Source organism: Pelosinus sp. sgz500959 (genome assembly GCF_042610375.1).
In the GTDB taxonomy this organism is placed as follows: Bacteria; Bacillota; Negativicutes; order DSM-13327; family DSM-13327; genus CTSoil-075.
The window spans coordinates 288,357-377,011 of the sequence record NZ_JBGJZL010000005.1 but is presented as its reverse complement, the minus strand read 5'-3'; the positions used below and the strand labels follow the sequence as shown (position 1 = coordinate 377,011).

The following is an 88,655-nucleotide window of genomic DNA, read 5'->3' as shown; positions in this document are numbered from 1 at the left end:
AAAGTGGAAGAAGCATTTTGTAGTAAACCGGTCATCGTCCTAGAATCCACGGGTCACTACTCACAGCGCATCGTCCACTTTTTCCTAAAGCAGGGTTTTGAAGTCTACCACATCAATCCCCTTATTTCTCATTCTATCAAAAATTCTGCTGTAAGGAAAGTAAAGACCGATAAAGTGGATGCTCTTGAATTAGCTAAACTACCATTTATGCACCAGCTTCGAGTGAGTTCTATGGTAAACGAGAAGATTGCGAATTTAAAGGTATTAACAAGAACGAGATGCCATCTCATCGAACAGCGAATTACTTCTCTAAACCAGCTCCAGGCGGCAATTGAACAGGTTGCTCACTTGTTTCCTACAGTGTTAAACCCTGGATCGTTAACTGCTTTAACCCTAGTAAGTAAGTTCCCTTCGCCTGCAGAATGGAGTAAACCATCTAATAAAAAAATAATCCTGACGATGCTTGAGACATTGCCACGCCAAGGGAAACTTTATGGCAAGCAAAAGTATGAAGCGCTATTATCTTGTGCAGAAGATGCAGAGTTTACGGGAATTTGGCTGACAGCCAATTTTAGTACAATACAACGTTATGCTCGGATCGTACAATTTCTAGATGAAGAAATTAATGTGATGGATAAGCAGATTAAAGAGCTATCGAATCAGTTGCCCGAAGTGGCCTTATTAGAGAGTATACCTGGTATCGGAACAACACTTGCCCCACTTTTTTTAGGTGAAATAGGAGAAATTGAGCGATTTGCCAATGCTAAGCAATTAGTCGCTTTTAGCGGCATTGATCCATCCGTTCGTCAGTCCGGTAATTATGTAGGCACGAAAAATAAGGTAACAAAGCGAGGCTCTCCATTTTTACGACATGGGCTTTATATCGCTGCGACTACATCCATCCGAAAAGCCTCTAAAGGGTCACAGGTAAATTCTGTGATGTACGATTATTATCAGCATAAGATTGAAACAAAAATGAAGAAACAAGCTTTAGGTGCTGTGATGAATAAGCTGATTCGAATCATTTTCTCCGTTTTGAAAAACAAGCAGCCGTTCCGCTTAATTACCCCCGATCAGAAAGTAAAACTGTATCAGAAAGTCCGTCTGAAGGCTGCTTAATGCAAAATAAATTGGGAACATTATCACGACTTTTATTAAGCAATATTCGCTTTTTGAAAAGTCCTATTTGCTATGTTCTTTTTATGTAATTCTTTTTTTATATTTGGGGCTTGACTTTAATTAGCTAGTCTTTGTCCTTATGAACGATATTATTAATTACCATTCCAATGATAAATTAGTTGCACAACGCCAGAAGAGAACGTTCTTGTATTAACCATTTTTAAATTCAACCTCTGTTTTATATCAATAAACATCGGTTTTCCTTCTCCCAGAATAACAGGGTGAATAGATAATCTAAATTCATCAACAAGCCCTAAATTTATAAAAGTTGTAATGATACTTGCTCCGCCATATAGCCAGATGTCTTTACCAGGCTTATTCTTCAATTTATTTACTTCTTCAAGAATATTTTCATTTATAAATATTGCTTGATTATCACCCTCTATTTGTGTTCTGGAAAATACATATTTCTCTTTACTATGAACCAATTTCCAAATTTCTTTTTCGGTATCAGAGTCTTTAGTTTTTGTAATATATTTGCCCCATAAATCGTAGCTTTTTCTACCATATAAAATAGTATCAATTTGATTCAAGAAATTAGCGAACCCCATATCAGGGTCCATAATGCACCAATCAACTTCTCCATTTTTCCCTTCAATAAAGCCATCTAAAGTAACTGCTAAATCTAAAATTATTCTTCTCTGTTTTACGTTATTTGACATGACTTTTTCTCCTTTTATCATTCATATATTGTTTCTTCCGCGCAGATATTCAATATTTCATTATTGACAACATGTTAAAATAAACATACAGTCAACAAATGTAATTCATTCGTCTCCTTTTCGAGTACGATAGAGGACAGTGTTGGTCGTATCGTTAAAGGTTTTACTGCAACATTTGCAACGATACCGTTGATGACCTTTAATTTTACCGAAACGAACAACGTGCTCAGAAGAACAATGAGGACACTCATAACCTTCTTTGAAGCGAGTTTCTCTCATTTCGCTGATTAAACGACTACCAATTGAGGATGAAGGTTCAACATAGCGTTTAACCCATTGATACACTTGTTTCTTTTGGTATGTGGTAACTTATCGATATACTTTAACAAATTGCTAAACACTTTACTCACCACTCGAATACTTGTACTTATTCTGATTATAACAAGTATTCGGGGAGGTATCAAATATCAACATCTACCTTTAACAGGACCTTGTTTAAAAATACTTTAATTCTAATACAGTGCTATATTTTATACGAGAAATATATATATCTGTTACTATAATCCTTTGATTTTACTGTATTTGAAGGTGTTAGTAACAACGTAACATTAATTTTAATATATGCTTAAACTTTATAGTATCCCTGCCTTCAAATTCTTTTGAGGCCAGAATTATTTTTTGCTATTTGTTGGCGTTTGTTAGTGAAAGTTAACCTTTGTTTTTTCTAAAAAAGACCCATTAGACATAAAAAAACCTTCGCAAAACCTGCGAAGGCGTGATTACAATGGTGACCCCGGAGGGATTCGAACCCCCGACCTATTGATTCGAAGTCTGAATTTTGGTGTTTTATCATGCTTTATTATGTTTAAAAAGTGGTGTTTTTGCTGGTTTTATAGGCTTTTTTATTTGTAAAGATTGGTAAACAATAAGAGGTATTTTGACACCATAAGGAACAGTTTAAGGGACATTTTTTTTGGCCTCTGGACATGCATTCTCTAGATTTATTAGCATGATAAGGGACAAATATTATTGTTTAACTACTTTTTTCTTTTTTAACTCTACCATATGAGCGAATTTTATTATCAATCACAACTGAGCTACTTGGACAGGAGTTCGATTCGGCGATCCGTTACCTTGCAAATCTACCACTTTTGATAGTCTGTAAATAAAAGAACTATCTATTCAGCTGTACCTCCGAATTAAAGAGATGAATAACGGTTACTACTTTGAATATTCGGATGGACTTTTCATGTTACCGTTAACAATAAAAACGATAGCTTTTGAAGGATAATACTGGGCAGTATCGCCACCATGGGTCTTTACATCAACTAATCTAATATCTTCCCTATTATCGCCAAGTGGATTTATCTTAGGGGTTAGATCTAAAACCAAAACTAAACTAATTTGTCTAGATTCTACACCCGCATATTGAGTGGGCTGTTTAGCATATTTTTCTGCGATGCTCTGTCTATCACTAATATCTCTTTCAACTTTTAATTCGACAATTACACCACGATAACGTATATCGACTATTCCGCCACCTTGACTAGTATGCTCTTGTACATCAGCGCCAAGATCAAAACGTAAATCTTTTATTACAATTCGCTGAAATTCTATTTCAGTCATCTTCATAACGTTTTTAAACTCCCCACCTAAAGAGTAAGTTCCTAAACGCTTTGCTAAGGCTTGTATCATGTCAAATAATTCTTTGTCTCCATCAATTATCTTTAGTATGTCTGGTCGTTCTTGAAGAATTTTTAAAATGTGTTGATCAATTCTTGGGAAGCCACTCTGGAGAACTAAAAAACATTTATCTTCTTGAGGTATGATATGTTGATTTCTAAGAAGGTCGATATTACATTGCATTTCATTGATAATTGCTTGAATTTGACCTTGGGCTACATTTTGGTTCTCTTTCAGTTTTATTATTAATTTCAAAATCCTTTTTAATTCATGATCTCTAGAATTAAATTTGATAGCCTCTATGGCATTTTCCTCAGCTTCTTTTAGACTATCAATTTCGAGATAAACGAGTGCCAATATTTTATGGCATTCAAACTTTAAAGCAAGTTCATAGCCATAGTTATAATAAATATTCGGATTTGGATCAATATACTCCAGACAGTTCTTAGCATAATCCTCAGCTTCCCTATGCAATGATATTTTTAAGGCAGAATAGGCTAGTCCAATATAGATATGTTCGATAGATACCAAAGGATAACCAGCTTCATCAACTTCACTTCTATAATAACTGATAGCTTTTTTTGAAAGTTGATATGCTTCATCAGCACGACCATACTTAAGATAAATACTCGCTAGATTCTGCAAAATCATAGATGACTCATATCCCTTATTTATAGCCTCTTCAAATACCGCTTGAGCTTTTCCTTCATTCCTAGCTAAATAATAATTTTTTCCGAGAGATCCATACGTCCTCGCAGAGGGTTCTGCATCAACTGCCTTCATCATCACCTCAATAGCCTGATCATATTGACCGATATCTTCATAGGCCTGACCCAATATTATTAGTAGACCTGGTTCTTTATATTTATGTCTTTCATACAGCTTAATGTTTTTAGGATAATGTATTATAGGGTACCTACTAAGAACGTACTCTCCATTACACCACGAATGAACAATCCCACTTGCTTTGGGAGGCTCACCTTGTTTTATGAGGTTATCACATTCCAAACATTTTGATAAAGTAAACATATAGTAATTGTTCATATCATCGTACATTCTAGAAAATGGATCACCATCTCCACGTTTAATACATCCATTCGTATCGAAATACCCATCCCACCGGTCATTCTCTCTATCTAATTGCATATCTAAACAGCATGTATCGCACACTCGAAGTTTAGTTATTTCACAAGTTTTATTATTAGTTTCTTTACCACACAATAAACAACCTTGTTCCAATTTTTTACTCCTATCTATTAAAAAATCCAATTATAACTCTATTAAGTCAAGGGACGGTTCGAAATAAATTTTCGTCACATTTTCATAATTCCATCATTATCAACCTTTATGCTAACGAATTGAGTTGGACCATTAAAAATTCGGTTACCTTGCTCGTATAACTCAACTTCCATTTCGTCTAACCAGACTACCGCAGGATTATCACAACTACCACATACCGCTGCGGTATCAGGATAGCCAAAAGGTTTGACATAGCCGATATATTTCCTGCCTTTCTTGCCTCTAGGCCAACTATGTTTTGCTAAACATCTACATAGCATTATTTAAACCTCCAAGCTATAATTTATTAATTTTATTGTAGCGTAACTTTTGCAAATAAAATACTCATTAATAGCAATCCCAATGTAAATACCAGCCGCCATCTGCCTTCGATTTCAGGAAATATAATTTACCATTATCCCCAATCATAAATCTCGGCTTCTCTTCAGATGAAATTTGAAAGATATATTCGTAATCACCTGTGCAAGGAGACTGAATATATGAAGCATATCCTCCAATTTTAGTATATAAATAACTATTGAATTCTTCAAAAAATCTTTCAGTTAGCTCATCATCCTCATTTATTACAGACATATTATGATATTTCCACGATTCTTCCCAACAAGGATAATCATCATCTTCTCCAACATACCATTTTATTGGAAAAGGTTTAATTTTATCGCTATCATCAGGAGTTTGTACTATCATAAAATCCTGTGCCCTACTGTACGCACGTAAAAGCCAACCATCACCATTTTTCACCATTCCCCCGAGAGGTAGCTTATCTTTATTTATAAAAACCTGAATAAGTTCAACATCACCAAAAATTTCTTTCCCTCCAGGGATCTCCGAAATGCACATTTGAATAATAGGTAGCATATTATTTCCATTGTATTTAGGCCATGCTAAACCTTCCTCGATTAAAAAATTACCACCAAACCAGCTCATACTACTTTCATCTGGTCGAAAGCCTCCGATTTTCGCTATTACAGGTCTTTTTCCCAGTTTTTTTAATTCATCAAATATATCCATTCAAATCCTCCAGATAGCATTTAATTAAATCTCGCTAGCCCTGTAAAAATCGAATATGCTTTCCTGTATCGCGAGCAAGTTGAACATACCCCAGTCTAAAACCCCTCCCACCGTCTATCCTCGTCATCTTGAAAATCCCCGGCACTATATACGCTTGTACTCCCGCATTTGGGACAGCATTCCAAATATCCACCATCACCTATCGGTTTTAATATTGCTCCCTCTGTATTAAATACTTTTCCACATTTTGCACATTTTACAACTGCCATTTTTCTTTCTCCTTTTCACCCAGTAAGTTGCCTGCCACAGGGATAAAGTCATCGAAAACCATCTCGTACCACTTTCGTGTAAGAAGGGACGGGGGAAAACCAGAAAAGACAGGGGACGTTGGTGTGTCTTGTTATAAAAAACAACGCAATGACGTTAGCAATTTTTGTCAAAGACATTCCTCCGCCCCCTCTCTCCGGCCTGCAATATAAAGGTTAAAGTCTAACGCTTTGAAAACAAACTACCACTTAAATGAGTGTTTCCAAATTAAATTTCAAAGCCTCTAATATATCCTCTGGATTCTCTCCATTTGACTTTTTCCTCACAAGATCACAAATGTCTTCTTCTTTTAATACCAAAATTAGTTTCTTCGTACGGTTTATAGACAAGTATTCAATTTGTTTTGCTGAATCCTTTATTCCCTTACGACTAAAAATCAGGCCAAATCGTCCTATAGCTTCTTTCTCTAAGTAATCTGACATCTGCCGTAATTCACCATTTCCAATGCCCTCTGAATAGTTCTTGCACTCAACAACAATATTATTACAGTCGTACATATATTTCATATCCTGCCAAAAAAGAGAAGTTCCGTTATTAGCTATTATAAAGTCCCTTATATCCGTGCCATTGTCGTTTCTAGCCTGAGATTTGACAAGTAGGTTCGCAAAAGTACCTTTAAGGGCATATTTTAGGATATCCAAACAGATATTCTCAAATTGCCTCCACCCTTCCTTGCCAACTGGGCATTCTTTTAACTGTTCAATTAATTTTTCAGCCTTAAATCTACTTAAGTCTGTTACAATAGCAGGTAAACTGTTTGATAAATGCGGATACACTATCTTATCTATCAAAGGTTGAATACGACTTTTATCAAACATGTAGTTGTCCATATGTGAAATAATATCATTAAAATCCTTCACAATAATATTGGGATTGCTCCTCAACTGTTTCTTTGTAGCATCAGGGATGATAGGCTCACCAATAATTAATATACCATGTTTAATTTTTGTGTATTTCTCGACATCTTTAGGCTCTAATTTTTCTTCCTTGTTAAGCCGTAGTATTTCATACTGCTGCTTGCCAGAAATGAAATCACTCTTAATGGCAACCTCTTTGTCTGCAAAAGACAACAGGTTAAAACCTTCTAGTTTTAATACACCATCGGAGAAATCTCGAAAAGCAATACTATCAGCAGTACGATAAAATACTGTAAGTAACTCGTTTACTAAATCGCCATAAACTGTACTTTTTTCAATGTCTCTTTCGTCTTTACGATATAAATCAAGATCAAATCCCAAATCTACCCATACTTTATCTTGTTCATCAAAACTGTCTTCTATAAAAATAATAGATTTTATTTCTTGATCAATCACTACCTCGCATCCACCGCTAGTAGACTTTTGTTTGCCAGTACATAGGCAAATATTCGTTTGAGCAAAGTTTGTGGGTAACCCCATGTTACTCTCCGATAGGAATACATGCACTTGTACCCCACTATAATACTGAAAGTGATTTGCCAAGAGGGGATATCTTGTCTCAATAACCCCGCGGTAATTATTCCACCAGTTGCTTATATACGCTTCAATAAACTGTTTAGTTTCTACATCTATTTTTTTGGGGTTATACTTAAATTGTGATATGGAATAGGACAACTTTTCAATTTCATCCTGTAACGTTTTAGCAGCAAAATTTTTCATACTATTTTGTCTTTTGTCCCAAATTCTATATGGGGGAATCTCTTGAACCCCACAAGAACTATAATCCATTAGTATATACCGTCTGAGTACTTTCTGGTAGTAATCCCAGGCCTCTGCAGACATTAAAACAGACTTTTGCGTTAAGGAAAATGTATAGATTAATTCTAATATCTTCCGCAAAATGGTTAATTTAATATTTGGAGAAATGCCTGATTGATACACCTGAGAATCTATGTATAAAAAGATATCTCTTGTTTTATGTGAATAGTTCAATAAATTCTTAAGTATCTCTTTATCGCCAAAATTCTCTAATAGTGACATATCTATGCCTACGCTAGAATGCAAGTAATCATAGAATATAGGATTTTCGATACGCTCATTTATGAAAGATTCTATAGCGTGTACTTTCTGCTCATCATAGTCACTTCTAAGCTTTGGGATTTCACTTAAGTACTGCATTACTAAAGTCAGAATTGAATACTTCAAAGTTCCCAACCTTTCAAACGCCCTGCCCTTTCAGATATTGCACCATTATGAATCATTGCCTATCACATAGATATAAGGGGACGGCTTCTTTTATTTCACTTGGTAATACTGAACGATATCATAACTACAATTCAACATTTACAAGCAAATTCTACCACTTAGCGATATTTAATTCAATTTATTTTTCGCTGTTGTACCTCTACCAACCGTCCCACACAAACAACAAGAGCCCGCAAAATTCACAGACTCTCAGTCATTCCGGATTTAATTGGTGGAGGCGAGGCGCGACCTTGCAAATCCACCTAAATTCAAGACGCGTGTTACGAGGACGGGAATAAACTGTCATTTATTAAGTTGACAAAAAGTAATGTATGTTATAGGGAGACGGGGATATTGACATACACGAATGTCAATATCCCCGTCTCCCTGACAAACTCATTATATAAGCTGCTCCTGAGACTTAAATGATTCAAACACAGCTGAGTTTGGTGTTAAGTAGGCAACATCTATTGATCCTCCAACTGGCCAATAACAAGAAGTTGCACTATCAATTACTAACTGAATACTTGATTCTACAAATGCGATAGCTGACTGTTTATCCAGAAGGGACAAAGGGACAGGTTTTCTGTCCCTTATAGACTATCAATCACACTTTCCGATGCTCATGTTATCCTTGCTAATTCCCTTATTGCAATGCCTTGTAAACCTTTATCTTTCTTTATTTGGGACAAACAACCTGTCCCCTTGTCCCTTGCAAACGAGCAAAGAAAAGTCACAAACAAAAAAAGTACTGGCTAGAAAATAGCTGGTGCTTCTTACTTTTATTTGTACTGATTGGCATTGGTTTCTAAGCTTTAAGGGAGAAAATAAGGGCCAGTAGACATAAAAAAACCTTCGCAGAACCTGCGAAGGTGTATTTACAATGGTGACCCCGGAGGGATTCGAACCCCCGACCTATTGATTCGAAGTCAAGTGCTCTATCCAGCTGAGCTACGGAGCCATTGAGGTGATTAAGTTTAACCACTACATTAGTATATCTGAAACAGTTGAATTTGTCAATCAAGACTGATCTACAATTAACTAATTTTACTGACAATTATAATTTAAGGATGAAATTATAAGCTTATGACGACACAATACAAGAATTAAGAGGTACTTTTATGATAAATTTTGTACCGGCGCCTAGCTGGCTGGAGCATGAAATCGTGCCATGTAATTTTTGCGTAACAAGATTATATACGATATAGAGTCCGAGTCCCGTACCGCCATTACTACGGGCAGTGGTGAAAAATGGTTCAAAAACTTTCTTGCACACCGTTTCTTCCATTCCTTTACCATCATCAGCATATTCAATGACTAACTGTTCTTCTTCCTCTCGAAAGGAGAACGTCAAGACACCTTCATCGGTAGAGGAATAGGCATGAACCAACGAGTTCATAATTAAGTTGGTTATAATCTGCACAAAAACATCGGGATAACTATCCCATTTTAGCTGTTCAGGACAATTGATCACCAATTGTAAGCGAGTCTTCTTTAAACGAGATCTCAATGTCAAAATAATTTCTTCTAAATAGAGTTGCACATTAAAGATTTGACGTTCTTCTACCATCTGATCAGTAGCCACATTCTTAAAACTGCGTACCAGTTTAGCAGCACGTGTTAGATTAACTTCTAGGGACTTTAATCCTTCTTCTTCATCAGAAATAAAATCATTCAACTCTTTCCTATGGACCTGTCCCTTAGCACACAATATAGAAAATTCATCAAGTATACTTCGTAAGTAGGATGCCATAGTAACGCTATTACCGAGAGGGGTATTAATTTCATGAGCCACTCCCGCCACCAATCCTCCTAATGCTGCCATTTTTTCTGACTGGATGAGTTGGTATTGGGTTTTTTGTAACTCTTCTAAAGTCTGTTGCAGGGATTCATTCATAGCCAACATTTCTTCATTCACAGACATCAATTCCTGGTTGCTAGCAGAAAGTTCTTGGGTTCTACGCTCAACTCTTCTTTCCATTTCATTATGGGCTTGACCTAATTTTTCTGCCATAACATTAAATTTTCTTGCAAGATCTCCAATCTCATCTTCGTATTCAATCTGTAATCTTTTCTCCAAATTTCCTTTTGCAATGTCTTCTGTTCCTTGACCTAATGCATAAATGGGTTTCGTTACGAATAAAACGATAAAACTAATCAATATCCACAAAAGGAGCAAGGTCAATAAAACGATAATAAGATCTGTGAATACTGCTTGATGCAAACGATTTTCAAGATAATATTTTGTGAAGCCAACAGTAACTGTACCGATGTTTCTTGCATCTTTAACGATTTCTTTTTCAACCATAGTTAAATTCTCAATAAAATAGATGGGATCACTATTATGTCTTCGATACATTTCTTGCTGATTGGCTGTAACGATCACCAAACCAATTTCTTTATCACGGAATAAAGCCTCACAGCTTATTGCTACGCCTAATTCATTATAATTCCAAAGAGGGTCCGAAAGACTCATTGCCGCAAGTTCAACCGTTACATCAATTTTACTATTTCGCTCATTCATAAGATGTTCTGACATAATTCTCATTCTTATAAATCCCATAAGAGACATGCTAAAAATGACTGCTATCAATATGAATACCGCCATACGTTGCCTGATTGTCATGGTTTTAATAACGTTAGAAAAAGATAATTGCGCAAAAGAAATTATATTTCTTTTCATTAGAGGCATAATATCCCTCCCTATCAATCATCATTAGCTAGACTACCCTTTAGCCGCTTTTAGGGATGGTCATATTGAGTCATAATTTTTTTTAAAGTTCCATCTTCTGTAATCATTTTTAAACCAATGTTAAAATCTTTAATTTTTTGCTCATAATTAGGTCTTTTTTTTGAAAATATACAATAAAATCCTTTTATGATTACAGGTGGTTCAATCGCAACGATATTATTCATTTCATTTGGAAATTCTTTCACCAAATATTGCTGAATCACATCTCTTTGTTCAAGTAATAAATCAATTCGTCCGGCAACTAACTTATTCAGATTGACATGCGGTGAGTCAGCGGGTTCTTTCGTTAGGTAGGTTGCTGCATCAAATTCATCACTGATCACCGCACCTCGTTGCGTGCCGATTCGATAAGGTTTCAAATCTTCTAAGTTGGAATAACTGATTTTTTTATCTTTCTTTTGAAAAAGTACTAATTCAGCTTTTCCAATCGGATCACTATAGCTCATTTTTTCTAACCGTTCTTTGCTATAATAGCCGATCGTAACATCACTCTCACCTTCCATGGTGACTTTAATCGTTCTTGCCCATGGAAGGTACTCTGCCCTTGTTTCATATCCTACTCTTTTAAAAGCTTCTTGGGATATTGCATACAAATAACCATCTCTTTTTTGTTCTTCTAAATAAAATATCACCATGTTAGATTGATTACTATTCACATTATTGTTACTATTCGCATCCGTGACAACAGATGAATTGTTTTTAGTCTGTCTCTGATCCACACTGCTGCCACATCCACTCATAGCAACCATGATGATCATTATTGTGGTCAATAATAAGATTTTTTTCATTAAAATCCCTCCCTCTAAATCAACCTTTACGTCAACATAAGTTTAGGGATATTGTTGTTATTAACCAATAATCATCTGTTCTTTTAAAAGATTAGCCAATTCTAACCCTTTTAGCATTTCAACAATTTTCAGTCCAAAAGCAAAAGAAGTACCAGGTCCACGTGAAGTAATGATCTTGCCATCAAGGATAACCGAAGCGGGAGAGGTGATATCGGCTCCTTTTAATTGTGGTTCACATCCAGGATAACAGGTTGCCGATTTTCCTTCGAGCAGGCCAAGCTTGCCTAAAATCGTCGGTGCAGCACAAATAGCTGCAACCCATTTGCCATCCGCTGCAAATTGAGTGATCTGCTTATTTAGCGCACTATGTTCATCCATATTTTTAGTTCCTTGTCCACCTCCGGGTAAGATTATCATATCAACCTGTGAATAATCAACATATCCAAACAAAACATCGGCCATGACTCGAATTTGATGAGCACCTACGACTTCTTTTCTTCCCATAATCGAAACCATTTCTACTTCGATATCGGCGCGCCGCAAAATATCAACAACACTGATTGCCTCAATTTCTTCAAATCCATCTGCCAAATGCAAACATACTTTCATTTTCTTCACACACCCTTTTCTTTTATTCCTGATGATAGTCTTTGGCTAATGCTTCTGTCACAAAGGAGATATGTTCTTGCAAGTCAACACCAAGCATCGCTGCACTTTGAATAATAGTCTCTCTGTTTACGGCTCGCGCAAAGGCTTTATCTTTCATTTTTTTCATAACAGATTTAAGCTGAACATTTGCCAAACTTTTATCAGGACGGACCAAGGCACAGGCAATAATGAAGCCTGTTAGCTCATCAACGGCTAACAAGGTTTTTTGTAACTGACTTCTTTCTGGGACCCAGTCTCTAGCATGAGATTGAATGTCAATGATGAATTGATCAGTATATCCATGAGGCGCTAATAAATTTCCAGTCTGATTGGTATGATCTTCAGGATATTTCTCAAAATCAACATCATGAAGTAATCCAACAGCCCCCCAATATTCTACATCGCCGCCAAATTTTCCAGCATATGCACGCATGGCAATTTCCACCGCCTGACAATGATTCAGTAAGGGTTTTTCCTTCACATGCTCTGTTAATACATTCCACGCTTTTTCTCTTGTTGTATCCATTAGTTACCTCCATAAACTAGCACTCAAATGAAATAAATTCCATCTAAATCCATTTTTTATCCATTTTTATACTTCCTTTTAGTGTAACAGTTTTCGTAGCTGATTCCAATAGAATGTATAAGATTCATCGTTTTATAAACCTTAATCCTTTCCATTAGATTTTCTTCATCAATAATACTTCATTTCCTTTTTGATTATAAATTAATCGATCACAAAACATTTTCATAATTAGAATACCTCGCCCACCTTCAGCCAGTAAGATTTCATCAAACTCTGCATCAAATTCTTCATCTTCCATGGTCTTTTTTAATTGGGTATTGATTTTTTCAGTACTAAAACCAGGTCCATTATCCTTGACTCTAAAAATCAATTGATTACCAATTTTTCGCGCTTTGACAGCGACTCGCCCACCAGCGCGAAAACCATTATTTAAGGCTTCATTCACAGCGACTTCCAGAAAACCTGCACAACTTGGTGCGTGACTTTCAATAAATTCACTAATTCCTACCTGTGCATACTCTAACTCTTTGTCATTTTGAATATGAAAAATCCTAGTCTCCTTATTTTCTAAAAGGATTTCAATACAAATGACAGAAAAATCATCCCGTCGTTCAGGACTTTGAGCCAATTCTTCCAGCCAAGTTTCATATTCCGAAAAATTTTCCTTCTTACATAAGCCACGAAATTCCATCAAATCAGATACGCCATCACTCATCATTCCATAAATTTCTCCAGATTGAAATGGCATTTTAAATGTTTGTACATCTGGACAATCAAGTAATCCTAAATAACAACTAAAGACTGGAACTAATGCACATTCCTCTGGTTTGGCAACGAAAAAAAGGTTAATACCACCAGTAACAACCGTAAGAATCATCGTTTGAAAATCAAATTCAAAATATAATAATGCTGCAAAAGATTCTTCGGCTAAGTACTGCACCATTCTCCGATTGATATACTGAAAATCCTCTTCTTCAATTTCCTTACCACTTAGCAGCTTATTATCCAGCAACATTTTAACCGTAGCTGTTTGCAAGGCAGTCGATACCCCATGTCCACTCACATCAACAACATACCCTCGCAGTTTTTGCTGTTTTTCAAACCATTTGTAATTAATCAAATCACCACTAACCGTCTGGTATGGTTTAAAAATACTATTTACTTTCACTTTTCTTCCTTTAAAAGGTAGCGGTAATGATTCCTGCTGTATCCGCGCTGCTAAGTTAAGTTCTTGCTGAGTAAATTGTTCCCGCTTGAGCAATTGTTCTTCTATATGCTTGCGATCTGTAATATCAACGATACTGATCGCTTTTTGCTTTGCACTGCCACTGATATCGGGTATCGGATACGAACGAAACCAGACCCATAATATTTTTCCGCAAGGATGGATGACTCTAAACTCTTCACTTGTATATTTATCCATATTCTGCCCATCACTTCGAAGACAATTCATCACTCTCTCACGATCATCAGGATAAATTACTTGAAAAACAGAATAATAATTTTCTAGCAAGCGCTGACTCGATTGTCCAACCATTTTTTCATAGGCAGGACTGACATATAGAATTTTTTCATGATCGCGAATGATAAAAATCTCATGAATATTCTCAGCTAGTTGACGAAATTTTTCTTCAGATGCTCGTAGTTTTTCTTCAGCTTGTTGTCGTTCCGTAATATCATCAAAACATTGAATGATACCATTTAATGCCCCTAACTCGTTTTTGATCAATGCAATTTTCTTTAGAATTTTTCGTTCGTGCCCTTGCTTGGTTTTGATACTGCTTATGATATTGGTCAATGGTGTAATATCATGTTCAGCAAATAGTCCGCATCGATCGTCCTCTGTCGTATGAATGATTTGGCAATAAGTTTGACCAATGGCTTCTGTTTCATCATAACCTGTTATCATCGCAGCTCTTTCATTCCAACTGGTAATCTTCCCTTCATTATCAATAGAGAAGATGCCGCTTGGCACAATCCTTAGTAAAAGCTGGGCATATTCTTTTTGTTCTTTAAGCTGTTGCTCCATTTTTTTTCGTACACTAATGTTTCTTGAAATACCAATTAGGCCTGCTATATTTCCTTTTTGATCATAAAAAGGAGTTTTTAATGTTTCAAAATCGTTGGTACACCCATCAACCATTGTAATTTTTTCTTCGTTCACTGTCGTAACGTTAGCCTGAAACATTTCTTGATCTTTTTCTCTATAATAATTAGCCAATTCAATATCTTTTACAAAATCCAAGTCACTTTTACCAATGATTTCTTCCTCATCTACCCCAAATAATTTTTGGACAAAAGCTTTATTCCCACCTAAAAAAACACTATTTACATCTTTGTAAAAAATTAAATCAGGTATCGTATCAATCATTGTTTGTAAAAACTTTTTTTGATTTGTAAGTTCAATTTCTAATCGCTTACGTTTCGTAATTTTCCTTGAGGTCCCCATCGTTCCAATGACTTCACCCTGATCATCAATAATTGGTGCTACATAAATATCAAGCCAGCGTGTACCACCTGTTTTTTTTTGGGCAAGTTGATCAAAACGTTGGGGCATTTTTGACTGAATCGCCAGAGTATCAGCTTTTGCACATTCAATTGCAAGATTTTCATCACAAAAATCAAAAATAGTTTTCCCAACAACTTCAGTACTCTTTACATCATAACGTTCTTCAAAAGATCGGTTAACAGTAATATATTTTCCATTTTTATCTTTCAACCAAGCTAGATAAGGCATGTGATCAAAGATAAGTTTAATTTTTTGCAACTGACTTTCGGCACTTTCATGATCTTCTACATTGTTCATAATCGATATGATCTTTCCCCTCCAGACTTCTTTAGTCATAGTCCTAGCCAGATATAGATTCGGCTCTAAGCTGAGATGGATCATCTCTTTGCCTAGAGCCAGAATCTTATATCAATCACAATTATTCCATTATTAATACTCGATCAAGTCGTGTTCGTTTAAATAGTTGCTCTACCATCCCTTGGGCACCAGTAATCACTATTTTCCCATTCTTTTCTTTAGTTCGTTTATGAATGGTAATCAGTACTCCAAGTCCTGTGCTATCAATATAAGTAAGTTCTGACAGATCAATACTAATCTCTGTCACTCCCTGCTCGATATGTTCCAATAGTTCATCTCGAAAAATAGAAGCATCTTGTGAATAAACCTTTCCCTTTAAAAACGCTTTTACATGGTTACCACTAACTTTAATAGAATGGTTCATGATTATACCCCTTCCTTAACTTTAAACTTTAAACCTTGTAATAAGACTTTGTAAGGTCTGAGCCATAGCACTCGTCTCCTCAGAACTTGCCGCGATTGTTTCCATTGTTGCTGTGGTTTCTTGAGTCGCCGCCGAAACCTCTTGGGCATCTCTACCTGTATTCTCAATGCTATCTGCAACTACTTCAATCAAACGTACAATGGTTTCTGAAGAAGCAACTTCATCATTAGTAACCTTGGCAATTCCATCTATATCATGTACCGTTTCTCCAACTGCTGCCATAATTTTTTCCAGTGATTGCTCAGCCCTTTTAACAGCTTCTACGCCTACTTCCACCTCGGTCAAACTATCCTTCATGGCAACAACTGCACTGCTTGTATTTGCAGTAATTTGATTAATTAAGCGAGAAACATTACTCGCTTCTGTATTAGACTGTTCTGCCAATTTTCGAACCTCTTCGGCAACAACGGCAAATCCCCTACCTGCTTCACCAGCACGGGCAGCTTCAATGGCGGCATTTAAGGCTAGCAAGTTCGTTTGATTGGCAATACCCGTAATTGTTTCATTAATCATTCCGATTTTCTCAGAATCCTCTTTCAGGAGGCTAATTATTTTTTCTGCTTCAATGGTCATGGTATAAATTGTATTCATACTTTGCATGGCTTCAGCAACTGTTAGTTTACCATCGTTAGCAGTTGTAATCGTAATTTCAGACTTTTCACTGGCTGACACGGCTTTGTCCTTAGCAATATGAATAAGGGATGATAATTCGATCAGAACCTGAGATGTTTCCATATTCGAACTAAATGCTTCTTCCATGGCGCCCGCTACATGCTGAGTTCGGGCAGCAATATGACCAGACGCCTCAGATACTTCCTCAGAAGAGGCTGCCATTTGCTGGGATGCTGCCGCTAATTCAATAGAACTATTTTTCACAGCCCTCACAATTTCCAGCTGGGATGCCATCATTGTATTGAAGGATTGACACAGTTGTCCAATTTCATCTTGTGTCTTAATCGATGCTGTCACCAACAGATTACCTTCACTTGCCTGAGACATTAAATGCTGAAGTTCTTTAACGGGAGTCGTAATGCTGCGCGCAGCAAATAAGGCCACTCCAATGCCAATGACCGCTGATAAAATAGCGGCTAGCATAGCGGCCGTTTTCGCATCTTCTGTTGCTTTGGTTGCTTTACTCGTAGCTTGCGCAATACGATCTTTGCGCAATTGTTTGGCTTCATCAACTTTTGCAATCAAGGCAATCGCTGTTGGTACCAACTCATTGACTGTAACTTGCATCACTTCTTCGGTCTTTCCTTGTTTATATAACCCAATCATTTTTTCAATGCCTTGACCATATTTCGCATGCAATGCTCCAGCATCGGAAAATACTCGTTTGGCGTCCTCCGCACGGGATTCTTTAGTGAGCACCGCAAGTAAATTGTTATTTACATCTGCCAATCGCTTGTATTCTGTAAGATATTGTTCTTTCCCATACAGTAAATAGGCTCTAATATTAGAGACTTCTGCTGTAGTATTATTGGCAACTTCCATTGTTTGTTCTAAGCGCGGCACATCAAAAACTTTAATATCATTAACAACTTCTTCTGCATTATCACACTGATAAATGGTATAGGAAAATCCGATTGCGGCGATTATAATTACCGCTAAAAAGTAAATGATCATTTTCTTTGATAAGGTCATTGTCATGTATATGCTGCTCCTACATAGATAGAAACAACTTTTCCCCCCTTTATTTGGCTTTGCTAAAAAAGCTAATATATTACTTAAAAATTACGAGTTCACTGGGGATTTAAAATGCTTTATCACTTATCACTCTCTTTTATAAAAGAAATTGTGAAGACTATTATCAATAATTCTTCAATCCTTAGAAAATTCCTGCAATATGGATCATTCTGATGAAAATAATACTAATTTCTCTTTTTTTAGCTTATATTGGTAAAAAAGTTTGCTCCTTATGGACTAAGGAGCAAACTTTTTTTTGCTTATCGTTAATTTTCTTCAAACTTTTTTTTAATAGCAAGTATCTCAGGAAGTGCCTTCATAAAAGCAAGGACCAGTTGAGGATCAAAATGATGTCCACTTGAATTCTTGATTTCTTGAATGGCATCAACTTCAGACCATGCTTTTTTATAAGGACGATCACTTGTCAAAGCATCGAATACATCCGCTAGCATAACAATACGGCCGGGTAGCGGTATATCCTCACCAACCAATCCATTGGGATAGCCTGTGCCATCCCATTTTTCATGATGAGTCAACGCGACCTGCCGCGCCAGGGTCAATATATCTGAAGAATGCTTACCAATAATTTTAGCACCAATTATTGTATGAGTCTTCATAATTTCCCATTCATCTTTATCTAATTTACCAGGCTTTAACAAAATACGATCAGGTATGCCAATTTTACCAACATCGTGCATAGGAGCTGCCTGTAATAAAAGTTCAGCTTCTTCCAGATCCATTCCAGCATAGAGTGCAATCAATCGTGAATACTGGCTCATTCTTGAAATATGGGTTCCTGTTTCTTCATCTCGATATTCAGATGCGGCCCCCAGACAATGAATAATCTGAAGTCGAGTTTCATGGATCTCAGCAGTTCGTTCTTTGACTTTTTTCTCCAACACCCTATTTTGATCAAAAAGAGCTAAATGAGTCTTAACTCTTGCTTTTACAATGGATGGACTAACAGGTTTAGTAATATAATCAACAGCCCCTAACTCAAATCCCTTAGTTTCATCATTGACTTCATCCATGGCACTGACAAAAATTACAGGAATATGCCGAGTCGATGCATTACTCTTTAACTGACGACACACTTCATAACCATCCATCCCAGGCATCATAATATCGAGTAATATCAAATCTGGCGGCTGAGGTGCCATGGCAACTTTTAAAGCCATTACACCATTGGTTACCACTTTAACCTGATAGGTTGGACGTAATATCTCACTTAAAACATCAATGTTTGCAGGCACATCGTCAACAACTAAAATGACTTGTTTTTCAACCTGATCCACAATTATCACCTCTATCTGTATTGCATACATAATTCGCTATCATTATTAAAATCTCATTTTCTATTCTATCAGTTTGGCAACCTCATTAAGTTGATTGAGAGCCCCTTCAAAATCATAGTGATTCATTAGAGTTTGGATTTTTTTAAATTCAGTCTGATAAATAGATGCGATCGGTAAAATTTTTAACTTCTCAAAAACAACTGTCGCTTCCATATCATAATTAGTCAAATATCCTTGCAAGCTTTCCAATAGGATTTTATCCTCCTCAGAAATTGTAGGATGATCAAATTCTCTTTCCTTTAGCACTGAAGGAATTACATCGGGTGCACTGTCTTTAAACCATCGAATGGAGTCTAATACTTGAAGTAAATTTTTGTATAAATTCTCCATCTGCAAGGCCATCTTTTCATGCATTCCATCATTTGTATAATTTTCCATTTTTTGCACTTCATGATATAGATCATCAGCGCCAATCGTACCAGCTACACCTTTGAGCGTATGCAAACTCATTTTTAGCACTGCATGATCCCCTTCTTGCAAAGTTTTCTGAAGAACATCCACTGTCTTCTCATGATTTTCAAGAAATTGTACAAGCAGCTTACGATAGAGTTTTGTATTGCTACTAACTCGTGCCAAGCCAGCTTCCACATTAATGCCTGCTAACTGAGGAATAACAATAGGTGATTCCTCTTTCGTCCCTAAAAATTCCTTATTTTGCATTGGCTTTAATCGAACAGATTGTGGCTTAACCCATTTGTGAAGGGTATTGAACATTTGCTCGATGGCAATAGGCTTAAAAATAGAATCATTCATTCCCGCTGCAAGATATGCCTTTATTCGATCGACAACAACATCAGCAGTCATAGCGATAATGGGTAATTCATGCACGGGATGGTCACGTCGTATAATTTTGGTTGCTTCTAAACCATCCATTTCCGGCATCTGAATATCCATTAATACTCCATCAAACTCTATTTCTCTCACCAACTTCACAGCTTCCCGGCCATTTCTAGCAACAGTTACAATGATGTTTCGATCTTCCATGATTTCTCTTGCTACTTGTAAATTGATTTCATTATCCTCAACCAATAAGATTTTTACTCCTTGTAAGCTGTTCCATCCCTCTGGGTCTGAGAACATCCTTGGCAGAGAGCAAAGAGGTTGGCGATTGATTTTACCAAATAACTCCATCGCAGCATTAAACAACACGGATGGCGTAATCGGTTTAACTAAAAAGCCTTCTAAATTTAGCTCCTTCGCTTGTTGTCTGACATCATCACCACTATATGAAGTTACCAATATAATCGGTATCGTCGTCATTTGCATTTGTTCTCGTATGTACCGGGCTGTTTCAATCCCATTCATGTCAGGCATCAGCCAATCCATTAGGATTAGATCAAAAGGTTCTTCCTGTTCTTCTATCAATCGTCTAATGCCTTCTTCCCCCGAAGTTGCCAAAGATACTCGGAAAGTTAACCGCTCCAGCATTTCTTTAAAAGCTAAACAAGAACTCTCATTATCATCAATCACTAATACTTTGAGATCATGCAGGTCACTTTGGGAAAAACATTTTGCCTCTTCCTCACCATAAGAACCAAAGTGAGCTGTAAAAATAAACTCGCTCCCCTGGCCAGGCGAGCTTTTCACATGAATAGCTCCTCCCATCATTTCGACCAACTGTTTGCTAATCACTAGACCTAAACCAGTCCCTCCATATTTGCGTGTTGTCGATCCATCAGCTTGGGTAAAGGCATTAAATAAACGTTTTTTTTCTTCTTCTTTCATGCCAATCCCCGTGTCACGTACGATAAATTCCAGTTGAACTCGATTTGATCCTTCTGTTATCACTTTTACAAAAATAACAACCTCGCCTTGATTCGTGAATTTTAATGCATTACTTACAAGATTCAACAAAATCTGTTTCAAACGATGGGGATCGCCCATGAGACGCATGGGTACATTTTTAGCGACGTTCAATACCATTTCCAAACCTTTTTCCTCAGCTTTAGAATTTAGAATGGTGATGATATCTTCAAGTACTTCCCATAAATTAAACTGTATATTTTCCATATCCAGCTTCCCTGCTGAAAATTTAGAGAAATCAAGAATATCATTGATAATCCCCATCAATGATTGAGCAGAAACGGAAATTTTATGTAAATAGTCTTGTTGCTTAGGCATCAAATCAGTCTGTAATGCCAGATGTGTGAGTCCAATTACAGCATTCATTGGAGTGCGAATTTCATGGCTCATATTTGCCAAAAAATCACCTTTGGCTTTATTACTAAGCTCAGCTTCTACTTTGGCTTGTAACAACTCTTCCTCCATCTTCTTTTGCTCAGTAATATCTTCTTTAATAGCAATAAAATGGGTAATATGACCCGCGGCATCCATAATCGAAGAAATAGAAGCTCTCTCCCAATATCGGCTACCTTCCTTCGTTTTATTAAGAAAATCCCCTCTCCATATATTCCCTGATAAGATGGTTTCCCAAAGTTCTTGATAAAAAGAACGTGGTAAGGTTCCTGATTTTAATATTCTAGGATTTTTCCCGATCACTTCTTCTGGCTGATAATGAGTTTTTTCGCAAAATCTTGCATTTACATATTCAATTTTGCCTTTTCGATCTGTTATGACGACAGATACAGGACTTTGCTCTACAGCTTGAGAGAGTTTGCGTAATTCTTTATCTACCTTCCGGTGTTCAGTGATATCTTCGCCAGACGCAAGCAAACCAATGGGTTTACCTTTTTTATCATAAATTAAGACATTATGCCAAGCTATTAATTTCTCAGTACCATCTTTCAAACGGATTAGAGTTTCATAAAACTCTACAAGTTCAATTTCTTGATTCATCATTTGACGAAATTCAGTTTTTTTATTTTCTGCGTCTTCTTTGGAAACAACAGATGTAAACCAATTTTCCCCTATTAACTCTTCTTCACAATATCCAAGTAACCTATATCCTGCTTTATTAAGTAAATTTATATTTTCATCTTCATTAATAACGACAATGATAGACCCTGCAATATTAAGATATCGTTGAGCTTTTTCTTGTTCTGTCCGTAATGCTTCTTCTCCTTGTTTACGTTCAATGAGTAAGGCAAGTTGTTCACCAATTTGCTCAGCAAAGGTCAAGACATCATCACCAAGTTGCCCCATATGCTGAGCAAAAAATTCCAGAACAGCGACGACTTCTCCTTTCACAATAACAGGAAAAGCAAAACCAGCATTAATACCAAGAGAAATCGCTACTTTAGCACGAGGAAAATTAGAACTTTCAGCAATATTTTCAATGAGAATAGCTTTTTTTGCCTTCAATACCCTGCCTGGTAATCCTACTTCCAGCCCAAAACGCATTTCTTCCGTATGTTTTATAAAAGGTTGATAGGCATTTTGATCTTGCAAATACCACATACTGGCAGATACCATTTCCTCAGGATTTTCAAGAGAAATGACATGAACATGACCAATAGGCCATTGCATATTTTCTGCAATGCTGCGAATAGCGATTGATAAAACCTCATCCGGATTGTCATCAGCATTAGCTGCACTGGCAATTTTTTTTACCAGATGGGCACGCTCCTCACTACTACGCAGCAAACGATTGGCAACTTCTAGTTCTGCTGTCCGTTCTTCAACCAACTCTTGTAAGTGTTTGCGATATTGTTCTAATTCCTGTTCATTCTGTACACGTTTCATAAAACTGCGCGCTAATACATAGCTAACACTGACAACTCCAAAACATAATATAATCCATAAAATGACGAATGGTTCTACCATTACTTTTAAAATTTCATCATTTTGCAAAATATTAATGATCGTTCGTTTTTCATCTTTATAAAAACCACCGACAATTAATGTTACAATGCTAACCAAAGGTAAAAAGATCATTGCAAAAACTTTTAAAAAAAGTTTTTTATTTTTCTTTTTTTGCTTAATGATTGAATCCATATCTTAACACCTCATTACAGAATAAGAACAACTACGATTCAGATGAAGGTCAAACTCTAATTAAATCAAGTTTTTTAGTATTTAGCTTTCAATAAACCCCATTAAGCACTATCTTTTAAAATAGTGCTTTACGATTATGGCTATACTCAAATTCTATCTCCATAATAATCGCTACTGTAGATTCCAGATCCATAGCCGAATCTTTAGTACTTTCACGACCTTTTTCAATCCGATTCCAAATCGTAAGAAGTAATTCTCGCGTGCGCTGTAGTCCATAAATATAAAAAGGTTTCTTGAACATAAAATTAACAAAGAAATTTTCTAGTAAAATATCTGCTGATTTATCGATTAGCACTTCTTCACTAGTCATCTTAGCATCTAGTAGCTCATAATTATCATAAAAAATTTTATTTAATTGCTGACCTACTACATCATCTTGAGGCAACTCTTTAATTTTTTGAGCAGTTTCTATTATGATCTGCAAACGCTCGCTTATTTCTAAGCTCCGCGATTGCATAATATCGATAAAATGCTGTTCTATTTCAAAGTAATAACGTAAAGGATTGCTAGCAGATTGTTGTTGAGGATAAACATAAACTACATCATGGTTCGGTTCGATATGAATTGGTTGATGCTCTGAACGAATGATTCTCAATGGTTCCATACGGCTTGCTAATTTAATCACTGCAGGGCAGCTAAAACTAAGGGTCAATTCAGTACCGCGTGCCGTGTTCATTGGATAACGCGGATAAATCTGACACACATGATCAAGATGATCATGTCCTGCCTCTCTTTGTAAACGACAATGATGATCTTCTGCTAAAAACCAACAACCACCACTTGCTTTTTTCCTTATATAAGCATATTCATCTAATCCACTTTTTTCGGCAAGAGGTATAAAAATTTTCTCAAATTCTTCACCTCGATTAGTTGCCATGAATAAATTAGAATTTCGCTGATAACTTTCTTCATTGAGTGTAACTGACCACTCTTTGCGGCAACAAGAGCCACACATTTCACAAGAAAATGCCTTTACAATATCAAGATAAATATACATCAAATATTTCCACCCTAACTCTCTTTTATATCTATTTTTCTACATTCATTGCCATTATCCCTTCATCATTTTTTTCAATAGGATACATAAGAAATAATTAATAATTTGAATTATTCAGAGGAATTTATTGTGAGATGTCGAAATGATAATGTGATCAAATTTTAAGAAGGGACTCACAATCATTTGAATATACAATCTCGTGTGTCGATTTTACTATTTATTCTATTAATCAATATAATCACTATACAGCCAGCCAGTGCAACGATTCATAATTCAACAGAAATTCTTGTCCTCCATTCTTATAGCCCTGACTATGAATGGACGCAGACCATTCAATCTGGCATTGAAAGTGTCTTTAACCCACAAATTAATAGTTATCGGATGCGTATTGAATATATGGATGTTGGTCATAGTCCACAACTTTTGGACAGGAAACAGCTTCCTGAATTATACAAAGAAAAGTTTTCCAATTCTCATTTTCGTGTAATTATTGCATCGGACAACACAGCTTTGGATTTCTTGCGTCAGTATCGCGATGAGATTTTTCCTGGTGTACCTGTTGTATTTTGTGGGATCAATGGGTATGAGGAAAGTATGATTGAAGGACTTGACGGTTTTACTGGTATCGCAGAGGATAATGATTTCTTAGGACTTTTTACTATTATAGATAAATTAACATTCTCTCTCCAGCGAATTGTCATTTATGGTACCCCTGGGGATTCTTCCTATATTGCTAACGTGGGTCATATCAGAAAATTATTACTGGATTTTCATCCCAAGTATCAGATTGAATTTCGAGAATTTCCCAACTTAGATGGTTGTATTGAAGATGCAAAAAAACTCTCTCCATCTAGTGCAATTTTAATGGTGGGCAGTATGCATACTGCCGAAGGCGAAAGCATCAACTTACAACGTGCGAATGAAATTATGTCAGACTCCGTCAATATTCCGATTTATACAGCTTGGGACTTCGCTGTAAATCATGGAGCGATTGGCGGTCTTGTGATTAGTGGAGCTGATCAAGGTAAAATCGCTGCCGAAATTGCTCTTCGCATTCTTCACGGACAAGCCTTACCAACGATTGCGGTAAGTCGCAATGTAGGTAACATCTACATGTTTGACCATCATCAACTGACTCGCTTTGGCCTAAAAGCCACTCAACTTCCTCTAAATTCTTTGATCATAAATTCTCCTGATAAGACTTATAAAATCAATCGCACTATTATTTGGGTCGGTATTTGTTCTTTGGGCATCCTTTCCATTGCAGTTTTTTTCTTAATCAGAAATATGCAACGACGCAAAAAAGCTGAACACGCTCTCTTACAATCCCAAGAAAAATTTTCGAAAGCATTTACCCACTGTGCTGATATTGTAGGTATCGCCACATTAGCTGATGGGCGTTATCTTGAAGTAAGTGAAGCTTTTTTTGATACGTTTGGTTATACTCATGAAGAAGTCATTGGCAAAATATCCACTGGATGGAATTTGGGAGAGGAAGAATCTGATACCTTTCCTTTATGGCTGAGTATCACAGAACGTGATAAACTCTTTGAGAATTTAAATACTTATCGAATGTTTAGGAATTTAGAAACCTCTTGGTGTACTAAATCTGGCGAAGTTCGAATTGGTCTATATTCTGCTGAAGTTGTCGAGATCGGCGGCAATCCCTGTATTATTTATGCTTGGCATGATATTACAGCTCGAAAATGGGCAGAAGAGGCTTTACAACAAGCGCATGATAACTTAGAAACCAAAGTCGAACAACGCACTCACGAACTATTGTCACTCAATCAAGAGCTTATTGCCATGAATGAAGAATTACAACATACCAATCAAGAACTTGAAAATGAGATTACAGAACGGCAGCGAATTGAGAAAGAATTGTCTAACAGTAATCTGAAATTAACCGAAGCAATTAATGAGTTACAAAATATGCAAGATTATTTGGTGGAGTCAGCCAAAATGGCTGCTCTTGGAAATCTTGTCGCTGGCATTGCCCATGAAGTCAATACTCCTGTTGGAGTTGGGTTAACAGCGGCCTCCCACTTACAAGAACTAACAAATGAATTCAATAATTTATGTAAGCACGGCTCTCCTCGGCGTCATGATTTAATTAACTATCTCGATGAACTCCATGAAACTGCCACCATTATCGTAAATAACTTAGACCGTGCTGGCAAGCTCATTCAAAGTTTTAAGCAAGTTTCTGCTGATCAATCCAGTGAAATCAGTCGTGTATTTAACGTAAAAAACTATCTCGATGAAATTATTCTTAGCATACAACCTCAATTGAAAAAAACAAGCCATCAGATCACGATCGAATGTGATGAAAATCTTACTATGAATGGATTCCCTGGGGCCCTTTCACAAATTATAACGAATCTGATTATGAATTCGATCATCCATGCCTATAACCCCGGCACCCAAGGAAATATCAAAATTTTGGTCAAGACAAATGATAAACAAATTATCTTGCTTTATATAGACGACGGCAAAGGAATGGATAAAAATGTATTATCCAAAATATTTGATCCTTTTTATACGACCAAACGTGGTCATGGTGGAACAGGACTTGGATTACATATTGTATATAATATCGTAAAGCAACGCTTTAAAGGAACTATACTATGTGAAAGTCAACTTGGGCAGGGTACAAAATTCAAAATTTGCTTACCCTTCATAAAGGAGGATTTATCCAGTGGATTCATTAAATAGTTTTCTTTTTGAAGAAGATGAACTACAAATTCCTCTCCCAAAGGAAATTAAAACACGTTCACAGACAAACAATGGTTGGAAAATCCTCATTGTGGACGATGAAGAAGATGTACACACAGTAACACGTTTAGCCTTACGTCGATTAATCTTTGAAGAACGACCTATGGAGTTCTTAAGTGCCTATTCAGCTGCCGAGGCCAAAGTTCTCCTTCACATTCATTCTGACATTGCAGTCATATTACTTGATGTCGTCATGGAAGATGACAATGCAGGTCTGTCCTTAGCGAGTTATATCCGAAACGAACTTGCAAATACCATGGCACGTATCATTATTCGAACAGGTGCCCCTGGACAAGCTCCTGAGGAACATGTGATCATGGATTATGATATCAATGACTATCGTGAAAAAACGGAGCTCACTACACAACGTTTACGAACTGCAGTCATAACAGCCCTCCGTTCTTTCCGTGATCTTGCCTTAATTGATACCCTCAACCTTGAAATTGAAGAAACACAAAAAGAACTTGTCTTTGCCTTAGGTGAAATTGCAGAATCTCGTTCTGCTGAAACAGGTAATCATGTAAAACGAGTGGGTGAAATTGCTAAAATTTTAGCATCAAGTTATAAATTACCTGATTCAGAAACTGAAATCATACGTCTCGCCGCTTCTATGCATGATTTAGGTAAATTAGCAATTCATGATTCCATTCTAGCTAAACCTGGCTCTTTAACCTTAGAAGAATTTTCAATTATGAAAACACATTCTAAAATGGGTTATGAAATGCTCAGAGCCTCTAACAGACCTTTATTACAGACCGCTGCCATCATTGCCTACCAACACCATGAAAATTATGATGGAACAGGCTATCCCCAAGGCCTAAAAGGAAAAGAAATTCACTTATATAGCCGAATCGTTGCCATTGCAGATGTTTTTGATGCCTTAGGTAACCAGAGAATTTATAAGTTGCCATGGCCAAATCATAAAATTAAAGACTATATTCGTGAAGAGTCAGGTAAAAAATTTGATCCCCAAATTGTGAATTTATTTTTTAAAAATTTTGATACAATTTCATCAATCCGTGAAATGTTTCCAGATTAGAAAAATCCTGTAATACCAGTCTTTGTGAACTGGTATTACAGGATTTTTTTAAATCTGATAATTTTTAAGCTTTGCCAATCTTACCACATTGGATAAAAGATTCGCCAGCCATCATAGAGACTGCATCAAATAATCTCATTCTAAATGTCCCTACGCCATCAAGAGGTTGTAGAGAATGCTGCGCTACTTCACCAGCAATCCCCATTGTCATGATTCCTGCTGCGGCTCCTGTAAACCAATCATTTGCGGCACCACAGAAACAAGCAATCAAAGTTGTTGCCATACACCCTGTACCCGTTACTTGTGATAACATGGGATGTCCATTATCAATGCGAAGAATTCTGTCACCCTGAGCGATGATATCTTGTTTTCCTGTTATCGCAATAACAGATTGAAGCTTTTGGGAAAGTTCTTGAGCCACCGTTTCTCCCTCTTCTGTACTTGCCACAGAATCTACGCCTTTTATGGTTTCTTCCAACCCAGCGATAATTTTAATCTCTGACATATTGCCACGAATGACAGATGGGCAAACTTCGCGAATAATTTGCTGAGCTGTGACGGTGCGCAATCGAGTTGCACCTACCCCAACAGGATCAAAGATAATAGGAATCCCTTGTTGATGAGCCTTTTTCCCTGCCGCTAGCATGGATGCAATTGTACGAGAGTTTAGAGTCCCCATATTAATAACAAGAGCTGAAGCAAAACTTACCATTTCTTCCACTTCATCAATATCTTCTGCCATGACTGGCGATGCACCAATAGCCAATGCCATATTGGCACAATCGTTGACTGTCACATAATTAGTAATATGATGAATTAACGGTTTCTTCTCTTTTAATGCAACGAGATTATTGGCTATACTTTGTAAGATTTCCATTGTTTTGTATACCCCCATATGATTTTATAAAAGAGTGCTGTTACCAACATGACTGGGATGGTTGCACCGAGTACAAACTCCATTTGAATAAATTGATAATACAAGGCTACCCCCAGTCCCCAAACGCCAAAGGCTGACCAGTTAACAAGCAAATCTGATTGGACTTTTCGATTTTTAATAATAAAGTACTCTGTTAATAATATGGCAAACAAAGGAGCAAATACTGACCCAATCGCAATTAAGAAATTCTCATATTGTATAATATCTACCCATAATGCCAATAAAGTACCAATCATCGTCATGGCCAAAGCCACATATTTTTCATTTAATTTTGGAAAAATATTAGCAAAACTGACACCAGCTGAATATGCATCCAAGAAAGTTGTCGTTACAGTAGAAAGTATAACAATACCAAGTGCTGATAAACCTAAATTAGCGGCTAACATCATAGCTGAAGGTTCAGGATCTCCAGCTATAATCGCGGCTCCGAGTCCGATGGTATACATCCAAGAACTTCCTGCAAAGTAACCAAGCCCACTCCCTATCGCTGCACTCTTTTTATTTTTAGCAAATCGAGTATAGTCAGCAATCAGTGGCAACCAGGATAAAGGCATGATGACACTCAGTTCCAAAGCCTCACCAAAAGATAAGCCACCTACAGCAGGTTTACTAAAAACTGTATTATCTTGAAAAACGACAGTACTAAGCACTACAGTTACCCCAAATAAAAGAACAACAGCCACCATATTGGCTTTCTTTAGACCACCTTCTCGCCCAAGAGCGATCCATAAGACTACAAGTCCTCCAATTATTAGATTCCATAATTGAAGTCCATCCATTCCCCACATGACTTTACTAATTTCATTGGCTGAGTTCGCTGCTGAAATAATCATCACTGCCGTCCAGCCAACCAACTGTAAAACATTAAGTACCGAGAAAAGATAAGAACCATAGATACCAAAAGAAATACGAGTCGATACAATGGCCGGAATGCGTTCTTGGGTACCAATCATTCCAGCGAATACCAAAAGACTAGTCCCGACTAAATGGCCAATCAGAATAGCTGCTAATCCGCTCTGAAAGCCAAGAGGGGCTAAAAGCCCTCCTGTTAAAATTTCCGCAATGGATACGGCTGCGCCAAACCATAAGAAAAGATAATGATTAAAATTTAGCAAACTATTTTCACTCATTCGATAACATACCTGCCTTTTGATATAAATTGTAAAAATGATGCACTGGACCTACCCCTTTACCAATGGCAAATGAATGTTCAATAGCTGTGGTAATATATTCCTTGGCACGTGCAACGGCCTCATCAGCAGTCCATCCATTCGCCAAATTAGCAGCAATGGCAGCCGAAAGTGTGCAACCTGTACCATGGGTATTTTGGGTCTCAATACGCTTACTTTCTAAATAGTGATAACTCGTACCGTCGAATAAAATATCAGTCGCATCTCCAACTCGATGTCCACCCTTTAATAAGACATAGCTAGGCCCAAGGCGATGGATGATCGCCGCTGCTTCTTCCATTTCCTTCAGACTGTCGATTTTCATATGAGCAATTTCTTCTGCTTCCGGTATATTAGGCGTTACAATGGTAGCGAGTGGTAATAAATCTGTTAACAGAGCATCAACTGCATCTGGCTGTAATAAATAATAACCACTTTTTGATATCATCACTGGATCAATTACAATATTCTGTGGCTTATACTTGGCCAGTCCAGCAGCAATCGTCCGAATGGTTTCGGTCCGAGAAACCATCCCGATCTTTACTGCATCGACTTTAATATCGTCAAAAATAGCTGCGATTTGTTTTTCAATCACATGAATATCAATATCTTGCACTGCAAATACACCTTGAGTATTTTGTGCTGTTACCGCTGTAATGACACTCATGCCAAACACTCCATGGGCCGAAAAGGATTTCAAATCTGCCTGAATTCCTGCGCCGCCACTGGAATCTGAACCTGCTATTGTCAATACTTTCTTCATATCAATTCCCCCTTTATATTATAAGAAAAGACTTGGCTTGCTCCAAACCTTAGTACCCCTGCTTGGAATCAAAAAAATTAAAAGCTCATCCGTAAGGATGAGCTTTTGCAACAAACAAAACCTGATCACGATCCCTACGCTGGCATTATCCAGATCAGGTTAAAGGGTCATAATGGACTATTCTTTCCGATTCATCTTACCATACTTGAATTATATTCTCAACTATAGCTCTACAAATACGTAAGTCCCAAATATAATTCAGTCTCACCTGCAGTAAATTTCATATTTATTTTTGAAACTTCTTTTTTGTACACGATAAAATGATTCAAGCCCACAATCGTAAATGGTGGTGTTATCATATAGTGATTATTCGTACCTGCCAGTAAAGCTTTAGCTCGACCAGCAATCATATTCACCATCTCAGCAACCCCATCATACAGCTCATCATCAAGTAACTCAAGAGGACTATTTCCTGTCATATAAGAAACAATCATGGCGGCATGCTCTTTATTAAGAGTCAGATGCAACATGGCATTCCTGATCCCTTGAATAAACATGACCCCTGTAATATCACCGCTACTTGGCTGGCAGTTATCGATATTTTTAGTCACATGGCAAGTTTCCATACCAGCCATCATGCCAAATACATCAAAAACAGCTTGAGCTAAGCACTTTTGCAAAAAATCTTCTGCTACTTTGCGCTCCATAACCCTATACCCCTTCCCCAATACACTCAATAATTTTCTTAATTAATTCCTCTATACTAAAGGGCTTCACCATATAGTTGATAGCCCCAGCCTGAATGGCTTTTATAATATTTTCTTTTTCACTTTCTGTTGTAACCATCATCACTGGTAAATGTTTCAAGGATGGAGTTTCTTTTATCTTATGTAAAAAATCTAATCCATCCATGCCTGGCATATTCCAATCTAATAAAATTAATTTTATATTGTCGGTGGATTGCTCTAACATAGCAAGTGCCTCCATACCATCTCCTGCTTCTAACAATTCATAATCTAATAATTCTACACCATTGCGAATTATTTTCCGAATAATAGCTGAATCATCAACAGATAATATTTTCATCCTTTACCACCCCTTACTCTATAAAAAACGGTATTTTTATACTGCTTGACATCATAATCTTCCTTATAGTCAAAAAACACTTCCGAATTACCTAAAATCAAAATTCCATCTTGTACTAAAGAGAAGGATATTTTCTTGAAAATCTCTTTTTTAAAGCTCTCAGAAAAATAAATAGCAACATATCTGCAAAATACCAAATCAAATTTACCAAAATTACTAAAACTTTTTTGCAGATTAAACTGAACAAACTGAACAGCATTTTTTATTTTTTCATCTAACGCCCAAGTCCTTCCTTCTTGCCTAAAATAACGATCACGATAACTAGGATCAAGTCCACGGGCCATAGAAATACTATCATATTTACCTCTTTTAGCCATTTGCAATACAGTACTTGATATATCCGTCGCCAAGATCTCAAAATGTCCTAATGTAATATCCTTAATTCCATGTCGCTCTAAATACGTATCAATACACATAGCAATAGAGTAAGGTTCTTGACCTGTAGAACATGCAGCGCTCCAAATTCTAACTCGAAAGCGTTTACCTTGTCTAATCTCTTGTATATAACGTTCTAATAAAGTCTCCGTCATGAATTCCCATGGAGTTTTTTCTCTAAACCAGAGAGTTTCATTCGTTGTTAATGCATCAATAACATCCTCAGCTAAGGCTTTATTTTTTTGTTGACTAAGCATTTGATATAATTCTTCAAAACTTTCCAAGCTAAATTTAACGAGAAATTTTGACAGTCGACTTTCAATTAAATAAGCTTTATCATCTCGAATACTAATACCACATTGTTCTTCTATATATTTTTGAAATAGTATAAAATCATCTGAGGATAAATTCCCATTCATCAATATAACCACCTTACTTTTCACTCAATGTCTGTATTCGCTCTCCTATAGATCCCAAATCAACGCTCTCATCAGCAAGTCCAGCCTCAACCACAGAAGACGGCATACCATATACAACACATGTACTTTCGCTTTGGGTAATGCAATAACAATTACATGTTTTTTTCATTTCCATTACCCCCATCTTACCATCCCGCCCCATACCAGTTAAGATAATAGCCAATACATTTTTTCCTTTGCACGCTTGAGCAACGGATTGAAATAATACGTCGGCTGAAGGACGTAGACCATTGACATAAGCTTCATCTTTTAGATCTACAATCAACTTATTACCAATTCCATTTTTGACCATCATATGTTTTCCACCAGGTGCAATTAAAACCTGAGCAGCACTAATCAAGTCGCCCTGCTGAGCTTCCGTTACCTGTATATCACATTTTTGATTTAACATACTCGCTAAAATTTTTGTGAAATCTTTGGGCATATGTTGCACAATCAGGATCGGTTTCTTAAAATGGGGAGGTAATTTGACTAAAACCGACTCCAATGCATCGGGACCTCCCGTTGATGCAGCGATCACAATCAAATCCAATTCTCCTGATCTAATTTTGGGCTGTACTCCTACTGTTTCATTACTGAGTGTCAAGGATGGTGTAACTCCAATTTTTTTCACCTGAATCGCTAAAAAAAGCGCTTGTAAAGTTTTACCCAAAATTTCAATATTTCTTTCGATATTACCGTCTTGAGGTTTCATGATAAAGTCAAAAGCACCATGTTTTAGCGCCTGTAATGTATGAGTTGCACTCTCTGGTCCCTCACTACTAATCATAATCACAAAAGTATCACTATATAATTTTTTTATTATAGCTAATACTTCTAAACCGTCCATACCAGGCATAACCACATCTAAAAGAACAACATCAAAAGACTGTTGTTTTAGATAATCTAAAGCAATCTCACCATTCGAAGCAGTTTGTGTGGCAACGGCGATCTCTGTATGATTGACTGTCGCTGACAAGATTTTACGATAAACGATTGTATCATCAACAACTAGCACTTTTAATTTTCCCACTTGCTACACCACCAATCTAGTATCATCTAGAACTATACTTTAAATCGTTTGGCTAACCCCTCTAGTTTAGTCGAAACCTCAACAAGTTCATCAGCTGCTCGACTTGCTTCAGCCCCTTTAATTGCAGTATTATTAGACGCTTTATTAATTTCATTCATACTGCGCGATATTTCTTCGATATTTACGGCAATTTCCTGAGAATTTTTAGAAGCAGCATCCATACGAACAGATGCCCTCTCAATATTTTTTGCTACATCTCCTGCTGCAATTGATAATTCACTAACCGAACGAGCGATATCTCTCACACCTTGATTCGTTTCCACGGCGCTGCGCGATACATCCCGAGATTTTTCCGCAATATCCCCAATTTCATTTGTAATTAATTTTACTTGCTGAGCAGCTGCAATAACAGATGTAGACATATCACCAACAACAGCTGATTGCTCCGTTACGGATGCTGCAATATTATTAGTATTTTCGTTTATTGTTTGAATCACTTCTGTAATTCCCGCTACAGCTTTTACAGCATCTGCCATTTCCTCTTGCATCGTCTCAATTTGACTTGCAATTTCATCTGTTGCTCCTGCAGTCTGTTTCGCCAGTTCTTTCACTTCGCTAGCGACAACAGCAAAACCTCTGCCTGCATCTCCTGCCCCTGCTGCTTCGATGGCTGCATTGAGAGCCAGCATATTTGTCTGATCAGCGATATCATTAATTAAATTGACAATCCGCCCTATTTTCTTTGATAACTCGCTCAATTTTCCAATAATAAGACTTGTTTCTTTAGCCCTCAAATTTGCATCTTTCGCTACATTAATTGACCCTTCACAATTCTTACTGACTTCATTCAAAGCAATATTAATTTCTTTAACTGCAATCACTACATTTGACACAGAACCCGAAACATCCTGAGCTGAATTCGAGACGACATTAATCCCTCCTGATATCTGCTCAACTAAAAGACTGACTTGCGCCAAATTGACGGATGCCTGCTCTGATGCTGTTGCCAAATTGTGAATGGTCGCTGAAATTTCCTCTGTTGCAACAGATATGGTATTTATATTCCCACTCGTTTCCAGTACTGCATTAGCAGCATTCTTGACTCCGAGAGTAATACTCCCCGTGGCATCACTAGCCCCCCCAACCACAGCACTCATTTCTTCACTGTTCGCTGCTACTGTTTCCGCAACAGCTAGCATGCTACTAGAAGAATTATTTAAAATGACTGTAGTATCATGAATTTCTTTTGTCATTTGCCGCATAACATGAATCACTTGATTGAAAGATTTCATGAGTTGCCCCATTTCATCTGTTGAATTTACTTTCCCTTGTATAGTAAGATCTCCTAGTTCAACTTCAGCCATCAACGCTTGTAATTTTTTCACTGGACTGGTAATTTGCCGCGTCATAAAATCAGCTAATACAATCGCAATTAAAATACCAGCTACAATTAGGATCAACATATTGCGAATCGCATTTTTAACCATTAAGCCATTACTTTCTGATTTTTTCCTAGCATCTTCTGTTTTTAAGTCCATTAATTTATCAATACTCGTACTCATATCTATGGCTAGTTGGTTACCAGCGTTAAGAGATATGGTATGTGCTTTTTCATTTTCACCACTTAATACCAGACGTAAAAATTCTTCACGTGCTCGAATCCATTTTACTTTAATTGCTTGCATTTTGTTAAACTCTTGGCGAAGTTCTTCAGAATGAATACTTTTTTCAAAGATTTTCAAACTTTTCTCCATATCGGCATCAAGTTCACGGATATTTACAATATATTGATCAATTTTTTCTTTATCTTTTTCCATTGTTGCTTGTCCAAGGTTAACGCGTATGCGATGAAAATCCATAGCAGCTCCTCCAAGCTCACTGAGCGGGGTTGTATTAACCTCATATAATTCTTTATCAACGACTTCTATATCTTGAATACTTTTAATACCAACAATGCCAATCAAACCAGCAACGATGACAAGTATTAAAAAACTCATTCCAAGTTTTTTTGCTATTTTTAAATTATGCAACCAATTCATTCACTAAACTCCCCTTTCTATCGGATAACTTGCTTCTGTTTGAATAATCGCTGAAAGATCAAGAATTAATAGAATTTCATCCTCAAGCTTAACCACCTCATGGATAAATTTTTTCTCAAAATCAGCAATATTCGCGGGTACAACTTCACACATATCTGGAGTAACGTCAATCACGTCACCTCGTTTATCAATAAAAAAGCCAACTTGGTCAGGATCATCACTTCGACTCTTTAAAATAATACAATGACTATTCATTCTTTCACCGATCTGTTTGAAATGTAATATTTGCGCCAAATCAAGCAGTGTAACAACCTGACCGCGTAGATTCAATAAACCGATAATATGAGCCGCGGCTCCCGGTATTGCAGTATAAGAAATATTCCGATTAATTTCTTTGGCAGCTTTAATATCAATACCACAAAGAGTGCCACACAAATAAAATGTCAATACTCTTCCTGTCAATGTGTTTTTCCTCCCTTGAGGCCTTGCAAATTCATTATTTTTTCTAGCAAGTGATCCCGATTAAATTTACATTCATATGCATCAAAACCAGTTTCCAGTATTAACTTTTCCTGTTCTTGCTTCACCATTGATGGTGTTAGCCCAATAATAGGTAATAAAGAAAGTTGTTCATCACTTCTCATTGTTTTCATGAGTGTTGTTCCATCCATAACTGGCAGATTCATATCAATGAGTACAATATCAATTTTGTGCTTTCTTACAATACCCAAGCCATCCTTACCATTTGTGGCAATGATCACACGATAACCGGCTTGTTCCAAATATTGTTTTTCCATTTCTGCATAAAAAGGCGTATCCTCAATGACTAATACGGTTCTACCTTGACCGCTAACTTCCCTTTGTGTGATTCCATCGAGAGACTCAGACTCAACCACATCAAATAATTCGTATAAATTTAGCAGTAAAACAAGGCTTTCATTCAATATCACTGAACCGAAAATACCCTTTTCTTTAAACTGTTTACGATCAACTTCTAACTCTACATCCACTGTATCTTGAATTTTTTCTACAATAATTCCCATAGGATTCTTTACCATCTTGGGTATAATCACATAGACTTTTTTTCCTTCAGTTTGCGCTTTTGATATGGGTAAATGATCAGAGAGTCGGATTAACCGCAAAGCCTGCCCGCGAAAATCCATATATTCTCGATTTCCAACCCTTTGAATTTTCTGTACATCAAGTTCATCAACCCGAGCAATCATAGCTAAATGCAATCCAAAAATTTCTGATCCCGAACAGGTAAATAATAATAGACGCTGCGGTTCTCTCACACTACGGTAGTCCATTCCATTCTTTGTTGTCATCCCTTGAATATGTTCTTCTGCAAGTACCAACTTAGCGATCGTCCCGATATTTTCAATATCGAGAACCATAGCGACCTTACCATCACCTAAGATCGTCAATCCAGAATACCCCTTTGTTCCCTTTAAATATCGAGGCAATGGCTTGACCAATATTTCTTCTTGCTCATGAATCTCATCAACAAGTAATCCAAATACTTTCCCATTATTTTTTAGTATTAAAACTCGAGTAATCTTATGATTCAGCCTCTCTTCAATTGGCAATGCAAAAATATCAGCTAAATGAATGACAGGCACCAATTTATCTCTCAAGCGCAATACTTGATGGCCTTGAATCATTTCAATTTTTCGCAACTGCCCTGGTACAATACGCACGATTTCTTGCACATGTACTTGTGGCAATACAAAGTTTTGCTCCGCAACGCTAACAATAAGAGAGGGTATAATTGCCAATGTAAGCGGCAGAATAAGGCGAAAAGTAGTACCTTTCCCAAGAACTGTATAGACTTCAATTGTTCCACCTAATTTTTCAATATTAGATTTGGCAACATCAAGTCCTACACCCCGACCTGAAATATCAGTGACTCCCTCTGCAGTTGAAAAACCAGGTAAAAAAATCATATTTCGGAGTTCATGTTCACTCATATAACTAATCTGTTCTACAGTGAGCAAGCCTCGTTCTAAGGCTTTTGCTTTGATTTTGCTCAAATCAATTCCAGCACCATCATCGATAATATCAATGACCACATGCCCCCCCTCATGATATGCCTTTATCATGACTTCTGCAATGGGAGGCTTTCCTGCTTTGCTACGAATAACAGAGGTTTCAATACCATGATCAAGAGCATTCCTGAGCAAGTGAGTCAGAGGATCAGAAAGTCCTTCAATCACTGACTTATCCATTTCTACAGCCTTACCTTCAATGCGAAGATTAATACTTTTACCCATAGTTTTTGCTAGTTCCCTTACAATGCGCGGCATCGCATTAAATAAGTTGGCTAAAGTCTGCATTCGAGTCCGCATAATTTTTTCCTGTAACTCAGTTGTAACAGCATCAATATTTTGCAGCACTGAATCGATTCCTACAATTTCTCCCTCATGTTGATCAATAATTCTAACTAAGCGATTACGGGAAAGTACCATTTCCCCTGATAGATGAACTAATTTATTAAGTAGTGCAACACTAACACGAATACTTTCTTCTTCTTTATCATGATGTTTTTGTTTTTTTTCACTTCCTGGAAGTATCAACTCTTCCTTAGGGACTAACAGTTCCTCTTCTTGTGAACTTTCCCCTTGTTCTCCATCGGATAATATTTTAAAAAGTTCCTTTTCTTCTATGTCATCATTAAGTTGGAATAAATTCGTTTCAGCAATATCAAGACTCATGAGAACAAGTTCCTTTGCCAAAACAGTACTGAATAAAAATACCAATTGGCTTTGAACCGTTCTCCTATCCCTATAACAACTTATCACTGTACCAATCGAGGCAATCCCTTGAAAAAAATTCTTTCGATTTGTTTCTATTTCACTGTGATCAACATTCAAGATCAACTGATATAATTTATGTCCTCGTTTTAATAAGTCAATTACCTGTTTTTTATAAGTTTCACTATTATTGCTTCTTCCGATTTTAACCTGCAATGAATCTTTAACTGTTACCTTTAAGGAATGCATCTGAGCAACTAATTGTTTATTTTGATCAATGCCTTCATTGGCTGAGCTAAGCTCAGTTAACTGCTTTACATCAGAAGTAATATCTATATTTTCACTTTCAGCAATATTACCTAACATTTCACCGAGTCTATCATTCGCCATTAATAAAGCATCAATAATAATTGAATTAATTTTTATTTCATTATTTCTTACTTTCCCTAATAAATTTTCCATACTATGAGACAATGTAACAATTTTATGCAAACCAAAAAATCCAGCTGTTCCTTTAATGCTATGAGCGGAGCGAAAAAGTACATTAATGAGAGCTGAATCGCCCTCTCCTTGTTCCATCTCCAAAAGGGTAGCTTCTATTTTTTCAACATGAGTTTTTCCTTCTACTGCAAATTCTTGAATCAATGTCCCATCGTTTAATATCTCTAACACCTTAACACCTCTTCCTAACTCGATAGGGCAACCCACTGATTCCGTCCGCCATGTTTAGCTTGATAGAGGGCTTTATCTGCAGCTTCAATTAAAGCTTTCTGAGAATGCTTAGGCTCTGGCACCATTGTTGCAATACCCAAGCTGATCGTCACATAGGGGCTAATTTCAGATGCACTATGGACAATTCTAAGGTCTTCTACTCGTTGTCGCAAACACTCTGCAACAGCTTGTCCCCCTAAACTATCCGTATTTCGTAAAGCAATGACAAATTCTTCACCACCATACCGTGCAACTAAATCCCCACTGCGCGTTGTTGTATCATTTAATATACCAGCAACTTTTTGCAAACAATCATCACCGGCTTGATGACCATAGGTATCATTATAAAGTTTAAAAAAATCCACATCAATCATCAATAAGGTTAATGGTTCTGTACGCCGCATGGCATACCCCCACTCTCGGGCTAAGTAATCATCTAAACTCCGACGATTAGGTACTCCGGTCAGCTCATCGAGCATCGATAAAACACGTAATTTTTCATTTGTTGTGTGTAATTCTTTTAAAATATTTTCCATTACTTTCGTTGTCGCTTGTAATGCCAAATTACGTTGTTCTAAATCATATTTATATTTTAAAATACGTCGCGCAACAGAAAGACGACTGCTTAATTCTCTTGGATCCACTGGCTTACTCAAAAAATCGTCAGCACCAGCACCAAATCCTATAACCAAATCTTCCATCTCACTCTTAGCTGTCAACATAATAACATGAGCATGGGTAGCTTTTTCGCTTTCTTTTACTTTTTTACATAGAGCGACACCATCCATACCAACCATAATCCAATCGACGAGTAATATGACAGGTTCATCAATGCTTTGAAGAATTTCCCATGCGTCTTCACCATTTGTGGCAAGTATAACCTCATAACCCCATTCCTTGGTCATCGCTTCAAGGATGGTTTGGACAATTTTCTCATCATCAACAATTAACAATTTCACGCGCTTTCACCTTCTTCACAAACTTATACAATACACATATTTCTTCTACATTGAATTACCAGTGTCGAACTATTCTATCATTCGACAAAAGCTAGTATTATCCTACTTTATTACTATTTATAATGTAGTAAAGATTCTCAAAACAATCAAAAATGAAACCTAAATAAGGTTTCAATTATCTATGCACATTTTTATTCTACTTAACTATTACTCTTCTAGTAAACTCGAAATTCCCCTGCCATAAGATCGATAATTCGACAATTCGTGCAAAAAAGTAGACCTGAACACATTTTTCTAAAATGCTTCAGACCTACTTCTCACAGAATAAGAAAGTACCGTATTTTCTTTATGATAACATCTGTTTATGTTCAAATACTCGACGTAAAAAAGTCAATGGCATATTCCCTGATTCTAAATAGACTTTATGAAATACTTTATCAAATTCAATTCCCTCTAATCGACCTTTCTGCGCTTTGATTAAATCATTTTTTAAAGCCCATACCAATTTATTTCCGGTAAGATAAGAAAGAGGGTATCCACGTTCTTGAGAATACCAATTTAACTCTGCCTCAACTCTACCTGCAACAAAACCAGTGACTTTTTCTAATAATTTACCAGCATTAACAAAAGGGTCTGTCGATGATAGGTCAACATCAATACCTACATCAAGATATTTTTTTTCACCTGTCATAAAATATAAATCAATGGCTACTCGCGCACCAATTCGAGAGATGTCACGTTTTGCGATAAAACGTGCTTCATCAGCCAACTGATCCATGTATCCGATGTCAAGCATATAATCTTCTAACATTGTTGTCCAGCCTTCAGCGTGTTCCATTGCATTACAATGACGACGCACCACAGATGGTTGGTTGCAAGCTGTTGATAATTGCAGATGATGTCCTGGAATCCCTTCATGAATCATCATGGACGGAATCGAAAGTTCTGTATGTTCATCAAGTAATTCTTCACTTAAGGTCAAATAAACAATACTCTTCTTTATCCCTGCTCTAAAGGGTGGTGGTGAAACCATCGCCCCAGCCGGAATAGAAGGGGCCATAAAAGAAGGTGTTTGAATGATTAACATACTTTGCTCGGCAAAAATAGGGAATAAATCTCGTTCTTGCAGATAATGAGAAATTTTATCCCGTTCCAAGGTATAACGTGTGATCACGTCGCTGAGCGTACCTGTATTTTCTAATTTTATTTTATATTTTTTGTTTAAAAAATTCTGTACATCTTCTACACTGCTATTTTGAGGCAATTGATATTTATTCACTATTTTCAGACGTAACTCTTCAATTTCTCTCGAAACATCATTTAAAAACTCTGTAGCCATTTCATGAAGGTCATCGATTGATTGCTCAATGCCCCGTAATTTAATAAGTTTTGCTGCTTGTTCTTTACCAATAAATAAATGATTAGTCGTTGGCATAGCTTGCAATTTTGTACGATAACTTACCAATGCTACTTCCGCTTCTTCCTTCGCAACAGCAAGTCGATCTAACTGAGAATAGTTTTCTTCCTGGCCCCAATTATAGATGGTATCAAATAATTCAGGTAAACCTGTTATTTTTTCAATATCCATATCAACCCAACGTTGCACTGGTACATCAAGTCTCTTGAGTAATTTTTCTAAATACTGAGGTACTTTTTCTAAGCGAGCAGTCATATTATCCAGTCGCTCAATAGATGATCTAGGATCATTGATAAACATAAGAAATAGCCCATCACTGATATCATCACCAGCTGTTGGTTTTTGCTGCAGTTGTATTCTTTCATTAAAAGTATAGCTATGGCTATAGATTTCGAACTCTACTTGAAGTATTGCTAAATCCAAATCCAGCATCTCATCAAATTCTAAAATTCCTCGTGGAAAGCTCCGAAGTTCTGCCAGTAGTTTTTTTCCTTCTTCAATTGTAAATTGAATTCCCTCTATACTAGGATCAGGTAAATCATCTAAATGTCGATTGACACCTAGACTAACGCACGCATTAGCATCTCGGGTAAAATAGTCATGAAACTTTTGGATTAACTCGTTATATTCTATCATGTAAATCATCCTTTAACCACTGTTTAATACGATCAACAGCCTCTCTTAAACGTTCCTCTGATTGTACTAAAGCAATTCTAATAAACCCTTCACCCCACTCACCAAAAGCATTGCCCGGGATGACAACTACCCCTGTATGATTGAGCAAATCAATGGTAAATTCAAGGGAACTTTGTCCCGTAGGAACTTTTGCCCAGATATACATAGAAGCTTTAGGACGTTCGACATGCCACCCTATCGCATTAAAACCATCTACGATCACATCTCGACGTCGTTGATACGTTGCAGCCGTTTCTTTTACACAATCTTGTGGTCCCGTCAATGCCGCAATCGCTGCTGATTGCAATGGTGCAAAGATACCATAATCAAAATTTGACTTTAAACGCTCTAATAAAGAGATCACCTGAGGATTACCCACAATATAACCGACGCGGCAACCGCACATATTGTAAGTTTTGGATAAAGAGTTAAATTCTACACCAACATCTTTAGCCCCTGGAATACTGAGAAAACTATCTGGTCGATAGTCATCAAAAACTAATTCACTATACGCAAAGTCATGGCATACTACAAAATCATAACGTTTCGCCAAAGCAACGACTTCTTCAAAAAACTCCCGTGTTGCCGTCGCAGCCAAGGGATTATTAGGATAGTTTAAAATCATAAGTTTAGTTTTCATCAGTACAGATTCATCAATCGCAGTCAAATCTGGAAGATAATGATTGATAGGCAAAAGAGGCATCGAATGCAATTCTGCACCTGCCATTAGAGGACCAGCACTAAATATAGGGTACCCTGGATCAGGAATTAATACAACATCTCCAGGGTTTATTAAACATAAACTAATATGTGCTAATCCTTCTTGAGAACCAAGTAAAGAAAGAACTTCTGTCTCTGGTTCGAGTTTCACATCAAATTTTTCTCCATACCAATCAGCAATGGCCGATAATAATTCACTTTTTCCTTTAGACAACGTATAACCATAATTACGGTCGCAACTAATTTCTTTTTTTAAGGCATCAATAATATGAGGTGCTGGCGCTAAGTCTGGACTTCCAATGGATAATTGTATGACATCCTGTCCTGAGGCCATAGCCTTTTTTTGCAAATCTGCAATCTGAGAAAAAATAGCTGCTGTTAACCCCGTCATGCGTTCGGCTTGCTTTATCATAGTATTCCCCCTATTTTATTAAACATTCTATTGTCAAAAATTCCATATAAAAGATATCTTCTCTACACAAAGATTGAAATCCTCTTGCGATTTATCTCTCATATGACGTATAAAAAACTTTTCCCTTATTCTACCTCTTATATACAACCCAAATCATTAGTCTTTTGTATGCAAATTTAAAAAAATATTATATTTTCTAGTTATATAAAACAAATAACAATATTTGTAATTTATTTTATATAATGGAAGGAAATTCCTTATCTTTTACAGAATATGTATAATACAAGTAATACAGGAGGTATTGATGATGATTGGTGTAGATGTAGGTTTTGGATTTACCAAAGCATTTCCTGGTAATGTGGTATTTTCCAGTGTATTTAGCGAGCAAGGTAAACGTCAATTCAAAATGCAGGGAGATGAGCTTGATAATCTTGAACTAGAATTAGATGGCAAAAATTATTTCGTTGGTCGTTTAGCACAACTCGAAGGTGGTACGGGGACTTTTGATCGAGATAATATTATCAGGCATAAAGTATGTATGCTAACAGCCATTGCTCTTTCAGCAAAAGAAAATTATTCCGGTCCTATCGTCCTCGGCTTACCAGTCTCAGATTTTCACCGAAAAGATCAGATGCAACAACTGAAAGGTACTTATAAAATTAAATTATCAGGTACAGAATACATTATTGAGATTACAGAAGTTATGGTATTTCCCCAAGGTGGTGCAGCCTATTTCGATATGTTACTCAACGAAGACGGCAAAGTCATATCCACAATTGCTGACCAGCGTATTGGTATTATTGACATTGGTGAAAAAACATTAGATTTTGTTATGATGGACAAGATGCGTTATGTCAACGAAAGAACGAATAGCATGGATACCGGTATGCATAAAGCTTACTTGCGTTTATTACCAGCCATTCAGCAAGAGCTAGGAGTATCCTGCCTACCTCACCAAATTCGAGATTATTTACATAAATTGCCACGCCAAACTGAGTCAGAATATAAACGCCTCGCAAATGAGATCGTCGATAACCTATCAACTTGGTGGCAATTTAAGGATTTCGATAAAATTTTTATTGGCGGTGGTGGTGGTGTTTTGCTGCACAAATATATTAGAGAGCGCATTAATTGCGATTTAGTACCAGATAGTCAAATCGCAAATGCGAGAGGGTATCTAAAATGCGGAACTGCAACAAGATCATAACAGTACGTTTGACTGATGAAGAATATAATCATTGTGAATTAATGGCTAAAGGCAACAAAAGTTTTTATATTCGCCAATTAATTCGCAATGATAGCACAAGCAACATGAATAGTGATCTCTTAACAAAAGAAGCTATCATACAAATTGTTGAGAATTATTTAAGAAAAGAAAACGCAGTACCAGAACCGCCAACTCCTATAAAACCCGAACATACAAGAATGGCCAAGCAAGTCATTTCTGATTTATTTAATTTCTAAAAAATAAAGGAGCCAGTCTTTATTAAGACTGGCTCCTTACATTCTATCCTTGGTTTTTAAGTTCTAAATATTCATCATAAGTCATACGCTTGTCAATAAGACCATCTGCCGTAATTTCTATGATTCGATTAGCAATTGTTTGTACAAACTCATGGTCATGAGCAACAAATAACATCGTTCCTTCAAAACTAATCAAACCATTATTAAGAGAAGTAATGGATTCCAAATCTAAATGATTTGTTGGTTCATCAAAAAGTAATACATTGGCCCCGCTAAGCATCATCTTAGAAAGCATGCATCGTACTTTTTCACCACCAGATAATACATTGGCTTCTTTTTGGCTTTCTTCACCAGAAAATAGCATACGACCTAAAAAGCCGCGCACAAAAGTTTCATCAGGATCCCGGGAAAATTGTCTGAGCCAATCAACCAGGTTTAGATTGCTATCAAAATACTGAGCATTATCTCTAGGGAAATAAGCTTGAGAAGTGGTAATACCCCATTTAAATTCACCACTATCAGCTTCCATTTCGCCCATTAATATTTTGAATAACGTGGTCTTCGCCAAGCTGTTTGCACCAACAAAAGCAATTTTATCGGCTTTCGTCACAATAAAACTTACATTATCAAGAACTTTTTCACCATCAATGGTTTTGCAGAGGTTTTCAACCGTCAACAGTTGATCTCCTGCTTCACGATCAGGTTTAAAAGCAATGTATGGATATTTACGAGAAGATGGTTTAATATCTTCTAATGTTAATTTTTCTAATTGTTTTTTACGTGATGTAGCTTGCTTGGACTTAGAAGCATTAGCACTAAAGCGTTGAATAAAGCTTTGTAACTCTTTCATTTTTTCATCTGTCTTTTTATTCGCTTCTTTAGCCATTTTCAGTGCCAATTCACTAGACTCACGCCAGAAATCATAGTTACCTACATACATTTGAATATTGCTAAAATCAATATCGGCAATATGGGTACATACTTTATTTAAGAAGTGACGGTCATGGGATACTACAATTACTGTATTATCAAAATTATACAAGAACTCTTCCAACCATTTAATAGAATCTACATCCAAATGATTTGTCGGTTCATCCAATAGCAAAATATGCGGATTACCAAACAAAGCTTGAGCTAAAAGAACCCTTACTTTTTCGTTACCGCTTAAATCTTTCATGAATTTATAATGAAATTCTTCGCCAATTCCAAGACCCATCAGCATTTTCGCGGCTTCTGTTTCTGCTTCCCAACCATTCAGTTCAGCAAATTCTCCTTCTAGCTCTCCGACTTTGATACCATCTTCATCGGTAAACTCAGCTTTCGAATACAATACTTCTTTTGCTTCCATGATCTCATACAATCTAGCATGACCCATGATCACTGTTTTTAATACTTCTACTTCATCAAATTCATAATGATCTTGTTTTAAAACAGCCAATCGTTCCCCTGGGGTAATACAAACCTCACCAGAACTTGGCTCAATTTCACCAGACAATATTTTCAAAAAGGTAGATTTTCCTGTACCGTTTGCACCAATTAACCCATAGCAATTACCTGCTGTAAATTTTATATTCACATCCTCAAATAACGCCCGCTTCCCATAACGCAAAGTCAATTTACTTGTACTAATCATGTTTTCATCAGCCTTCCTTTTTTATAAATGGTGGACAGATTGTCTATTAACAAAAATAAAGAGCCTAAGTAGGCTCTTTATTTATTTACTGTATGCAAAGAAAAAATCATTCGCTAACTTTTCATAGTCTTCTAAAACGTTGACTAATTTGAGCTGTTCAGCACTATTTGCTTGATCTGTATTGCTTTTACCTATTACAGTTTGCATAATATGCTTTACTTGAAAAGGATAATATCCCAATACTACCAATTTTTTGCAAAGCTGATAGATACGCTCTTCTATATTCATTTTTAATCCCCCTAATAACCTATAATGTATAGCAGTAATTCATATACAACGCAACTTTGCATTTCTTAACTACTATGTACTAAATCAACATTACCACTTTTTTATAGGATATAGAGACAGGATTAATTATTACTCTTTCTACTTAGAAGAAAAACTCTAACTTACCAGTTATTTGCCTACAATCAGCCTCTTCAATTATCACAGAAACACCATATTGTGATATGCTAGGTCACTTTTGTAAAAGCGCATACTTTCTATTCATATAAATATAAGCCGTCCAACATAACGACTTATAGTATTCATTATTGATCTTTCCCTATCATACCATATTTAAATTCGATGGTCAATGTTTTTTTATTAACTAAAAATCATATAATATAACATTATTTTCTCGCAAACTGTCTGGTACATTAATAATTCGTTGATTAGCTGAACCTTTGAATAGTAAGTCGTAACTTTTTAAGGTTAATTCAAATTTCCCATCAATGAGTACATCAATATATTGTAAGAATGTTAGGCAGTCTGGCTTCTCTAATAATTCTTCAAATTTAAATCCTGTATAACACCAAATATTAATTCCATGTTCTTTCAGTCGACTGGCAACTTGACTACAACTTTGTGCCTGCATCATGGGATCACCACCAGAAAAAGTCACCCCTGATTGCATCTTCACTGCTAAAATTTCTTGTACTAATTCATCAATTTCTTTATCAAAACCACCCGTAAAATCATGAGTATCAGGATTATGGCAACCCTCACAGCCATGATAGCATCCCTGACACCAAATCACAGTTCTTAAACCACGTCCATCAACAACTGAATCTGTTACAATTGGTGAAGCCAAACGAATTTTCATTGTGAAATTCTCCTTTTACTTGGTCTATACCTTACCGCCTAAACTCTCGCTTTTATACAATGTTTTAATAATTTCTATATGCAAAATACTCCTCACAGTTGATTAGCATTATAAGTAAGTATATCCTTTATTTCTGCACCTTGTCTATCCTGTTTTTCATCACTTTTTTCTCGCAGCAAAGTACTCTATAAGAAAAGACTTGGCTTGTGCCAAGTCCTCAGACGCAGGCAGAAGTCTCAGTCGTTCTTACTTGTAATCAAGAAAGTGTTATGCTTTCTGATTCCGCAAAAAAAGAACCTGAACCCTTACTTAGGGTCCAGGTTCCTAATTATCAAAGACTATTTTTTTTGAACTCCGTGCTTAGTCCGATCTTTTTCCTCAGCACGTTTACCGTCATTCCATTTATCCATTGTTCCGACTAAATATCCAGTAATACGGCGGATTCGTTCGAAATTCGTACCATTATCTCCTTCAAGTCGTCCACAATGAGGACAATTATCCCCAATGACTCCTGTAAAACCACATACAGGATCACGATCAACAGGATGATTAATTGAACCATAACCAATACCGCATTCTTTCATTTTGCGTACAACAATTTCAAAAGCATCAATATTTTTTACCAAATCACCATCAAGTTCAATATAAGTAATATGACCAGCATTTGTTAGCGCATGGTAAGGAGCTTCTAGCTCAATTTTTCGAGCGGCAGAAATTCCATAATACACAGGAATATGGAAACTATTTGTATAGTAATCTCGATCTGTTACGCCTTCAATCATACCATATTTCTTGCTATCAATTTTCACAAAACGCCCTGACAACCCTTCAGCAGGCGTAGCAATCAACGAAAAGTTTTGTTTATATTTACTTGCTGCTTCATCCATACGTTGCTTCATATGTCCAATGATACGCAGACCAGCTGTTTGCGCCATTTCTGATTCACCATGATGCTGTCCAAACAAAGCTTTGAGAGTTTCAGCCAAACCAATAAAACCAACTGTTAATGTACCATGTTTAATCACATCTTCAAGAGTATCTTCCCAGCTTAACTGATCTGAATCAAACCAGATTTTCTGCCCCATTAAGAATGGAAAGTTTTTTACTTTTTTACGTTTTTGTATTTCATACCGTTCTAAAATTTGCTGAACAGCGAGTTCAATCATCTCATCTAATTCTGTATAGAATCCATCAATATCCGGTTGTTTTCTTTCACCTAAAGCAATACCATATCGAATACCGATGCGCGGTAAATTAATACTTGTGAAAGAGTTATTACCACGACCGAAAACAATACCATCAGACTCAGGGAAAACAGAACCAATGACCCGTGTTCTGCAACCCATGGTCGCAATTTCCGTTTCTGGACGACCTGGTTTATAATATTGTAAATTAAAAGGAGCATCAATAAATACAAAATTAGGAAATAGCCGTTTCGCTGAGACACGACAGGATAATTTGAATAAATCATAGTTAGGATCTTCCGGGTTATAATTAATACCTTCTTTGACTTTGAAAATACTAATTGGGAAAATTGCTGTTTCTCCATTACCTAAGCCAGCTTCAACTGATAGTAAAAATTGTTCAACTACCAAACGTCCTTCTGGAGTGATATCAGTACCAAAATTAATGCTGCTGAAAGGCACTTGAGCTCCTGCGCGTGAATGCATAGTATTTAGATTATGCAAGAAGCCTTCCATCGCTTGATATGTTTTCTTTACAGTTTCTTTCTTAGCAAAACGATATGTGAGTTCTTGAATTTTCTTTACTTCATCATGAGTTGCGTGAATTTTCACTTCTATTAATGCAGTTTCCAAACGTAATGCTTCATTCACATGATAACTTTCATACTCTTGAACACCAATGCGCGGATAGTCAAGATGTTCATCACTATAGGCATGAATTGTGGCAGCAATCACCTCATCAATCCTGTCTTCAGCCATTTCAGAAAAATCAATTGTTAAAATTTTTCTCATGTTTTCTGAGTATAATTTTACAAAAGTTTTAGCAACACCAGCTGCTAAGCCATAATCAAAATTCGGCACAGATTGACCACCATGTTGATCATTCTGATTACTTTGAATTGCAATGGCCGCTAACGCTGCATAACTCATAATATCCTGTGGTTCCCGCAAATGTCCGTGACCAGTGGAAAAGCCATTTCTAAATAGCTTTTTAATATCAATTTGGCAGCATGTCAATGTACCAATGGCTTCAAAATCCATATCGTGGATGTGAATATAACCAGCTTGATGTGCCTTTGCATATTCAGGTTTTAAAATATGATGAATGGCAAATTGCTTCGATCCCGTTGCACCATACTGTAACATTGTTCCCATAGCAGTATTACCATCAACATTGGCATTTTCACGTTTACCATCAACCTGCTCAGCATCCTTGAAGGTAATGTCCTTGTAATCCATCATCAGCCGCATGTTTGCTTCACGCACTTGAGTACGCTTAGCTCGATAAGCAATATATTTTTTTGCAACAGCCACTTCATTAGATTGAAGTAAAACATCTTCTACAATATCTTGTATTTCCTCTACTGATAAACTATGTATTGGCCTAGCCTCAATACACTTAAAGACCTTGTCTGATAAGGCCTGCAATTTTCCTTCATCAACGATACCATCAAAATTTTCAGTATATGCTTTTTTTATGGCTGCATAAATTTTCCCAACATTAAGTTCAACCTCACGACCATCCCGTTTTATTACTTGAAAATTCCTCATAATTACCACCTTGCCCATAAGATTTTATAAAATTTTAATTGAATAACTACAATAAAAACGATAGTAAAAGCACTAAGAAATGGATAATAATTCTTTACAAATAATTATATCATATCATTTTTTTATTACTAGTCTTGACATATTTTTTTCCTAGTAGTTCTATTTTCCATATCAAATTGAAAAGATTAGGCACAAAAAAAATACAATACTTGCGCCTAACCTTTACTACTTTTGACCAGAATTCTTAACGTAACACCGAGTTTTTTATTTACTTAAATAATCCAAATCGACTCAATATCGTCGCTATACGTCCACCAATGAAGGGCATCTGTTTTACGTCACCCTCACTAATACCACCGAGGAATAAAAGTACAGCGCCATATACTATAATACCACATGACATTCCTGTCAATGTTGCAAAAGCATTACTGCCGATTTCTATCATCAACATATCATAAACGACATAAATGATTCCTCCCATGGCAACAGCTGCCATAGCAGGTTTTACGAGACTTTTTAACTCCATGGAATATCCCACATAGCGATTAACAAAGTAGATGTTTAGTACTGCACCTACACCAAAATCTGCTACAGTTGCCCACGTTGACCCTTTGATCCCTAAAGTCGGCACAGCTGTCAGCACCCAATTCAAAATAACTTTAAATACAATGGCAATCCCCATATTGATGACAGGAATAGCAGTATGTCCCATACCTTGTAATACTCCGGTTGTCACCTGATGTATTCCAAGCAGGACAACTCCGATTGATAAGATACTAATTGACTGACTAGCTTGTGGCGCATTATAAACCATTTGAGAAATAGGCGCAGCTAAAATTAATAAGGCAACAAAAGCAGGTATGGTCACTAAATTGGCAACGCGCATAGCAGAAGCAGTCTGCTCATAAATTCGTTTTGTATTCTTCAATGAAAAAGATTCAGAAATAGCTGGTACCAAACTAATGGCAAGGGCAGCAGTTAAAATGGTCGATAAATTGAGAAGGGGTACAGCCATACCTGTCAGATAACCAAATAATTCTGTAGCTTGTTCTACTGTATATCCTGCCACCTCCAAACGAGCTGGTACAATAAACAAATCAAGATTGGCAACAATCGGAAGCATCAGACTCGATAGCGATACAGGCAAAGCGAGCTTAGCCATCCGTTTAATGATACTCACCCCCGACTCTTGGGGCTTAGGGTCGTGCTCTTCATCAATTCTATGTTTAAAGGTTTTATTTAATTTCCAATAATAATAAATAAGAACTAAAAGACCAGCAATAGCTCCAGGAGCAGCACCAAGACTAGCACCACCTGCTGCATATTCTAATCCTTTAGGTAATAACATGCTAGCAAAAATTAGCATTGTAATAACCCGTACCAATTGTTCCACAATTTGTGAAACTGCTGTTGGAGTCATAATTTGACAGCCTTGCAAATAACCTCGAAAACTTGATAGAATCGTTACAAAGAACACCGCTGGTGCTAAGGCTAATAAAGCATAATAAGCTCGTGAATCATGAATAAATTGATATTTAATTAACAATTCAGCACCAAAATATAATAATAAACTAAAAAACAGCCCTGTGACCGTCAATACTGTTAATGAAAGATGAAAAACACGCGTTGCCCCCTTAAAATCATGAAGGGCTAGCTTTTCAGCAGTGATAATTGAAATGGCTATAGGGATACCTGCTGAAGAAACACTCAATGCTAAAAGATAGATCGGAAAGGCCATTTGATAAAGTCCAATTCCTTCTCCACCTAACACTCTTGATAAGATAATCCAATTTAAAAAACCAATTACTTTTACAACAATTCCGCCCACGGTTAAAATCAATGTCCCTTTGAGAAAAGAGTTACTCTGTTTTTCATTTCCTGGTGTTTTTTCCCTTGATTCCGTCATGTTCTATATCCTTCGCTTCATATTCTGATGTTGTCATCCATTTATCGTTAACGTTCTTTACGCCCTTCTGACATACTTTTCTTCAGGTCGTTTGTCCCTTTCTTATTATATAATAAATCCCCAAAATAAACAGCCCACTAGCTACAACTAAACTAATCTCATGACCTATCGTATGCATTGTATGCCAATTCTCACCCAATAACATACCAATATAAATAAGAGCAATGGTCCAAGGTACCGATCCTAAAATAGTATATACTATAAACTTGAGAAAGTTAACCCTTGCAAATCCAGCAGGTAATGAAATAAACGTACGAACAACAGGCAATAGCCGTGCAACCAGTACTGTGATCAAACCATATTGGTCAAACCATTTTTGTGCCTTGGTCACATTTTTTTTCGATAAAAAAATATATCGCCCATACTTCATTACAAAATTAGGTCCACCATAATAACCAACCGAATAGGATAAGATGGAACCAAGCAAACCACCAATTACACCTGCGGTAACAGCTAAATTAAAATCTAGCCTCCCAAGAAAAACAAGATAACCAGCAAAACCAAAAATTAGCTCACTGGGAATAGGAATATTCGCACTTTCTAAGGCCATCCCGATTAAGATCGCAGGATATCCCCATATTTCAATTAGATCAAGCACTACTTGAAAAATTCCTTCCATACATAACCCCCTAAAGCAAAAAACAACTCAATACCTTTCTACCACTCTATTGTAAGTAGCAACTTGACTTGCTATACGCCACATAGAGATTTTATTCTTTTTATATCTTTTTTGCAAACATTATCCGCCTTATTCTCTAATTTTTTTATTATAAATTCATCAAGATATTTATTATCCCAAAAATACAATGGATACGCAATTACTTTTGCGTATCCATTGTATTTTTTACAATTATTAATTATGGATTATCATTTATTCACTATAAAATTATATACCCTCGGTAACACAGTCGTAACCTCTTTGAATGGCTTCTTGATTTGCTTTTAGAAGCTGAGGTTTTGAAACAAATTTTTTGGCAAAGGCTTTAAATAAAGATTCCCTTTCCACAACTCCTGTGGCAGCGATGAGTGCGCCAAGCGCCACCATATTCGCCATTTTGGGATTGCCGAGTTCACTTGCTATCTCACTAACAGGAACCCCATAAGCTTTAATGTCATCACGTTTTGTTTCTTTATTGATTAAAGAGCTATTCACGATTAGAATCCCCTGTGGCTGAACCATTGACTCAAATTTATCAAAGGACTGCAAATTCATCACAACAGCTGCTGTTGGCTCATAGACAATTGGTGAACCAATGGGTTCACTCGATATAATAACAGAGCAATTGGCTGTCCCACCTCTCATTTCTGGGCCATAGGAAGGAATCCATGATACTTGTTTGTCTTCAAGCATCCCTGCATACGTTAATATCTGCCCCATCACTAAAACTCCTTGCCCACCAAAACCTGCAATAATCATTTCTTGTCTCATTGTTTTTCACCCCCGGCATTTTTATAAATCCCGAGAGGAAATTGGGGCATCATATTGTCTCTGAGCCATTGCACAGCTTCAATGGGTGTTTTTCCCCAATTCGTAGGACAAGTTGATAATACCTCAACCATAGCAAATCCTTCTTGTCGAAGCTGAACTTGAAAAGCTTCTTTTATAGAGTTTTTGGCAGTTGCCATATTTTTAGGACTATCAACGGCAACCCTTGCAATATACTTTGCGCCATCAAGAGTCGCTAACATCTCAGATAACCCCATTGGCATACCAACTGATGAACTCTGCCGTCCGTCTGGCGAAGTTGCAGTTTTTTGTCCTGCTAAAGTTGTTGGAGCCATTTGTCCACCTGTCATTCCATAAATGGCATTATTCACAAAAATTGTTGTTATTTTTTCTCCACGTAATGCAGCATGCACAATCTCAGCACAACCGATCGCTGCGATATCGCCATCACCTTGATATGTAAATACAACTCGGTCTGGATGTACACGCTTGATTCCTGTCGCAACTGCTGGAGCGCGACCATGAGCAGCTTGCTGTGAATCCATATTGAAATATTCATCAGCCATTGCTGAGCATCCTACAGGTACTACAGCAATTGTTTTTTCTTGCAACCCCAGTTCATCAATCACTTCTGCTACTAAACGATGAATGATTCCATGATGGCATCCTGGGCAATAATGAGTTTGTATATCAGTGAGGGACTGTGGTCTGCTAAATATTTTTTCACTCATTTTTCTGCCCCTTCTTTCACTGCAAAAATCTTATGGATCTCTTCAACAACTTGGCGAGGAGTCATGACCATTCCTCCTGTGCGACCGTGAAAATAAACGTTTTTTGAACCATTTACTGCTAAACGAACATCTTCGACCATTTGTCCTGCACTCAGCTCTAATGTTAAAATGGCAGATGCTGTCTTTGTAGCATTGACCAGCGCTTTCTCCGGGAATGGCCATAACGTAATGGGGCGAAATACGCCAACTTTTAACCCTTCAGCTCGTGCCATTTCCATTGCAGAATAAGCAATACGCGATGTGATGCCATATGCTACTAATATCAACTCTGCATCTTCTGTAAGATCTTCTTTCCAGCGTACTTCTTGTTCTTTGATTAAAGCATATTTTCGTTGTAGCTTATTATTATGGCCTTCCAACTCCTCGGGCTTTAAATGAAGTGTATTGACTCGATTCGGTTTATTTCGTTCTCCCATGCCAGTTGTAGCCCATGTTTTATCTACCTGATCCACTCTATCCACATTTAAACTCAAAGGTTCCATCATTTGTCCAAGGGCACCATCGCCAAGAAGTATGACAGGATTGAGATGTTTATCTCCAAGTTCAAAAGCGAGAAGAGTTAAATCGAACATTTCTTGTACAGAGTTTGGAGCAAGGACAATACAGTGATAATCCCCATGCCCACCACCTTTAGTCGCTTGAAAATAATCCCCCTGGGCTGGTTGTATACTACCAAGACCAGGTCCACCCCGCATAATATTGACAATGACACAAGGCAGCTCACCCGCAGCAATATAAGAAATCCCTTCTTGCTTTAGGCTCATTCCAGGACTCGATGTGGAGGTCATCACGCGAGCACCAGCACCCGATGCCCCATATACCATATTAATGGCAGCGACTTCACTTTCCGCTTGTAAAAAGGTTCCATTCACTCGCGGAAGATGTTTTGCCATATATTCAATTAATTCCGACTGAGGAGTAATGGGATAACCAAAATAATGACAGCATCCAGCAAGAATTGCTGCTTCACCAATGGCTTCATTACCTTTCATTAATACTTTTTCTGACACATTCCTCACTCTCTCTTTCTATTACTTATAAATTTCAATGACTGTATCTGGACAAGTCTTAGCACACAAAGCACAGCCAATGCATTTCCCATCATCAATACAGGTTGAGAAGTTATATCCTTTATTGTTGAATTGACTCGACATGACGACTATCTTTTTGGGACAGGCAACGGTACATAATTCACATCCCTTGCACCTTTCTTGAAAAAAAACGGGCCTTGGCATAACTCATCTCTCCTTTAAAAATATTTTTTTGTTCATTAGAAATGAACGTTGTTCATTTTTTTAAAGATTCTTTCACTACACTCATCAAACTTTAAGCTCGATACCCTAATTGTTCTGAAACCATCTTTGCTTTTTCTCTTAAGATACGTACCATAGGTTCATATTCATCTTTACCAAGCCAAGATGTGGCACCGGAGACAGAAACAGCGGCCTCAATTTTACCATGAGCATTCAGAATTGGTGCGCCAATGCACGTAACGCCCTCAATTGTTTCATCACACGCCACGGAATAACCTTGCTGCCTAATTTTATCGATTTCTCTATGAAGAAGTTCTTTTTCAGTTAGTGTATTCGGCGTGTATCGTTGTAGTGTGCGTGACATGACTTTTTTGAATAAGTCTTCTGGCCCAAAAGCTAGAAAAACCTTTCCAAGCCCTGAACTATGAAAAGTATTACAATAATCAAAACGTGGAACCATAAAAACTTGACGCGGTGGTTCAATGCGTTCAACAATAGTGATTTGGCCCGCCGACAATACTGCAAGTAACACAACCTCTTTTGCTTCATTTACTAATTGATTGAGAATCGGAGAAGATATTCTACGAATATCTAAACGTTCAGTACAAGCCAGCCCTAGGGGCATTAAACGAAATCCTAAGGTGTAACGCCCCGTATCCGTCTTGCGAACAAGGTCTCTGGCAAGCAAAGTTTGTAATAGATTGTGTACAGTACTTTTCTGCACTCCAAGGGCTCTACTAAGCTCTGTAACCCCCATTTCTAAGGGTCCACTTTCAAGCATGAAAAGTAATTGGATGGCCCGATCTACAGAAGCAATTAAATATTTGTCCGTGGGACTCCCCTTCGTGCTCAGTTTCGAGTTCATTACTCTCCTCACTTTCCAATCCACCCTGTTCATTTACCTTTTCATAAGATAAAAAAATTGTTTTGTGGTAAACCATTATATCCATAAGAAAATACTCAGCCTTCATTAGCTAAATTAAGAAAATTTTATATTTTCCAACTCTATTAATACTACTTTTCGGCAAATAAAAATAGACTCCTTTTTTATTTGCCTACGTATATTGAATACCTTATTTTTTTACATTTTAATAATTTTCCAATTTTTATCATTATCTAATTGTAATCGTGTCTGGTGATAAGCCATGAGTGTACGTCGATGTCCTACACTAACAATGGAGGTTTTTGATAACTTTTCAATGAGCATCTTATAAATCTGTTCTTCGATCTGCTCATCGAGAGCTGATGTTGCTTCATCAAGAAATAACCAATAAGGTTTCTGCAATAAAACACGGACAAAAGCTACCCGTTGTTGCTCTCCTAAAGACAAAACTTGCCCCCAGTCTATTACAATATCTAGCTTATCAAATAGGTGCTCTAACTTGCACTTTATCAATATGAACTGTAACTCTTCATCTGAAACCATCTTCTCTAGGCCTGGATACTGAAAAATATCGCGCAAAGAAGCAAGAGGCATATAGGATTTTTGTGGAACAAACATTATTTTTTCACCTTCAGGCACGATCATTTTTCCTGAAGCATAAGGCCAAATACCAGCAAAAGTCCGTAGTAATGTACTTTTTCCACAACCAGATGGTCCCATAATAAGCAAACGTTCAGCCCCATGTAGCGATAATGAAAAATTGCTTAATAAAGGCGTATCATCTGGCAAAAAAACATTCAAGTTTTCTACTGAATACTCCTTGCATTTCTTTTTGCAAATAACAAGCTGATAGGCCACTGCAGATTGAGTACGAACCATTTCCATACTGACTAAAAAATGAGTCAGCCGATTGACAACAGCTCTCCAATGAGCGATACGTGTGAAACTATCAATAACAAAAGAAAATCCTGTTTGTACATGATGATAAGCATCAACAATTTGAAACATTTGTCCTAAATGTATATGACTGCTAAAATACCGAGGTGCTGCAACCAGCGACGCAAAAACTGCTGATACTTGGGTATAACCTGTAGTCAACCACATTAATCTTTTACGTACAAGAATAATTTTTAAATAATTACCAACGATTTGCTTAAAATCCTTACTACAATTCCATTTTTCTTGTTTTTCACCATCATAAAGAGCAATGCTTTCAGCATTTTCTCTAAGTCGCATTAAACTAAAACGAAAATCAGCTTCATAACGTTGCTGATCAAAATCCATTTTAACTAAAGGCTGCCCCATACGTACTGTCCAGTAAGTGCCAAATCCTGCATAAATAATTGCCGCCCATACTAAATAACCATAGATGGGAAGATGATAGCCCATAACAGAAATATAAAGCACCCCTGATAAATTCCATAAGATGCTGATGAACGACAGAATCGTGACAACATCTTGGAGTAAATCTAAAGAAAGCCGCAGAGTCAGCCAAACAAATAATTCAACATCTTCACTAATCCGTTGGTCAGGATTATCCATATCATGACCAACGGAAATATTAAGCAGATAATAAGTCTTATTCCATAACCAATCTGATAGATATCGCTGCGTCATCCAACGACGCCAACGAATATGAAGAATCATTCTTGCATAAATCTGATATCCTCGGACGATAACCAAACAAGCTGCTAGCAAGCTATATTCTTTGATGGCTTGAATAAATCCACTATAATTATAATTCTGTATGACTTCATAAAAACTAACTTGCCAGAGATTCAGTAATACTAAAATATATACAATTCCTAAATTCAAAGCAATCACTGTCAATAACAATCCCCAGGCAGACCATTTCTCTTCTGAGAACCAATAGGCCCTAGCAATTTTCCAACTACTTAATAAAAAAGCAGCCTTTCTATTCCCCATGCTTGCTATCACCTCTCTACGTTATATTCACGATTGAGCGATAGCATAACACACAAAATGCTCTTACCCTGGATTTCATCTTGCAAGAATAAAAAATAAAGACCTGGTTTACACCAAATCTTTCCGTACAAAAGTGACTATGCCTTATGTCTGAGCCATTGCCAAGCGCTTTGCATAAGCTTAGGCGATTTCAAAGTGGTACGTGCAAATAAAAGTTTATTATTGGTACATAAGGCATGAATCAAATTATCAAATTCTTTAAAACTTATTTTTTGCCAATAATCGGCTATACTTTTTTCTTTCTGCCATTTTGTATCCACTAAATTTCTAAGTTTAGACTCATATTCCATAGCTACCGAATTACCTTGTTGAATAGAATCAACGGCTAATTGAGCACTGATACAAGCCAAATCAATGCCTTCACCATGCAGGGGTGATGTAAGACCAGCAGCCTCACCAACAAGTAGTATATTATCATAAACAATTTTACCTAGAAGTTTTGTAGGAAGAATTCCTGATACTGTTTTCTCAACGGGTAAATTCTCAAGGTTTTCCATTACTAATACTTCATGTAATAAAGTCTTTATATCTTTACCTTTTTTAATCTCTTCAATTTGTAATCCGACCCCTACATTGGCCAAATTATCATTTTTAGGAAAAATCCAATAATAACCATAGGTTTCGGGTAAAAATCCTATTTTTAATGCCTTATTGTATTTTGTAAAATCACCTTGTATAACATGTTGTATTCCTACAAAACATTCATTTAAATATTCTTGGAAAAACCCATATTTATAAGAAGTCACCGAAGGCGCACCACTTGCATCAATCACATAATCAAAAGCCTTCGAAAGTACTTGTAGTTCCTTACTATCAACTGGTGATTCCTCACATATATTGAGGCCAAGAGCAATTGCTTCTTTAGCCATACTCAGTTGCCATTTTTTTCGATCTAACATCCACAATCTTTCAAAATCCTTAAATTTTCGTCGGTATTCACCCTTTATTTTGAAAATGATTCCATCAATTCTTGTAGCTACATCCATAGATGGCTTAGAGAGCAATCCAAAACTGTCAAATAGACATTCACCACAACGAATATCATCTCCTATAAACCCTTTTTCAAATAAAGTTACCTCATAACCACGTTTAAGACTTTCAAGTGCTGCAGTCAGTCCACCTGGACCTCCGCCTATAATTGCTATTTTCAATCAATCACCCCATCTATAACGATTAGTACTATGATTCACTATCATGTCCAAGAGTTCCTGCTAGCAATCGTGTACAACCTTCATTCATCTTCATAAAAAGCACTATCTGAATCGTTGATTAAGATAGTGCTTTTTATGATTCGAACAAATAAAATACTCCACCGATTTTATTTACAATTATCTCTCCCTATATTTTTACTTTAACCGACATTATTATCGCAATTTAGCCTTATATAGGATTGACTACTTACCATCCCCTACAAGAAAATCTTCTCGTATTGGTGTGAATGAATCGATGTGAATAGAATCATCTTCTAAAGAAGCAACACCATGCAAGACATTTTTAGCAGCATAATAACAATCTCCCTGCTTTGCAATTTTAGTTTCATTACCAACAGTTATTTCAAAATTGCCTTGATCAACATAACCAATTTGCTCATGTTCTGCATGTTGGTGGGCAAGCCCAATCCCTCCTTTATCAAATTGAAACTCTACTAACATCATTTTTTCTCTAGCAACAAGTACTTTACGAGATATTTTGTCGCCATAATACCTATTGTATTGACTGAAAATTGTGTTAGAATGTTGTTATATTGCTATATATGATTTATCTACCAGGAGGGATCTATTTGTCGACAAGAAACGATTTTAATTTTGAACTTAATGCAAACCCTCATCAATTTATTTATGAACATACCACTTCTTCGAAAAACATTTGGGATAAATTTCATTCTCATCCCGGTATGGAGTTTATCTATGTTCAACAAGGAGAAGGGTCAGCTATTATTGATCAAAATATTTATCCTTTTAAACCAGGCTCATTAATGTATTTCCAGCCCTTTCAACTTCATAGAGTAAAGGCTAACATACCTGAAGAAACTTTTTATATTCGCTCTAAATTACTACTCGAACCATCGGTGATCAATCCCTATCTAGTTAAATTCACCGTTTTACATCGTTTTTTTCAGCATTTATGGAAAAGTAATCTTGATTGCCAAGTCATTCAAATCGATAATCCCTCTAAACTTAATGCCCTTTTCAAATTCTATGATTCTCGTCATAAAGAATTAGAACTTATAGAAGGATTTTCATTATTTTTTATGCTTTTTTTAGATACTTTAAAAAATCAATGGACTGTCCAAAACCAAATTGAAAGAGAAGTAGAACTACGTCACATTCATTATGCTGAACATGTAATGAGATGGATTGACAGTAATTATCATGATGAATTTTCATTGGTATCTCTAGCAAAAGAACTCCACCTCTCCCGTTTCCATCTCTCTCATTTATTTCGCAAAGCCACGGGAAGTACAATTACTGAATATCTTACCTATCGCCGTTTACGAGAAGCCTCTTTGTTGCTACGAACCACCTCCTTACCTTTACAAGACATCTGTACTCGAATTGGCATTGGTAATGTATCATACTTTTGCCAGCTGTTTAAGAAAAATGCAGGAGTCACACCAAATCAATATCGAATCAAGCAGTAAAAAAAAGTATAGGCCAAAAGTGTTGCAATTAAAACGCATACACCTTCAACTTATACTAATGATCTTCTCTATTTTTCCAACCCATATAAATCTTCTATTTTTTTAGTCACTAGGGAATGTGCATCACGAATGGCCTGATTATAAATGGCTGGCCCTACTTTTTCAATCATGAATTGCAGCAATAGTTCAGCGGATAAATTTCCAATTTCTTCATCTCTTTCATCATGAAAATAGTTCTGAATATCCGTTATTATTTGCTCTTTTAACTCTTTTGTTAATTTAAATTTTTTCATATGTATGAATCTCCTTTCTATGCATAAACATTTAAAACCTCTTCTTTATCACTGTTCATACTCATATACAAGTTACTATTTGGGAAATACTATGGTAGATTTTATTGAAAAGAGGTATGAACATGTATCAACACATTCTTACTCAAGGACTAGGATTCCCACCACAACATCAAAATCAACAACCAGGAATTGAATCCCAAATGAATCCTCACCCTATTTCTATCAATGAACACTATCGCGCCAGTGGTAAGCTACAAAATAAAGTAGCCTTAATCAGTGGTGGCGACAGTGGTATAGGTCGAGCAGTTGCATTAGCTTTCGCTCAAGAAGGAGCCTCCTTAGTGCTTACGTATCTCAATGAACATGATGACGCGACCAAAACAAAAAAAGATGTAGAACAGTTCGGTCAAGACTGCTTACTAATTGCTGGAGACATTGGCGATGAAACATTTTGTCAGCAGGTCGTAGCCCAAGGAGTTAAGAAATTTGGTCATTTAGATATTCTTGTGAATAATGCTGCCGAGCAACATGTTCAGACAAATATTCAAACTATTTCTGCCTCACAATTAGAACAGACTTTTCGCACCAATATCTTTTCCTATTTTTACTTGAGTAAAGCAGCTTTACCTTATCTTAAAAGCGGCAGTACCATTATTAATACAACCTCAGTCACTGCCTATGCTGGCAATGAACAATTAATTGACTATTCCGCAACTAAAGGAGCCATTGTGGCATTTACCCGCTCCTTATCCTTGTCTCTCATTAAACAAGGTATTCGCGTCAATGCGGTAGCACCAGGCCCAATCTGGACACCTCTTATTCCAGCTTCATTTTCTGATCAGCATGTCGCACAATTTGGTCAGAACACTCCTATGGGACGAGCAGGGCAACCAGCAGAGGTAGCTCCCTGCTACGTTTTTTTGGCTTCACAAGATTCATCATATATCTCAGGACAAACGCTACACGTCAATGGCGGTACCATCGTAAACGGATAAGTATGAGTAAAAACTCTCTGGCATAAATCATTCACGATGACAGCCTCCTATTCCTGCTTTTTATAAATTCATACTCAGACTAACTCATTATCTTATTATTTTTTTAAATAATACTTTTTCGTATAAGAATTTCAAGTTATACTATTAATTACAAAGATAATGAGATTGGAGATACATGACATGGATAACTGTTGCACTGCACAACCGGAACACATTTGCGCAAGCATCGTACCAATATTTAAAAGTCTTAATTATAGTGAGCTACAAAAAATTAATAACTTAATTAAGAAAAAAAAATTCTCTAAAAGTACTATCCTTTTCGCAGAAGGTGATAGTGCCCAACATTTATACATTGTACGTTACGGGCGAGTAAAAATTTATGAAATGTCTGAAGATGGCCGTCAGCAAATTATACGGTTGTTAGAACCGGGTGATTTCTTCGGCGATTTAGCTTTATTTATGGAAAAACAAGATTATCTATTAAATGCTGAAACCCTAGAAGAGACAGGAATTTGTTTACTTGCTCGGGATGATTTTAAACAGCTCATTTATCAAAACCCAGAGATTTCATTAGGCGTCATGCAAGCCTTAACAGAAAGACTTGCTTACTCAGAAAAATTCATTAGCACTCTCACTTTAAAAACGATTGAGCAACGTCTTATCTCTTGGTTATTAGCCATGTCTGAAAAAGAAGGTGTTCTCACATCTGCAGGTACTCGGCTCAACATTAACTTACCTCGGCATGAACTTGCTAGCTTATTTGGTACGACACGGGAAACAATTAGTCGCAAATTGTCTAAACTCCAATCAGATGGTTTAATCGCAATTAATGGTCAAAAACAGATTATCATTCTTAATAAAGATGAATTAATTCACTTATCACAAGAGTAACTCTTTGGGCAATCATTCTTCGACTCCTAAAACGTCGCGATAGATTGCCCCTGCCTTTATTTTAGTATATAATACAAATTGCTCATTTTTTGATGATTCGTTATGTATACCTAATCTCAAAAGTCATTTATTAAATAGGAGGATTTTTATGGAACTTATAGGCAAGGCACTCATTGCCCAAGGCGGTGGCCCAACAGCAGTCATCAATCAAAGTATGGCCGGAATTATTGCCGAAGCACGAAAGCATAAACAAATCAGTAAAATTTATGGTGCCCTTCGAGGTGTGGAAGGTATCGTTAATGAAGATTTTATTGATTTAACCCAAGAAACAGCTTTCAACCTTGATCAAGTAGCCCAAACCCCTTCTTCAGCCTTATTATCGACACGAGTAAAACCCGATGCCAATTACTGCAAGGAAATTTTTAAAGTCTTAAAAGCTCATGACATACGCTATTTTTTCTACATTGGTGGCAATGATTCTTCTGATACAGTACATATTGTTAGTGAAGAAGCTAAATTAGATAATTATGAATTTCGTGCCATTCATGTACCTAAGACAATTGATAACGACTTAGTCGTCAATGACCATACACCAGGGTTTAGCTCAGCTGCACGATTTGTCTCCCAAGCTTTTGCTGGTATTAACCTCGATATGAATGCATTATCGGGAGTGTATATGGGTATTATTATGGGCAGAAATGCTGGATTCTTAACAGCAGCGGCAGCTGGTGCACAAAAATTTCCTGAAGATGGTCCGCATCTCATTTACTTGCCAGAACGTCCATTTATCATGAAGAATTTTATTGCTGATGTAAAAAAAGTTTACGACCAATATGGCGTGTGCGTCGTAGCCGTGTCTGAAGGTATCAAAGATGCATCGGGCACACCGATTATCCTTAGCTTACTCAAAGATGTAGAGAAAGATGCTCATGGAAATATCACAATGTCAGGCACAGGAGCATTAGGTGATTTACTTACAGATGCTGTTAAAAAAGGACTAGGGATTTCTCGGGTTCGCAGTGATACCTTTGGCTATATTCAACGTTGCTTCCTTGGTTGTGTCTCTGATGTTGATCAACAAGAAGCCTGGGAAGTTGGAGAAAAAGCAGTTCAATTTGCCCTCTCAGCAAATTGTAACGGCTCAGTAACGATTCATAGAGTTGGAGATTATGCAGTAGAATATAGAATGACTCCTCTTGCTGAGGTTGCAGGTAAAACTAAATATATGCCTGATGAATTTATCAATGCTGAAGGAAATCATATCACTGACGCCTTCAAAAATTACCTCAGACCCCTTCTTGGTTCTAACCGTCCTCCAGTTGCTAGGCTAAGAGCTCCTAAAATTCCTAAAATTTTAAACAAATAACTTCATCTTTAAATTTCATGATGCTCTCGTAAAATCATGAATTAAAAAATGTCGATCTCCGGCTTACTTGCCAGCGATCGACATTTTTTATTATATAGAACTATGATTTTATAATTTATTTAAATATTCCGCATGGCTTGCCCACAGGCAAAAATGTTTTGCCAAAATGAGTGTTAAGCACAGATGCAGCTGAGCCATAAAAAGAGATTAAGGAAATGATCAGTTCAGCCCATCCTGCTAAAGAGTGAACCCAATGAGGCGCACCAAAAGAATCTGCTGCCAGGCATAAGAATAAAAGATCAATAAAAATGAAATCAATTAATAATACTTTATTTGTTTCAAGAGAACCAACTGTCATGGCAAGAGAGAAAATTAAATAACCAATAAATGCAACACCTAATTGATGGACGTCAGCACCAGCCTTCAAAGCCTCTCCAAAAACACCCATATTAATTAACCAACATCCTCCGATTGAAAACCAAAATAAAGAATATGCACCAAAAACTGTAGCACCAAAAATATTATTGTGTTTAAAATCCATATTAGCTGCCATGAGTTGAGCATACGCTCCTAAAAAGATCGCCCAAGGAAGTACAAATGATAGACCTGTCGTCCAACCAAGTTTTTGTGTCGATGCAACTAAGGTAACCATTGCCAAGCCAAATAATCCCAATCCACCAGGATCTGCTACAACTACTTTTACCTTCTGCGTGTCAGTATTACTCATAAAAAGCCCCCTTTAATTATTCATTTGTCTACATTACCACATAAACAAATTTAGTGTCAATATGCTAAAATACGACATTATTAAATATAATTATTGACTGAATATAATGAACTTTTACATTGTAAAAAAGACAGTTTCAACGATCACAATGAGCCGTTGAGACTGTCTTTAGCTTTTATGGAAGTATATATTAATTTAAAAAATTAGCAGGATTAACAGCAGTGCCATCCACTCTAATTTCATAATGAACATGAGGACCTGTACTATACCCTGTGTTCCCTAAATAGGCAATTAGCTCACCTCTTTTTACAACTTGACCATCATGTACTAATATTTGAGAATTATGTCCATAAAGTGTAACAATACCATTTCCATGGTCAATCTGAATTAATTTTCCATAACCGCTATACCAATCACTAAATATAACTGTCCCATTAGCCGTTGCAACAATCGGTGTTCCAATATGATTGGCAATATCAATACCAGGATGATAGTCACTGCCGCGCCCTGTCGGTGCTCCACGCCAGCCAAAACGAGAAGTCACCTCACCTACTGCTGGCCAAATCGATGGTCGCGCCCCTAACTGGGCTTGTTTTTTTAATAACTCTTCTTTCAATTCAATTAAACTTTGTTCACGTTCTTTGATGGCTACTTGCAAATCATTCACCGTACTATGAATCGTATTAATATCCTGCTGAATCTGAGTTCTCCCTCTATCAGTGTAATTTTCTGAAGGGCGCGTCAAACCAGCTCTGGATGTACTTGTCCCATTATCATTAGCAAGAATTCGTCTTAATTCAACGTCAAGAGAGTTCAATCTCTCCATATCAGACTGTAAACGATTAGTATCTTGAACAAGTTGTTCAATTTTACCAATCTGATCATTATTGTTTTTTCGTAAAAATTCTAACTCATCTTTATTTGCATGAGCTGCACTTACAACTTGTCGATAATTTAAAAAGAAACCAGTCATTAGTATTACAAGGATAAAACATATTGCAATCGAATATTTTACCATGATCATTGGTATATGAAAATGAGTCAATTCACAACTAGCTTGAGGTACTATCAATTTTTTTTCTCTTTTAAGATTTTTTTTATTTCTTTTCGCCAAAAATAGTCCCCCTATAGCACAAAATAATAATACCAATCATACTTACTCAACAATAGTAAACTATATTTACTTATATGTAATTTTATCATTCTACCTCTCCTTTTACTATTATCCAAGAGTCTAAACTTTTATCGATAAGTTTATCCAATTGGATAATTTATAGGTATTTTTTCCCAAAACCATTAATCATATATTTAAGATTAAAATAAATCATTCTTCTTTGTATATTTTGATTTGAAGGGTTGCTACATAATTCCACAGTTGATATATTATTCAAAGTAGTACATAATCATTCTGTTCATAAAAACAAATTACATATGAAAAAATGAGGGGCAACATATATGATTATTTTTTCCAATAACAATTATAGACTTTTGAGTATAATTGTTATTTTGAGTATTCTTTTATTGATTTCATCAAATTATTCACTCTTTACACCTCATAAAAAAGGACCCCAAATTAAAAATGGAGTCTTAGATCTTACAGAATGGGATCTTAAAACAGATGGTATAATAACTTTAGATGGTGAATGGGAGTTTTATTGGAATCAATTGTTAACTTATGATGATTTTCACGGAGGAAGCCCCTCTTTAAGTGGTTACTTCACTGTGCCCAATGTATGGAATCAATATGAAATTGATGGTAAGAATCTTCCTGGATTTGGTTATGCTACCTACAGAATAAAAATTAAAACTAAGGCTGATCAATCCTTTAATGGTCTAAAAATTTCTACTATGTCTACAGCCTATAAACTGATGATCGATCATACAACTCTTGCTGAGAACGGAGTGGTGGGTAGCAGCGAAAATCAATCGTCACCAGAATATAAACCTCTAATTAGTATATTTCAAAATACTTCTGAGGAATTCGAAATTATCATACAAGTTTCCAACTTTACTTATGCTCGCGGTGGCCTTTGGTATTCAATCTCTCTCGGAACTGACCAACAAATCATCACATTAAAAGAAAATGCTTCACAAAGAGAATTGTTCATTTTAGGCGCTGTATTGATTATGGCCTTATATCATACAGCAGTTTTTTCTTTCCAAAAAAATTATAAATTAGCAATCTATTTTACCTTATTACTGATCATAGGGGTTATGCGAATTACTTTTCGTGGTGAATATTTTATTCTTACTATATTCCCAGGTCTTAGCATCAATTGCTTGGTTTTTTTCGAATATATGACAATATATTGGGGTCCTACTGCCTTAGTAGCATTTATTCACGAACTCTACCCTGAAGAATCTTCTTTACTAATAAAAAAAATATTAACTGGTGGCGTTCTATTCTTAACTCTATTTACAATAATATTTCCTATTAGTTTTTATACAAAATTTACACTCTATTATGAAATTTTTCTAGGATTAGCCGCTTTTTATTGTATAGTAGTGCTATCAATAGCTACCATGAGAAAAAAAGATGGTGCTGGTTTATTATTACTGGCTATTATCTTTTTTCTAGGAACCCTTATCTACGACTCTTTGTATCATTGGAACTTAGTCTATAGTAAGTATGACGGTATATTTCCTATTTCAATCTTTTTTCTTGCCCTTCTCCAATCATTAATTTTAGCTCAACGGTTTTCCAAAACATTTTCAGAAGTTGAAAAACTATCTGACCAACTCCTTTCATTAAACAATATGAAAGATGAATTTATGGCTAATACTTCTCACGAGCTACGAACTCCTCTACATGGAATGATTCATATTACCGAATCAGTTTTACAAACTTCATCAAAAAAATTAAGCCAAGACCAACAAGAAAATCTTTCAATTGTTGTTTCAAGTGGCAAAAGATTGGCTATGCTTGTCAATGATATCTTAGACTACTCAAAGTTAAAAAATAATGATATAAAGCTTAATAAAAAAAATATTGATCTTCGCCAACTAGTCATGATGGTGTTAGAATTAACAAAATATCTAGTGGCAACTAAACCTATTCTTTTAAAGAACAACTTGTCTGAAAACCTTCCTCCCATTTATGCCGATGAAGATCGGCTTACTCAAATTATTTATAACTTATTAGGAAATGCTATCAAATTTACAGAGCATGGCGAAATACTTATTTCTACTGCTATAAATCACGATATGATAGAAATCAGTATTAAAGATACAGGCATAGGTATACCCGAAGATAAACTTGAAGATATTTTTAAATCCTTTGAACAAGTCGATACCTCATTAATAAGAGAATACGGTGGATCGGGTCTTGGGTTAAGTATTACAAAATACCTCGTTGAAATACACGGTGGAAAAATCACCGTTAACTCCACATTAGGTAAAGGTTCAACATTCACTTTTAGCCTTCCTCTCACCACTGAAAATCATTCTTTTCATAATTCAAGCAACAATGTGAATGAATGTTCTCATCATAATCATGTAAACTCCCCCTTCTTTAAGACACCTGCATTCTTACCTCAAAAAGGTGAATTCACAATATTAATCGCAGATGATGATTATGTCAACTTAAAAGTTCTCATTAATATTTTGTCAAAAGAGCATTATTCTATTATTGCCGTTACAAATGGGGTGGAAGTATTAGAAGCAATCGCTCACACTCAAAACATTGATCTGGTGATTCTCGATATTATGCTCCCTAAAATATCAGGCTATAAAGTTTGCCAGAAACTGCGCGAAAATTATTCATTGTCAAATTTGCCAATACTGATGTTGACTGCACAGAATTCCCCTGTTAGTATGTTGACAGGCTTTGAATCTGGTGCAAATGACTTTCTGACAAAACCTTTTGACTCTAATGAATTAAAGGCTCGGGTGAAAACCCTCCTACAACTAAAGAAATCTGTTAATCAAGCAATCCATGCTGAAATGGCCTTTTTACAAGCACAAATTAAACCTCATTTTCTCTACAATGCTCTCAATACTATTATTTCTTTTTGCTGGACCGATCCTGAAAAGGCAGGCGATTTGCTATTAGACTTAAGCAATTATTTACGTGGTAGCTTTAATTTTAGTAATATGGATAATTTTGTTTCAATACAAACAGAACTTGATTTTGTACGATCCTATATGGTGATTGAAAAGGCACGATTTGAAGAAAAACTAAATTGTCAATATGATATTCTTATCCCTCTTGATTTTATGGTACCCACACTTATTTTACAACCAATCGTGGAAAATGCAGTAAAACACGGTATATTACCCAAAGTAGGCGGAGGAACCGTTAAAATTTCAATTAGTCATCAAGCTGAATTTATCTTAATCGAAATAAAAGATGATGGTATTGGCATTGATCTCAACAAATTAGAAACCCTCTTAATCGAAGATTTCTCAAATAAAAGCGTAGGTCTTAAAAATATTAATCAACGGATGAAACGTCTATATGGATACGGCATTGATCTGATCAGTAGTACGGAAACTGGAACAATTGTGAGCATTAAAATCCCTATGAAAGAAAGTGATAATCATATTAAAAACGATTTTAATCGACGATGAAAGGCCCGCGCTTAAAGTATTAGAGCATTTACTCAAACAGTATAATGAAATTCAGATCTTAGGATCCTTTACAAATAGTGAAGAAGCATTGGAAATGATCTATAACAATTATATTGACCTTGTTTTTTTAGATATTGATATGCCCAAAACAAATGGGATCGAAATCGCCAAAAGAATAATTTCAGCTAACCTTAACACCAATATCATTTTTGTAACAGCCTACGCTCATTTTGCACTAGAGGCTTTCGAAGTCAATGCGACAGATTACATTATGAAACCCGTATCCAAAAAAAGATTAGACACAACAATAGAAAGACTTTCCAAAAAATTTTCACTATCAAATTCCTTTTCTATAGACCAAGAACGTAAAGAATTTTTCAATTACCTAATTTCAGGAGAAATCATTGAGACAAAAGAAATCATACAACAAGGAGCATTCTTGGATATTGATTTTACAAAAGATTTTTCTTTTTTCTTTTTGCTCATTAAATTTCAAGATGAACATTCCAATTTACAAATTCATCCTATTAGTCATGTATCAATAATTAATATTATTGATACACTTGCTGCAGAACCTGGTCTTATTCCTTGGGAAACACCGCAAGGAATAAGCATCTTAAATTTTACGCCTTTTTCCTCTGACGACTGCATAAAAGAGGAACGTGCAATGGCTTGTCGTTTACAAAAATTAATAACTATGCATTTTCCCGAAGTCATTCTATTTATTGGAATTTCCGAACGTTATTCTAGAATGGATCAATTTGCTCATCGTTATATACAAGCGCGCAATACTGCGGTAATTGGTATGAACGTATATCCTGATTTGGGTATTTATCACTTTCTAAATAGCGGATATTTTCCTGTCTTAACCCAATATGTTAATAAACAGGAAGTCGATATTTTTATTACTAATACAATTGGTAAAATTCTTGAGCATGACAAGAAAAATGGAACTGATCTATTTCATACAATGAAAGAAATTATCATTAATAATAATTTACGTTCTGTGGCAGAAAAATTATTTATTCATTACAAAACAGTTTTATTCCGCAAACAATCTATCGAAAAAATTATGGGAATTTCTATGGATTCTTTTGAAGGACGAACCATGTTTGGAGTCGCACTAACTTTTTATTACTTGCGTGAATATAAAAATCTATCTTAAATAAAAATACGATTTACTTCCAAAAGTAAATCGTATTTTTTATTACACTTCTTTTTTCTGAGCAGGAAACGCGTACATCATAAAAAACATAATAAAAATGGTGGCTAAAATTGCTGTCGATTGACCATTTAGCATTCCAAAGCCTTTTCCACCATTCCAAAACTGCAAATAGACAGTGATAACTACTCCTACACTTGCAGAAACAAAGGCAGCTGTCGTACTTGGACGTTTTGAGAAAAGACCAAAGAGCAAAGGTGCTGTCAAAGAAACTGACATAAGAGAATAAAAAATCGATAGAGCAGTAATAATATTAGGTAAGGCAATGGCTACACATCCTCCTAATACACCTGCCACGACTGCAACAATACGGCTGCTTTTTAGAAGCTTTTCGTCAGAAATATCAGGTTTAATAAAAGCTTTATACAAATCCTTGGTAAAAGAAGACGTAATCATATATAAGACTGCATCAGCCGCACTCACTTCAGCGGAGAAAATTGCAGCCAGTGCTAAAGCTGATGCCCAAAAGGGCATACATTCTTTCATAACAATGGGTAATGCTAATTCACGCTCTGTTAAGTCCGGTACAACAGCAGCTGCCGCCATTCCCAAAAAGGTGGGGATAAGGGCAAAAGCAAGCATAACAAGACCACATAAACATGTACCTACAATAACAGTTTTCTTATTCTTAGCACCATACACTTTACCAATCAAACCAGGAGAGATAAAAAAAGATGGAGTTAACATCAAGAAAAAACCCATAATTGTACTGATCCCTGCTCCATCAAAACTAAAGTAGCTAGCAGACCTAACTGAATCTGCCATATTGGCAGTAATCGTCGTTTCAAGGCCACTCCAGCCACCGACAAAACTAAGAACAAAAGGTACTGCAATTAAAAATCCAATCAATTTTACCATTGCTTCAATAATATTCACATAAGCAGCCGCCAGTAAACCACCTGCACCAAAATAGAAAACCACAACAGTAGCACCAATTAAAATACCAACAGTTTTGGATATCCCAGCTACAGCAGATAGTATCCACGCAATCCCCATCAACTGTCCTGCAAAAATTGCCACCGTACCAATTGCCATCATCAGAGATATCAGGCCGCGAAAATTTTTGTTATAACGATAATCCAAATAATCTCCAAGTGTATAAAAATTATGTTCTTTTGCCAAGCGCCAAATCACAGGTCCAACAATAAAGGCTAAAATGAAAGTACCAACCGCAGAAGCTACAATCCACCAAGCAGCTGAGATTCCGACTTTAAAACCAAGACCAGCTACACCAACCGTTGACCCTGCACCAACATTTGGAGCAATCATCGTAATAAATAGAAGGGCCGGTCCAAACTTCCGGCCACCCACAAAATAATCATCTGATCCTTTGACACGTTTGGTAATGATAAATCCTACACCAATTAATAAGAGTGCATACAATATAATTATCCAGGTATATCCATTCATATACCAACTGCCCCCTTTTTACGCTAATACAGCTTTTTAAGAACTTCTTCTTTCATACCAAAACTATGCTCTGGCCCAGGGAAAGCACCGCTATCGACTTCAGTTGCATACTGCTGTAAAGCATCTACAATAGTACCATTCAAGTTAGCATATTGCTTTACGAATTTAGGTACAAAACGATCAAACATACCTAACATATCTTGAGCTACTAATACTTGTCCATCACAATCAGTACCCGCGCCAATACCGATCACTGGGATAGAAAGTTTTTCAGTTAATAGTTTGGCAACAGGCGCAGGCACGCACTCGATAACAATAGCAAAAGCCCCCGCTTCTTCTAATTTTTGTCCATCTTGTAACAATTTTAGAGCAGCATCAGCATCTTTACCTTGTACTTTAAAACCGCCCAATTGAGAAACAGTCTGAGGTGTCAAACCGATATGCGCCATAACTGGAATGCCTGCATTAACAATGGCACGCACTGTTTCTACAACCGTTTCTCCACCCTCTAATTTCACAGCATCTGCTCCGCCTTCCTTCATAATTCGATTGGCATTAGCAATAGCTTCACTGATGCTCACATTGTAAGAACCAAATGGCATATCACAAATGACTAATGTATTAGGAGCACCTTTTACCACAGGTTTGACATGATGCAACATATCATCCATTGTAACAGAAACTGTACTATCATAACCAAGTACGACCATCCCTAGAGAATCTCCTACCAAGATTGTTTCAATTGGTGATTTATCAATTACTGAAGCTAATAGATAATCATAAGCAGTCACCATTTTAATTTTTTTTCCTTCTTGCTTCATTTCCTTCATCTGAGGAATTGTTATCTTTTTCTTGTCCATTCGTAAGAACCTCCTAATTTATTATGTATTCTTCCAAATCTAAACTGCCTGCGTCTGCTACTGTACAATCCTTTTCCCTACTCTTAGATCTCATAAAGCCAATAAAGGCGGGCAAAATAAAAAGCCTTCCGACACTTGTCCGAAAGGCATAGTTTTCCCTGCTACCTCCCGTCTCAGTCCATTGTACAGATCTAAGCGGATAATAATTTTTTTAACTATTGAATAGAGCGCCTACTTGTTTACGGTATGGTTCGTTATGATACCACCCAAAGTAAACTACACTGATAATAACACAAACTCTATTTAAAATACAAGTTTTTTAGATAATTTAATCCCTTAGACTATCTTTTCAATTATAATCTAATCTCTAGAATAGTACTTTTTTTTATCATCAACTAACTTTTTTTACAATAACTTATTTATTTGTCCATTCTTAGGAGGGTTTTGTGTTTTTACAGAGAATATATACTTATGATTGCCAGTAATAACTGAGCTAAAGGAGGATGGGGATGGCTTTAATTGTAAAAAAGTTTGGTGGTAGTTCAGTTGCTACACCTGAAAAAATTATGGCAGTAGCGCAAAGAGTATTGCGTGAAAAAGCACCTGAGGATAAAGTTGTTGTTGTTGTATCTGCGATGGGAGATACAACTGATGATTTGGTAAACCTAGCCAAAGATTTAGTGGGGCAACCTTATCAGTATACACGAGAAATGGATATGTTATTATCAACAGGTGAACAAATAACCATTGCTTTATTAGCAATGACTTTTAATAAGTTAGGTCAACCAGCCATATCATTAACTGGAGCACAGGCAGGTATTAATACCAATAAAGCTTATACAAAAGGTAAAATTTTAGGCATAAAACCAAAGCGAGTATTAGATGAACTGGCTAAAGGTAATATTGTCGTTGTCGCTGGTTTTCAAGGTGTTAATGCCGATGGAGATATTCTTACATTAGGTCGAGGAGGATCCGATACTTCAGCTGTCGCTTTAGCAGGGGCGTTAAAAGCAGATGCCTGCGAAATTTTTACAGACGTTGACGGTGTGTATTCCGCCGATCCTAGAGTTGTAAAAGATGCACGACGCATGAAAGAAATTACTTATACCGAAATGCTAGAAATGGCGCGATTGGGTGCCGGCGTAATGCAACCCCGTTCTGTTGAGATGGGTAAACATTATGGTGTACCTATTCATGTACGTTCAACTTTTACCTGTGATTCGGGTACATTTATAAGGGAGGAATATACAGTGGAAGAAAAAGAATTTATCATCAGAGGAGTTACCCACGATACGAATGTAGCTAAAATTGCCATATTAGGCTTGCCAGATCGCCCAGGTGTTGCTTATAAAATTTTTGCAGCATTGGCTAAATCTAATATTGATGTTGATATGATTGTACAAAGCATTCGTAATACAGATAAAAATATTATTGATATGGTCTTTACTGTTGCACAACCAGACCTACCTCAAGCTAAAGCTCTTGTGGAAGAATTGGGTAACGAAATGCATGTCTTCGGAATCCTTGTTGATTATAATGTAGCTAAAGTATCTGCTGTTGGCGCAGGTATGCTTGGTCACCCTGGCATTGCTGCTAATATGTTTGGTGCCTTATCTGATGCTGGCGTCAATATTGAAGTGATTAGCACTTCTGAAATCAGTATTTCTTGTCTAATTCAAGCTGATAAAGTCAAAGAAGCTGTGAATGCTATCCATACTCGCTTCTTTCCCCGTGAATCTTAATTTTAATCGATAAAAAAGTGCACCCACTGTGGTGCATTTTTTTACGCTTTAAACTGAGATACTAAATTCTCCAAATTATAAGACATATTATGTAATTTTCCAATAGAAAAATTAATCTCTGCCGATGCAGCTTCTTGCTCTTCACATACAGCAGCAATTTCCTCTGCACTGCTCGTATTGCTTGTTGCCAAAAGGCTGATACTAGCTATTGCTTGCATAGCATCTCGACATAAAGTAACCTGATTTTCAGTTTCTAAGGTAATGGTATTAGACTGAAGTTGAACATGATTGACGGCTTCCACAATTTTCTTAAATGCTTCCCCACTCGTTTGAGCACTTTGTACACCATGTTCTACATTTTCAACACTTCGCTCCATCGCAAGAACCGAACCGCTAGTCTGAGCCTGAATTTTAGTAACGAGTACTGAAATTTCTTTAGCAGCACGTGCAGACTGCTCAGCAAGTTTGCGTACTTCATCAGCCACGACTGCAAATCCACGCCCAGCTTCCCCAGCACGAGCTGCTTCAATTGCTGCATTTAATGCCAATAAATTTGTCTGACTGGCGATTTGGCTGATCATACTTGTAATCTTATTAATCTCTGTAGTACTTTCACCAAGTAAGGTAACATTTTGGGCTGTACTAACAACAAGACCTTTTATATTATGCATCTTGTCTATGGTTTCATCAATGACTCTTTGCCCTTCTGTGGCTGCGATGGAACAGTCATTACTCGAAACTGCAACCTGACTAATATTACCTGAAACATTTACCGTAATACCAAGCAATCTTTGTAATAGTTCTTCCGTTCTTTGTGTTTCTTTTTCCTGTTCGGCTATTTTTTTAGCAATCGCCATCACAGATTGTGATACGAGAGAACTCCCCTCCCTAGACTGTTCTGAAGTCGCAGCAACACTATTGGTTGATTCTACAACAAGAGATGATGATTGTTTTACCGATTGAACAATCTCTCGCAAATTAAGAATCATCCCATTAAAAGCCTTCGCAACATGACTTAATTCATCATGCTTGTACTCCAACATAGTATGAGTTAGATCACCCTGAGCTACGATGCCTACGCCCACGGCGAGTTCTTTTAAAGGATATAATGCTTTTCGAATAAAAAATAAACCAATCATCATAAATAAGACAATCATAAACAAGGTCACCATGGTACTATTTTCGACCATGTCATAAGCTGATTGCAATGCAGATTGTTTAGAATATGATGAAACTGCAACCCACTCTGTATTGGCAATTGGCCGATAGGATATGAAATAATCTTGCCCTCTAAAGACTCCCACCGTATTACCCGTTTGTTTCTCCAACGCTTCTTGGTAATATGCTTCATCGAGTTGCTTAGACTCAGCAACTGCAGTTGAATCACCTTGATAAAATATGGGCACTCGATTCTTATTAATAATTGTCACTGCATATCCTGGATTTTGTGACAAGATTTGTTCAATCATACCATTCACATTTTGCAATGATAAATTGGCTCCAATAATCCCCTTTACTTTACTATCTGCGCCATAGATGGGTGCTGAAGCAATAATTGTTAATTGCCCTGTTGCTTTACTAACCAGGGGCTCAGAAAAATGAATTGATCCTTGTATGGCACTTTTAAAATAATCTCGATCACCAATATTAGTCAATTTATTCGTATCTGTTCGCGCAATTTGTGCCCCATCAACTTGGGCCACAAAGAGAGTTTCATTACTACCATACCAAGGCTTAATCTGATTTAGATAGTTGAGGGTTCCTTCCTTTTCCATACTACGAATGGCTGGACTTCCACTGGCAACCAACAAAAAATTTTTTTTCGACTGTAAATTGGTCCCAATATCACTAGCAATTCGATCAGCAACTTTGTTATTTTTTTCAATTGTAGCTTGGGTAAGACTTTCCATTGTCTGTGTCGTAAAATACCAGCCAACAATACTCAAAGGTATAATACACGTAATGACAATCAACATCGTCGCTTGGGTAGCGAGGGATGACCAAGAATTTTTGGCCATGATTTGTCGTAAGGTAATTTTTTGCAAAACTTTTAAGTTAAGAGGTTTTTTATTTTTTCTTTGTCGTAAAACCCCTACTCGTAAGACCCTTAGGGATCGAAAAGAAAAAGGTACTTTTTTTGTTAGCGTGATAATCCTCTTTAACATTTTTTAAACTTTACCCCCATCCATAATAAGGCTTATCTGATTGATGTATTCATATGAACAGTTTATCGATTCTATAAATAAACGGCCATGATATTAACATGACCGTTTACTTGTATGATTTATATCAAGTTTTTGTGAAATTATTTCTTCATTTTTGTCATAGGTACAAATCCATTTTTTTCAACATAGGTTTCTTGGAACTCTTTACTCATTACATAATCGATGAAGGCTTTAACAGCGCCAGTAGCTTCACCTTTAGTGAACATATGTTCATAAGCATATACAGGATACTTACCATTAGCGACAGCATCAGCAGAGTATTTTTCGCCGTTATAAGCAAGTGATTTGATCGTGTTATCAGCATATGCTGAATCAACATAACCAATTGAACCAGGTGTGCTAGCAATAGCGGAACGTACAGCACCATTTGAATCTTGGATAACAGCATTATCTGTAAACGGAGCACCTTTCAATACGATTTCAGCAATCGTAGCACGTGACCCTGAAGATTTAGCACGGTGAATCAATGTAATTTTTTGATCTTTACCGCCAACATCTTTCCAGTTAGTTGTTTTACCAGTCAGAATATCTACATATTGTTGTTGAGTCAAATTGTCAACACTCACATCTTGATTAACAATAAATACAAAAGGAGCAACGGCTACTTGATGATCAACAAGACCTTTATCTTTATATTCATTAGTTGCTGGAACATCTGAGTTACCTATATTTACAGAACCAGCTGCGACTTGATTTAGGCCAGTGAAAGATCCACCACCTGAAATCGTAACCGTTGCTTTTGCGTATTTCTTTTGGAATTCTTCTTGTGCTGGTTTTAATAAAGGAAGTAAAGCCGTTGAGCCAGATGCTGTTACTGTTCCTTGAACATCAGCTGCTTTGGCTTCTTCTTTTTTTCCACCACAGCCTGCAATCAAACTAACACCTACCAATAATGCAGCAACAGTTAAAATGATTTTATTTTTTTGTAAAAACTTCATATCAAGACCCCCTACGTTTTTTTATCATGGTTATATTGTAAAACAATCTTCATTTCTATGTGTTAAGGTAATGTTACGATTTTGTTAACAATGCCCTTTTTAATCAAAAAAATAGCAACTCTGCCAAACTTGCTTGCATTTCTTTTTCACAATACTGGCTGCTTCTGCTAAATCTGCTGGATTTTTAAATTTTTTACCAATATTAGATAATACAGCAATCGAAAGAGATACAATCGGAAAATGTTCTTCTACACCATGTCGATTTTTTGCAATAATATAGTTACGGCTTTTATCCTCTTCCGTATAGAATCCTCTAATCCTCGCATCAAAATAATCAATAATCCTTTGGCATATCAGCATAGCATCAATATTTTTGATGATCGCAATAAAATCATCACCGCCAATATGCCCTACAAATGCATCCATCATATGATAATTTTTAAATTGAGACTGAATAAGTTGAGCGGTCATACACAAAATTTTATCGCCATTTTCAAAACCATAGACGTCATTATAGGCTTTAAAATTATCTAAATCAAAATATAAGACTGAATAAGTTTCTTCAGATTCAATCACTAATTTTAACTTTTCTTCAATTAAAATATTACCAGGTAGACCACTTAATGGATTACTATGTTTAGCGCGATTAATTTCCAAGTGGGTAGTTTTTTCCAACAATTTTTTGATCGTCGTGATTCCATAATATTTATCTTGCTGAGTCACTACAATATAGTCATACAAGCTATCCTCATCTCTTGCAACAGCTGATTTTGATACTTGCTCTAGCGGTGTATCATAATCGACAATCAAAAAATTTTGATCCATCAGTAATCCAACAGGCCGATTCATATAGACAGCCACTCCATATTTAGTTGCCAAATGAGTTAAAAATTTATTTTTCATTAATAACCCTACTGGCGTATCTCCTTGCAAAATAGCAATTCCCATCACATTAGGATTTTCATTAAAATAATCTAACACTTGACCACCTGTTACCATGGCAGAAAAGCCCTGATCACGCCGACTAATTTCACCAATTGGCATGGTCAAGGGCGTATGGAAAGACTCTTGTTTTTTCCGATAGTTTTTACTAATAATCACTTCTTTAATTTTGTCACTCACATCTAGAAATTCACTAGCAGGTCTCTGCAATAAATAGCCTTGGCCATAAGGTATACCAATCGTAATAATGGTATTTAACTCATCAAGAGTCTCAATTCCTTCAGCAATGATTTTCATATTAGCAGCAACAGAAAACTCATAGAAAGCTTTCATTAGAGCTTGCTTTAAAGCATCTTTATCAATGTTTCTCACCAAATCCATATCCATTTTAATAAACTGAGGTCTGGTTTCAGCTAATAATTTTAAGCCAGAATAACCTGATCCAGCATCATCAATGGCAATTTTATACCCCTGACTCGTATAATTATCCAGAACACGTCGAAAACTTTTATAATCCTCAACTGAGTTTTTCTCGGTGATTTCAAAAATAATATTACTCGCATCGATGTTATATTGAGTTAACATATCAAAGGTAGCGCCTTTTTGAAAACGGACATCATTGATAATATTGGGGGCAACATTAATAAACAGCATCTTTTCATTGGGTAATTTATAAGCATTCTCAAAAGCCTTACTCCGGCAGAGAAATTCTAGCTCCCATACTTTATCAAAACGCTCAGCAGCAGCGAATAATGCATCTGGCTTTTCAAGGGATGATCCTGGAATTCCTCGACTCAAAGCTTCATAACCAAAAATTTCTCCATCAAATAAAGATACAATCGGTTGAAAAACAGCCTTAATTTCTTTATTTACTAACACTTTATCCAATTCTTTATAGATTTCTAATTCTTCCTGAGTATAGTCATTATGATCTGTCATTAGATCTTTATTTATATCTAGCATATTCCAGAATAACATGTAAATTATTCCTCCACCGATGTACAAAATTTCTCGGTCTTATGGATTTCTCGTACATACTTCATGTTATATTTTAATTCATTAATATAAGTATATTGTTAAGCCTAGGTTATCTTTTTGTTAAATTCATAGCTAGTTCTATCTTTTTATTGTATGATTTTTCTATATACTTTAGGGGAGGGCTATTATGTTTAAACGAGGTATAAAATCTAGACTCATTGTTACTTATCTTGTCTTAATTTTATTAACAATGTCATTATTAAGCAGTTATCTTTTATGGTTTTTTTATCAAAATAATTTAGACATGTTAACAAGTAGCCTATTAACAAATGCTCGAGTTACAGAACAATTTTTGGAAGATTACATGAAAGGACCGAAAGAAAAATCAGGTATCGATCAACGCCTGAAAGAATTAGCTACCAAAAGCGACTTGCGAATTACAGTCATCGATAATAATGGTACTGTACTTGCTGATTCTTGGGAAAATCCAACACTTATGGAAAATCATTTAGAACGTCCCGAAGTATCCGCCGCTTTAAGTGGCGAAGTCGGAAAATCCATTCGCTATAGTACTACCATTAATCAGAATATGCTCTACGCATCCATTCCCATTTGGCATGGTAGCGAGGTCTTAGGAACAGTTCGAATTGCCAGTACCCTTGCTACAGTTGATGCCGGCTTTAACAGCATTAAGTCGACTCTCCTTGCCACTATTTTCTTAACTTCATTATTAGCAATTGCTCTTAGCCTCCGATTGGCTCACAAATATACAGCACCTTTAGAAGAAATAACAACTGCTGCTCGAGAAATCGGAGACGGAAATTTAGATCGCCGGCTTTATGTGCGCACGGGAGATGAACTGGAACTCCTAGCCCATACTCTCAATCATCTTGCCTCCAACCTAGATGACAAAATCAATGAAACAACTGCTGAAGCGCAAAAATTAACTCTTATTCTTGAACACATGGATAATTCTGTAATTCTTCTTGATCGTTACGGGCGAGTGTTAACTGCCAATAAAACGGCTCGAGATATTTTTGACATTCATGATTCCATGATGAATCAACATAATATGCAAGTCATTGGCAATAGCCAATTGGATCGTTCTATACATCAAACTGTTATCAATGACCAAAGCATGCAAATTCAGCTTAAAACTAAAATCCATGGTAACAAACGAGTATTTCAAGTATTTTTAGCACCCATTACAACTAAAGAGAAGGATAATACTCGTATTTTAAGCGTATTCCACGATATCACAACCCTTCAAGATCTCCATGAACGCCAAGCTGATTTTGTTGCCAATGCTTCCCATGAATTGGCAACTCCTCTTACAGCTATAAAAGGTTTTGCTGAAACCTTGCTAGATGGGGCTATGGAAGACTCTGCACTCAGGACCAAATTTATTAATATTATTCATAGCGAAGCCGAAAGAATGCAACGTTTAATCAACGAATTACTACAATTAGCTAAGCTTAATTCTCAAGAATACCGTCAACAAATTAAATTAGAACCAACTGACTTAACGCCGCTCCTACACAAGGCTCAGCAATATCTCATTGCCCATGCTGACGAAAAAAATATCACAATTACGATTGATGCCCCTTCTGAACCTCTTATTGTTATGGCTAACCCTGATTGGCTCAAACAAATTCTCATTAACTTGTTAGATAACAGCATCAAATATACTCTTGCGACAGGTCTGATTGTTTTACAATGCTATCAGGAGGATAAAGAAGCGATCTTGATTGTGAAAGATTCTGGCATTGGCATCCCGTCTGCCGATTTACCTCTCATTTTTGATCGTTTTTATCGAGTCGACAAAGCACGGACTCGTAGTGCTGGTGGTACAGGTCTCGGATTATCCATTGTTAAGTTCATTATCGAAATGCATGGTGGGCAAATTTCCGTCCAGAGTACCGTTAATAAAGGAACAACTTTCACGATTAAATTACCACTTGCTTAAATAAGGTTCAGATTTTTCTTGGTGATTTTAATCAATTACAAGAAAGATCTGAACCCTTATTATCTAGAAACAAAAATAGAGATGGAGCTTTAGCTCCATCTCTATTTTTGTTTCTTTATCTATATTACGCCAAAGGAATCATATTGAATAAACTTATATGCATAACAATTGCTCTAGTTCTGGTACAGTATTTACTATATGGTTCGGTTTAGCTAGGATCAGCTCATCACAGCTACCATATCCATAAGAGACACCAACCACATCAATACCATTTTCTTGGGCCCCAACGATATCAAACTTACGATCGCCAACCATAATGATTTTTTGTGCAGCAGACTGATCAACTTGAGATAAGACAAACTGAATCACATCACTTTTTTCCACTCTTGTCCCATCAAGTTCACTGCCGATCACCGCTTTAAAAAAATGAATTAAACCAAAATGTTCTAATATCTTTATCGAAAATATTGTTGGTTTTGAAGTAGCAACAAATAATGTTTTTCCTTGACTTTGCAATTTCTCAAGTAATTCTTTGATACCCTCATAAACTGCATTTTCATATAATCCAACTTGGGAAAAGCGCTCGCGATAATACACAAGAGCCTGCTTTGCTTCATCGTCATTCATGTGATAATACTCTTTAAAAGAGGCTATCAATGGCGGTCCAATAAAAATCGTTAGTTTTTCCAAATCATTTTCGACAATACCCATTTTTTCAAGAGCATATTGTACTGATTTCGTAATACCTGGTTTAGGATCTGTTAATGTTCCATCAAGATCAAATAAAATAACATCATACATAATTGACTTGTCCATTTGAAAAGGACTTAATACGAACGAGAGATTCCACCCGATATCCAGCACTTTTTAATTTTTCTGCACCTGGTTGAAATGATTTTTCAATCACAATTCCAATTCCCACAACATTAGCACCCGCTTGCTCGACAATATGCGTCAGACCAAGAGCAGCTTCGCCATTTGCTAAGAAATCATCAATAATCATCACATTTTCACCCGTTGCTAATAATTCCTTAGAAACGGTCACATAATTGCTTTCTTTTTTAGTAAAAGAATAAACGGTTGTACTATAAACTTCATCATTACAAACAGCTGATTTTTTCTTTCGAGCAAAAACGACAGGCACTTTTAAGGCAAGCCCTACCATAATGGCAACGGCAATACCCGAAGATTCAATGGTCAACACTTTTGTTACCTTATTATTTTTAAACCGAAGAGCAAACTCTTCTCCAAGTTTCATCATCAACTCCGGATCAAGTTGGTGATTCAAAAAAGAATCTACTTTCAGTAGCGAATTCTGTATAACCACTCCTTCGGCCTGAATCTTATCTTTCAATACTTGCATACCCTACCTCCAAACTTTTGATTATACAGATTGTATCACACTGATGCTCATATGTTAAATCAATATTACAATAATATATCGATAAATTTCAAAAAAATAAAATTGTCGATTGATAGGGTTAAAAAAGGATTTGTCTGATTTTTCACGAATTTATTGTCACATGACAACAAATACTGTCTAGGAGGGAACTCGAATGAGTAAACGATCTTATACATGTCTATTTGGTGGTGAAGCAGGTTACGGTGTTATGAGCGCTGGTTCTACGGTTGCCAAAGGAGCTAATCGCAATGGTCTATGGTCCTTTGTTGCTAACGAATATCCTTCTCTCATTAAAGGAGGGCTCAATTCTTGTCTAGTGCGTCTTTCAGATGAGCCGCTGACAGCTTATGAAGAAGATCTTGATTTTTTAGGACTCTTTTCTCAACAAGCTTTTGAATGTCACGCTCCGCAGCTAAAACCAGGAGCGATTGTATTGTATGATTCAACGACCGTTACAATCGATGAAAGCAAACTTTCTGCTGAAACATTATTCTATCCCGTCTCTTTAATGGAGTATATTCCTAAAGGGAGTGCCAAGATCATGGGCAATAGCGCAATGCTGGGCGCCTTTTCTGCTCTTACAGGTTATCCTCTTGAAGTATTAATCGATATTATAAAAGATGAATTTCATAATGAACAGTTACAAGAAGCTAATATTCTAATTTTAAAACAAGTCTATGATCATGTCCGCTCTACCTTACCTACAGAAAAAATTTTTCCATTACAATTTAAGCAACAAAGCCAACCTAAAATGTTAATAAACGGTAATGAGGCCCTTTCTTTAGGTGCCATTCAAGCTGGCTGCAAATTTTCTGCTGGTTATCCAATGACGCCAGGTTCTAGTGTCCTCAGTTACTTAGCTGACTATGGAGCCGACTATGGTCTTGTTTTCAAGCAAGCTGAAGATGAAATTGCCGCTATCAATATGCTCATTGGTGCTTCTTTTGCGGGTGTACGTTCCATGGGATCAACAAGCGGTGGTGGTTTTGCCCTTATGGTCGAAGCATTAGGTTTTGCTGCCCAAGCAGAACTCCCCATTGTGATGGTCAATGCTCAACGCGGCGGTCCAAGTACAGGTCTACCAACGAGAACGGCGCAAGCTGACTTAAATTTTGTAGTACATGCCTCCCAGGGAGAGTTTCCCCGTATTGTCCTAGCACCTGGGGATATTGAAGAATGTTTTTATGAAACCTTTCGTTTATTTAATTTAGCCGATCAATATCAAGTACCATGTATCATTTTAACAGATAAATTTTTGGCAGATTCATCGATTTCGCAACCATTATTTGAAACAGAGCACTTAATGATTGATCGTGGAAAACGTTTTGATCCTAATAAACAAGGTTCTGATGAACCTTATCTGCGCTATAAACTGACTCCTGATGGTATATCTCCCCAAGCAGTTCCTGGACAAATTGGCGGGCGTCATATTGCAACAAGCTATACCCACGGTGAAGATGGTTTTTACAGTTCTGGAAATCATGAATATGCTATTAATGAGCCCGCTGTAGCCGTTGCGAGTATGGATAAACTATTTAACAAACTTCCGTCTATGGAAAAGGAGATACCTGCAATTAACACCTATGGCCCTGTTGATGCAGATCTAACAATTATTGCATGGGGATCAACCAAAGGTGCGATCCTTGAAGCCATCGAACAAGCACAAAGCGCTGGAATCACCGTAAACTTTTTGCAAGTTCTTTATATTTCCCCCTTCCCGACTGCTGCCATGGAACTAAAATTAAAAAATATAAAGAAAAGTCTACTCATTGAAGGCAATAAAACAGCACAACTTGGCAGTATTATTCGTGCTCATACAGGCTATAAAACTGATTATACTTACTTGAAATATAACTCACGTCCCTTTGTACCTTCAGAAATTCTTGCAAAAATCAAGGAGGTGCTTTCCTAATGGCTGCTCATGATATCAATCTACCCTATGTTCCGACTTGGTGTACTGGTTGCGGTGACTATGGAATTTTAAATGCGCTAAAAAAAGCAATGGGCATACTCAATCTTGATTTAGAACAAACAGTACTGGCAACTGGTGTAGGTTGTTCCAGTAAAATTTCTCAATATGTAAATACATATCGCATCGAAACACTTCATGGACGTTCTTTGCCAGTTGCTACAGGCATTAAATTAGCGAATCACAATCTAACGGTGATTGCCGAAGGCGGCGACGGTGATGGAATGGGCCTTGGCATGGGACACTTTGTTCATACAGCCCGGCGTAACCTGGATATTACTTATTTCATTCACAACAACCAAATTTATGGACTCACGAAAGGACAAGCTTCGCCAACCAGTGATTTAGGAGTTGTTACAAAGTTTACTCCTGCTCCTTTAGGCAATGTAGAGCAACCAATTAATATTGTCAAAATGGCACTTAATGTAGGAGCTACCTTTGTTGCTCGCGCCTTTGTCTCCAATAGTACCCAACTAGCAAATCTCATGGCTGAAGCTATCCGTCATCCAGGTTTTTCCGTCATTGATATTCTTCAACCTTGTGTTTCTTTTAATCATATTAATACATACCAATGGTATCAGCAACGGATAAAACCCATTGAAGAAATGGAAGGTTATAATCCTGATCAGTTAGAATCCGCTCTTTCCTTGGCAACTTTATGGGGTGAGCAAATACCTGTCGGTCTATTTTACCGTAAAATAAAGCCTACTTTTAATGGTTCCTTACCGCAACTTACTCAAGCCCCCCTCGCCACTCAAGATATTCAACATATTGATATCAGCAAAGTAATGAAAACTTTATGTTAATGATATAAAAATTATAATGTGAAGAAAGTCCCTATTTGCTCCGTGAGTAAATAGGGACTTTCTTTATACATTAATAAATTCTCATTATTCTTCAATTTTTCGATTCTGAAACCATTCGACAAAATCTTGACTAGACAATGGTTTTGAGTAATAATACCCCTGAACTTCATCACATTGAAGTTTTCTTAAAAAATTTAATTCCTCTTCCAGCTCGACACCTTCAGCAATGGTCTTTATTTTCAAGTTTTTACCAAGGGCAATAATGGATTCAACAATTGCTTGGGTGACAGGAACCTTCATCAACCCGCGAATAAAAGATTGATCTATTTTCAGTTTATCTAAAGGAAAATATTGCAAATAACTAAGACTTGAGAAACCTGTACCAAAATCATCTAAGGATAATTTTATCCCCATCTTTTTGATACTTTTCAATTGTTCAATGACAAATTCAGGTTCTTTCATAACAACACTCTCTGTAACTTCCAAATCTAAATAACCTGGCTCTATGCCACTGCTTCTGATGACCCCAGCTAACATAGGTAAAAAACATGGATCACGAAACTGGACTGCTGATATATTGATTGACATTGGGATAGGAGGAAGACCCATTTCAATCCAATATTGATGTTGACGGCAAGCTTCAATAATCACCCATTCACCAATTGGAATAATAAGGCCCGTCTCTTCTGTAAGAGGAATAAACTCCATTGGAGAGATCATCTTCCTGACTGGATGGATCCAGCGAATCAGAGCTTCAACGCCAACAACGGCTCCAGTTTGGGCGTCGAGTTGCGGTTGATACAGTAGGGTAAACTCTTGTCGATCAAGTGCGCGGCGTAGACCATTTTCCATAATTAGTCGATCTGAAGCATATTCGTTCATACTCGCAGTAAAAAATTGATACGTATTACGACCATTTTCCTTAGCTTTGTGCATTGCCGTATCTGCATTTCTAAGTATTACTTCTGCAGTATCACCATCTTCTGGAAAAATACTAACTCCCATACTCGCCGTAATCATAAGTTCTACATGATCATATACAACCGGTTGTGTGATCATAGCAATTCTTTTATTCATCGCTGTGACAATTTCAGATTCTTTATGAATATCTAGTAATATAATGACAAAAGAATCACCACCAAAACGTCCAGTAATACTTTTATCAGTTGAACAAATTTCTAGACGTTTAGTAATTTCTTTTAGAAAATCATCGCCCACTTCATGGCCTAAAGAATCATTTATATTCTTAAATCGATCCAAACCCATGGAAATAACTCCAATACAACTACCATTGCCTCTTGCATTTTGTATTGCTATACCAAGCTCTTCAACAATCGTTTTCCGATTCAGTAATCCTGTTAACGCATCATGTCGATCAAGATAAGCAATCCTTTCTTCAGCAGCCTTACGCTCAGTAATATCTTCAAAATTTGCCAAATAATTGATTAAATTCCCTTGTTTATCTTTAATTTGCTGGATTCTTAGCCATTTGATATAGAATGTACCATCTTTTCTCTTTTCCCAAATTTCTCCTTGCCAAAAACCAGCTTGATTGATGGCAGCCCACATTTTTTGGTAAAAAATTTTATCATGCCGACCAGACTTTAAAATACTCGGATCTTTTCCAACAATTTCATTAAAAGAATATCCAGTAGCCTGAGTAAAAGCTTGATTAACAGCTACAAATTTATTCTGAGCATCAGTAATGGAA

The 88,655-nt window shown here is 36.5% G+C and carries 69 protein-coding genes, 1 tRNA gene, 1 pseudogene and 1 riboswitch (1 of these 72 only partly in view); of the genes and pseudogenes, 15 read left to right on the top strand and 56 right to left on the bottom strand.

All coding sequences use genetic code 11. From position 1 onward, the window contains the following. Positions 1-3: 3 nt before the first annotated feature. Positions 4-1,119, top strand: a complete 1,116-nt coding sequence (locus tag ACAN52_RS10610) for an IS110 family transposase (RefSeq protein ID WP_378954733.1) — start codon at positions 4-6, stop codon at positions 1,117-1,119. A 152-nt stretch (positions 1,120-1,271) separates the two neighbouring features. Here the strand turns inward: ACAN52_RS10610 and ACAN52_RS10605 are convergent, their stop codons facing one another. From ACAN52_RS10605 to fliB, 18 genes and pseudogenes are all read right to left on the bottom strand, one after another. Further along, on the bottom strand, positions 1,272-1,841 hold the full coding sequence (locus ACAN52_RS10605; RefSeq protein WP_378954725.1) for a dihydrofolate reductase family protein: 570 nt from the start codon (positions 1,839-1,841) through the stop codon (positions 1,272-1,274). A gap of 108 nt (positions 1,842-1,949) precedes the next feature. Continuing rightward, positions 1,950-2,251, bottom strand: a pseudogene (locus ACAN52_RS10600) (IS1 family transposase); the annotation flags it as partial. Between the two features lie 811 nt (positions 2,252-3,062). Next, positions 3,063-4,763, bottom strand: a complete 1,701-nt coding sequence (locus ACAN52_RS10595; protein ID WP_378954724.1) for a tetratricopeptide repeat protein — start codon at positions 4,761-4,763, stop codon at positions 3,063-3,065. 74 nt (positions 4,764-4,837) lie between these two features. Beyond that, positions 4,838-5,083, bottom strand: a complete 246-nt coding sequence (locus ACAN52_RS10590) for a hypothetical protein (RefSeq protein ID WP_378954723.1) — start codon at positions 5,081-5,083, stop codon at positions 4,838-4,840. 67 nt (positions 5,084-5,150) lie between these two features. Further along, a complete protein-coding gene (locus ACAN52_RS10585) occupies positions 5,151-5,834 on the bottom strand; it encodes a DUF1963 domain-containing protein (RefSeq protein ID WP_378954722.1) in 684 nt (227 codons plus the stop codon). A 95-nt stretch (positions 5,835-5,929) separates the two neighbouring features. Then, positions 5,930-6,103, bottom strand: a complete 174-nt coding sequence (locus tag ACAN52_RS10580; protein WP_378954721.1) for a hypothetical protein — start codon at positions 6,101-6,103, stop codon at positions 5,930-5,932. A gap of 246 nt (positions 6,104-6,349) precedes the next feature. Then, positions 6,350-8,284, bottom strand: coding sequence for a hypothetical protein (locus ACAN52_RS10575; RefSeq protein WP_378954720.1), 1,935 nt, complete (start codon positions 8,282-8,284; stop codon positions 6,350-6,352). A 923-nt stretch (positions 8,285-9,207) separates the two neighbouring features. Next, a tRNA-Arg gene (locus ACAN52_RS10570) sits at positions 9,208-9,284 on the bottom strand. A gap of 123 nt (positions 9,285-9,407) precedes the next feature. Continuing rightward, the gene (locus tag ACAN52_RS10565) at positions 9,408-11,015 is read right to left on the bottom strand and encodes a sensor histidine kinase (protein ID WP_378954719.1); all 1,608 of its coding nucleotides are present in this window, start codon (positions 11,013-11,015) and stop codon (positions 9,408-9,410) included. Between the two features lie 50 nt (positions 11,016-11,065). After that, entirely contained in the window at positions 11,066-11,863 is a 798-nt protein-coding gene (locus ACAN52_RS10560; protein WP_378954718.1) for a substrate-binding periplasmic protein, read from the bottom strand. Positions 11,864-11,923: 60 nt separating this feature from the next. Beyond that, positions 11,924-12,472, bottom strand: a complete 549-nt coding sequence (locus tag ACAN52_RS10555) for a DJ-1 family glyoxalase III (protein ID WP_378954717.1) — start codon at positions 12,470-12,472, stop codon at positions 11,924-11,926. 22 nt (positions 12,473-12,494) lie between these two features. Then, on the bottom strand, positions 12,495-13,037 hold the full coding sequence (locus ACAN52_RS10550) for an HAD family hydrolase (RefSeq protein ID WP_378954716.1): 543 nt from the start codon (positions 13,035-13,037) through the stop codon (positions 12,495-12,497). A 154-nt stretch (positions 13,038-13,191) separates the two neighbouring features. Beyond that, positions 13,192-15,843 (bottom strand): PAS domain S-box protein, encoded by a 2,652-nt coding sequence (locus tag ACAN52_RS10545; protein WP_378954715.1) that lies wholly within the window; start codon positions 15,841-15,843, stop codon positions 13,192-13,194. Between the two features lie 121 nt (positions 15,844-15,964). Further along, on the bottom strand, positions 15,965-16,267 hold the full coding sequence (locus ACAN52_RS10540; protein ID WP_378954714.1) for an STAS domain-containing protein: 303 nt from the start codon (positions 16,265-16,267) through the stop codon (positions 15,965-15,967). A 21-nt stretch (positions 16,268-16,288) separates the two neighbouring features. Then, positions 16,289-17,977, bottom strand: coding sequence for a methyl-accepting chemotaxis protein (locus ACAN52_RS10535; RefSeq protein ID WP_378954713.1), 1,689 nt, complete (start codon positions 17,975-17,977; stop codon positions 16,289-16,291). 302 nt (positions 17,978-18,279) lie between these two features. Continuing rightward, positions 18,280-19,308: an HD-GYP domain-containing protein gene (locus tag ACAN52_RS10530; protein ID WP_378954712.1), complete on the bottom strand. Its 1,029-nt coding sequence runs from the start codon at positions 19,306-19,308 to the stop codon at positions 18,280-18,282. A 60-nt stretch (positions 19,309-19,368) separates the two neighbouring features. Then, complete coding sequence (locus tag ACAN52_RS10525; protein WP_378954711.1) at positions 19,369-23,262, bottom strand: response regulator; 3,894 nt, start codon at positions 23,260-23,262, stop codon at positions 19,369-19,371. A gap of 115 nt (positions 23,263-23,377) precedes the next feature. Further along, the gene (gene fliB / locus ACAN52_RS10520; protein WP_378954710.1) at positions 23,378-24,319 is read right to left on the bottom strand and encodes a flagellin lysine-N-methylase; all 942 of its coding nucleotides are present in this window, start codon (positions 24,317-24,319) and stop codon (positions 23,378-23,380) included. A 183-nt stretch (positions 24,320-24,502) separates the two neighbouring features. Between fliB and ACAN52_RS10515 the strand changes: the two genes are divergently transcribed. Both ACAN52_RS10515 and ACAN52_RS10510 read left to right on the top strand, forming a co-directional pair. Then, positions 24,503-27,034, top strand: coding sequence for an ATP-binding protein (locus ACAN52_RS10515; protein WP_378954709.1), 2,532 nt, complete (start codon positions 24,503-24,505; stop codon positions 27,032-27,034). Further along, complete coding sequence (locus tag ACAN52_RS10510; protein ID WP_378954708.1) at positions 27,018-28,133, top strand: HD-GYP domain-containing protein; 1,116 nt, start codon at positions 27,018-27,020, stop codon at positions 28,131-28,133. The genes ACAN52_RS10515 and ACAN52_RS10510 overlap by 17 nt, the downstream gene beginning before the upstream one ends. A 64-nt stretch (positions 28,134-28,197) precedes the next feature. Here ACAN52_RS10510 and thiM read toward each other — a convergent pair whose 3' ends face one another. From thiM to ACAN52_RS10445, 13 genes are all read right to left on the bottom strand, one after another. Continuing rightward, positions 28,198-29,010 carry a hydroxyethylthiazole kinase gene (thiM, locus tag ACAN52_RS10505; RefSeq protein WP_378954707.1) on the bottom strand — a complete coding sequence of 271 codons (813 nt, stop codon included), beginning with the start codon at positions 29,008-29,010 and terminating at the stop codon, positions 28,198-28,200. After that, positions 28,989-30,200 carry a putative hydroxymethylpyrimidine transporter CytX gene (cytX, locus tag ACAN52_RS10500; protein ID WP_378954706.1) on the bottom strand — a complete coding sequence of 404 codons (1,212 nt, stop codon included), beginning with the start codon at positions 30,198-30,200 and terminating at the stop codon, positions 28,989-28,991. The genes thiM and cytX overlap by 22 nt, the downstream gene beginning before the upstream one ends. Further along, positions 30,193-31,002 carry a bifunctional hydroxymethylpyrimidine kinase/phosphomethylpyrimidine kinase gene (thiD, locus tag ACAN52_RS10495; RefSeq protein WP_378954705.1) on the bottom strand — a complete coding sequence of 270 codons (810 nt, stop codon included), beginning with the start codon at positions 31,000-31,002 and terminating at the stop codon, positions 30,193-30,195. Before thiD ends, cytX begins: the two co-directional genes overlap by 8 nt. A gap of 114 nt (positions 31,003-31,116) precedes the next feature. Next, positions 31,117-31,261, bottom strand: a riboswitch (TPP riboswitch). Then, positions 31,233-31,709: a chemotaxis protein CheX gene (locus ACAN52_RS10490; protein WP_378954703.1), complete on the bottom strand. Its 477-nt coding sequence runs from the start codon at positions 31,707-31,709 to the stop codon at positions 31,233-31,235. It overlaps the preceding riboswitch by 29 nt. Positions 31,710-31,713: 4 nt before the next feature. Then, the gene (locus ACAN52_RS10485) at positions 31,714-32,088 is read right to left on the bottom strand and encodes a response regulator (RefSeq protein ID WP_378954702.1); all 375 of its coding nucleotides are present in this window, start codon (positions 32,086-32,088) and stop codon (positions 31,714-31,716) included. Continuing rightward, positions 32,085-32,942 (bottom strand): CheR family methyltransferase, encoded by an 858-nt coding sequence (locus ACAN52_RS10480; protein WP_378954701.1) that lies wholly within the window; start codon positions 32,940-32,942, stop codon positions 32,085-32,087. Before ACAN52_RS10480 ends, ACAN52_RS10485 begins: the two co-directional genes overlap by 4 nt. A gap of 13 nt (positions 32,943-32,955) precedes the next feature. Next, a complete protein-coding gene (cheB, locus tag ACAN52_RS10475; RefSeq protein ID WP_378954700.1) occupies positions 32,956-34,014 on the bottom strand; it encodes a chemotaxis-specific protein-glutamate methyltransferase CheB in 1,059 nt (352 codons plus the stop codon). Between the two features lie 32 nt (positions 34,015-34,046). Then, positions 34,047-36,053: a methyl-accepting chemotaxis protein gene (locus ACAN52_RS10470; RefSeq protein WP_378954699.1), complete on the bottom strand. Its 2,007-nt coding sequence runs from the start codon at positions 36,051-36,053 to the stop codon at positions 34,047-34,049. Between the two features lie 3 nt (positions 36,054-36,056). Continuing rightward, complete coding sequence (locus ACAN52_RS10465) at positions 36,057-36,515, bottom strand: chemotaxis protein CheW (protein ID WP_378954698.1); 459 nt, start codon at positions 36,513-36,515, stop codon at positions 36,057-36,059. Beyond that, on the bottom strand, positions 36,512-39,478 hold the full coding sequence (locus ACAN52_RS10460; protein WP_378954697.1) for a chemotaxis protein CheW: 2,967 nt from the start codon (positions 39,476-39,478) through the stop codon (positions 36,512-36,514). Before ACAN52_RS10460 ends, ACAN52_RS10465 begins: the two co-directional genes overlap by 4 nt. Before the next feature lie 14 nt (positions 39,479-39,492). Further along, positions 39,493-40,476, bottom strand: a complete 984-nt coding sequence (locus ACAN52_RS10455; RefSeq protein ID WP_378954696.1) for a diguanylate cyclase domain-containing protein — start codon at positions 40,474-40,476, stop codon at positions 39,493-39,495. 346 nt (positions 40,477-40,822) lie between these two features. Continuing rightward, on the bottom strand, positions 40,823-42,529 hold the full coding sequence (locus ACAN52_RS10450) for a DUF885 family protein (protein WP_378954695.1): 1,707 nt from the start codon (positions 42,527-42,529) through the stop codon (positions 40,823-40,825). After that, positions 42,516-43,700, bottom strand: coding sequence for an aminotransferase class I/II-fold pyridoxal phosphate-dependent enzyme (locus ACAN52_RS10445; RefSeq protein ID WP_378954694.1), 1,185 nt, complete (start codon positions 43,698-43,700; stop codon positions 42,516-42,518). Before ACAN52_RS10445 ends, ACAN52_RS10450 begins: the two co-directional genes overlap by 14 nt. 304 nt (positions 43,701-44,004) lie before the next feature. Between ACAN52_RS10445 and ACAN52_RS10440 the strand changes: the two genes are divergently transcribed. Beyond that, a complete protein-coding gene (locus ACAN52_RS10440; protein ID WP_378954693.1) occupies positions 44,005-44,907 on the top strand; it encodes a hypothetical protein in 903 nt (300 codons plus the stop codon). After that, positions 44,883-45,164, top strand: coding sequence for a hypothetical protein (locus tag ACAN52_RS10435; RefSeq protein ID WP_378954692.1), 282 nt, complete (start codon positions 44,883-44,885; stop codon positions 45,162-45,164). The genes ACAN52_RS10440 and ACAN52_RS10435 overlap by 25 nt, the downstream gene beginning before the upstream one ends. 43 nt (positions 45,165-45,207) lie before the next feature. Here ACAN52_RS10435 and ACAN52_RS10430 read toward each other — a convergent pair whose 3' ends face one another. From ACAN52_RS10430 to ACAN52_RS10365, 14 genes are all read right to left on the bottom strand, one after another. Beyond that, positions 45,208-46,797 carry an ABC-F family ATP-binding cassette domain-containing protein gene (locus ACAN52_RS10430; RefSeq protein ID WP_378954691.1) on the bottom strand — a complete coding sequence of 530 codons (1,590 nt, stop codon included), beginning with the start codon at positions 46,795-46,797 and terminating at the stop codon, positions 45,208-45,210. Positions 46,798-46,878: 81 nt separating this feature from the next. Further along, positions 46,879-47,085, bottom strand: a complete 207-nt coding sequence (locus tag ACAN52_RS10425) for a hypothetical protein (protein WP_378954690.1) — start codon at positions 47,083-47,085, stop codon at positions 46,879-46,881. Between the two features lie 361 nt (positions 47,086-47,446). Then, positions 47,447-47,941 (bottom strand): anaerobic ribonucleoside-triphosphate reductase activating protein, encoded by a 495-nt coding sequence (gene nrdG, locus ACAN52_RS10420; RefSeq protein WP_378954689.1) that lies wholly within the window; start codon positions 47,939-47,941, stop codon positions 47,447-47,449. A 338-nt stretch (positions 47,942-48,279) separates the two neighbouring features. Then, entirely contained in the window at positions 48,280-50,676 is a 2,397-nt protein-coding gene (locus tag ACAN52_RS10415) for an anaerobic ribonucleoside triphosphate reductase (protein ID WP_378954688.1), read from the bottom strand. A 268-nt stretch (positions 50,677-50,944) separates the two neighbouring features. Further along, the gene (locus ACAN52_RS10410) at positions 50,945-52,582 is read right to left on the bottom strand and encodes a polysaccharide biosynthesis C-terminal domain-containing protein (RefSeq protein ID WP_378954687.1); all 1,638 of its coding nucleotides are present in this window, start codon (positions 52,580-52,582) and stop codon (positions 50,945-50,947) included. An 82-nt stretch (positions 52,583-52,664) separates the two neighbouring features. After that, positions 52,665-53,261 (bottom strand): DedA family protein, encoded by a 597-nt coding sequence (locus tag ACAN52_RS10405; protein ID WP_378954686.1) that lies wholly within the window; start codon positions 53,259-53,261, stop codon positions 52,665-52,667. A gap of 267 nt (positions 53,262-53,528) precedes the next feature. Then, positions 53,529-54,071, bottom strand: a complete 543-nt coding sequence (locus tag ACAN52_RS10400; RefSeq protein ID WP_378954685.1) for a 2-oxoacid:acceptor oxidoreductase family protein — start codon at positions 54,069-54,071, stop codon at positions 53,529-53,531. After that, on the bottom strand, positions 54,068-54,820 hold the full coding sequence (locus ACAN52_RS10395) for a thiamine pyrophosphate-dependent enzyme (protein ID WP_378954684.1): 753 nt from the start codon (positions 54,818-54,820) through the stop codon (positions 54,068-54,070). Before ACAN52_RS10395 ends, ACAN52_RS10400 begins: the two co-directional genes overlap by 4 nt. Next, complete coding sequence (locus tag ACAN52_RS10390) at positions 54,817-55,890, bottom strand: 3-methyl-2-oxobutanoate dehydrogenase subunit VorB (protein WP_378954683.1); 1,074 nt, start codon at positions 55,888-55,890, stop codon at positions 54,817-54,819. The genes ACAN52_RS10395 and ACAN52_RS10390 overlap by 4 nt, the downstream gene beginning before the upstream one ends. 21 nt (positions 55,891-55,911) lie before the next feature. After that, positions 55,912-56,115 (bottom strand): 4Fe-4S dicluster domain-containing protein, encoded by a 204-nt coding sequence (locus ACAN52_RS10385; RefSeq protein ID WP_378954682.1) that lies wholly within the window; start codon positions 56,113-56,115, stop codon positions 55,912-55,914. 91 nt (positions 56,116-56,206) lie between these two features. Then, on the bottom strand, positions 56,207-56,998 hold the full coding sequence (locus ACAN52_RS10380; RefSeq protein ID WP_378954681.1) for an IclR family transcriptional regulator: 792 nt from the start codon (positions 56,996-56,998) through the stop codon (positions 56,207-56,209). Between the two features lie 216 nt (positions 56,999-57,214). Further along, positions 57,215-58,942 (bottom strand): ABC transporter ATP-binding protein/permease, encoded by a 1,728-nt coding sequence (locus tag ACAN52_RS10375; RefSeq protein WP_378954680.1) that lies wholly within the window; start codon positions 58,940-58,942, stop codon positions 57,215-57,217. A gap of 137 nt (positions 58,943-59,079) precedes the next feature. Continuing rightward, the gene (locus ACAN52_RS10370) at positions 59,080-60,153 is read right to left on the bottom strand and encodes an NAD(P)/FAD-dependent oxidoreductase (protein WP_378954679.1); all 1,074 of its coding nucleotides are present in this window, start codon (positions 60,151-60,153) and stop codon (positions 59,080-59,082) included. 243 nt (positions 60,154-60,396) lie between these two features. Continuing rightward, entirely contained in the window at positions 60,397-60,657 is a 261-nt protein-coding gene (locus ACAN52_RS10365; RefSeq protein WP_378954678.1) for a cupin domain-containing protein, read from the bottom strand. Positions 60,658-60,782: 125 nt separating this feature from the next. Between ACAN52_RS10365 and ACAN52_RS10360 the strand changes: the two genes are divergently transcribed. Continuing rightward, complete coding sequence (locus ACAN52_RS10360; RefSeq protein ID WP_378954677.1) at positions 60,783-61,643, top strand: helix-turn-helix domain-containing protein; 861 nt, start codon at positions 60,783-60,785, stop codon at positions 61,641-61,643. 68 nt (positions 61,644-61,711) lie between these two features. Here ACAN52_RS10360 and ACAN52_RS10355 read toward each other — a convergent pair whose 3' ends face one another. After that, a complete protein-coding gene (locus ACAN52_RS10355) occupies positions 61,712-61,936 on the bottom strand; it encodes a DUF2164 domain-containing protein (protein WP_378954676.1) in 225 nt (74 codons plus the stop codon). 122 nt (positions 61,937-62,058) lie between these two features. Here ACAN52_RS10355 and ACAN52_RS10350 point away from each other — a divergent pair, with 122 nt between their 5' ends. The 3 genes from ACAN52_RS10350 (at position 62,059) to ACAN52_RS10340 (ending at position 65,188) form a co-directional block, all read left to right on the top strand. Continuing rightward, the gene (locus ACAN52_RS10350) at positions 62,059-62,931 is read left to right on the top strand and encodes an SDR family oxidoreductase (protein ID WP_378954675.1); all 873 of its coding nucleotides are present in this window, start codon (positions 62,059-62,061) and stop codon (positions 62,929-62,931) included. 180 nt (positions 62,932-63,111) lie between these two features. Next, positions 63,112-63,822 (top strand): Crp/Fnr family transcriptional regulator, encoded by a 711-nt coding sequence (locus ACAN52_RS10345; RefSeq protein ID WP_378954674.1) that lies wholly within the window; start codon positions 63,112-63,114, stop codon positions 63,820-63,822. Between the two features lie 148 nt (positions 63,823-63,970). Next, positions 63,971-65,188 carry a 6-phosphofructokinase gene (locus tag ACAN52_RS10340; RefSeq protein ID WP_378954673.1) on the top strand — a complete coding sequence of 406 codons (1,218 nt, stop codon included), beginning with the start codon at positions 63,971-63,973 and terminating at the stop codon, positions 65,186-65,188. 115 nt (positions 65,189-65,303) lie between these two features. Here ACAN52_RS10340 and ACAN52_RS10335 read toward each other — a convergent pair whose 3' ends face one another. Beyond that, positions 65,304-65,915: an acetate uptake transporter gene (locus ACAN52_RS10335; RefSeq protein ID WP_378954672.1), complete on the bottom strand. Its 612-nt coding sequence runs from the start codon at positions 65,913-65,915 to the stop codon at positions 65,304-65,306. Positions 65,916-66,105: 190 nt separating this feature from the next. Further along, positions 66,106-67,029 carry a peptidoglycan DD-metalloendopeptidase family protein gene (locus ACAN52_RS10330; protein WP_378954671.1) on the bottom strand — a complete coding sequence of 308 codons (924 nt, stop codon included), beginning with the start codon at positions 67,027-67,029 and terminating at the stop codon, positions 66,106-66,108. 341 nt (positions 67,030-67,370) lie between these two features. On the opposite strand from ACAN52_RS10330, the gene ACAN52_RS10325 reads away from it, so the two are divergent. Then, positions 67,371-70,484, top strand: a complete 3,114-nt coding sequence (locus tag ACAN52_RS10325) for an ATP-binding protein (protein WP_378954670.1) — start codon at positions 67,371-67,373, stop codon at positions 70,482-70,484. After that, entirely contained in the window at positions 70,447-71,649 is a 1,203-nt protein-coding gene (locus ACAN52_RS10320) for a response regulator (RefSeq protein ID WP_378954669.1), read from the top strand. The genes ACAN52_RS10325 and ACAN52_RS10320 overlap by 38 nt, the downstream gene beginning before the upstream one ends. Before the next feature lie 42 nt (positions 71,650-71,691). Here ACAN52_RS10320 and ACAN52_RS10315 read toward each other — a convergent pair whose 3' ends face one another. Continuing rightward, complete coding sequence (locus tag ACAN52_RS10315) at positions 71,692-73,116, bottom strand: sodium:solute symporter family protein (protein WP_378954668.1); 1,425 nt, start codon at positions 73,114-73,116, stop codon at positions 71,692-71,694. Between the two features lie 23 nt (positions 73,117-73,139). After that, positions 73,140-73,976, bottom strand: a complete 837-nt coding sequence (gene panB / locus ACAN52_RS10310; protein ID WP_378954667.1) for a 3-methyl-2-oxobutanoate hydroxymethyltransferase — start codon at positions 73,974-73,976, stop codon at positions 73,140-73,142. A gap of 509 nt (positions 73,977-74,485) precedes the next feature. Between panB and ACAN52_RS10305 the strand changes: the two genes are divergently transcribed. Next, positions 74,486-75,718, top strand: coding sequence for an aspartate kinase (locus ACAN52_RS10305; RefSeq protein WP_378954666.1), 1,233 nt, complete (start codon positions 74,486-74,488; stop codon positions 75,716-75,718). A gap of 41 nt (positions 75,719-75,759) precedes the next feature. Here ACAN52_RS10305 and ACAN52_RS10300 read toward each other — a convergent pair whose 3' ends face one another. The 3 genes from ACAN52_RS10300 to ACAN52_RS10290 all read right to left on the bottom strand — a co-directional run bounded on the left by ACAN52_RS10300 (position 75,760) and on the right by ACAN52_RS10290 (position 80,801). Next, the gene (locus tag ACAN52_RS10300) at positions 75,760-77,883 is read right to left on the bottom strand and encodes a methyl-accepting chemotaxis protein (protein WP_378954664.1); all 2,124 of its coding nucleotides are present in this window, start codon (positions 77,881-77,883) and stop codon (positions 75,760-75,762) included. 140 nt (positions 77,884-78,023) lie between these two features. Then, entirely contained in the window at positions 78,024-78,881 is an 858-nt protein-coding gene (locus ACAN52_RS10295; RefSeq protein WP_378954663.1) for a phosphate ABC transporter substrate-binding protein, read from the bottom strand. 99 nt (positions 78,882-78,980) lie between these two features. Further along, positions 78,981-80,801, bottom strand: coding sequence for a GGDEF domain-containing protein (locus tag ACAN52_RS10290; protein ID WP_378954662.1), 1,821 nt, complete (start codon positions 80,799-80,801; stop codon positions 78,981-78,983). Positions 80,802-80,988: 187 nt separating this feature from the next. Between ACAN52_RS10290 and pnpS the strand changes: the two genes are divergently transcribed. Continuing rightward, positions 80,989-82,767, top strand: a complete 1,779-nt coding sequence (gene pnpS / locus ACAN52_RS10285) for a two-component system histidine kinase PnpS (protein WP_378954661.1) — start codon at positions 80,989-80,991, stop codon at positions 82,765-82,767. Positions 82,768-82,920: 153 nt separating this feature from the next. On the opposite strand, the gene ACAN52_RS10280 is transcribed toward pnpS, so the two are convergent. Together ACAN52_RS10280 and ACAN52_RS10275 are read right to left on the bottom strand one after the other, a co-directional pair. Further along, entirely contained in the window at positions 82,921-83,568 is a 648-nt protein-coding gene (locus ACAN52_RS10280; RefSeq protein WP_378954660.1) for an HAD family hydrolase, read from the bottom strand. Continuing rightward, complete coding sequence (locus ACAN52_RS10275) at positions 83,561-84,130, bottom strand: xanthine phosphoribosyltransferase (protein WP_378954659.1); 570 nt, start codon at positions 84,128-84,130, stop codon at positions 83,561-83,563. Before ACAN52_RS10275 ends, ACAN52_RS10280 begins: the two co-directional genes overlap by 8 nt. Positions 84,131-84,323: 193 nt before the next feature. On the opposite strand from ACAN52_RS10275, the gene ACAN52_RS10270 reads away from it, so the two are divergent. Next, the gene (locus tag ACAN52_RS10270; protein WP_378954658.1) at positions 84,324-86,081 is read left to right on the top strand and encodes a 2-oxoacid:acceptor oxidoreductase subunit alpha; all 1,758 of its coding nucleotides are present in this window, start codon (positions 84,324-84,326) and stop codon (positions 86,079-86,081) included. Further along, on the top strand, positions 86,081-86,944 hold the full coding sequence (locus tag ACAN52_RS10265) for a thiamine pyrophosphate-dependent enzyme (protein ID WP_378954657.1): 864 nt from the start codon (positions 86,081-86,083) through the stop codon (positions 86,942-86,944). Before ACAN52_RS10270 ends, ACAN52_RS10265 begins: the two co-directional genes overlap by 1 nt. Before the next feature lie 84 nt (positions 86,945-87,028). Here the strand turns inward: ACAN52_RS10265 and ACAN52_RS10260 are convergent, their stop codons facing one another. After that, positions 87,029-88,655, bottom strand: partial view of a putative bifunctional diguanylate cyclase/phosphodiesterase gene (locus ACAN52_RS10260; protein ID WP_378954656.1) — the 3' portion only. It continues 431 nt past the right edge of the window; only the last 1,627 of its 2,058 coding nucleotides appear in the window; the start codon falls outside the window, past its right edge; its stop codon occupies positions 87,029-87,031.

What these genes read in the sequence shown, in the direction of transcription:
- ACAN52_RS10605 (WP_378954725.1), bottom strand. Translation starts at nt 1,841, where the DNA reads ATGTCAAATAACGTAAAACAGAGAAGAATAATTTTAGATTTAGCAGTT.
- ACAN52_RS10590 (WP_378954723.1), bottom strand. Translation starts at nt 5,083, where the DNA reads ATGCTATGTAGATGTTTAGCAAAACATAGTTGGCCTAGAGGCAAGAAA.
- ACAN52_RS10585 (WP_378954722.1), bottom strand. Translation starts at nt 5,834, where the DNA reads ATGGATATATTTGATGAATTAAAAAAACTGGGAAAAAGACCTGTAATA.
- ACAN52_RS10580 (WP_378954721.1), bottom strand. Translation starts at nt 6,103, where the DNA reads ATGGCAGTTGTAAAATGTGCAAAATGTGGAAAAGTATTTAATACAGAG.
- ACAN52_RS10565 (WP_378954719.1), bottom strand. Translation starts at nt 11,015, where the DNA reads ATGCCTCTAATGAAAAGAAATATAATTTCTTTTGCGCAATTATCTTTT.
- ACAN52_RS10560 (WP_378954718.1), bottom strand. Translation starts at nt 11,863, where the DNA reads ATGAAAAAAATCTTATTATTGACCACAATAATGATCATCATGGTTGCT.
- ACAN52_RS10555 (WP_378954717.1), bottom strand. Translation starts at nt 12,472, where the DNA reads ATGAAAGTATGTTTGCATTTGGCAGATGGATTTGAAGAAATTGAGGCA.
- ACAN52_RS10550 (WP_378954716.1), bottom strand. Translation starts at nt 13,037, where the DNA reads ATGGATACAACAAGAGAAAAAGCGTGGAATGTATTAACAGAGCATGTG.
- ACAN52_RS10545 (WP_378954715.1), bottom strand. Translation starts at nt 15,843, where the DNA reads ATGAACAATGTAGAAGATCATGAAAGTGCCGAAAGTCAGTTGCAAAAA.
- ACAN52_RS10540 (WP_378954714.1), bottom strand. Translation starts at nt 16,267, where the DNA reads ATGAACCATTCTATTAAAGTTAGTGGTAACCATGTAAAAGCGTTTTTA.
- ACAN52_RS10535 (WP_378954713.1), bottom strand. Translation starts at nt 17,977, where the DNA reads ATGACAATGACCTTATCAAAGAAAATGATCATTTACTTTTTAGCGGTA.
- ACAN52_RS10525 (WP_378954711.1), bottom strand. Translation starts at nt 23,262, where the DNA reads ATGGATTCAATCATTAAGCAAAAAAAGAAAAATAAAAAACTTTTTTTA.
- fliB (WP_378954710.1), bottom strand. Translation starts at nt 24,319, where the DNA reads ATGTATATTTATCTTGATATTGTAAAGGCATTTTCTTGTGAAATGTGT.
- thiM (WP_378954707.1), bottom strand. Translation starts at nt 29,010, where the DNA reads ATGGAAATCTTACAAAGTATAGCCAATAATCTCGTTGCATTAAAAGAG.
- cytX (WP_378954706.1), bottom strand. Translation starts at nt 30,200, where the DNA reads ATGAGTGAAAATAGTTTGCTAAATTTTAATCATTATCTTTTCTTATGG.
- thiD (WP_378954705.1), bottom strand. Translation starts at nt 31,002, where the DNA reads ATGAAGAAAGTATTGACAATAGCAGGTTCAGATTCCAGTGGCGGCGCA.
- ACAN52_RS10490 (WP_378954703.1), bottom strand. Translation starts at nt 31,709, where the DNA reads ATGGAGCGCAAAGTAGCAGAAGATTTTTTGCAAAAGTGCTTAGCTCAA.
- ACAN52_RS10485 (WP_378954702.1), bottom strand. Translation starts at nt 32,088, where the DNA reads ATGAAAATATTATCTGTTGATGATTCAGCTATTATTCGGAAAATAATT.
- ACAN52_RS10480 (WP_378954701.1), bottom strand. Translation starts at nt 32,942, where the DNA reads ATGAATGGGAATTTATCCTCAGATGATTTTATACTATTTCAAAAATAT.
- ACAN52_RS10470 (WP_378954699.1), bottom strand. Translation starts at nt 36,053, where the DNA reads ATGAATTGGTTGCATAATTTAAAAATAGCAAAAAAACTTGGAATGAGT.
- ACAN52_RS10450 (WP_378954695.1), bottom strand. Translation starts at nt 42,529, where the DNA reads ATGATAGAATATAACGAGTTAATCCAAAAGTTTCATGACTATTTTACC.
- ACAN52_RS10445 (WP_378954694.1), bottom strand. Translation starts at nt 43,700, where the DNA reads ATGATAAAGCAAGCCGAACGCATGACGGGGTTAACAGCAGCTATTTTT.
- ACAN52_RS10440 (WP_378954693.1), top strand. Translation starts at nt 44,005, where the DNA reads ATGATGATTGGTGTAGATGTAGGTTTTGGATTTACCAAAGCATTTCCT.
- ACAN52_RS10435 (WP_378954692.1), top strand. Translation starts at nt 44,883, where the DNA reads ATGCGGAACTGCAACAAGATCATAACAGTACGTTTGACTGATGAAGAA.
- ACAN52_RS10430 (WP_378954691.1), bottom strand. Translation starts at nt 46,797, where the DNA reads ATGATTAGTACAAGTAAATTGACTTTGCGTTATGGGAAGCGGGCGTTA.
- ACAN52_RS10425 (WP_378954690.1), bottom strand. Translation starts at nt 47,085, where the DNA reads ATGAATATAGAAGAGCGTATCTATCAGCTTTGCAAAAAATTGGTAGTA.
- nrdG (WP_378954689.1), bottom strand. Translation starts at nt 47,941, where the DNA reads ATGAAAATTCGTTTGGCTTCACCAATTGTAACAGATTCAGTTGTTGAT.
- ACAN52_RS10415 (WP_378954688.1), bottom strand. Translation starts at nt 50,676, where the DNA reads ATGAGGAATTTTCAAGTAATAAAACGGGATGGTCGTGAGGTTGAACTT.
- ACAN52_RS10410 (WP_378954687.1), bottom strand. Translation starts at nt 52,582, where the DNA reads ATGACGGAATCAAGGGAAAAAACACCAGGAAATGAAAAACAGAGTAAC.
- ACAN52_RS10405 (WP_378954686.1), bottom strand. Translation starts at nt 53,261, where the DNA reads ATGGAAGGAATTTTTCAAGTAGTGCTTGATCTAATTGAAATATGGGGA.
- ACAN52_RS10400 (WP_378954685.1), bottom strand. Translation starts at nt 54,071, where the DNA reads ATGAGACAAGAAATGATTATTGCAGGTTTTGGTGGGCAAGGAGTTTTA.
- ACAN52_RS10395 (WP_378954684.1), bottom strand. Translation starts at nt 54,820, where the DNA reads ATGAGTGAAAAAATATTTAGCAGACCACAGTCCCTCACTGATATACAA.
- ACAN52_RS10385 (WP_378954682.1), bottom strand. Translation starts at nt 56,115, where the DNA reads ATGCCAAGGCCCGTTTTTTTTCAAGAAAGGTGCAAGGGATGTGAATTA.
- ACAN52_RS10380 (WP_378954681.1), bottom strand. Translation starts at nt 56,998, where the DNA reads ATGAACTCGAAACTGAGCACGAAGGGGAGTCCCACGGACAAATATTTA.
- ACAN52_RS10375 (WP_378954680.1), bottom strand. Translation starts at nt 58,942, where the DNA reads ATGGGGAATAGAAAGGCTGCTTTTTTATTAAGTAGTTGGAAAATTGCT.
- ACAN52_RS10365 (WP_378954678.1), bottom strand. Translation starts at nt 60,657, where the DNA reads ATGATGTTAGTAGAGTTTCAATTTGATAAAGGAGGGATTGGGCTTGCC.
- ACAN52_RS10355 (WP_378954676.1), bottom strand. Translation starts at nt 61,936, where the DNA reads ATGAAAAAATTTAAATTAACAAAAGAGTTAAAAGAGCAAATAATAACG.
- ACAN52_RS10350 (WP_378954675.1), top strand. Translation starts at nt 62,059, where the DNA reads ATGTATCAACACATTCTTACTCAAGGACTAGGATTCCCACCACAACAT.
- ACAN52_RS10345 (WP_378954674.1), top strand. Translation starts at nt 63,112, where the DNA reads ATGGATAACTGTTGCACTGCACAACCGGAACACATTTGCGCAAGCATC.
- ACAN52_RS10340 (WP_378954673.1), top strand. Translation starts at nt 63,971, where the DNA reads ATGGAACTTATAGGCAAGGCACTCATTGCCCAAGGCGGTGGCCCAACA.
- ACAN52_RS10335 (WP_378954672.1), bottom strand. Translation starts at nt 65,915, where the DNA reads ATGAGTAATACTGACACGCAGAAGGTAAAAGTAGTTGTAGCAGATCCT.
- ACAN52_RS10325 (WP_378954670.1), top strand. Translation starts at nt 67,371, where the DNA reads ATGATTATTTTTTCCAATAACAATTATAGACTTTTGAGTATAATTGTT.
- ACAN52_RS10315 (WP_378954668.1), bottom strand. Translation starts at nt 73,116, where the DNA reads ATGAATGGATATACCTGGATAATTATATTGTATGCACTCTTATTAATT.
- panB (WP_378954667.1), bottom strand. Translation starts at nt 73,976, where the DNA reads ATGGACAAGAAAAAGATAACAATTCCTCAGATGAAGGAAATGAAGCAA.
- ACAN52_RS10305 (WP_378954666.1), top strand. Translation starts at nt 74,486, where the DNA reads ATGGCTTTAATTGTAAAAAAGTTTGGTGGTAGTTCAGTTGCTACACCT.
- ACAN52_RS10300 (WP_378954664.1), bottom strand. Translation starts at nt 77,883, where the DNA reads ATGTTAAAGAGGATTATCACGCTAACAAAAAAAGTACCTTTTTCTTTT.
- ACAN52_RS10295 (WP_378954663.1), bottom strand. Translation starts at nt 78,881, where the DNA reads ATGAAGTTTTTACAAAAAAATAAAATCATTTTAACTGTTGCTGCATTA.
- ACAN52_RS10290 (WP_378954662.1), bottom strand. Translation starts at nt 80,801, where the DNA reads ATGTTATTCTGGAATATGCTAGATATAAATAAAGATCTAATGACAGAT.
- pnpS (WP_378954661.1), top strand. Translation starts at nt 80,989, where the DNA reads ATGTTTAAACGAGGTATAAAATCTAGACTCATTGTTACTTATCTTGTC.
- ACAN52_RS10280 (WP_378954660.1), bottom strand. Translation starts at nt 83,568, where the DNA reads ATGTATGATGTTATTTTATTTGATCTTGATGGAACATTAACAGATCCT.
- ACAN52_RS10275 (WP_378954659.1), bottom strand. Translation starts at nt 84,130, where the DNA reads ATGCAAGTATTGAAAGATAAGATTCAGGCCGAAGGAGTGGTTATACAG.
- ACAN52_RS10270 (WP_378954658.1), top strand. Translation starts at nt 84,324, where the DNA reads ATGAGTAAACGATCTTATACATGTCTATTTGGTGGTGAAGCAGGTTAC.
- ACAN52_RS10265 (WP_378954657.1), top strand. Translation starts at nt 86,081, where the DNA reads ATGGCTGCTCATGATATCAATCTACCCTATGTTCCGACTTGGTGTACT.